At 72.6% G+C, this 114,844-nt stretch carries 104 protein-coding genes, 2 tRNA genes and 3 pseudogenes (2 of these 109 running past the window's edge); 42 read left to right on the top strand and 67 right to left on the bottom strand.

Annotation, left to right across the window (positions count from 1 at the left end; translation table 11 throughout):
- From deoC to ACFYON_RS13155, 10 genes are all read left to right on the top strand, one after another.
- Window positions 1-771, top strand: partial view of a deoxyribose-phosphate aldolase gene (deoC, locus tag ACFYON_RS13200; RefSeq protein WP_354864780.1) — the 3' portion only. Its footprint begins 189 nt before the window's first position; 771 of the gene's 960 nt are visible here — the last part of the coding sequence; the start codon falls outside the window, past its left edge; the stop codon is at window positions 769-771.
- A gap of 5 nt (window positions 772-776) precedes the next feature.
- Window positions 777-2,207 carry an aldehyde dehydrogenase family protein gene (locus tag ACFYON_RS13195; RefSeq protein WP_354864778.1) on the top strand — a complete coding sequence of 477 codons (1,431 nt, stop codon included), beginning with the start codon at window positions 777-779 and terminating at the stop codon, window positions 2,205-2,207.
- The gene (locus tag ACFYON_RS13190) at window positions 2,200-3,024 is read left to right on the top strand and encodes an aldehyde dehydrogenase family protein (protein ID WP_355047201.1); all 825 of its coding nucleotides are present in this window, start codon (window positions 2,200-2,202) and stop codon (window positions 3,022-3,024) included. The genes ACFYON_RS13195 and ACFYON_RS13190 overlap by 8 nt, the downstream gene beginning before the upstream one ends.
- Before the next feature lie 52 nt (window positions 3,025-3,076).
- Window positions 3,077-3,535 carry a BlaI/MecI/CopY family transcriptional regulator gene (locus ACFYON_RS13185; protein ID WP_354864774.1) on the top strand — a complete coding sequence of 153 codons (459 nt, stop codon included), beginning with the start codon at window positions 3,077-3,079 and terminating at the stop codon, window positions 3,533-3,535.
- Window positions 3,536-3,545: 10 nt separating this feature from the next.
- Window positions 3,546-4,451, top strand: coding sequence for a M56 family metallopeptidase (locus ACFYON_RS13180; RefSeq protein WP_354864772.1), 906 nt, complete (start codon window positions 3,546-3,548; stop codon window positions 4,449-4,451).
- A 102-nt stretch (window positions 4,452-4,553) separates the two neighbouring features.
- Complete coding sequence (locus tag ACFYON_RS13175; protein ID WP_354864770.1) at window positions 4,554-5,801, top strand: cytochrome ubiquinol oxidase subunit I; 1,248 nt, start codon at window positions 4,554-4,556, stop codon at window positions 5,799-5,801.
- An 11-nt stretch (window positions 5,802-5,812) separates the two neighbouring features.
- Window positions 5,813-6,820, top strand: coding sequence for a cytochrome d ubiquinol oxidase subunit II (locus ACFYON_RS13170; protein ID WP_354864769.1), 1,008 nt, complete (start codon window positions 5,813-5,815; stop codon window positions 6,818-6,820).
- The gene (gene cydD / locus ACFYON_RS13165) at window positions 6,817-8,502 is read left to right on the top strand and encodes a thiol reductant ABC exporter subunit CydD (protein WP_354864767.1); all 1,686 of its coding nucleotides are present in this window, start codon (window positions 6,817-6,819) and stop codon (window positions 8,500-8,502) included. The genes ACFYON_RS13170 and cydD overlap by 4 nt, the downstream gene beginning before the upstream one ends.
- A 91-nt stretch (window positions 8,503-8,593) precedes the next feature.
- The gene (gene cydC, locus ACFYON_RS13160; protein WP_387189039.1) at window positions 8,594-10,375 is read left to right on the top strand and encodes a thiol reductant ABC exporter subunit CydC; all 1,782 of its coding nucleotides are present in this window, start codon (window positions 8,594-8,596) and stop codon (window positions 10,373-10,375) included.
- Window positions 10,376-10,437: 62 nt separating this feature from the next.
- On the top strand, window positions 10,438-11,121 hold the full coding sequence (locus tag ACFYON_RS13155) for a permease prefix domain 1-containing protein (protein WP_357706416.1): 684 nt from the start codon (window positions 10,438-10,440) through the stop codon (window positions 11,119-11,121).
- 71 nt (window positions 11,122-11,192) lie between these two features.
- On the opposite strand, the gene ACFYON_RS13150 is transcribed toward ACFYON_RS13155, so the two are convergent.
- Window positions 11,193-11,534, bottom strand: coding sequence for a helix-turn-helix transcriptional regulator (locus tag ACFYON_RS13150; RefSeq protein ID WP_354864763.1), 342 nt, complete (start codon window positions 11,532-11,534; stop codon window positions 11,193-11,195).
- A gap of 114 nt (window positions 11,535-11,648) precedes the next feature.
- Here ACFYON_RS13150 and ACFYON_RS13145 point away from each other — a divergent pair, with 114 nt between their 5' ends.
- The 3 genes from ACFYON_RS13145 to ACFYON_RS13135 all read left to right on the top strand — a co-directional run bounded on the left by ACFYON_RS13145 (window position 11,649) and on the right by ACFYON_RS13135 (window position 16,432).
- The gene (locus tag ACFYON_RS13145) at window positions 11,649-12,641 is read left to right on the top strand and encodes a DNA primase (RefSeq protein WP_357706413.1); all 993 of its coding nucleotides are present in this window, start codon (window positions 11,649-11,651) and stop codon (window positions 12,639-12,641) included.
- A 40-nt stretch (window positions 12,642-12,681) separates the two neighbouring features.
- Window positions 12,682-15,090 (top strand): transposase, encoded by a 2,409-nt coding sequence (locus tag ACFYON_RS13140; protein ID WP_357706411.1) that lies wholly within the window; start codon window positions 12,682-12,684, stop codon window positions 15,088-15,090.
- A 121-nt stretch (window positions 15,091-15,211) separates the two neighbouring features.
- The gene (locus ACFYON_RS13135) at window positions 15,212-16,432 is read left to right on the top strand and encodes an ABC transporter substrate-binding protein (protein WP_354864757.1); all 1,221 of its coding nucleotides are present in this window, start codon (window positions 15,212-15,214) and stop codon (window positions 16,430-16,432) included.
- Window positions 16,433-16,554: 122 nt separating this feature from the next.
- Here ACFYON_RS13135 and ACFYON_RS13130 read toward each other — a convergent pair whose 3' ends face one another.
- The 4 genes from ACFYON_RS13130 to ACFYON_RS13115 form a co-directional block, all read right to left on the bottom strand.
- Window positions 16,555-17,148, bottom strand: a complete 594-nt coding sequence (locus ACFYON_RS13130; protein ID WP_269702284.1) for an ATP/GTP-binding protein — start codon at window positions 17,146-17,148, stop codon at window positions 16,555-16,557.
- A 1-nt stretch (window position 17,149) separates the two neighbouring features.
- The gene (locus tag ACFYON_RS13125) at window positions 17,150-17,527 is read right to left on the bottom strand and encodes a DUF742 domain-containing protein (RefSeq protein ID WP_354865266.1); all 378 of its coding nucleotides are present in this window, start codon (window positions 17,525-17,527) and stop codon (window positions 17,150-17,152) included.
- 100 nt (window positions 17,528-17,627) lie between these two features.
- Window positions 17,628-18,032, bottom strand: coding sequence for a roadblock/LC7 domain-containing protein (locus ACFYON_RS13120; protein ID WP_013283992.1), 405 nt, complete (start codon window positions 18,030-18,032; stop codon window positions 17,628-17,630).
- On the bottom strand, window positions 18,029-21,688 hold the full coding sequence (locus tag ACFYON_RS13115) for a nitrate- and nitrite sensing domain-containing protein (RefSeq protein ID WP_354864754.1): 3,660 nt from the start codon (window positions 21,686-21,688) through the stop codon (window positions 18,029-18,031). Before ACFYON_RS13115 ends, ACFYON_RS13120 begins: the two co-directional genes overlap by 4 nt.
- Before the next feature lie 385 nt (window positions 21,689-22,073).
- On the opposite strand from ACFYON_RS13115, the gene ACFYON_RS13110 reads away from it, so the two are divergent.
- Window positions 22,074-22,487, top strand: coding sequence for a hypothetical protein (locus tag ACFYON_RS13110; RefSeq protein ID WP_355093523.1), 414 nt, complete (start codon window positions 22,074-22,076; stop codon window positions 22,485-22,487).
- Here ACFYON_RS13110 and ACFYON_RS13105 read toward each other — a convergent pair whose 3' ends face one another.
- From ACFYON_RS13105 to ACFYON_RS13090, 4 genes are read right to left on the bottom strand one after another with little or no spacing between them, the layout of a single operon-like run.
- Window positions 22,488-23,564 (bottom strand): adenosine deaminase, encoded by a 1,077-nt coding sequence (locus tag ACFYON_RS13105; RefSeq protein ID WP_354864750.1) that lies wholly within the window; start codon window positions 23,562-23,564, stop codon window positions 22,488-22,490.
- 50 nt (window positions 23,565-23,614) lie between these two features.
- Window positions 23,615-24,046 carry a PPOX class F420-dependent oxidoreductase gene (locus ACFYON_RS13100; protein ID WP_354864749.1) on the bottom strand — a complete coding sequence of 144 codons (432 nt, stop codon included), beginning with the start codon at window positions 24,044-24,046 and terminating at the stop codon, window positions 23,615-23,617.
- A gap of 56 nt (window positions 24,047-24,102) precedes the next feature.
- Window positions 24,103-24,672: an NAD(P)H-dependent oxidoreductase gene (locus ACFYON_RS13095; RefSeq protein WP_354864747.1), complete on the bottom strand. Its 570-nt coding sequence runs from the start codon at window positions 24,670-24,672 to the stop codon at window positions 24,103-24,105.
- The gene (locus ACFYON_RS13090; protein WP_354864745.1) at window positions 24,660-25,286 is read right to left on the bottom strand and encodes a hypothetical protein; all 627 of its coding nucleotides are present in this window, start codon (window positions 25,284-25,286) and stop codon (window positions 24,660-24,662) included. The genes ACFYON_RS13095 and ACFYON_RS13090 overlap by 13 nt, the downstream gene beginning before the upstream one ends.
- A 57-nt stretch (window positions 25,287-25,343) precedes the next feature.
- Here ACFYON_RS13090 and ACFYON_RS13085 point away from each other — a divergent pair, with 57 nt between their 5' ends.
- Both ACFYON_RS13085 and ACFYON_RS13080 read left to right on the top strand, forming a co-directional pair.
- A complete protein-coding gene (locus tag ACFYON_RS13085; protein WP_354864743.1) occupies window positions 25,344-25,817 on the top strand; it encodes a MarR family transcriptional regulator in 474 nt (157 codons plus the stop codon).
- A gap of 3 nt (window positions 25,818-25,820) precedes the next feature.
- Window positions 25,821-26,672, top strand: coding sequence for a putative RNA methyltransferase (locus ACFYON_RS13080; protein ID WP_354864741.1), 852 nt, complete (start codon window positions 25,821-25,823; stop codon window positions 26,670-26,672).
- 6 nt (window positions 26,673-26,678) lie between these two features.
- On the opposite strand, the gene ACFYON_RS13075 is transcribed toward ACFYON_RS13080, so the two are convergent.
- From ACFYON_RS13075 to ACFYON_RS13010, 14 genes are all read right to left on the bottom strand, one after another.
- Window positions 26,679-27,359, bottom strand: coding sequence for a DUF4272 domain-containing protein (locus ACFYON_RS13075; protein WP_354865264.1), 681 nt, complete (start codon window positions 27,357-27,359; stop codon window positions 26,679-26,681).
- 100 nt (window positions 27,360-27,459) lie between these two features.
- Window positions 27,460-28,740, bottom strand: a complete 1,281-nt coding sequence (locus ACFYON_RS13070; RefSeq protein ID WP_354864739.1) for a thymidine phosphorylase — start codon at window positions 28,738-28,740, stop codon at window positions 27,460-27,462.
- 77 nt (window positions 28,741-28,817) lie between these two features.
- Window positions 28,818-29,519 carry a cytidine deaminase gene (locus ACFYON_RS13065; protein ID WP_354864737.1) on the bottom strand — a complete coding sequence of 234 codons (702 nt, stop codon included), beginning with the start codon at window positions 29,517-29,519 and terminating at the stop codon, window positions 28,818-28,820.
- 137 nt (window positions 29,520-29,656) lie between these two features.
- Window positions 29,657-30,553, bottom strand: coding sequence for a hypothetical protein (locus ACFYON_RS13060; RefSeq protein WP_354864735.1), 897 nt, complete (start codon window positions 30,551-30,553; stop codon window positions 29,657-29,659).
- A 61-nt stretch (window positions 30,554-30,614) separates the two neighbouring features.
- Window positions 30,615-34,637 (bottom strand): SGNH/GDSL hydrolase family protein, encoded by a 4,023-nt coding sequence (locus tag ACFYON_RS13055; protein WP_354864733.1) that lies wholly within the window; start codon window positions 34,635-34,637, stop codon window positions 30,615-30,617.
- Window positions 34,638-34,808: 171 nt separating this feature from the next.
- On the bottom strand, window positions 34,809-36,089 hold the full coding sequence (locus ACFYON_RS13050; protein WP_354864731.1) for an ABC transporter permease: 1,281 nt from the start codon (window positions 36,087-36,089) through the stop codon (window positions 34,809-34,811).
- Window positions 36,090-36,091: 2 nt separating this feature from the next.
- A complete protein-coding gene (locus ACFYON_RS13045; protein ID WP_387187496.1) occupies window positions 36,092-37,279 on the bottom strand; it encodes an ABC transporter permease in 1,188 nt (395 codons plus the stop codon).
- Window positions 37,280-37,452: 173 nt separating this feature from the next.
- Complete coding sequence (locus ACFYON_RS13040) at window positions 37,453-39,069, bottom strand: ABC transporter ATP-binding protein (protein ID WP_354864727.1); 1,617 nt, start codon at window positions 39,067-39,069, stop codon at window positions 37,453-37,455.
- A 161-nt stretch (window positions 39,070-39,230) separates the two neighbouring features.
- Window positions 39,231-40,301, bottom strand: a complete 1,071-nt coding sequence (locus ACFYON_RS13035) for a BMP family ABC transporter substrate-binding protein (protein WP_354865262.1) — start codon at window positions 40,299-40,301, stop codon at window positions 39,231-39,233.
- 278 nt (window positions 40,302-40,579) lie between these two features.
- The gene (locus ACFYON_RS13030; protein WP_354864725.1) at window positions 40,580-40,921 is read right to left on the bottom strand and encodes a hypothetical protein; all 342 of its coding nucleotides are present in this window, start codon (window positions 40,919-40,921) and stop codon (window positions 40,580-40,582) included.
- Between the two features lie 167 nt (window positions 40,922-41,088).
- A complete protein-coding gene (locus ACFYON_RS13025) occupies window positions 41,089-42,900 on the bottom strand; it encodes a glycoside hydrolase family 13 protein (RefSeq protein ID WP_354864723.1) in 1,812 nt (603 codons plus the stop codon).
- 141 nt (window positions 42,901-43,041) lie between these two features.
- A complete protein-coding gene (locus tag ACFYON_RS13020; RefSeq protein WP_354864721.1) occupies window positions 43,042-43,947 on the bottom strand; it encodes a sugar ABC transporter permease in 906 nt (301 codons plus the stop codon).
- Window positions 43,944-45,587, bottom strand: a complete 1,644-nt coding sequence (locus tag ACFYON_RS13015) for an ABC transporter permease subunit (protein ID WP_354864719.1) — start codon at window positions 45,585-45,587, stop codon at window positions 43,944-43,946. The genes ACFYON_RS13020 and ACFYON_RS13015 overlap by 4 nt, the downstream gene beginning before the upstream one ends.
- Complete coding sequence (locus ACFYON_RS13010) at window positions 45,587-46,837, bottom strand: maltose ABC transporter substrate-binding protein (protein WP_354864717.1); 1,251 nt, start codon at window positions 46,835-46,837, stop codon at window positions 45,587-45,589. The genes ACFYON_RS13015 and ACFYON_RS13010 overlap by 1 nt, the downstream gene beginning before the upstream one ends.
- A gap of 199 nt (window positions 46,838-47,036) precedes the next feature.
- Between ACFYON_RS13010 and ACFYON_RS13005 the strand changes: the two genes are divergently transcribed.
- Both ACFYON_RS13005 and ACFYON_RS13000 read left to right on the top strand, forming a co-directional pair.
- Window positions 47,037-48,113 carry a LacI family DNA-binding transcriptional regulator gene (locus ACFYON_RS13005; protein WP_354864715.1) on the top strand — a complete coding sequence of 359 codons (1,077 nt, stop codon included), beginning with the start codon at window positions 47,037-47,039 and terminating at the stop codon, window positions 48,111-48,113.
- 280 nt (window positions 48,114-48,393) lie between these two features.
- Window positions 48,394-50,037 carry a glycoside hydrolase family 13 protein gene (locus ACFYON_RS13000; protein ID WP_354864713.1) on the top strand — a complete coding sequence of 548 codons (1,644 nt, stop codon included), beginning with the start codon at window positions 48,394-48,396 and terminating at the stop codon, window positions 50,035-50,037.
- 156 nt (window positions 50,038-50,193) lie between these two features.
- Here the strand turns inward: ACFYON_RS13000 and ACFYON_RS12995 are convergent, their stop codons facing one another.
- Together ACFYON_RS12995 and ACFYON_RS12990 are read right to left on the bottom strand one after the other, a co-directional pair.
- Window positions 50,194-50,637: a hypothetical protein gene (locus ACFYON_RS12995; RefSeq protein ID WP_354864711.1), complete on the bottom strand. Its 444-nt coding sequence runs from the start codon at window positions 50,635-50,637 to the stop codon at window positions 50,194-50,196.
- Between the two features lie 69 nt (window positions 50,638-50,706).
- Window positions 50,707-51,438 (bottom strand): hypothetical protein, encoded by a 732-nt coding sequence (locus tag ACFYON_RS12990; protein ID WP_387320761.1) that lies wholly within the window; start codon window positions 51,436-51,438, stop codon window positions 50,707-50,709.
- Between the two features lie 89 nt (window positions 51,439-51,527).
- Here ACFYON_RS12990 and ACFYON_RS12985 point away from each other — a divergent pair, with 89 nt between their 5' ends.
- Window positions 51,528-52,001 carry a hypothetical protein gene (locus tag ACFYON_RS12985; protein WP_354864708.1) on the top strand — a complete coding sequence of 158 codons (474 nt, stop codon included), beginning with the start codon at window positions 51,528-51,530 and terminating at the stop codon, window positions 51,999-52,001.
- Window positions 52,002-52,078: 77 nt separating this feature from the next.
- Window positions 52,079-55,000: a hypothetical protein gene (locus tag ACFYON_RS12980; RefSeq protein WP_387320759.1), complete on the top strand. Its 2,922-nt coding sequence runs from the start codon at window positions 52,079-52,081 to the stop codon at window positions 54,998-55,000.
- Window positions 55,001-55,100: 100 nt separating this feature from the next.
- Here the strand turns inward: ACFYON_RS12980 and ACFYON_RS12975 are convergent, their stop codons facing one another.
- Genes ACFYON_RS12975 through ACFYON_RS12955 form a run of 5 tightly spaced genes read right to left on the bottom strand, consistent with a single transcriptional unit; the run spans window position 55,101 to window position 59,155 of the window.
- The gene (locus ACFYON_RS12975) at window positions 55,101-55,475 is read right to left on the bottom strand and encodes a GntR family transcriptional regulator (protein WP_354864704.1); all 375 of its coding nucleotides are present in this window, start codon (window positions 55,473-55,475) and stop codon (window positions 55,101-55,103) included.
- Window positions 55,472-56,413 (bottom strand): YhjD/YihY/BrkB family envelope integrity protein, encoded by a 942-nt coding sequence (locus tag ACFYON_RS12970; RefSeq protein WP_354864702.1) that lies wholly within the window; start codon window positions 56,411-56,413, stop codon window positions 55,472-55,474. Before ACFYON_RS12970 ends, ACFYON_RS12975 begins: the two co-directional genes overlap by 4 nt.
- A 56-nt stretch (window positions 56,414-56,469) precedes the next feature.
- On the bottom strand, window positions 56,470-57,057 hold the full coding sequence (locus ACFYON_RS12965; protein ID WP_387187217.1) for a 2'-5' RNA ligase family protein: 588 nt from the start codon (window positions 57,055-57,057) through the stop codon (window positions 56,470-56,472).
- 22 nt (window positions 57,058-57,079) lie between these two features.
- Window positions 57,080-58,105, bottom strand: coding sequence for a tryptophan--tRNA ligase (gene trpS / locus ACFYON_RS12960; protein WP_354864700.1), 1,026 nt, complete (start codon window positions 58,103-58,105; stop codon window positions 57,080-57,082).
- Window positions 58,106-58,138: 33 nt separating this feature from the next.
- Window positions 58,139-59,155 (bottom strand): hemolysin family protein, encoded by a 1,017-nt coding sequence (locus ACFYON_RS12955; RefSeq protein WP_354864698.1) that lies wholly within the window; start codon window positions 59,153-59,155, stop codon window positions 58,139-58,141.
- Between the two features lie 177 nt (window positions 59,156-59,332).
- Between ACFYON_RS12955 and galE the strand changes: the two genes are divergently transcribed.
- Together galE and galK are read left to right on the top strand one after the other, a co-directional pair.
- The gene (gene galE / locus ACFYON_RS12950; protein WP_387187214.1) at window positions 59,333-60,319 is read left to right on the top strand and encodes a UDP-glucose 4-epimerase GalE; all 987 of its coding nucleotides are present in this window, start codon (window positions 59,333-59,335) and stop codon (window positions 60,317-60,319) included.
- Window positions 60,316-61,470 carry a galactokinase gene (gene galK, locus ACFYON_RS12945; protein ID WP_354864696.1) on the top strand — a complete coding sequence of 385 codons (1,155 nt, stop codon included), beginning with the start codon at window positions 60,316-60,318 and terminating at the stop codon, window positions 61,468-61,470. The genes galE and galK overlap by 4 nt, the downstream gene beginning before the upstream one ends.
- 48 nt (window positions 61,471-61,518) lie before the next feature.
- Here the strand turns inward: galK and ACFYON_RS12940 are convergent, their stop codons facing one another.
- The 8 genes and pseudogenes from ACFYON_RS12940 to ACFYON_RS12905 form a co-directional block, all read right to left on the bottom strand.
- On the bottom strand, window positions 61,519-62,820 hold the full coding sequence (locus tag ACFYON_RS12940) for a GTP-binding protein (RefSeq protein WP_354864694.1): 1,302 nt from the start codon (window positions 62,818-62,820) through the stop codon (window positions 61,519-61,521).
- A complete protein-coding gene (cysD, locus tag ACFYON_RS12935) occupies window positions 62,820-63,731 on the bottom strand; it encodes a sulfate adenylyltransferase subunit CysD (RefSeq protein WP_354864692.1) in 912 nt (303 codons plus the stop codon). Before cysD ends, ACFYON_RS12940 begins: the two co-directional genes overlap by 1 nt.
- 79 nt (window positions 63,732-63,810) lie before the next feature.
- Complete coding sequence (locus ACFYON_RS12930) at window positions 63,811-64,644, bottom strand: inositol monophosphatase family protein (RefSeq protein WP_354864690.1); 834 nt, start codon at window positions 64,642-64,644, stop codon at window positions 63,811-63,813.
- Between the two features lie 53 nt (window positions 64,645-64,697).
- Complete coding sequence (gene pth / locus ACFYON_RS12925) at window positions 64,698-65,288, bottom strand: aminoacyl-tRNA hydrolase (RefSeq protein ID WP_354864688.1); 591 nt, start codon at window positions 65,286-65,288, stop codon at window positions 64,698-64,700.
- A gap of 92 nt (window positions 65,289-65,380) precedes the next feature.
- Window positions 65,381-66,076: a 50S ribosomal protein L25/general stress protein Ctc gene (locus tag ACFYON_RS12920; protein ID WP_354864686.1), complete on the bottom strand. Its 696-nt coding sequence runs from the start codon at window positions 66,074-66,076 to the stop codon at window positions 65,381-65,383.
- 283 nt (window positions 66,077-66,359) lie between these two features.
- On the bottom strand, window positions 66,360-67,340 hold the full coding sequence (locus ACFYON_RS12915; protein WP_354864684.1) for a ribose-phosphate diphosphokinase: 981 nt from the start codon (window positions 67,338-67,340) through the stop codon (window positions 66,360-66,362).
- Between the two features lie 54 nt (window positions 67,341-67,394).
- Window positions 67,395-68,960, bottom strand: a pseudogene (gene glmU / locus ACFYON_RS12910) (bifunctional UDP-N-acetylglucosamine diphosphorylase/glucosamine-1-phosphate N-acetyltransferase GlmU); the annotation flags it as partial.
- Between the two features lie 33 nt (window positions 68,961-68,993).
- Window positions 68,994-69,064, bottom strand: a tRNA-Gln gene (locus ACFYON_RS12905).
- Window positions 69,065-69,234: 170 nt separating this feature from the next.
- On the opposite strand from ACFYON_RS12905, the gene ACFYON_RS12900 reads away from it, so the two are divergent.
- Entirely contained in the window at window positions 69,235-69,897 is a 663-nt protein-coding gene (locus ACFYON_RS12900; RefSeq protein WP_387320757.1) for a TetR family transcriptional regulator, read from the top strand.
- Between the two features lies 1 nt (window position 69,898).
- Here ACFYON_RS12900 and ACFYON_RS12895 read toward each other — a convergent pair whose 3' ends face one another.
- Window positions 69,899-70,369, bottom strand: coding sequence for a nuclear transport factor 2 family protein (locus tag ACFYON_RS12895; protein ID WP_355093505.1), 471 nt, complete (start codon window positions 70,367-70,369; stop codon window positions 69,899-69,901).
- 109 nt (window positions 70,370-70,478) lie between these two features.
- Between ACFYON_RS12895 and ACFYON_RS12890 the strand changes: the two genes are divergently transcribed.
- Window positions 70,479-71,069, top strand: a complete 591-nt coding sequence (locus tag ACFYON_RS12890) for a TetR/AcrR family transcriptional regulator (protein ID WP_354864676.1) — start codon at window positions 70,479-70,481, stop codon at window positions 71,067-71,069.
- Here the strand turns inward: ACFYON_RS12890 and ACFYON_RS12885 are convergent, their stop codons facing one another.
- From ACFYON_RS12885 to ACFYON_RS12860, 6 genes are all read right to left on the bottom strand, one after another.
- The gene (locus ACFYON_RS12885; RefSeq protein ID WP_354864674.1) at window positions 71,070-71,543 is read right to left on the bottom strand and encodes a DUF4383 domain-containing protein; all 474 of its coding nucleotides are present in this window, start codon (window positions 71,541-71,543) and stop codon (window positions 71,070-71,072) included.
- Window positions 71,544-71,658: 115 nt separating this feature from the next.
- Entirely contained in the window at window positions 71,659-72,114 is a 456-nt protein-coding gene (locus ACFYON_RS12880; protein WP_354864672.1) for a DUF4383 domain-containing protein, read from the bottom strand.
- Window positions 72,115-72,211: 97 nt separating this feature from the next.
- Window positions 72,212-74,011, bottom strand: a complete 1,800-nt coding sequence (locus tag ACFYON_RS12875; protein ID WP_354864670.1) for an ABC-F family ATP-binding cassette domain-containing protein — start codon at window positions 74,009-74,011, stop codon at window positions 72,212-72,214.
- Window positions 74,012-74,076: 65 nt separating this feature from the next.
- Window positions 74,077-75,030, bottom strand: a complete 954-nt coding sequence (locus ACFYON_RS12870) for a 4-(cytidine 5'-diphospho)-2-C-methyl-D-erythritol kinase (RefSeq protein WP_387188884.1) — start codon at window positions 75,028-75,030, stop codon at window positions 74,077-74,079.
- Between the two features lie 87 nt (window positions 75,031-75,117).
- Window positions 75,118-75,987: a 16S rRNA (adenine(1518)-N(6)/adenine(1519)-N(6))-dimethyltransferase RsmA gene (gene rsmA / locus ACFYON_RS12865; RefSeq protein ID WP_355093501.1), complete on the bottom strand. Its 870-nt coding sequence runs from the start codon at window positions 75,985-75,987 to the stop codon at window positions 75,118-75,120.
- Window positions 75,988-76,000: 13 nt separating this feature from the next.
- Window positions 76,001-76,903, bottom strand: a complete 903-nt coding sequence (locus ACFYON_RS12860; RefSeq protein ID WP_355093499.1) for a TatD family hydrolase — start codon at window positions 76,901-76,903, stop codon at window positions 76,001-76,003.
- Window positions 76,904-77,018: 115 nt separating this feature from the next.
- Between ACFYON_RS12860 and ACFYON_RS12855 the strand changes: the two genes are divergently transcribed.
- Window positions 77,019-77,870, top strand: coding sequence for an alpha/beta hydrolase (locus ACFYON_RS12855; protein WP_355093497.1), 852 nt, complete (start codon window positions 77,019-77,021; stop codon window positions 77,868-77,870).
- 53 nt (window positions 77,871-77,923) lie between these two features.
- On the opposite strand, the gene metG is transcribed toward ACFYON_RS12855, so the two are convergent.
- Window positions 77,924-79,726, bottom strand: coding sequence for a methionine--tRNA ligase (gene metG, locus ACFYON_RS12850; RefSeq protein ID WP_387320754.1), 1,803 nt, complete (start codon window positions 79,724-79,726; stop codon window positions 77,924-77,926).
- 128 nt (window positions 79,727-79,854) lie between these two features.
- Here metG and ACFYON_RS12845 point away from each other — a divergent pair, with 128 nt between their 5' ends.
- A complete protein-coding gene (locus ACFYON_RS12845) occupies window positions 79,855-80,682 on the top strand; it encodes a hypothetical protein (protein ID WP_387188880.1) in 828 nt (275 codons plus the stop codon).
- Between the two features lie 12 nt (window positions 80,683-80,694).
- Here the strand turns inward: ACFYON_RS12845 and rsmI are convergent, their stop codons facing one another.
- Window positions 80,695-81,534, bottom strand: a complete 840-nt coding sequence (gene rsmI / locus ACFYON_RS12840) for a 16S rRNA (cytidine(1402)-2'-O)-methyltransferase (protein WP_387187209.1) — start codon at window positions 81,532-81,534, stop codon at window positions 80,695-80,697.
- A 92-nt stretch (window positions 81,535-81,626) separates the two neighbouring features.
- Between rsmI and ACFYON_RS12835 the strand changes: the two genes are divergently transcribed.
- From ACFYON_RS12835 to ACFYON_RS12825, 3 genes are all read left to right on the top strand, one after another.
- On the top strand, window positions 81,627-83,297 hold the full coding sequence (locus ACFYON_RS12835) for a phospholipid carrier-dependent glycosyltransferase (protein WP_354864655.1): 1,671 nt from the start codon (window positions 81,627-81,629) through the stop codon (window positions 83,295-83,297).
- A gap of 286 nt (window positions 83,298-83,583) precedes the next feature.
- On the top strand, window positions 83,584-84,879 hold the full coding sequence (locus ACFYON_RS12830; protein WP_354864653.1) for a VWA domain-containing protein: 1,296 nt from the start codon (window positions 83,584-83,586) through the stop codon (window positions 84,877-84,879).
- A gap of 2 nt (window positions 84,880-84,881) precedes the next feature.
- On the top strand, window positions 84,882-85,658 hold the full coding sequence (locus ACFYON_RS12825; RefSeq protein WP_354865256.1) for a peptidase: 777 nt from the start codon (window positions 84,882-84,884) through the stop codon (window positions 85,656-85,658).
- A gap of 68 nt (window positions 85,659-85,726) precedes the next feature.
- Here the strand turns inward: ACFYON_RS12825 and ACFYON_RS12820 are convergent, their stop codons facing one another.
- Window positions 85,727-86,002 (bottom strand): hypothetical protein, encoded by a 276-nt coding sequence (locus tag ACFYON_RS12820; protein WP_354864652.1) that lies wholly within the window; start codon window positions 86,000-86,002, stop codon window positions 85,727-85,729.
- Between the two features lie 126 nt (window positions 86,003-86,128).
- On the opposite strand from ACFYON_RS12820, the gene ACFYON_RS12815 reads away from it, so the two are divergent.
- The 3 genes from ACFYON_RS12815 (at window position 86,129) to ACFYON_RS12805 (ending at window position 88,647) form a co-directional block, all read left to right on the top strand.
- Window positions 86,129-86,785, top strand: a complete 657-nt coding sequence (locus ACFYON_RS12815) for a 4'-phosphopantetheinyl transferase superfamily protein (RefSeq protein ID WP_355093495.1) — start codon at window positions 86,129-86,131, stop codon at window positions 86,783-86,785.
- A gap of 364 nt (window positions 86,786-87,149) precedes the next feature.
- Entirely contained in the window at window positions 87,150-88,022 is an 873-nt protein-coding gene (locus ACFYON_RS12810; protein ID WP_354864648.1) for a hypothetical protein, read from the top strand.
- 160 nt (window positions 88,023-88,182) lie between these two features.
- Window positions 88,183-88,647 carry a hypothetical protein gene (locus tag ACFYON_RS12805; RefSeq protein WP_354864646.1) on the top strand — a complete coding sequence of 155 codons (465 nt, stop codon included), beginning with the start codon at window positions 88,183-88,185 and terminating at the stop codon, window positions 88,645-88,647.
- A 36-nt stretch (window positions 88,648-88,683) separates the two neighbouring features.
- Here ACFYON_RS12805 and ACFYON_RS12800 read toward each other — a convergent pair whose 3' ends face one another.
- The 3 genes from ACFYON_RS12800 to ACFYON_RS12790 all read right to left on the bottom strand — a co-directional run bounded on the left by ACFYON_RS12800 (window position 88,684) and on the right by ACFYON_RS12790 (window position 92,911).
- Window positions 88,684-89,547, bottom strand: coding sequence for an alpha/beta hydrolase (locus ACFYON_RS12800; protein ID WP_354864644.1), 864 nt, complete (start codon window positions 89,545-89,547; stop codon window positions 88,684-88,686).
- 110 nt (window positions 89,548-89,657) lie between these two features.
- On the bottom strand, window positions 89,658-91,778 hold the full coding sequence (locus ACFYON_RS12795; protein WP_387320752.1) for a cellulase family glycosylhydrolase: 2,121 nt from the start codon (window positions 91,776-91,778) through the stop codon (window positions 89,658-89,660).
- Window positions 91,779-91,900: 122 nt separating this feature from the next.
- Complete coding sequence (locus tag ACFYON_RS12790; protein WP_387320750.1) at window positions 91,901-92,911, bottom strand: saccharopine dehydrogenase family protein; 1,011 nt, start codon at window positions 92,909-92,911, stop codon at window positions 91,901-91,903.
- Between the two features lie 94 nt (window positions 92,912-93,005).
- On the opposite strand from ACFYON_RS12790, the gene ACFYON_RS12785 reads away from it, so the two are divergent.
- Window positions 93,006-93,944, top strand: a complete 939-nt coding sequence (locus tag ACFYON_RS12785; RefSeq protein ID WP_387188878.1) for a helix-turn-helix domain-containing protein — start codon at window positions 93,006-93,008, stop codon at window positions 93,942-93,944.
- A gap of 146 nt (window positions 93,945-94,090) precedes the next feature.
- The gene (gene rox, locus ACFYON_RS12780; protein ID WP_387188877.1) at window positions 94,091-95,518 is read left to right on the top strand and encodes a rifampin monooxygenase; all 1,428 of its coding nucleotides are present in this window, start codon (window positions 94,091-94,093) and stop codon (window positions 95,516-95,518) included.
- A gap of 25 nt (window positions 95,519-95,543) precedes the next feature.
- Here the strand turns inward: rox and ACFYON_RS12775 are convergent, their stop codons facing one another.
- Entirely contained in the window at window positions 95,544-96,056 is a 513-nt protein-coding gene (locus tag ACFYON_RS12775; RefSeq protein WP_387320747.1) for a hypothetical protein, read from the bottom strand.
- A 368-nt stretch (window positions 96,057-96,424) separates the two neighbouring features.
- Here ACFYON_RS12775 and ACFYON_RS12770 point away from each other — a divergent pair, with 368 nt between their 5' ends.
- From ACFYON_RS12770 to ACFYON_RS12760, 3 genes and pseudogenes are all read left to right on the top strand, one after another.
- On the top strand, window positions 96,425-96,994 hold the full coding sequence (locus ACFYON_RS12770) for a methyltransferase domain-containing protein (RefSeq protein ID WP_354864632.1): 570 nt from the start codon (window positions 96,425-96,427) through the stop codon (window positions 96,992-96,994).
- An 86-nt stretch (window positions 96,995-97,080) separates the two neighbouring features.
- Window positions 97,081-97,605: pseudogene (locus tag ACFYON_RS12765) on the top strand (DUF6461 domain-containing protein).
- A gap of 111 nt (window positions 97,606-97,716) precedes the next feature.
- Complete coding sequence (locus tag ACFYON_RS12760) at window positions 97,717-98,412, top strand: proteasome protein (RefSeq protein WP_354864630.1); 696 nt, start codon at window positions 97,717-97,719, stop codon at window positions 98,410-98,412.
- 120 nt (window positions 98,413-98,532) lie between these two features.
- Here the strand turns inward: ACFYON_RS12760 and ACFYON_RS12755 are convergent.
- The 6 genes from ACFYON_RS12755 to ACFYON_RS12730 form a co-directional block, all read right to left on the bottom strand.
- A tRNA-Ala gene (locus ACFYON_RS12755) sits at window positions 98,533-98,606 on the bottom strand.
- 307 nt (window positions 98,607-98,913) lie between these two features.
- Entirely contained in the window at window positions 98,914-99,696 is a 783-nt protein-coding gene (locus tag ACFYON_RS12750; protein WP_354864628.1) for a hypothetical protein, read from the bottom strand.
- Between the two features lie 169 nt (window positions 99,697-99,865).
- Complete coding sequence (locus ACFYON_RS12745) at window positions 99,866-100,504, bottom strand: GNAT family protein (protein WP_354864626.1); 639 nt, start codon at window positions 100,502-100,504, stop codon at window positions 99,866-99,868.
- Window positions 100,505-100,615: 111 nt separating this feature from the next.
- Window positions 100,616-101,929 carry a gephyrin-like molybdotransferase Glp gene (gene glp / locus ACFYON_RS12740; protein WP_354864624.1) on the bottom strand — a complete coding sequence of 438 codons (1,314 nt, stop codon included), beginning with the start codon at window positions 101,927-101,929 and terminating at the stop codon, window positions 100,616-100,618.
- Window positions 101,926-102,915 (bottom strand): UTP--glucose-1-phosphate uridylyltransferase, encoded by a 990-nt coding sequence (locus tag ACFYON_RS12735; RefSeq protein ID WP_354864622.1) that lies wholly within the window; start codon window positions 102,913-102,915, stop codon window positions 101,926-101,928. Before ACFYON_RS12735 ends, glp begins: the two co-directional genes overlap by 4 nt.
- A gap of 9 nt (window positions 102,916-102,924) precedes the next feature.
- On the bottom strand, window positions 102,925-105,114 hold the full coding sequence (locus ACFYON_RS12730) for a diguanylate cyclase (protein WP_354864620.1): 2,190 nt from the start codon (window positions 105,112-105,114) through the stop codon (window positions 102,925-102,927).
- A gap of 82 nt (window positions 105,115-105,196) precedes the next feature.
- Between ACFYON_RS12730 and ACFYON_RS12725 the strand changes: the two genes are divergently transcribed.
- Both ACFYON_RS12725 and ACFYON_RS12720 read left to right on the top strand, forming a co-directional pair.
- Window positions 105,197-105,841, top strand: coding sequence for a 5-formyltetrahydrofolate cyclo-ligase (locus ACFYON_RS12725; protein WP_387188979.1), 645 nt, complete (start codon window positions 105,197-105,199; stop codon window positions 105,839-105,841).
- Window positions 105,841-106,047, top strand: a pseudogene (locus ACFYON_RS12720) (FmdB family zinc ribbon protein); the annotation flags it as partial. The gene ACFYON_RS12725 and the pseudogene ACFYON_RS12720, both read left to right, overlap by 1 nt.
- A gap of 14 nt (window positions 106,048-106,061) precedes the next feature.
- Here the strand turns inward: ACFYON_RS12720 and ACFYON_RS12715 are convergent.
- Window positions 106,062-106,334, bottom strand: coding sequence for a hypothetical protein (locus ACFYON_RS12715; RefSeq protein ID WP_354865300.1), 273 nt, complete (start codon window positions 106,332-106,334; stop codon window positions 106,062-106,064).
- Between the two features lie 225 nt (window positions 106,335-106,559).
- On the opposite strand from ACFYON_RS12715, the gene ACFYON_RS12710 reads away from it, so the two are divergent.
- Window positions 106,560-107,036, top strand: coding sequence for a flagellar biosynthesis protein FlgA (locus ACFYON_RS12710; RefSeq protein ID WP_357706361.1), 477 nt, complete (start codon window positions 106,560-106,562; stop codon window positions 107,034-107,036).
- Between the two features lie 33 nt (window positions 107,037-107,069).
- Here the strand turns inward: ACFYON_RS12710 and ACFYON_RS12705 are convergent, their stop codons facing one another.
- Entirely contained in the window at window positions 107,070-107,252 is a 183-nt protein-coding gene (locus tag ACFYON_RS12705) for a hypothetical protein (protein WP_355094941.1), read from the bottom strand.
- A 147-nt stretch (window positions 107,253-107,399) separates the two neighbouring features.
- Here ACFYON_RS12705 and ACFYON_RS12700 point away from each other — a divergent pair, with 147 nt between their 5' ends.
- Window positions 107,400-108,056: a hypothetical protein gene (locus ACFYON_RS12700; protein ID WP_387188977.1), complete on the top strand. Its 657-nt coding sequence runs from the start codon at window positions 107,400-107,402 to the stop codon at window positions 108,054-108,056.
- Between the two features lie 10 nt (window positions 108,057-108,066).
- Here the strand turns inward: ACFYON_RS12700 and ACFYON_RS12695 are convergent, their stop codons facing one another.
- Window positions 108,067-108,549, bottom strand: a complete 483-nt coding sequence (locus ACFYON_RS12695; RefSeq protein ID WP_354864614.1) for a DUF2231 domain-containing protein — start codon at window positions 108,547-108,549, stop codon at window positions 108,067-108,069.
- A gap of 277 nt (window positions 108,550-108,826) precedes the next feature.
- On the opposite strand from ACFYON_RS12695, the gene ACFYON_RS12690 reads away from it, so the two are divergent.
- Window positions 108,827-109,678 carry an oxygenase MpaB family protein gene (locus tag ACFYON_RS12690; protein ID WP_354864612.1) on the top strand — a complete coding sequence of 284 codons (852 nt, stop codon included), beginning with the start codon at window positions 108,827-108,829 and terminating at the stop codon, window positions 109,676-109,678.
- Between the two features lie 12 nt (window positions 109,679-109,690).
- On the opposite strand, the gene ACFYON_RS12685 is transcribed toward ACFYON_RS12690, so the two are convergent.
- The 6 genes from ACFYON_RS12685 to ACFYON_RS12660 form a co-directional block, all read right to left on the bottom strand.
- The gene (locus tag ACFYON_RS12685; RefSeq protein ID WP_354865250.1) at window positions 109,691-110,524 is read right to left on the bottom strand and encodes a PD-(D/E)XK nuclease family protein; all 834 of its coding nucleotides are present in this window, start codon (window positions 110,522-110,524) and stop codon (window positions 109,691-109,693) included.
- 130 nt (window positions 110,525-110,654) lie between these two features.
- Window positions 110,655-111,269 (bottom strand): MarC family protein, encoded by a 615-nt coding sequence (locus ACFYON_RS12680; protein ID WP_354864611.1) that lies wholly within the window; start codon window positions 111,267-111,269, stop codon window positions 110,655-110,657.
- A 31-nt stretch (window positions 111,270-111,300) separates the two neighbouring features.
- Entirely contained in the window at window positions 111,301-112,167 is an 867-nt protein-coding gene (locus ACFYON_RS12675; protein ID WP_355094935.1) for a PHP domain-containing protein, read from the bottom strand.
- Window positions 112,168-112,177: 10 nt separating this feature from the next.
- Window positions 112,178-113,395, bottom strand: coding sequence for a hypothetical protein (locus tag ACFYON_RS12670; protein WP_354864607.1), 1,218 nt, complete (start codon window positions 113,393-113,395; stop codon window positions 112,178-112,180).
- Between the two features lie 56 nt (window positions 113,396-113,451).
- A complete protein-coding gene (locus ACFYON_RS12665; RefSeq protein ID WP_355094937.1) occupies window positions 113,452-114,183 on the bottom strand; it encodes a SigE family RNA polymerase sigma factor in 732 nt (243 codons plus the stop codon).
- Window positions 114,184-114,276: 93 nt separating this feature from the next.
- Window positions 114,277-114,844: the 3' portion of a PH domain-containing protein gene (locus ACFYON_RS12660; RefSeq protein ID WP_354864603.1), read on the bottom strand. 284 nt of this gene lie beyond the right edge of the window; 568 of the gene's 852 nt are visible here — the last part of the coding sequence; its start codon lies beyond the right edge, outside the window; its stop codon occupies window positions 114,277-114,279.

The raw sequence follows: 114,844 nt of genomic DNA, 5'->3' as shown, positions 1-114,844 counted from the left end.
ATGGTCGACCTGACCACCCTGGAGGGGGCGGACACGCCGGGCAAGGTGCGGGCGCTGGCCGCGAAGGCGCTGCGCCCCGACCCGGCCGACCCGAGCTGCCCGCACGTCGGCGCCGTCTGCGTCTACCCGTCGATGGTCCCGCACGTGGCCGAGGTGCTGCGCGGCAGCGGAGTGCACCTGGCCAGCGTGGCGACCGCGTTCCCGTCCGGCCAGGCTCCGCTGGAGATCAAGCTCGCCGACGTGCGGGCAGCGGTCGAGGCGGGCGCGGACGAGATCGACATGGTGATCAACCGGGGCGCGTTCCTGGCCGGGCGCTACGCCGAGGTCTACGACGAGATCGTGGCCACCAAGCACGCGTGCGGGGACGCGCACCTCAAGGTCATCCTGGAGACCGGTGAGCTGGCCACCTACGACAACGTGCGGCGCGCCTCCTGGCTCGCCATGCTGGCCGGCGGCGACTTCATCAAGACCTCCACCGGCAAGGTCCCGGTCGCGGCCACCCTGCCGGTGACGCTGGTGATGCTGGAGGCGGTACGTGACTTCCGCGCCGCCACCGGGCGTCAGGTCGGCGTCAAGCCGGCCGGTGGCATCAAGACCACCAAGGACGCCATCAAGTACCTGGTCATGGTCAACGAGACGGCCGGCGCCGACTGGCTGAGCCCGGACTGGTTCCGGTTCGGCGCGTCCAGCCTGCTCAACGACCTGCTCATGCAGCGCACCAAGCTGACGACCGGCGTCTACGCCGGCCCCGACTACTTCACCCTGGACTGAACGCGATGTTCGAATACGCTCCCGCCCCCGAGTCCCGCTCGGTGGTGGACATCAAGCCCTCGTACGGGCTCTTCGTCGACGGCGCGTTCGTCGACCCGGCCTCCGGCGGCAGCTTCAAGTCGGTGAACCCGGCCTCCGAGGAGGTACTGGCCGAGATCGCCGAGGCGGGCGAGGAGGACGTGGACCGCGCGGTGCGCGCCGCCCGGACCGCGTACGAGAAGGTCTGGGGTCCGATGCCGGGCCGGGACCGGGCCAAGTACCTGTTCCGGATCGCCCGGATCATCCAGGAGCGCTCGCGCGAGCTGGCCGTGCTGGAGTCGCTCGACAACGGCAAGCCGATCAAGGAGTCACGCGACGTCGACCTGCCGCTGGTCGCCGCGCACTTCTTCTACTACGCGGGCTGGGCGGACAAGCTGGAGCACGCCGGGTTCGGTGCGAACCCGCGGCCTCTCGGCGTGGCCGCGCAGGTCATCCCGTGGAACTTCCCGCTGCTGATGCTGGCGTGGAAGATCGCCCCGGCGCTCGCCGCCGGCAACACGGTGGTGCTCAAGCCGGCCGAGACCACCCCGCTGACCGCGCTGCTGTTCGCCGAGATCTGCCAGCAGGCCGACCTGCCGGCAGGTGTGGTGAACATCGTCACCGGCGCGGGCGACACCGGCCGGGCGCTGGTCGAGCACCTGGGCGTGGACAAGGTCGCGTTCACCGGCTCCACCGAGGTCGGCCGGGCCATCGCCCGCGCGGTCGCGGGCACCCGCAAGAAGCTCACGCTGGAGCTGGGCGGCAAGGCCGCCAACATCGTCTTCGACGACGCCCCGATCGACCAGGCGGTCGAGGGCATCGTCAACGGCATCTTCTTCAACCAGGGCCACGTCTGCTGCGCCGGTTCCCGGCTGCTGGTCCAGGAGTCGGTGGCCGACCGGGTGCTGGAGTCGCTGAAGCGCCGGATGGCCCAGCTGCGGGTCGGCGACCCGCTGGACAAGAACACCGACGTCGGCGCGATCAACTCGGCCGCGCAGCTCGCCCGGATCCGGGAGCTGTCCGACGCCGGATCCGCCGAGGGCGCGGAGCGCTGGTCGCCGCCGTGCGAACTGCCCGAGCGCGGCTTCTGGTTCGCGCCGACCATCTTCACCGGGGTCACCCAGGCGCACCGGATCGCCCGCGAGGAGATCTTCGGCCCGGTGCTGTCCGTGCTCACGTTCCGCACCCCGGCGGAGGCCGTCGAGAAGGCCAACAACACGCCGTACGGGCTGTCGGCCGGGATCTGGACCGACAAGGGCTCCCGGATCCTGTGGGTGGCCGACCGGCTGCGCGCGGGCGTGGTGTGGGCCAACACGTTCAACAAGTTCGACCCGACGTCGCCGTTCGGCGGCTACAAGGAGTCGGGCTACGGTCGCGAGGGCGGCCGGCACGGGCTGGAGGGGTACCTCAATGTCTGAGCGGGTCGCGGTACGCAAGACGTACAAGCTCTTCATCGGCGGGAAGTTCCCGCGCAGCGAGTCGGGACGGTCGTATCTCGTGCAATCCGCGAACGTGTCTCTTGCCTCCCGGAAGGACGCGCGGGACGCGGTAGTGGCCGCCCGCGCCGCGGTGAAGGGCTGGGCCGGCGCGACCGCGTACAACAGGGGTCAGATCCTCTACCGGGTGGCCGAGATGCTGGAGGGCCGGCGCGAGCAGTTCGTCGCGCTGGGCGTACCGGCCGGCGAGGTGGACGCGGCGATCGACCGCTGGGTCTGGTACGCCGGCTGGTCCGACAAGCTGCCCCAGGTGTACGGCGGCGCGAACCCGGTGGCCGGCCCGTACTTCAACCTGTCCGCGCCGGAGCCGACGGGCGTGGTGGCCGTGGTGGCCCCCGAGGAGCCGGCGCTGCTCGGCCTGGTGAGCGTGATCGCCCCGGCGATCGTCACCGGCAACACGGTGGTGGTGGCCGCCTCCCCGGCGGCGCCGCTGGCGGCGGTGACGCTGGCCGAGGTGCTCGCCACCTCCGACCTGCCCGGCGGCGTGGTGAACATCCTCACCGGCCGGCTGACCGAGACGGTGCCGACGCTCGCCGCGCACATGGACGTCAACGCGATCGACCTGACCGGCGTCGCCGACGCCGAGATGGCGGCGGACCTGGAGATCAAGGCCGCGGAGAACCTCAAGCGGGTGCTGCGGCCGGCTCCGGCCGACCACGACTGGCACACCGACCCCGGCATCACCCGGATGACCACGCTGCTGGAGACCAAGACGGTCTGGCACCCCAAGGGCGCCTGACCCCGGCAACCGGCGGTCGGAAGGGATCTACTACCGGGGGTAGGATTGTCGGGTGACTCGGCTGGGGGACCTTGAGCGTGCGGTGATGGACGTGCTGTGGGACGCGGCACCCGCCGCCTCCGGTGGCGTGACGGTGCGCGAGGTCGCCGACGCCCTCGACGGGCGCGAACTGGCCTACACGACCGTGATGACAGTGCTCGACCGGCTCGCCGGCAAGGGCATGGTGCAGCGTGAGCGGGAGGGTCGCGCCTGGCGCTACCGCCCCGCCGCCACCCGTGAGGCGCACATCGCCCAGCTCATGCTCGAAGCCCTCGACCTCGGCGGCAGCCGGGACGCCGCGCTGGTGCGCTTCGCCCGCTCGGTGACCGGCACGGAGGCGGACGTGCTCCGCGCCGCGCTCAGCGCCGAGGCCGGAGCGACCGGCCCCGCGACCGTCGAGGACGGGCCGGTCGGCCGGGTGGAGGATCCCCGGCCCGGCCGGCCGGCGCTCGACGAGGCGACGGACCGGTAGGGCGGCTGCCGTGGCGTACGCCCTGCACTTCGCCGCGATCATCCTGGCCTGCTGGCTGACCGCACAGGTCCTCGCCGTCGCGCGCTGGACCTGGCGGGCGCCCCGGGTGGCGATCATCTGCTGGCAGGCGGTCGGGCTGGCCCTCGGCCTGTCGGCCATGGGACTGCCGATGGCGCTGGGGCTCGACGCGTACGACCGGGCGACCGGGTGGGCGCTGCTGGCGCTGGCCGACGACCTGGCCCACGGCACGCTGCCGGCCGGGGTGGGCGCGGTGCACCTCAGCCTGGTGGGCGTCGGTCTCGGCATCGGCGTGGTGCTGCTCACCACGACGGTACGCAGCCTGCACGGCGCGGTCCGCGCCCAGCGCCGGCACCGCGAGCTGCTGCACCTGGTGGCCCGGCACGACCCGACGGTGCCGGGGGCGCTGGTGCTCGACCACCCGAGCGCGGCGGCGTACTGCCTGCCCGGGGTGCGGCCCCGGGTGGTGGTGAGCGCGGGAACGCTCGACCTGCTCGATCCGGCCGAGCTGGCGGCGGTGCTCACCCACGAGCGGGCACACGCCCAGGAGCGGCACGACCTGGTGCTGCTGCCGTTCACCGCGCTGTGCCGGGCGCTGCCCTGGTTCCAGTGGGTGCGGGACGCGCACGCCCGGGTGGCGCTGCTGGTCGAGATGCGCGCCGACGACAAGGCCCGGGAGCTGCACGCGGACGCGCCGCTCGCCGGTGCGCTGCGCCGGTTCGCCGCCGCCGAGCACCGGGTGCACCCGGCCGGCACGCTCGGACTCGGCGACCGCGACCTGGACGTACGCGTGCAACGGCTGCTCGACGCGGACCGCCCGCCGCGGGTGCTCGGCGCGATGGCGCTGGCCGTCGCGGGCACGCTCGTCTCCCTGCCGTTCGCCCTGTTCCTGAGCTGACCTCACCCCTACGGGACTTCTCCGGGTTCGCGCGCCCCTATAGGTAGCGAGTCTACGTGTAGGTTGACTACGACAAGAGAGCCAACCCATCGGAGGACGACAGTGGACCCGCTGCTCCTCGCCCGCCTCCAGTTCGCCGCCACCACGTCGATCCACTTCCTCTTCGTGGCGGTCACGCTCGGCCTGGTCACGCTCCTGGTCGGGTTGCAGACGGCCGGCTACCTGACCGGCAAGCCGGTGTACGAGCGGCTGACCCGGTTCTGGGGGCAGCTCTACGTGATCAACTACGTGCTGGGCATCGCCACCGGGATCGTGATGGAGTTCCAGTTCGGGCTGAACTGGAGCGGGCTGTCGCGCTACGTCGGCAACGTGTTCGGCGCCCCGCTGGCCATCGAGACGCTCGTGGCGTTCTTCCTGGAGTCCACGTTCCTCGGGATGTGGATCTTCGGGTGGCACCGGCTGCGGCGCGGCGTGCACCTGGCGCTGCTCTGGGGTGTGGCGCTGACCGCGTACGCCTCGGCCTTCTGGATCATGGTGGCGAACGCCTGGCTGCAGAACCCGGTCGGGTACGAGGTCCGCGACGGCGTCGCCCACCTCACCGACTTCGGGGCGCTGCTCACCAACCCCACGTTCGGCATGGCGTTCGGCCACGTCGTCTCGGCGAGCCTGGTCACCGGCGGCCTGCTGATGGCCGCGGTGAGCGCCTGGCACCTGCTGCGGCGGACCAGCGACTACGCCCTCTTCCGCACCTCGCTGCGGCTCGGCCTGGTCACCGCGGCGCTCGCGGTGTCGGCGCTACAGGGCTTCGGCTTCGCCCAGTTCGGCCCGGTCGGGCAGCTCCAGCCGACCAAGTTCGGCGGCGGGCCGGACCGGGACGCGCTCGTCGCCGACTGGACGGCGCGGTTCGGCCCCGGCGACTGGGAACCGCCGGTGTTGTCGAACGTGGGTCTCGGTTTCATGATCCTGATCGGCTTCACGCTCGGCGCCCTCTGGCTCCTGCTGCCGCTGCTCTGGCGGGACTGGATCATCCGGCTGAGGGTCCCGCTCTGGCTGATCCTGCTCGGCCTGCCGCTGCCCTTCGTGGCGATGCTGCTCGGCTGGATCGCCCGCGAGGTGGGCCGCCAGCCCTGGGCCGCGTACGGGCTGCTGCCCACCGCACAGGCCGTCTCGCCGGTGTCCCCCGGGCTGATGCTCACCTCGCTGATCGGGTTCAGCCTGCTGCTCGGCGCGCTCGCGGTGACCAACTGGGTGCTGCTCGCCCGGCACGCGGCACGCGGGGCGCACGACCCCGCGCTCGGCCGCCCGCCCGCGCCCGACACCGACGCCCACCATCAGCCCGTCCTCGTCTGAGGGAGCCCGTCGTGGAACTCACCTGGTACGCCCTGCTCGGCCTCTTCTTCGCCACCTACCTCGTGCTCGGCGGCTACGACTACGGCGTCGGCCTGCTGCTGGCCCGGCGCGGCCCGGCGCCGGGGAGCCGGGCCACGCTCGCCGCGCTCGGGCCGTTCTTCCTCGGCAACGAGGTCTGGCTGGTGGCCGCCGTCGGCATCCTGTTCGGCGCGTTCCCCCGGCTGGAGGGCGAAATGCTCTCCGGCTTCTACCCGGCCGTGCTCGCCGCGCTGGCCGGTGTGGTGCTGGTGACCGCCGGGGTGCAGCTGCGCAGCCGCCCGGTTTCCGCCACCGCTCGCGCCGGCTGGGACCGGGTGGTGGTGGCCGGCTGCGTACTCGCCGCGCTGGGCTGGGGCGCGCTGCTCGCCGGGCTGCTCCAGGGCGTACCGGTGAGCGCGGACGGCCACGTGGTCGGTGTCGGCCATCTCGCCACCCCGTTCGTCGCCGCCGCCGGGCTGGCCCTGCTCGGGCTGGTCGCGGTGCACGGTGCGACATTCCTCACGCTCCGGCTGCCGGCCGCCGACGCCCCGGCGCTCGCCCGGCTCGCAGGCGGCCTGGTGCCCGCCGCGCTCACCGCTGTCGCAGCGGCCACCGTCCTGGGCGTGCTCTCCGACCGGGTACGCGCCGCGGTGGCGCGCCCGGCGGTCGCCGTACTCCTGCCGTTGGCGCTGGCGGCCGCGCTGCTGATGGCGCGCGCGGCGCTGCGGCGGGGTCGTGCCGGGGTGGCCTTCGCGGCGACCGCGACGGCGCTGGCGCTTCCCGCGCCGCTGGTCGGGGCCGCGCTCTGGCCCCGGATCCTGGTCTCCACGACCGACCCGGCGGCGTCGCTGACGGTGGCCGAGGCGGCGGCCAGCCGCCCGACGTTGGCGCTGTTGGGATGGCTCGCGTTACCGCTCCTGCCGGCCCTACTAGGCTTTCAGGCGATGTGCTGGTGGGTTTTCCGGGGACGGATCGACGGCAGGGCACCGGTGTACTGGTGAACCGCCGCCCGTTCGACCCGCGTCTGCTGCGTCGGGTCCCCGCGGCCCGGCGCGACCTCGCCGTGCTCGCGGTGCTGGGCGGGCTCACCGCACTGCTGGTGATCGCTCAGGCCACCGCGCTGGCGACGCTGCTCGCGACGGCGTTCGACGGGCGGCTGCACCGGCCGGCGCTGGCCGGGTTCGTGGCCGCGGTCGCCGGGCGGGCGCTGGTGAGCTGGGCGCAGGGCACGGTGGCGGCGCGGGCCGCCGCCACGGTCAAGGCGGCGCTGCGCGCCGATCTGCTCGACGCGGTCGGCCGGCACGGCCCCACCTGGGTCGCCGGGCAGCGGGCCGGGCAGCTCGCCACGCTGGCCGGGCGCGGGCTGGACGCGCTCGACCCCTACTTCACCGGCTACCTGCCGCAGTTCGTGCTGAGCGTCACGGTGCCGGTGGCGGTGCTGGCCCGGATCGTGTTCGCCGACTGGAGTTCGGCGGTGATCATCGCGCTCACCATCCCGCTCATCCCGATCTTCGGCGCGCTCGTGGGCTGGCAGACGCAGGCCGCCACCGAGCGGCAGTGGCGGCGGCTGTCGCTGCTCGGCGGGCACTTCCTCGACATGGTGGCCGGGCTGCCCACGCTGCGTGCGTTCGGCCGGTCCCGGAGCCAGGTCGACGTGGTACGCCGGATGGCCGACGGCCACCGTCAGGCCACCATGAAGACGCTCCGGATCGCGTTCCTGTCCGCGCTGGTGCTGGAACTGGTCGCCACGCTCTCCGTCGCGCTGGTCGCCGTGCCGGTCGGCATCCGACTGCTCGGCGGCGGCCTCACGCTCTCCACCGCGCTGCTGGTGCTGCTGCTCACGCCGGAGGCGTACCTGCCGCTGCGGGCCGCGGGCAGCCGCTTCCACGCCAGCTTGGAAGGGCTCACCGCGCTGGACGAGGCGCTCACGCTCTCCGCCACCGACGCGCCCGCCACCGACGCCGAGGCGCCCCGCCGGCCCGCGCCGGACGGCCGGGGCGAGATCCGCTTCGAGGGCGTCACAGTCGCGTACGACCGGACCACAGCGCTGCGCGACGTCACGCTGGCCATCCGGCCCGGCGACCGGGTGGCGATCATCGGGCCCAGCGGCGCGGGCAAGAGCACGCTGCTCAATCTGCTGCTCGGCTTCGTCGCACCGACCTCGGGCCGGGTCACCGTCGACGGGGTGGACCTGGCCGGGGTCGATCTCGACGCCTGGCGACGCGAGCTGGCCTGGGTGCCGCAGCGGGCGCACCTGTTCGCCGGGTCGCTCGCCGACAACATCCGCCTCGGCGCACCGGACACCCCGGATGCCGCGCTCGCCGCCGCGGTCACCGGCGCCGCGCTGGACGAGGTGGTCGACGCGCTGCCCGACGGGCTGGACACCCGCCTCGGCGAGCGCGGCCACGGCCTGTCCAGCGGCCAACGGCAGCGGGTCGCGCTCGCCCGCGCGTTCCTCCGGGACGCGCCGGTCGTGCTGCTCGACGAGCCGACCGCGCGGCTGGACAGCGCCAGCGAGGCGATCGTGCTGGACGCGACCCGGCGGCTGGTCGCCGGACGTACCGCGCTGCTCGTCGCGCACCGGCCCGCGCTGCTCGCCGACGCCGACCGGATCCTGCGCGTCGAGGACGGCCGCGTCACCGAACTGCACCCGACCACCACCGGCCCGGCGGCGCCCCGATGATCCACGTCTCCCCCGCCCGCCCGGCGGTGACCCGGTGACCGCCGCCGACGGCGTGACGCCGGTGGGCCGCGAGCCCGCCGGGCCGACCGGTGTGCCGGTGACGCCCTCCGGCTCGCCGGAGCCGCCCGCGCCCGCCCGGCCGGGTGCCGAGCGGGCGGTGCTGCGCCTGGCCCGGCCGTACCTGAGCCGGCTGCTCGGCGCCGGGCTGCTCGCCGCCGCGACCGAGTTCGCCGGCCTGGCGCTGATGACCACCGCCACCTGGCTGCTGATGAGCGCCGCCGGCCGGCCGCCGCTGGACCGGCTGACGGTGGCCATCGTCGCGGTCCGGGCACTGGCCGTGAGCCGGGGCGCGTTCCGGTACACCGAACGGCTCGCCGGGCACGACGCCGTGCTCCGCATGATCACCGACGTACGGGCCCGCGTCTTCGCCACGCTCGCCACCCGGCGCGACACCGGCCGGCGTACCGGGGACGCGCTGAGCCGGCTGGTCTCCGACGTGGAGGCGGCCCAGGACCTGCTCCTGCGCGTCCTCGTGCCGGGAGCGGCGGCGGCACTGGTGAGCGTGCTCGCCGTGGGCGTCGCCGCGCTGATCTCACCGCCGGCCGCCGGTGTGCTCGCAATCGGTCTGCTGGTGGCAGGCGTGGCGCTGCCCGCGCTCGCCACCCGGATCACCCGCCGCGCCGCCGACGAGGTGGCCCCGCTGCGGGGCGCGCTCGCCGTGGACGCGGTCGACCTCACCCACGGGGCCGCCGACCTGGCCGCGTTCGGTGCGACCGGCGCCGCGCTCGCCGCCGCCGGGAACCGGGGCGCCCGGCTGGCGAAGCTGGAACGCCGGCTCGCCGCGACCGGCTTCGCGGTGGACGCGCTCGGCGTCCTCGTCGGCGGCCTCACCTCCGCCGCGGTGGTGGTCGTGGCGCTGCGGGCCGGGGTCGGCGGCGTGCTGGTCGGCGTCCTCGCGGTCGGCTCGCTCGCCGCCGTGGAGGTGGCACTCGCGCTCGTCGCGGCGGCCCGCCAGCGCACCCAACTGCGGGCCGGGCTGGCGCGAGTCGCCGACCTGCTCACCGAGCCCGCCGAGGCGACGCCGCAGACGACGCCGGAGCCCGGGACCGACGGCCACGACGTGCGGTTCGCCGACGTGACGGTCCGCTACCGGGCCGGGGCCGCCCCCGCGCTGGCCGGATTCGACCTCGACCTGCCGGCCGGCCGGCGGGTGGCGGTGGTCGGGCCGAGCGGCGCCGGCAAGAGCACGCTCGCCGCGGTGCTCACCGGCGCGGTACGCCCGGACACCGGCCGGGTCACGGCCGGGGGCGTGCCGGTGTCCGAGATCCCGGCCGAGCACCTGCCAGGGATCGTCGGCGGCCTGCTCGCCGAGGCGTACGTCTTCCACGCCACCGTCCGGGAGAACCTGCTCCTCGGCCGTCCGGGCGCCACCGAGGCGGACCTGGAGGCCGCGACCCGGGCGGCCGGCCTGCTCGACTGGGTACGCGAACAGCCCGAGGGCTGGGAAACGGTGGTCGGTGAGCAGGGCGGACAGCTCTCCGGCGGGCAGCGGCAGCGGCTCGCGCTGGCCCGGGCGTTGCTGGCCGCCCCGCCGGTGCTGGTGCTCGACGAACCGACCGAAGGGCTCGACCCGGCGGCGGCCGACGCCGTGCTGGACTCCGCGCTCGCCGCCACCCCGGCCGGGCACTCGGTGCTGCTGATCAGCCACCGGCTCAGCGGCCTGGCCGGGCTGGACGAGATCGTGGTGCTCGAAGGCGGCCGGGTGGTGCAGCGCGGCCGGCACGACGAGCTGGTGGCCCGCCCCGGCTGGTACCGGGAGCAGTGGCTGCGCCAGGAGACGGCCGAGCGCGGTTACCTGGCCGTCACGCCCTGACACCCGGCCGGTCGGGGTTTTCCCTGACGCGGCTGTCAGCCGTCGATGGCAGGCTTACCCGCATGCGGGTGCACGAGGAGGCAGTGGTCGACCGCCGGCTGCACGAGTTGTCCACGCGGTTGCACGGGCCGGACCGGCTCAAGGCCGACCTGCTGACCGAGGCGCGGCACGCGCTCGAGGACGCCGTCGAGGCGTACCGGGACGGGGGCCTGCCGCCGACGGAGGCGCAGCGGCGGGCGGTCGCCGAGTTCGGCAGCGACGCCCAGCTCGTGCCGGGTTTCCAGGCCGAGCTGGCCGCCGGTGCGCTGCGCGGGCTGGCGCTGCGCACGCTCGTGGTGGCGGTGGTGCTCCTCGCCACCGGTGACCTGACCTGGCAGGGGTCGAGCTGGAGCGACGGTCCCCCGCCGCCTGCCGCCTATCTGCTGCTCTCCGCCGCGCTGAACGCCATCTGGGGCGTGGTCGCCGCGCTGGCGCTCGCCGCGCTGCTGGCCGGTCCGCTCGTCGCCCGGTGGAGAACAGCACGGCTCGTCCGCCCGGCCCGGCTGATCGGTTTCGGTCTGACCGGCAGTCTGCTGCTCGGCGCGGCCGCCGGGGGCGCGCTGTTCGCCTGGTCGGTCGGGCTGTGGGACGCCGCGCTCACCTGGCCACCAATGATCATCGGGATGGTGGTGGTCTCGGCGGCCTGGTTCGCCCTGGCCCGGGCGGCCCGCTGCTGGGTGCTCGCCGAGCGCCGGCTGGCCGGCTAGCCGCCGGCCTGCGCGGGCGGGCCGCCGCCCGTCTCCGGCTCGGCCGCCGGGTGCCCGCCCGCCGGCCGCGGTCAGGCCGGGGCCGTGGGCGGCTCGTCCGCGCCGAGGAACCGCCCGACCGTGGCGCTGAACTCCCGCCAGCCGGCCCGCTCCCCGGCCAGCGCCCGGCCACCGGCCTCGGTCAGCTCGTAGGTGCGGCGCTCCCGGCCGTTCACAGTGCTCCACGTGCTCGCCACCAGCCCGGCGCGCTCCAGCCGGCGCAGCGCCGGATAGATGGTGCCGGTGGGCAGATCCAGCGCGCCGCCGCTGCGGGCGCGCAACGCCTCGATGATCGCGTAGCCGTGCAGCGCGCCCCGTTCCAGCACCGCGAGCAGCAGCGCGTCCAGGTGTCCGTGCAGCGCCTGCGCCTTCATGTGTAGCAACGCTACTTGTCGGCTCGCCGCCACGCCATGGGGTGCACCTCCCGGTCAGAACGGTCGCCCACTAGGGTATGTGCCCAGAGTCACTCGGCGGCGCGACGCCGCCGGGTGGGCAACCGAACGCACACGGAGGTCAGCGTGGCCCGCCAGTCGCCCCAACGGCCCGACGCCGACGAGCCCGAGCTCGACGACACCGACGCCGCCGTCGCGGCCGACGAGGTCGAGGAGGACCGCCCGCCGGCTGACCGCGCGCTCTGGGACGAGGTGCGGATCGACCCGGTGGAGATCGCCCTGCCCGCCGGCACCGGCTTCACGCTGCGGGCGTACCGGCAGGCGCGCGAGCTGGACCCGACCGACGTCGCCGAGCGCGACCAGGACGACCCGTTCCTGGCCCGCCGCCAGGTCGTCGAGACCGAGGACGACGAGGAGGTGGTGATCCTCGACGAGGAGTTCGCCGCCCTCTCCGCCGAGGAGGACGACGAGGACGAGGAGAAGGACGCCAAGTCGCGCCGCAAGGCCAAGGCCAAGGCCGACGCCTCGGACGACGAGGACGCCGCCGAGTCCGACGACGAGGACGAGGACGCGGCCGAGGGCGACGAGGACGAGGCGGGCGACGAGGAGGTGCCGGTCTTCCTCACCCACAAGGGCCGGCTCCTGCTGTTCAAGACCCCCGAGTCATTGGTCACTTTCATCCGTTCCGGTGCGCCGAACGACATGTCCCAGCTGGACAGCTGGAATGAACTGTCCGAACGGCTGGAGCCGGCCGACATCGCCCCGTTGGACGAGGACACCTACGAGCTCGACCTGGTGGTGGAGAACCTGCGCGGCGGCCACGACGCGTGGGACCACGAGCTGCTGATCGAAGCCGGTGAGATCGCCCGCGACCTGGCGTACGCCCTCCGGCTACCGGCGGTGCTGGACATGCTCTCCGCCGGCTCCAGCCTGGACGACCTGGACGAGGCGCTGCGCGCTTCCGTCAACGGTGGCGTCGGTGGTTTCCTGGGTCGTCGGCGGCTGAAGAAAATCGGGGCACAAACCGCAAGTCTGGGTTGGCGCACCATTGTCGGGAAGATCTCTGCGGTTGTGGACTGGCGCGACTGACCCGGAGCGGGGAGCATCAGTCTCTGGCAGTGCAAGACCTGTGTCCCGGGAGGAGGACGACGCCGTGGCGCTCGTGCGCGTGTACTGCGGTCTGGCCTCGGCAGATCCGGCCGACCGAACGGCTTCGGCCGGAACGACGCTGACGTCCGCTGTGGTCGACGACGCAGGCCGTCTGCTGCACGTCTGCGAGATCGGTGACGATCCCGCCGGTTACGCCCGGCTGGTCGCGCTGCTGGTGGAGCGGTCCGGCGGTCCCAGCGGGGCGGCCATCGCCGCCGACAGCGACGACCACATCGTCACCTCGCTGCTGAGCGCCGCCGGCCGGCCGCTGGCGATCGCCGACGACGACTCGGTCGACGACTTCGCCGAGCGTTTCGCCGACGACGACTCCCTGGAGGAGATGCAGTCCCCGCCCGCCGAGCGCCGGGCGGTCGGGCTGGCCCGCGCGCTCCAGGCCGGCGCGCTCTCCGCGGTGACCCTCCCGGCACCGCGCGAACTCGCCGGATACACGCAGGTCCTGGCCGCGCACGCGGCGCTGGCGAGTGGCCGGCACTCCGCTGCGGTGACGCTGCGGGAGGTGCTCCGCGAGCTCTACCCGGCCGCGCTGCGGGCCTATCCGGACCCCGCCGACCGGGTCGCCCTGGCGGTGCTCGACGCGCTGCCCGAGCCGGGCATGCTCACCGGCCCCGCGGCCCGTGGCGGCCGCGACGGCGGGCTGACCGCCGACGCGGTGGTCGCCCAGTTGGCCGGCGAAGGGGTGGCCGACGCCGATGCCGTCTCCGACGCGGTGACCGCGCTGCGCGTCGCCATCTCCGAGACGCCCCGGCGGGCCACCATCAACCGGACGCTCACCGCGGCCGTCGCCGAGACCGTACGGCAGGCCGTCGCCTCCGTCCGGACCTGTGACGCCGGCTGCGACGCGCTCGTCGGCGCGCTCGCCGAACGCACCGCTCCCACTCCCGCGACCGGCCGCCGGGCCGCCGCCCGGCGGGGAGAGCAGGTCGACGAGCTGGCCTCGACGTCGGTGGCCGACCTTCGTCCGGTGCCCGCCATCCAGCCGGGCCCGGTCGCCGAGCCCCACCACGGTCGTCCCGAGCCGGCCGGGGCACCCGAGCCGGCCGGCCGCCGCGGCCGGCCCGAGCCGGTCCCCGGTGGGCGGCGCAGCCGTCCGGAGCCGGTGTCCGGTCCGGCCGCCACGACGACACCTCGGCCGCTCGGCCCGCCGCCTGTCGCACCCGCCCCGGTGACGCCGCCGCCCGTCGCCCCGGCCCCGGTCACGCCCGTCGCTCCGGCTGCCGCACTGGGCCGGCCGGCGTCGGCTCCCCCGGCACGGCCCGAGCCGACCGGCGCGCCGCTGCCGTCGCGGGTGGACGGTCCCACCAACCGGCCGGTCTCCGCGCCGCCCCCGCCGCCACCGGGCATCACGCCGATCGCGCCGTCCCCGCGCGGCGCCGTCCCGCCGGCCGAGGCCGGCGAGCCGTTCCGCCCGACCCTCACCACCGCGGCGATCAACAAGGCGCGGGCCGAGCGGCAGCGCACCGTCATCCCGCCCCGGCCCAAGACCAACCAGCACCAGGAACCGCCGACCGGTGGGTTCAGCGCCACCGACCTGAGCATCCCGGTGCCGGCCCCGCGCCCGCCCGCGCCGGAGGCGGCGCCGCCGGGCTCCCGGGCCAACTGGCCGCTGGTGAACAACGAGGACGACGCAGCGCGGGAGCGTGAGGGCACGACCTACTCGTACGGGCGAGGCGTTGACGCACCGAGCGACCCCGGCCGCGTCACGCCGCCGTGGCTCGCCGACGACCTGCCTCAGGAGCCGCCGATGCTGCGGCTGGTGGAGCCGCCGCCGCTCGCCGACCGCGCGCTGCGCGACGAGATGAGCCGGTCGGCCGACGCCGGCCTGGAGACGCCCCCGCTGCGTCTGGTCGACCAGGTCGACCCGGGCCGTGTCCCGCTGCCCGCCGCGCCCGAGCGGCGGCCCGCGCCGAAGGAGCACCGGCCGCCGCCGGTCTCCGACGAGGGTGACGGCGATCTGCTGATCTTCGCGCAGGCCAAGTCCGCCTGGTTCGTCGGGCACGGCGACGAGGCCGACCTGGAGTGGTCGACCACCGCCGACACCGGTTGGCAGGCGGCCGAACAGGCGGCCCGCCCGGCCATCGGCGCGGAGACCAAGGCCGGTCTGCCCAAGCGCGTGCCGCAGGCCAACCTGGTGCCGGGCTCCCCGCTGCGCGAGGAGCGTCCACTGCGCATCATCCGGAACGCGGCGAGCCTCGCCGAGAACACCACCGGCTACTTCCGGGGGTGGCGGCGCGGCCAGGAGATCGGCGGCTTCGCCGTGGGCGGCCGTCCGGGCCGTGAGGCGGCCGGCGGCTGGGACTTCACCCGCGACAGCGGTGACCGCGACGACGACCGGGAGTACGAGTACCGTTCGGCGGGCTACCGCACCTGACCTGGACTCGCCGGGTGTTTCATCCCACACCGGGGCGATTTGACGCTGCGCTGGGCCGGCCGGGAACATACCCGGCGGACCAGCGGCGGCGCCTGTTCGCCGGGGTGGGAAGGCGATTCCATTGGCGACACCGGCGTTCGACTCCACTGTGCTCACCCGGCGGGGTTTCCTCGCCGCCACGGCCGGGAGCCTGCTGCTCGCCGGGTGCGCGCCGCAGGGCCATCGGCCGGAGGACGGGCCGTCCAGCAGCGCGCCGGCCGACCAGGACCTGATCATCGGGGCGAGTCTGGAGCTGACCGGCGCGGGGGCGCTGCTCGGCGTCGCCCAGCAGCAGGCCCTGCAACTCACCGCCGACTCGCTGAACCGAGCCGGCGTACCGGTCGGGAACCTGGTCCGATCGGTCCGGCTGCAGATCCTGGACAACGGCAGCAATCCCGAGGTCGCCGCGCGCCATGCCGCCGATCTGACCCGGGTCGGTGCCCAGGCGCTGATCGGCGGTGTGCTCGGCGAGACCTCGATGGCCCTCGCGGCGGCCGCCCAGCGGGTCAAGACGCCCTTCCTGTCGCTCGGCTACGGTGACCGCATCGTGCTGCCGCTGGACGAGCGCACGTTCACCTACAAGCTCACCCCGGACGCCGTGGACATGGCCGGACGCCTGGTGGAGCTGTTCGAGGCGAAGCGGATCCGGCGGGTGTCGGTGCTCGCCGCCGCCGGGCTGCACGGCGACTCGGGGGTGCGGGCGATGCGGGAGGCGCTCGCCGACAGCAGCACCGACCTGGCCCGCACGGTACGCCTGACGGCGACCGGCCGGCGGTTCCGCGCCGCCGCCGAGCGCGTCGTAGGCGGCCAGCAGGACGGCGTGGTGATCTGGGGTACCGCGCCCGACTCCGGTGCCGCGGCACGGGAGCTACGCGCCGCGGGCCACCGCGGACCGATCTTCTTCGACGCCGGGGCGGTGGCCGACGACACCGTGCAGGGCGCCAACGCCGCGGCCGTGGAGGGCGCGTACGCGGTGCACCCGGCCTGCCTGGACGTCTCCGCGGCCACCGCCACCACGACGGCGCAGCTGGCCCGCCGGGACTTCGTCAACCGCTACACGCAGCGCCACGGCGTCAGCCCGGACTTCGCCCCGTACGCCTCGGACGCGCTCCAGCTCCTCGCCACGTCGGCGCGGATGGCGACGAGCCTGGACCGGGGCCGGCTGCGGGCCCTCCTTCAGGCGCAGACCGTCGAGGGCATCGCCGGCGGGTACGCGTTCCGCGCCGACCGGCACGGCGGCATGGAACCCGACTCGCTCGCCGTGTACCAGGTGTTCCGGGGCACCTGGACCCGGTACGCCTGACCGGAGACGCACCCGGTGACCGTCCCGCCTGGAGGGTCACCGGGTGATCGCGTACCGTGTCCATCCCCAGACGCCAGGAAGCGCCCGGTGGCCTCAGGCCGCCGGGCGCTTCCGCGCGTCGGTCAGGCGGGCGCGACGGCCCGCGAGCGCCGCATGGTGAGCACGTACTCGACCAGCGAGATCAGCACGTGCTTCGTGGACTCCCGGTTACGGGCGTCACACGGCACCACCGGCACGTCGCGGGAGATCGCCAGCGCGTCCCGGACGTCCTGCGGATCGTGGTACTGCATGCCGTCGAAGCAGTTGATGGCCACCAGGTACGGCAGCCGCCGGTGCTCGAAGAAGTCGATGGCGGCGAAGCAGTCGGCGAGCCGCCGGGTGTCGACCAGCACCACCGCGCCGATCGCACCACGGACCAACTCGTCCCACATGAACCAGAACCGCGTCTGACCCGGCGTACCGAACAGGTACAGGATCAGGTCACGGTCGATCGAGATACGACCGAAGTCCATCGCCACCGTTGTCGTCGTCTTACCCGGCACCTGCCGGGTGTCGTCGACGCCGACACCGGCAGAAGTCATGATCGCCTCGGTGGTCAGCGGCGTGATCTCCGAGACCGAGCCGACCAGCGTCGTCTTGCCGACGCCAAACCCACCGGCGATAACGATCTTCGCCGACGTCACGCGGCCGCTCTGGGCCGGCGGCCGGTGCGACATGTCAGAGCCTGCGAAGTCCACTCAGCACCCTCTCCAGCAGTTCAGTGCCCATCGCGTCGTCGGAGTCGTCCAAAATGGTCGGCTCGTGGACCGCGACCAGGCCGTCCGTCGCCATGTCGGCGATGAGCACCCGGGCCACGCCGAGGGGAAGCTGCATCCGCGCCGCGATCTCGGCGAGCGACTGCACACGTCCGTCACACAACGCGGCGATGTACTGGTGTTCACGACCTTGGCCACCATTGCCAGTGGCAACCGCTCGACCGCGCACCGTCGTCTCGACGAGCGCCTCCAGGGCGATGTCGAGCCGGGGACGGGTACGACCGCGGGTAACGGCGTACGGCCGGACCAACGCTCCGGTCGGCTCGTCACGATCCGCCATTTCGCCGCTCACCTCCCTCGTACCCGGCACCGGCTCGCCCCGGTGGCATCCGTCGCTGTCGTTGTCGTTCCCGCACCTGACCCACCGGCCAGCGCGTCATTCAGCCCATCATCCCCACAGCCGTTCGCGGCTGCGGCGTCAGGGCATCGCCCACCCGGTCCACGAGCAGGGCCATCTCGTACCCGACCTGACCCACGTCGCAGCTCCGCGCCGCCAGCACCGCGAACGACGAGCCGTCCGAGATGGACATCAGGAACAGGAAACCGTTGTCCATCTCGACGACTGTCTGCAACACCGCCCCGCCCTCGAAGCAGCGGGCCGCGCCCTGGGTCAGGCTGACCAGACCGGACGCGATCGCGGCGAGCTGGTCGGCGCGGTCCCGCGGAAGGTCCCGGGACGAGGCGAGAAGCAGGCCGTCGGCCGACACCGCGACCGCGTGCGCCACACCGGGCACCCGGTCGGCGAAGTTGGCGAGCAGCCATCCGAGATCCTGCGTAGTAGTCATCCTTGTTGCTCCTTCTGCCCGCTCCCGGCCACCGGGCCTGAGCCAGACTGCGAGGACTGCTGCCCGCCCGGAGTGCCCTCCGGGCCGGTCGTGTTGCTGTCGGTGTTACGCCCGCGCTGCACGCCTCGATGGTAGGCCGAGAGCAGGCCCCGGACTCCCTCCGGCGTACGCCGCTGCACCGACGCAGAGGGCTTGTCGATGCTGCCCGGCACGAGCTGCGCCATCGGCGTCCGCTTCGGCAGGCCCTTCTGGGTGGTCTCCGCCACCGGCACCTCGGTGGCCGCCGAGGCGGCCCGCCAGCCGTCGTCGGCCGCGGTCTGCCAGGGGGAGGAGGACTGCGACGACGCCGTCGGCTGCCGGCTGGGCAGCCCACCGGTGTACGTGGGACGCGTGTTCCCGTTCGCCGGGCCGTTCTCACGCGGTGCTCCGCCGGCCGTCGGAGTGTGTGCCATCGGTGTGTTACCTGTCGTTGCTGGTGTCGGCTGCGGCACGGGCCGGCCGGCGGTGTCCACCTTGGCGAACTGCTGGGTGGCGGCGGCGCCACCGTTCGTCGCCGGGGCCGGGGCCGGGGCGGCCGCCGCCTCCTCGGGCCCGGGCCGGCGGGTACGGAACCACGCCGACTCCAGCTCGCGGAAGATCGGCAGCTCCATCGTCTCGTCCGCGTACCGCTGGCGGTTGCCCGGCTGCTGCGGCGTGGCCGGCCGCGACACCGGCGTGGCCGGGGTGGCGGGCCGGGCCTCGGACGGCCGGTTCGCGGCCGGAGCGGCGAACGGCTGGCCGGCCCTCGGCTGCGGGGTGGCGGGCATCTCCGTGCGCGGCACCCGGGGCAGCTCGGTGGTCATGTCCATGCCACTGGCGGGCCGTTCCGGCGCCGGCGGAGCCGGCGTCGGCGCGACCGGGGGCCAGACCGGCGGGGCGCTGACACCCGGGGCGGGCCCCGGGCGCGTCGGCAACTGGTTCGCCGGCGGCGCGGAGGCCGGGTGACCGGCGGTGGGCTGCCCGGAGACGGGGGCGGCCGACGCGGGGTGCCCGGAGACCGGCGCCGCCGAGACCGGACGGTACGGCAGCGGGTCACCGGAGACCGGTGCCGCGGAGACCGGACGGCCCGAGAACGGGTCGCCGGAGACCGGGGCGGCCGAGACCGGGCGGTACGGCATCGGGTTGCCGGAGACCGGTACGCCGGAGACCGGCGGCAGCGGCGGCGCCGACACCGGCGGCACGGGCGGCGCGGAGACCGGCGGCGGGCTGTAGGGCCGCGCCTCCGGGCTGCTCGGGAGCTGACGCGGGATCGCCGGCTGCTGGCCGCTGCTGCCAGGGTCGCCGTCGGCCGGGTTGCGCCGCTGGGGCAGCGGGTCCCTCGACTGGCCGTTTGCGGGCCGGGGACCGAATCCGCCGTCCCCGCCGGCCGGGTTGGCGCCGGTCAGGTCGGACCAGGCCGGCATGGCACGGCCGCCGCCGGCGTTCGCCGGGGTGCCCGAGCCGTTGCGCGGCGCCGGGTCGAAGGCGCGTCCACCGAGCGTGACCTGGTTGCCCGAGGAGCCCGGGTGGGACGCGGGCGGAAGGCTCGGCGCGTTGTTGCCGAAGGCGGCCAGGGCGCCGAAGGCCGGCGCCGGGCCGTTCTGCTGCGGGCCGGCGGCCGGCAGGGCCGGTGCGTACGGTCCGCGGCCGGACAGGGCGCGCGGCACCAGGACCGAGGTCGGCAGCGTCACGTCGGCGACGGTGCCCCGGTCGGCGCCCGGTCGCAGTTCGACCCGGACGCCGTGCCGGGCGGCCAGCCGCGCGACCACGACCAGGCCCATCATCCGGGAGACCGCGACGTCCACCTGCGGCGGCGTGGCCAGCCGCTCGTTGAGGTCACGGAGCTGCTCCGGGCTGATGCCGATGCCCCGGTCCTCCACGTAGAGGGAGGCGCGGTCGCCGACCCGCCGGGCCTCCACCATGACCTGCGAGTCCGGCGGGGAGAAGGCGGTGGCGTTGTCGAACAGCTCGGCGACCAGGTGCACCAGGTCGTTCACCGCGTGCGCGGCGACCTCGATGTCCCGGTCGATCACGCCGAACTCGATCCGGGTGTAGTGCTCGACCTCGGACTGGGCGGCACGGAGCACGTCGATCAGGGCGGCGGGCTCGCGCTGCACGCGGGTGGAGTCCGCACCGGCGAGGACCAGCAGGTTCTCGTCGTTGCGGCGCATCCGGGTGGCCAGGTGGTCGAGCTGGAACAGCTCGGCCAGCCGGTCCGGGTCCTCCTCGCCGCGCTCCAGCCGGTCGAGGTGGCCGATCAGCCGGTCGACCAGGATCTGCGAGCGGCGGGCCAGGTTGACGAACATGGTCGCGACCGACGCCCGCAGGGCGGCCTGCTCGGCGGCGGTGCGGACGGCCTCCAGGTGGACGGCGTTGAACGCCTCGGTCACCTGGCCGAACTCGTCCTTGCTGCGCACCGGCAGCGGCTCGGCGATCTGGTTGGCCAGTTGGACCGGGGAGAGCTGGCCGGTCACCTGCGGGTCCCGCAGCCGGGCGACCGCCTGTGGCAGCCCGTACTGGGCCACCGCCAGGGCGCCATGACGCAGGTCGCGCAGCGAGCGGGCCATCGACCGGGCCACCAGGTACGCGAACAGGATGGCCAGCAGCAGCATGGTGAGCAGCAGGCCGGTCTCCAGGAACACCTGGCGCTGGGTGTCCGAGCGCAGCGCGTCGGCCTGCCGGACCACGTTGCCGTCGAGCCGGTCCTCCACGGTCCGGATCAGCTTGGCGTTGGCGACCATGGTCTGGTCCCACTGGTCCGACCCGAACGGGGCGTTCTCCATCGAGCCGTTGTTGTTGCCGGAGACGAAGCTGGTGAAGCGGTCGGCCTTGCGCAGGTCGGGCCCGGAGACGGTCTGCTCGTAGAACAGTTTGTCGGGCTCGGTGGCGACCGCCTGGAAGGTCGCCAGCGACTGCGACTGGCCCGTGCCGCTGGCGATGAACTGCTCGCGCAGCGCGGCGGTGTACTGGTTCTGGGTGAGCGCCTGGTGGACGACGACCCGGCGCTGGGTCAGGTATTCCTTCTGGCGGGCCACGGCGGCCGACGCGCGCATCCGGTCGCTCAGGTCGTTGTCGCCGGCGAGCTGGGTGGCCGAGTCGCGGATGGCCAGCAGGTCCTCGATGAGCTGGCGGTACGCCTGGTCGGCATCATTGATCTTGAGCTTGCCGTTCAGCACCTGGCTGCGTGTCGCCGGGAGGTCCTTCAACTGGGTGTCGATCGTGTCCAGCAGCCCGACGAAGTTGCGGGGCAGGTCGTCGATCTCGCCGCGCTGCCGCAGGTAGGGCGACTTCGCCTGGTCCACCCGCTGGTTGGCCCGGTTGTAACCCTCCTGGTACTGCGCCCGGGTCTGGAACTCCTTGGCGCCGAGGAAGAGCACGGCGCCGACCCGCTCGTCCTGCACGGTGTCGACCAGGTCACCCGAGTAGCCGATCAGGTTGGCCAGATCGCCCGCCCGGTTGGCATTGTTGAGCGTCTCCAGGTGGTCGACCAGACCACTGGTGCCCACCACGACCGTGGCGATGGTCGGCACGATCATGATCAGACCGAGCTTGGACCAGATCGGCATGTCGCGCAGCCGGCTCATCGGCCGGCGTAACCGCGACAGGAAGGAGCCCGCCGTCGTTGGCCGTTTGCTCACGTCACCGCCCTCGCATTACCGCGCTCCGCGCCACCCTGAGGGCAACGCCGAGCGACCGACCCGGCGGGTCGGACCTCCGAGATTCCATCACGCCGCTCCGCAAAGAGAAAGACCAGGTTGTCCCTCGCCGGAGGTGTGATGAGATGTTGATGCAATTTGATAGCAATCCGTCTGGCCGGAGTCACTGAAGGTAATGAATCACCCGCACCGCGTCGTCCTGCTAGCTGGCCCCTCCGGGTCGGGAAAGTCGTACATAGCCCAGCGAACCGGACTTCCGGTGCTCTGTCTGGACGACTTCTACAAGGACGGCGATGACCCTACGTGTCCACGTCGAGACGGACAGGTAGATTGGGAGTCCCCGCTGTCCTGGGATGCGGACACAGCGGTGCAAACAATCGCCCGACTGGCCCACGAGGGCAAGGCCGAAGTGCCGGTTTATGCGATCGGCGCGGACCGCCGGGTGGCCACCCGGCCATTCGATGTCGACGGATCGCCAATCTTCGTCGCCGAGGGGATCTTCGCAGCCGAGATCGTGGCCGAGTGCCGGCGACGCGGGCTGCTCGCCGGGGCGTACGCGCTGCGCCGCCCGCGCGGCGCGACGTTCCTGCGCCGCCTCGCCCGGGATCTCGCGGAGCAGCGCAAGGCGCCCCGGGTGCTGCTCCGGCGCGGGGTGGCGCTGCTGCGCGACGAGCCGGCCGTGCTGCGCCGGCAGACCGGGCTGGGCGCCGAGGCGGCACGGGCCGGGCAGGTGCTGCGCGGGGTGGCCGCGCTGCTCTCCGGCCACCCCCGCCAGTCGTGATCAGCCGATCAGCTCGGCGTACGCCGGCTTGATCACCTCGTCGATGATCCGCAGCCGCTCGTCGAACGGGATGAACGCGCTCTTCATCGCGTTGATGGTGAACCACTGGAGTTCCTTCCAGCCGTAGCCGAAGGACTCCACCAGCAGCGCCATCTCCCGTGACATCGAGGTGCCGCTCATCAGCCGGTTGTCGGTGTTCACAGTCACCCGGAACCGCAGGTCGCGCAGCAGCCCGATCGGGTGGTCGGCGATCGAGGCCGCGGCGCCGGTCTGCACGTTCGACGACGGGCACAGCTCCAGCGGGATGCGCTTGTCCCGCACGTACGCGGCCAGCCGGCCCAGCACCGGCGGGTTGCCCGGCGTGATGTCGTCGACGATGCGTACGCCGTGGCCGAGCCGGTCGGCGCCGCACCACTGGATCGCCTGCCAGATGGACGGCAGGCCGAACGCCTCACCGGCGTGGATGGTGAAGTGGAAGTTCTCCCGCTGGAGGTACTCGAACGCGTCCAGGTGCCGGGTGGGCGGGAAGCCCGCCTCGGCGCCGGCGATGTCGAAGCCGACCACCCCGGTGTCGCGGTGCCGCACGGCCAGCTCGGCGATCTCCTGCGAGCGGGCCGCGTGCCGCATCGCGGTCAGCAGCGTGCCGACCCGGATCGGGGTGCCCGCCTCGGCGGCCAGCGCGCTGCCCTCCCGGAAACCGGTGACGACGGCGTCGACCACCTCGTCCAGCGTCAGGTGCTGCTCCAGGTGCTGCTCCGGCGCGAAGCGCACCTCGGCGTAGACCACACCGTCGGCGGCCAGGTCCAGCGCGCACTCGCGGGCGACCCGGCGCAACGCGGCAGGGGTCTGCATGACCGCCACCGTGTGCGCGAACGTCTCCAGGTAGCGCTCCAGCGAACCGGAGTTCGCCGCCTCGGTGAACCAGAGGCCGAGCGCCGCCGGGTCGGTGGTGGGCAGTTCGTGGCCGACCTCGGCGGCCAGCTCGACGATCGTCGCGGGCCGCAGGCCGCCGTCGAGGTGATCGTGCAGTAGCGCCTTCGGGACCTTGACGATGTCCTCGTACGAGATTGCGACCATGCTCAGACCCTAGTCACCCCGAGTGTGTGCCGGACTGTCGACCGGGCCGGTCAGGGACGCCAGCCGTACACCCGTTCCACCGCGAGTCGCAGGACCACCCGCCCGTCGGCCACCATGACGGCCCGGTACTCGGCCCAGTCCGGATGCTCGCCACGGATCCGCCGGTAGACCTCGACCAGTTCCTCGACTGTGGCGTCGTCGGCGGCGGCGGCCGGCGGGGTGAGCGTCACGGTGCCCTCGGCCACCGCGTACGCCCCGCCGTCGGCGGTGGTGACGTGGAAGCCGGCCCGGGGGTCGCGGCGCAGGTTGCGCACCTTTGCCCGGTCACCCGTGGTGGAGCAGCGGATCAAGCCGGGCTCGGCCAGGTAGTCGAGGTTCGACAACTGGGGCCGGCCGTCCCGGCGCAACGTGGCGAGCACCCCGCGCCCGCGCTCGCCGAACAGCTCCCAGAGCCGCGATTCCGGCCCGCTCCCGGCGCTCACCGTGCCGCCTTTCGTTCGCGGCTGCGGGGCTCGCAAACCCGGCTCACTCCTCGCGCTCACGCGGTCACCCGCAGCGGCGCGAGCGCGGCGGCCAGCCGGGCGAGCTGATCGAGCATGAGCGCGGCGGCCTCCTCACGGCCGGGGTCGGGGCGCAGCTCGCCCGACTCGTCCAGCGCCTGCCGCAGGAAGACGGCCACCTGGTCGTTTACCGGCGTCATGTTCAGCGTGGTCACCACCTGCTTGATCATCTGCACCGCGCGCAGGCCCCCGGAGGTCATGCCGTAGCTGACGAAGCCCACCGGCTTGTGCTGCCACTCGTGGTAGAGGTAGTCGATCGCGTTCTTCAGCGGCGCGCTGAAGCCGTAGTTGTATTCCGGCATGACCAGGACGAAGGCTTCCGCGGCGTCGATCTCGGCGCTCCAGGCGCGGGTGTGCTCGTGCAGGTAGACCCGCTCGGATGGGTGGTGCGGCTCGTCGTGGAAGGGCAGCGCGACCTCGGCCAGGTCGAGGAGGCGTACCTCGTCGAAGCCGGCGTGGCGGACGGCGGCCGCGGTGAACCAGTCACCGATGCGACGGCCGACGCGGCCGGGGCGGGTACTGGCGACGATGACGTTCAGGCGGGGCATGGCGAGGTCACTCCTGTCGGGGCGGCGGCCGGGGCCGGCGTGGTGAGTCGGGGAACGAACCAGGCGATGATCGGCCCGATGCCGATCGCGTAGAGCACGGTGCCGGGGCCGACGGCGCCGCCGAGCAGCCAGCCGACCGCCAGCACCGTCACCTCGATCCCGGTGCGGGCGGGGCCGAGCGGCAGGCCGCGGGCGGCCAAGCCGGTCATCAGCCCGTCCCGCGGGCCGGGGCCGAGGCGGGCGCCGAGGTAGAGCGCGGTGGCGAGGCCGTTGAGCAGGACGCCCGCGAGCAACAGGCCGATCCGGCCGGCGAGCGGGTCGACCGCCGGCAACACTGCCAGCGTCGCGTCGAGGGCCAGGCCGACGAGCGCGACGTTCGCGACGGTGCCGACGCCCGGGCGCTGCCGCAGCGGGATCCACAGCAGCAGCACCAGCAGCGCGACGCCGTTGACCACCAGGCCCATCGGCAGGCCGGTGCGGCCGGCGAGACCGTGGTGCAGCGCGTCCCACGAGGCGAGCCCGAGGTCGGCGCGGACCATCAGCGCGACGCTGACGCCGAACAGCGCCAGGCCGGCGAACAGCCGCACCAACCGGGACGGCATTTTGGTTGACATGTCACCAACCTAGGCGGCAACTCGATGACATGTCAATAAAACCGGTAGGATCGGCACATGGACGAACCGCGCTGGCTGGACGAACAGCAGGACCGCGCGTGGCGCGGCTACCGCCGCATGCGCCGCCTGCTCGACCTCGAACTGGCCCGGGAGCTGATGCAGGACGCCGGGCTCTCCGAGCCGGACTACGACGTCCTGAGCGATCTCTCCGAGACCCCGGAGCAGCGGCTACGGCTCAGCGAGCTGGCCGACCGGATGCTCTGGTCCCGCAGCCGCCTGTCCCACCACATCTCCCGGATGCAGCAACGCGGCCTGGTCACCCGGGAGGAGTGCGCCACCGACGGCCGCGGCTCGGTCGTCGTGCTCACCCCGGCCGGGCGCCGGGCCGTCGAGGCCGCCGCGCCGGGGCACGTGGCCGCCGTCCGCCGGCACCTGATCGACCGGCTCACCCCGGCCGAGGTGGCCGCGCTCGGCACGCTCAGCCAACGGGTGATCGGCCACCTCACCGGCCGCCCGGAAGCGGAGGGCTGAGCCGTGGACGATCGCATCCTGGCCCGGCTGCGCTGCCCGGTCTGCGCCGAACCGCTCACCGAGACCACCGCCGGCACCGCCCGCGCGCTGCGCTGTCCGCGCCGGCACAGCTTCGACATCGCCCGCCAGGGGTACGTCAACCTGCTCGCCGGCCGCGCCCCGCACACCGGGGACAGCGCCGAGATGGTCTCCGCCCGCGCCGACTTCCTCGCCGCCGGCCACTACGGCACCGTCGCCGCCGCGCTCGCCGACACCGCGGTACGCGTCGCGGGCGTCGATCCGTACCCCCTGGTCGTCGATGCCGGCGCCGGGACCGGGCATTACCTCGCGGCGGTGCTGGCGGCGCTGCCGGACGCCGCCGGCCTGGCCCTGGACGTCTCCAAGCCGGCGCTGCGCCGCGCGGCCAAGGCGCACCCACGGGCCGCCGCCGCGCTGGCCGACACCTGGCAGCGGCTGCCGCTGGCCGACCGGTCCACCGCCGTGCTGCTGAACGTGTTCGCGCCGCGCAACGGCCCGGAGTTCCACCGGGTGCTCGGCCCGGGCGGCGCGTTGTTGGTGGTCACCCCGGCCGCCGACCACCTGAGCGAGCTCGTCGACGCGCTGGACCTGCTGCGGGTGGACCCGGACAAGGCCGAGCGGGTCGCCGGCAGCCTCGGCGCCCACTTCGCCGAGGAGTCCGCGACCGGGCACCGGGCCCGGCTCGCGCTGACCCGCGCCGAGGTCGCCACGCTCGTCGGGATGGGACCGAGCGCCTGGCACACCGGCCCGGAACGACTCGCCGCGCGCATCGCCACGCTGCCCGAGCCGGTGCCGGTCACGCTCTCGGTCCGGCTCGGCGTGCACCGCCCGCGCTGACCGCGCTCAGGTGGACAGGTCGACCTCTTCCCAGCCCGGCGGCTCCTCGTGGTACGGCCCGCGCAGCACCACCGCCCACTCCAGCGCCCAGCGGCGCTGCCCGATCGCGTTGGCGTCCACCAGCCCGGGCAGCGGTCCGCCGGCCTTTTCCGTCTCCAGGTACGCCCAGTCCAGGCAGTAGTGCAGGTCGAGCAGGGCCGCGGCGTCACCGGGATGCTGCGGTGCGGCCAGGATCCGGGCCCGCCACTGGCCGAACGTCTCCCCCGCGACCAGGTTCGGCATCCGCTCGACCAGCCGCTCGTCCACCGGCACCGTCGGGTCCAGCTCCTTGGCCAGTCCGAGCACCCAGGCCAGCGAGAACAGGGCGTCGTGGTGCAGCACGAACGACCTGTGGTCGCCCCGGCCGCCCATCACGAACTGCCACTCCGGCGGCGTCACCGAGTCGACCAGGTGCGACTCCAGCAGCCAGCTCATCGCCGCCTGTGCGGGCATCCCGAAGCAGCGGGCCAGGATCACGTGCAGCACCGCGATCCGGGCCTCGATCTCCGCTGTCGGACGCAGCTCGATCTCGTCGCCCGGCTCCCAGACCAGCGGGAACTGCGGCGGTGGCAGCGGAAGACCCAGCCGGGACAACTCGTCCAGGCTGGCCTCCCGGACGGCCCGGGGGTCGGGAGCGGGTACGCGCACGGTCAAGCCCCTGTCTGCTCACCCCGGCTCGTCGCCGGCCGATCCCCCTTGGCCTGGGAGGATAGCGGCTCCGGACAGGCCGGCACCACGACCGGCCCGGTCAGCCGATCCGCTCGACGACAAGCGGCGTCGCGTCCGGCGCATCCGGCGCCACCCGCACCGCGGCGCGCGCCTCGGCCAGCGCGGCGGGCATCCGCTCGGCGTGCTCGGCGCGCAGCTCGAACAGCGGGTCGCCGACACGCACCCGGTCACCGCGGCGCTTGTGCAGCACCACGCCGGCCGGGATGCTCACCGGGTCCTCCTTGCGGGCCCGGCCCGCGCCGAGACGCCAGGCGGCAACCCCGATCGCGTACGCGTCGACCTCGGCCACCCAGCCGTCCTCGGTCGCGGTGACCAGCTCGACCTCGTTCGCGGTGGGCATCGGCGCGTCCGGGTCGCCGCCCTGCGCCCGGATCATCGTGCGCCAGGCGTCCATCGCCCGGCCGTCCCGCAGCGCCGCCTCCGGGTCGGCGTCCGGCAGGCCGGCCGCGTCGAGCATCTCCCGGGCCAGCGCCAGGGTCAGCTCCACCACGTCGGCCGGGCCGCCGCCGGCGAGCACCTCCACCGACTCGGTCACCTCGACCGCGTTGCCCACGGCCAGGCCGAGCGGGGTGGACATGTCGGTGAGCAGGGCGACGGTCCGTACGCCGTGCGCACCGCCCAGCTCGACCATGGTGCGGGCCAGCTCGCGGGCGTCGTCGACGTTCTTCATGAACGCGCCGGAGCCGACCTTCACGTCGAGCACCAGCGCGCCGGTCCCCTCGGCGATCTTCTTGCTCATGATCGAGCTGGCGATCAGCGGGATCGCCTCGACCGTGCCGGTGACGTCGCGCAGCGCGTACAGCTTGCGGTCGGCCGGGGCGAGCCCGTCGCCGGCCGCGCAGATCACCGCGCCCACGTCGCGGAGCTGGGCGATGAACTCGTCGTTCGTGAGCGCCGCCCGCCAGCCCGGGATCGACTCCAGCTTGTCCAGCGTGCCGCCGGTGTGGCCCAGGCCCCGGCCGGACAGCTGCGGCACCGCCGCGCCGCACGCGGCCACCAGCGGGGTCAGCGGCAGGGTGATCTTGTCACCGACGCCGCCGGTGGAGTGCTTGTCCACTGTCGGCCGGGCCACCGGCGACAGGTCGAGCCGCTCACCGCTGGCGATCATCGCGGCGGTCCACCGGGCGATCTCCGGGGCGGTCATGCCGCGCAGCAGGATCGCCATGGCCAGCGCCGACATCTGCTCGTCGGCGACCAGACCCTTGGTGTACGCGTCGACCACCCAGTCGATCTGCCCGTCGCTCAGCACACCCCCGTCCCGCTTGGCCCGGATGACGTCAACCGCCGTAAAAGCACTCACTTCTCAAGATCCAATCAATTGATCGCGCGTGGCCGCACCGACCCGCGAACGGTGACCAGCTCAGGCCGGGGCCGACCTCAACCCCAGCGAACCGGAATCTCCGTAGGAGGCTCACCCTCACCGGCCCAGAAGATCGTGCCGGACGCGTCCACCACCACCACGCGTGGCGTCCGCGCCAGCCCCCACTCGATCGCCTCGGCCGGTTCGTCCCAGGTCGAGCCCTCCTCCAGCACGCCGGTCTCGGCGCCGGTCTCACCGGACGACCGCTCCCAGTACGCCGTCCACACCTGCTGCCCGGCCGACAGGTCGGGGTGCACGAAGACGGTGCCCCGGCCCCGCCAGGCGGCCAGCCGGTCCGGCACCACCGGCACCGGGTGCTCGCCGGTCACCGCCTCGATGTCGGCCACGTCGAAGGCGTGCGGCAGCAGCTCCGCCATCCGCAGCGGCCCGTCCTTCGCCTCGACGAGGCATCCCGGCCCGCCCTGCTCCCAGAGCAACTGCCGGCACCTGCCGCACGGCATCAGCGGCTCACCGTTGGCGTCGACGCAGGACAGCGCCACGATCCGGCCCCCGCCGGTGGCGTGCAGCTGCGAGACCACGCCGCACTCGGCGCAGAGGGTGACGCCGTAGCCGGCGTTCTCCACGTTGCAGCCGACAACGAGCCGGCCGTCGTCGACGAGCGCGGCGGCACCCACCGGGAACTTCGAGTACGGCACGTAGGCGTGCCGCATAACCTCGGTGGCGGCGGCCCGCAGCCGCTCCCAGTCGATCTCGGTCATCCCACCATTCTGCCGCATGCGCTCGTGGCGACGGCAACGGAGCGTCACTGCGAGGACTGGTGTTCTCGCGCCCCGCCTCCGGCCGTGACCGGAGCCGCCCACACGCACACGTTCCCGGCGCGACCCTCCCCTACGCGCTACCGGTTGGCGAGTTCGGCCAGCCGGGCCGGAGACACGGGGGTCAGCGTCCGCGCGGCCGTCTCCACGTCCGCGGACGGCGTGCCATAACCCGGCTCCAGCAGCACCAACGTTTCGCCGCGACGAACGAGGTGGACCTGGCCCACGGGTTCGGACCGGGTCCAGTGGTCGGGGCCGACCTGCCGGCAGCCCGGCGCGGACCCGGCACGGCCTGCGGACCCCACGTCGGCGACGGCAGGCCCGCAGCGGGCAGGCGGCGCGAAGTCAGCCGGCAGGTCGATCAGGGACATGTAGATCGAGTGGTCGCTACGGGTCACGGTCACCCAGAGCAACCGCCTATCCGGGTCGGCCCGGGCGGCCGTCACGTCGTAGCCCGGCGCGCGCGGCACCACCAGCGCCAGCCCCGACTCGGCGAACGTCCGGCGGTCATGGGCTCGCCCGGCCTCCCGCCGCACCGCCGGGAACGCGGCCATCGGGGCGAGCAGCACCAGCACCAGCACCACACGGAGAGCCGGCGGCACGGGGACCGCGACGACGGCGGCCCCGGCACCGAACCCGACGACGCCCAGCAGAAAGGCCAACCCCGGCGAGGTCGGCGTCCCCCCGCTGTCCACCGCCTGCTGGAGCAGGACGCCGCCCACCGTGGCGAGCGCACCGAGCCCGGCGCCCCAGCCGGCCGGTTCGGCACCGGTGGCCCGCAGCGCGAACCAGACGGCTGCGGTCACCAGCAACGGGCCTACCAGCAGGATCGGCACGCCAGGGCTGAGACACCCGCCGATCGTGTCCGACTCGCAGCCGGCCACCACGTCGGCCTCGTGCCGCCAGAGGGCGGCGAGCGCAGCCGCGCCCAGTCCACCCGGGACGGCTGCGACGGCCATGCGGTACAGCACGTTCATCGAGGCCTCCACGACGGGGCGGGGGCCCGGACGGTGCGCGGCCGGGCCCCCGGATCGTAGGTCACCAGCGATAGTTGTAGGTGGCCATGTAGTCGTTGAGGACACTGGCGTAGGCCAGGCCGCCGGCCTTGTTGGGGTGGAACGACTCCATGCTCACGAGCTGTTTCGGGTCGCCGTCGTCATCCCTGAGGACGTCACCGGCCACCGGGCCGTTGATGTAGTAGTCCCCGCCGCAGACGGTGTGCCCGGCGAAGGTGCCCCGGGCGTCCATCCCGTGGACCTTGTTCGCCGCGTCCGACGGCAGCGCCTGGTTCGTGAGCATGTCCGCCATCTGATTCAGGAAGATCGTCTCGTCCCAGGAGAACCCGATGGTGATGCCGGGCAGGACCAGCCCGAACTCGCAGTTCGGCTCGAACAGATGCGGATAGCCCATCACGAAGATCCGGGCGTTCGGCGCCCGCAACCGGATCTGCCGGACCACCTCCCGGACCGACTCCTTGACCTCGCCCTGGACGAGCTCCGACTGCATCTGGCGCAACGGTTTCGGATCGCCGTCCATGACGTAGTCCGACGCGCTGCAGTCGGTCTGCCTCGCACACGCCATGGCGACATCGGTGAAACGTGCGTCGTTGCCGCCGATCGAGAACATCACCGCTGTGGTGTTGGCGTTCAGCGAACCCTGGTCGAGCTGGCTGATCTCCCCGTACTTGCCCTCGACGTCGTTGCCGTACCACTTCTTGTCAGCGGTGGACACCAGGTCAGGGCTCAACATGTTATGTGTACGGGCGCCGCTGCACGCCACGAACTGCGCGTCGATGAGTGGATTGTTCGCGGCGGCGAGGCTGCCGATGTTCCCCGGCGCGCCCGGGATGACGGCCTTCTGCGACCAGGCGTTCGCGCTACGCCGGCAGGAGTTCCGTGTCAGATCGTCGTCGCCGTACTGGTCGCTGACCCTGGTGTAGTCCCCGGTCCCCTCCCCGGACGAGTAGGAGTCGCCGAGCGCCACGACGAAGTGGCGCGGCTTGCTCGCCAAGGGCTGTACCGCGATGGCGTCCCACGCGACGTCCTGCACACCGGCGCCGTCCCTGGTGAAGTTGCTCAGCTCCACCTTCGGCGTGCCGGAACCGGTGAAGTCGAAGACACCGAGGTTGACCCAGCGGTTCGACTCCCACTGGGTGGGGATGATCCGATGCTCGACCGCCCCGTTCGGGCGGCGGATGATGTAGTCGGCCTGCCGGGTGTGCGCGCCGTGATCGGGCAGGTGGGCCCAGACCCGGGTCCAGGCGTTTGTCGGGTTGATGGTCCAGGTGCCGGTGATCCGGTACGTCGGCTGCTGGTCCTTGTGGTACGTGTGGCTGAACCAGAAGTGCCCGCCGAAACCGGCCCCGATCTGGTGCAGGTCGACCTTGCCCGGTGTGACCACGTTCCCGCCGTACTGCGTGTAGGTGGCGAAGTTCATCGAGAACCTGCCGCCCTTGGTGTAGTCGGGCCGGCACCCCTCGGCGCCGAGGGGGACTGTCGTGTCGATGTCGTCAATGATCTTCACGCCCGTTGACGGCAGGCCCTCCACCTTGCACGCGCCGTCCGAGGTGACGGGTGTCGGGTGGACGTTGTCGCCCGGCTGCGCGTAGGGCCGGGGCTCCACGGCGGTGTATCGCCTGTTCTCCAGACCACAGTTGACGGCACAGTCGGTCCAGGTGACCGGCCCGTGCCACCAGCACCTGAGGTCGTCCCGCTGGCAGGCCCCGGCCGCCGTCTTCGGGAAGTCGCCGGGGATCTTCGGCGGCAGCGTCTCGTCGCAGTCGTTGATGTCGGGCTCGCAGAACGTGTACCGCGCCGCCTGGGCGACGTCGGGCTGCCGGGCCTGGGCGGTCGCGTACGTCGGCGTCCACCCCTTCGTCTTGTAGTTGTAGCGGATCAGCGAGGTGTAGGCGAAGCCGGTCACCCGCTCGGGGTAGGACCAGTGATTCGGGTGCTTCGCGTTGTCGTAGCCGACCTCGTCGTCGATGGGCGGGTCCGCATTCGGCACGTCCAGCGGTGCGGTCAGGAAGCGCTTGCGGTCGGCCGGATAGTCGGTGTTCGCCGGGTTGTTGGCCCAGCCCACGCCCCACGGCGCCGAGGGATTCTGCGGGTCCTGCGGGTAGAAGCCGGTGTTGTACGCCCAGATGGCGAACCACCAGTTCTCGATGTACTTCGGGTCGCCGTTGTTGGCGATCAGGCCCGCGTTGCGGGTCTGGTTCCACTTGTCCTGAAGGATCCGCAGGCCCGCCGCGACGTTCGTCGCGTAGTCCAGGGCCACCGCCTTCTGCTTCGTCTCGGTCCACTGCACGCCGGCGATCCACTGGTCCTTGTCCGTGCGCTTCATGCCGGAGGTGACCTGACCCGCGCCGTAGCCGCAGTCGGTCTTCGCCCAGTCGATCAACTCGTATTTCGGCGATCCCAGGTCGAGCCCGTAGTAGCCCACACTTGTCAGCGGGTTGCCCACCGAGGCGTCGACCGCGTGGTAGCTGGCCTGCCAGAGGTTCGACTCCTGGGCGAGGATGCCGAGGAAGACCTGGGCGGGCACGTTGCCCCCGCCGGCGAGGGCCAGCGACGGGAACATCTCCTGCGGCGAGTAGGCCGCCATCCCGTTGTTGTTCCAGTTGGCCGGTCGCTGGAAGGTCAGCATGTTGCGCACCGCGAGGTCCGCCGCCCACTCCATCTGGGCGACGGTGGGCTGGTAGACCTGGATCTTCGGGTCGTTGCGCGACACGGCACAGCTCCGGTCCGGGTCGTCGGTCACATCCGGGTCGCCCGTCGACGCGGCCGTCCGGGCACCCGTCGAGCCACCGGCCCGAGCACCGGCAGATCCGCCGCTGGCGCCGGCCAGCGACGGCGACGACACCCGGCCGACGCCCGTCACCTGCGGGTCGACCGAGAAGTCCAGCCGGTTGTCGTTCGCCGTCCGGCGGGCCAGGATCTCCACCCGTTCCGCCTGGCCGTCACCCGGCCGGGCCTCTAGCCGCCCGGCCGCCTCCCGGCCCGTGGTGGCCCGCAGCACAGCGAGCGCACCGGTGGTGGAGATGTCGCTGTCGGGCAGACCGTCGACCGCCCGCCAGGTGCCCGGCAGGCCCTTCGCCATCCGCTCCTCGGCACGTCCGCCGACCGCGAAGACACGTCCACCGGCACCGGCGCGCAGCTTGACCTCACCCACGGGGGCCGAGCCGTGGGCGGTGACCCGGCCGGCGGAGAACCGCTTGAACTCGGTCCGGCCGTTACGCACGACCTGGAAGGCCACCCCGTCCGGGCCGTCGGCGAGCAGCCGGAACGGCGTCGCGTCGGTCGAGGACAGGGATTTGACAGCGCCCTTGGCGCCGACCTGCACGAGGCTGAGTCCCTTGGCGCCGATGAGCCGCTTCCCGACCGGCAGGGCAGAGCTGACCTGCCCGGTCGCCCGGACCACACGGATGGCGGCGGCGGGACGGCGGGTGTCCACCCTGCCCAGCCAGGTGCGGGCGTCCTCGCCGGGTCGGCTGGGTTGCTCGAGGCGGGACAGGACGACGTCCTCACCGGCCCCACAGCCCGGGTTGTGATAGGCGAGCGACACCCGCTCCGGAAGCTTCGTCACCGCGCCGGTCTTCAGGTCGACCACGGCGGCGAACCCGCCCCGCTGCATCAGGACATCCTTGTTGGTGAAGGTCCGCGGGGCGTACACGACCACGGCGCGACGACCGGAACCGGTGACGCACGCCTGCCCGATCCACTGGTCGGTGTCGAAGCCGGGCTCGGCGAGGGTGGCGGCGGTGCGCCACGCGTATGCCTGTGACTCGTCGGCGACGAGCACGTGCAGGCCGGTCGCGTCGCTGGAGGTCGTGACCGCGCGGTCCGCCGAGCGGCGCCAACCGGAGCCGAGGCGGGCGTCGGGGTCGCGTACCCGGTCGGGATGCGCCGCGGGCCGACGGTGCGACGGGGCGGACCCGGCTGCCGGCGTGCCGGAGCCTGCCGGTGCGGCCCCCGGATCCGGAGGTCTGGCGCTCGCGGTGGACGGAGCGAGCAGGGTGGAAGCGAGCAACAGCGCTCCCACGGTGGCCAGCGGACGTTTCATGATCACCTCACGCAGACGAGAAGATGCTGCGTGCAGATTGATCAGCGTCGTCACCGCCGGGCCATCACGCCGTCACCGTCCGGGCACGGAGGAGTGCGAAGCGCGGCGGTCCCGTACCGAACCGGCGTAAGCCGGCCCGGTACGGGACCGCTGTGGGATCGTTCGGCCCGGTCAGCCCTTGATGTACGGCTTGCCGTCGGCGGCTGGCGCCCGGACCTTGCCGACCAGCCCGGCCACGGCCAGGATCGTCGCGAGGTACGGCAGCATCGCCAGGAACTGGCTCGGGATGCTGCTGCCGATGGCCCCGAGGTAGGTGGCGAGCTGGTCGGCGAAGCCGAAGAACAGCGCCGCGAGCAGGGCACCGGTCGGGCTCCACCGGCCAAAGATCAGCGCGGCCAGGGCGATGAAGCCCTTACCGCCGATCATGTTCTTGGTGAACGAGTAGAGCGCCAGCGTGTAGGAGGCGCCGCCGACGCCGGCCACCAGACCGGCCAGGATCACGTTGCGGTAGCGCAGCCGCAGCACCTTCACGCCCAGCGTGTCGGCGGCCGTCGGGTGCTCGCCCACCGACCGGGTCCGTAGACCCCACCGGGTACGGAACAGCGCCAGGTGGATGACCAGCACCAGCAGCAGGCCGAGGTAGAGGAAGATGTTGCCCCGGAACAGCGCCGGACCGATCAGCGGGATGTCGGACAGCAGCGGGATCTCCCAGTTGCCGAACCGGGGCGCGCTGTTGTACTTCGCCGCGTCGGTCTGCATCAGCCGCTCGTAGAGGAAGCCGGTGATGCCGACCGCGAGCAGGTTGAGCACGATGCCCATGACGACCTGGTCGACCAGGTAGCGGATGGAGAACACGGCCAGCAGGAACGAGATGAACGCGCCGCCGATGGCGGCGGCCACCAGGCCCACCCAGACGCTGCCGGACATGCTGCCGAACAGCGCGCCGGAGAACGCGCCCATCAGGAGCTGACCCTCGATGGCCACGTTTACCACGCCGGAGCGCTCGCACAGCACACCGGCGAGCGCGCCGAAGATCAGCGGCAGGGCCAGGATGAACGTGCCGCGTACGACGTTCACCAGCGGCATGAAGTTGCGGCCCTCGGGCGCGGCGGAGACCTGCCAGCACAGGAAGCTCAGCACGAAGGCGACCAGCCCGGCGCCGAGCAGCAGCGTGAACCAGCGCTTCGGCACACCGGCCAGCAGCGCGCCGCCGGCGGCGGCGGTGATCAGCCCGAACAGGATCGCGCCGACCGTGCCGTTGATCTCCAGGGCGGCGCCGCCCTCGGTCTCGCTGAGCGTGAACCGCGCGTGCTGGTCGGTCGCGAGCGCGCCGAACAGCACCGCCGCGAGCACACCGAGCGCCAGCAGGACCGCGCCGATCTTGCGGTTACGGGTCCAGAAACCCTCGTCGACCGGGGTTACCGCGACCTCGGGGACAGCGGTGGTGGACATGCTCACCAGCCCTTCGCGAGGCTCGTCTGCAGCCGGGCGGCACGGGCCGCCCGGAGCTGGAAGATCGTCTTCACCAGGGCAGGCGCGGCGATGAAGATGACGATGAGCGCCTGGAGCACAGTGACCAGTTCGAGCGAGATGCCGGAGTACGACTGCATTCGGTTGCCGCCGGCCTGGAGCGCGCCGAACAGCAGCGCGGCCAGCAGCACACCCCACGGCTTCACGCGCCCGAGCAGCGCGACCAGGATGCCGTCGAAGCCGATCTGTGCGATCACCAGCGGGGTCAGCGCGTTGGCCGTGGTGCCGAGCACCATGGTCGAGCCGCCCAGACCGGCCAGCATGCCCGCGAACACCATCACCAGCACGTACGTCTTGGTCACGCTGATGCCGGCGGTCCGGGCCGCGTCCGGGTTCGCGCCGACGGCGCGCAACTCGAAGCCGAGCGTGGAGCGGTTGAGCAGCCAGGCGATGAACCAGGTGGCCGCCACCGCGAGCAGGATGCCGAAGTGCACCCGCAGGTCCTCGCCGAACAGCCGGGGCAACTGCGCGGAGGAGTCGACCGGCTTGCTGATCGCATCCGCGCGGTTCGGGTTCTGCACCCCGTTCTGGACGATGATCCAGGACAGGAAGTAGACCGCCACGTAGTTGAGCATGATCGTGTTGATCACCTCGTGCGCGCCGGCCCGCGCCTTGAGGATGCCGGGGATGAAGCCCCAGAGCGCGCCGCCGAGCGCGCCGGCGATCAGCGCCACCAGCATGTGCACGACGGGCGGCAGCGGCAGCGCGAAGCCGGCCACGGCGGCCAGGATGACGGCGATCGTCGCCTGACCCTGGGCGCCGATGTTGAACAGGCCGCCCCGGAAGGCGAGCGCCACCGACAGGCCGGTGAAGACGAGCGGCGCGGCGTAGGTGAGCGTCTCCGAGATCGGGCTCAGGGCGGCGGTGAAGCCGACCGCGTCCGGGTCGAAGATCGCGCCCTTGAACAGGTTCGCGTACGCCTCGCTGACCACCGTCCAGCTCGCGCTCAGCGCGTCCGAGGGGCGAGCCGTGATGTAGCTGTAGGTGGCCAGCACCTCCGGGTCGGACACGATGATCAGCACCGCGCCGACCACCATGGCCAGCAGCACCGCGAGCACCGTCACGGTGACCGTGTTGGCGGCCCAGAAGTTGTCCAGGAACAGCCGGCCCATGCTGGGGCGGGACTCCTCGTCCGGGGCCGGCTTCTTCGCGGTCGCGGTGGCGGGCACCGTCTGCTCGGTGTCACCGGCCGGCTGTGTCGGCGTCGCCCGGGCCTCGCTCAGCGACTCCTGCGCCTCGGTCGCCGGTTCCTTGTCCGGCGAGCCCGAGACGGGGTTCGGGTTGGTCATGCCTCGTCCTCGTTGCCAGGGCCGTCGTCGGTCGCGGTGACGGCGTCCGGGGTGGCGGCGTCCGGGGTGATGCCGGCCATCAGCAGGCCGATCTCCTCGCGCGGGGTGTCCGGGCCGACGATGCCGAGGATCCGGCCGCGGTACATCACCGCGATCCGGTCGGCCAGGCCGATCACCTCGTCCAGTTCGCTGGAGACCACCAGTACCGCGGTGCCGACATCCCGCTCGCGGATGACCCGGCTGTGGATGAACTCGATCGAGCCGACGTCCACGCCCCGGGTGGGCTGGGCGGCGATGAAGAGCTTCAGCGGCCGGGACAGCTCCCGGGCCACGATCACCTTCTGCTGGTTGCCGCCGGAGAGCGTGCCGACCGCCGCGTCGGCCGAGGAGGTACGGACGTCGAACTGCGCGATCCGTTCCCGCGCCGACTTCGCGATGGCCTCGGGCTTGAGCGACAGGCCCCTGCCGAACGGGGGCCGGTCGTACATGTCCAGCACCAGGTTCTCCGCGACGGAGAAATCCTTGACCAGGCCGTCCACGCTGCGGTCCTCGGGCACATAGCCGACGCCGGCGTGCAGCACCTTCTTGGTCGACCAGCCGGTCGTCGGCTGGCCGTCGAGGCTGATCGTGCCGGCGAGCACCGGGCGCAGGCCCATGATCGCCTCGATCAGCTCGGTCTGTCCGTTGCCCTGCACGCCCGCGACGCCGAGCACCTCACCGGCGTGCACGGTCAGGTCTACGCCGTCGACCGCGCGTACCTGCCGGTCGTCGTCCACGACCAGGCCGGAGACCTCCAGGATCGGCTTACCAGGGGTGGCCGGCTTCTTGTCCACTGTCAGCCGGACGCTGCGTCCCACCATGAGCGCCGCCAGCTCGTCCCGGCTCGCGCTCGGCTCGGCGGTGCCGACCGTCCTCCCGCGCCGGATCACGGTGATCCGGTCCGCGATCGCCTTCACCTCGCCCAGCTTGTGGGTGATGAACACGATCGACTTACCGGCGGCCTTGAGCGACCGCATGACGGTGAGCAGTTCCTCGGTCTCCTGCGGGGTGAGCACGGCCGTGGGCTCGTCGAGGATCAGCAGGTCGACGTCGCGGGTGAGGGCCTTGACGATCTCCACCCGCTGCTGGATGCCGACCGGCAGGTCCTCGATCACCGCGTCCGGGTCGACCCGCAGGTTGTACCGCTCGGAGACCTCGGCGACCTCGCGCCGGGCCCGCCGCCGGTCGAGGATGCCGGCGAAGGGCCCCTTGACCTGTTCGGCGCCGAGCATCACGTTCTCGGCCACGGTGAAGACCGGCACCAGCATGAAGTGCTGGTGCACCATCCCGATCCCGGCGGCGATCGCGTCCGACGGGCCCTTCAGCTTCAGCGGCTTTCCGTCGACCAGGATCTCGCCCTCGTCCGGCTGGTAGAGGCCGTAGAGCACGTTCATCAATGTCGACTTGCCGGCGCCGTTCTCGCCGAGCAGGGCGTGGATCTCTCCAGGCTCCACCGTCAGGTCGATGTGGTCGTTGGCGACCACATCACCGAACCGTTTGGTGATGCCGCGCAGTTCGAGTCTCAGCGCAACCTCCTGGAGTGCGAGCGATGGTGCAGCGTAGCGACCTGCCACGCCGCCACCTCGCCGGGTGGGGATGTTCGGGGGATTTCAAGATGATCGGCCGTCCCGGCGCGGGGGAACCTTCCCCGTCGGGCCGGGACGGCCGGATCGTCAAACCTGGTGCCCGCCGGCCCTCGCTGCCGATGATCGCACCGTGAGGGCCGACGGGACGGTCACTTGGTCGGCTGGGCCTTCGAGGTGACAGTGATGGTGCCGGCGGCGATGTCCGTCTTGATCTTGTCGACCTCGGCCTTCAGGTCCGCCGGGACCTTGCTGTCGAAGTCGTGGTACGGAGCGATCGAGACGCCGTTGTTGGCGAGCGTGCCGACGAAGCCCGGCGTGGACTGGAGCTTCTCGCCGCCGGCGGCCTTCACCACGGCGTCCTTGACGGCGTCCGGGATGTTCTTGACGACGGTGGTCAGGATCGCCGCGCAGTCCGGGGTGCTCTCACAGCCGTCGATGTCCACCCAGACGACCGAGTACTTGCCGCCCGAGGCCTTGGCCGCGGAGGTGGTGCCGAGACCGGCGCCACCGGCGACCGGCATCACGATGTCGGCGCCCTGCGCGACGAGCGCGTCGGAGACCTTCTTGCCCTCGTCCTGCTTCTCGAACGAGTTGGCGAAGGAGCCCTTCTGGGTGGCCTTGTCCCAGCCCAGCACCTGGACGTTCTTGCTCTTGGCCTTGTTGTAGTTCGCCACGCCGTCGGCGAAGCCGTCCATGAAGATGGTGACCGGCGGGATGGGCAGACCACCATAGGTGCCGACCTTGCCGGTCTTGCTCATCCCGGCGGCCAGGTAGCCGGCCTGGAACCCGGCCTGCGCGGTGTCGAACTGCATCGGGTAGACGTTGCTCACACCCGGGTTGGCGTCGACGATGCCGAACTGCTGGTTCGGGTTCTTCTCCGCCGCGGCCTTGGTGGCGTCCGACATCAGGCCACCGACGGCCAGGATGAAGTCGCACTTCTGGTTGACGAACCCGGTCAGGTTGACCTCGTAGTCCGCCTCGGCCTTCGACTGGACGTACTTGATCTCGATCTTGTCGTTCTCCTTCTGCGCCTCCTGCAGGCCCTTCCAGGCCGAGGCGTTGAACGACTTGTCGTCGATACCGCCGACGTCGGTCACCATGCAGGCGCTGAACTTCTTGCCACCGTCGCCACCGGCGTTGTTGTCGTCGTCCGGAGCCTCACCACACGCGGCAGCGCCCAGCACGAGTCCACCCGCCAGAATGGCGGAGGCGATCCGCATCCCACGCACAGAGCGCAAGACGTCTCCTTCCCCTTGCACACCGCGTCGTGCGCGGTTGTGCAGCCCTTGCGCCGGCCTGCGATGTGCCGCCGGCGTCCCACGTTACGGACGGGAGCGTACGCCCGCGCCCACCCACCGGCCGCCAATCGTGCACGACTGTTGAGCGTCCGTTACCCCGGTGTAACCCTTGCGTGGGGCACGTCACTTATCCGCCCGGTAGGCGTGCGCGGTGGTGTCGCGAACGTCCGTTTTTCCGAGCTTCCCCAGCGTGCGGCGAATTAACGCCAGAACACCGCGACGGCTGCGTTGACCAGCGTCAACCCGACGATCGCGAGGAAGTGGCCACGGTTGACGGTCTCCCGCTTACGGGAGAAGAAGACCATGACGAAGATGACCAGCGCGAGCACCAACTTGGTAACAAGTTTTGCCGGTGCCGGCTCGTCCCCGTCACGCAGCGGGGCGGACAGCCCGATGCCGGTGAGAACCTGAATGATCGAGCCCCACAACATGGCGGCGTTGATCCGCAGCTTGCCGCTGACGTACTGGGCGATCCCACCGCCGAGCAGCAGCGCGAAACCGATCAGATGAACGTAGAGAAGAATCAGTCGAAGAGCTTCCACGCGCTCCATCCTCCCCTATCAACGACGCTTCGTAGTAATGACCCCGACCACCTGCCGTCATACCGTGACCCACCCGCCCCCGCGATCTTGCAGTCACCGCCCCGGCAAGCGGGACGAAAGCCGGGCGCCACGGGCCGAAACCGCAAGATCGCGGGGCGAGGGATGTCTCAGCGCAGGCGCCAGAGCTGGAAGGTGGGGCCTTCGGCGGGGAGGGTCACCGTGCCCTCGGCGTCCGGGTGCAGGGCTTCGGCGTCGCCGTAGATGTTGGTGGCGGCGGGCAGGCCGGCCAGGCGGACCGGGGCACCGAGGGCGCGGCGGGCCAGCACCAGCACCGTCGACGTGGGCGCCTCGCGCAGGAAGACGAGCGTGTCCGCGTCCGCGTGCACCCAGCGCAGGCCGCCGTGGCGCAGCGCCGGCTCGTCGCGGCGCAGCGTCAGCAACGCCCGGTACGCCTCGAACGTGCGCCGGTCCCAGCTCTCCGGCCGGTGCCACGGCATCGGAGTACGCGAGCCCTCCCCGTTCGTACCGGTCAGGCCCAGCTCGTCCCCGGCGAAGACCACGGGCGTGCCGGGCATCGTGGCGAGCAGTCCGGCCGCCACCTCCTGCCGGGCCGCGTCACCGACCACCGTGCGGATCCGGGCCGAGTCGTGCGAGCCGAGCAACTGCCACGAGTGCGTGTACGACCGCCAGGACACCAGCGACCGGTACGTGTTCATGGTGGCGAGCACCGCGTCCGCGTCGCGCCGCCGTACCCCGCCCGGGGTGCCGAGGAAGTTCGGCACCGGGTCGTCGCCGTGGCGCAGCCAGGACCAGACCGGGTCGGTGAAGCCGACGTAGTTCATCGTCCCGTGCCAGCCGTCGCGGTCCAGGTCACCGGTGTGGTCGTGGCCGTGCTCGGCCAGCAGCAGGCCGTCCGGCCGGGTTTCGGCGACCACCTCGCGCAGCAGCCGCGCCACCTCGTGGGTGTACGCGTCCGCGCCCCGCCGGCCGGTCATGTTCGCCACGTCGACCCGCCAGCCGTCCAGCCCGTACGGCGGGCGCAGCCAGCGGCGCAGCAGCGAGTCCTCGGCGGTGGCGAAGCGGCGGCGCAGTTCCGCGCTGCCCCAGTTGAGCTTCGGCAGCGACTTCACCCCGTTCCACGACTCGTAGTCGCCGCCGCTCAGGTCGAAGTAGTACAGATCGCGTTCCGGCGCGTGCACGTCGGAGACGGCGGCGGTGAACCAGTCGTGGGCGTCGCCGGTGTGGTTGCTGGTGATGTCGCCGAGCAGCCGCCAGCCCCGGGCGTGCACCGCGTCGGCGAGCCGGGCCAGCGCCGCGTCGCCGCCGAGCAGCGGGTCGACGGTGTCGAAGCTCGACGCGTCGTACCTGTGGTTGGAGCGCGCCGGGAAGACCGGCGTGAGGTAGACGGTGTTGACGCCGAGCCGGTCCAGGTGGTCCAGGCGCTCGGCGATCCCGTCGAGGTCGCCGCCGTAGAACTGCCGGGGCGTCTCCGGGCCGCGGCCGATGACCGGGGTGTCCCAGTCGCATCCGACGGCCCAGTCCGGCACGGTGCGGCCGTCGGCGGCGGCCGAACGGGCGAACCGGTCCGGGAAGATCTGGTAGATGACCGCGTCCCGGGTCCAGGCCGGCGGCGGGGCGTAGCTGACCAGCTTGAAGTCGCCGTTGTCCGGCACGTCGTGACCGGCCAGCCCGGCCGCGTTCAGCCAGCGGGCGCCGCGCTCGCCGTCGAGCAGGAAGCGGTAGTTGCTGACCGGGTTGCGGACCTCGACGTCGGCCCGCCACCACACGTCGCCGCCGTCGGTGCGGTCGATCCGCGCCTCGGCGAAGCGCGGCTCGCCGTCGCCGGTGGTGCGCACGTGCACCTGGGAGACGCCGGAGCCGGCCGGGACCCGGACGAAGACCGGCACTGTCTGCCCGAGCGCGGGCTCCTGCTCCGGGACGTAGGTGGCGGAACCGTCGTGGTGCGGCTGAAGGGACATGGTGCTGCCTTTCGCGTCGTACCGGCAGGGAGAGGGGCGGGCACCCGCCGCGGCCGGTTCACCCGACCGCGGCGGTCCGCCCGTGAACCGCTCCGGTGTACGCCGACACGACGCCCTTGCCGCAGCGTGAGCCGAGGAGGCTCAGCCCTTTACCGCTCCGGAGGTGAGTCCGGAGACGATGTAGCGCTGGAGCAGTTGGAACACCAGCACCGTGGGGATCGCGGTGAGCAGCGTGCCCGCCGCGAACATCCCGAAGTTGTTGTTGCGCTCGCCCGCGACCAGGCCGTACATGCCGACCGCGAGGGTCTTCGACTCGGGTTCGGTGAGGAACACGTTGGCGATGATGAACTCGTTGATCGACCCGATGAACGCGAGCAGGCCGGTCACCGCCAGGATCGGCGCCACCAGCGGCAGCATGATCCGGAAGAAGATCTGCACGTGCGATGCGCCGTCCATGGTCGCGGACTCGTCCAGCTCCTTCGGCAGGGTGTCGAAGAAGCCCTTCATCAGCCAGGTGTTCGCCCCCAGCGCGCCACCCATGTAGAGCAGGAACAGGCCCCACGGGGTGTTGAACCCGATCCCCGGGTAGAGATCGGTGAGCGTGGTGAAGATCAGGAAGATCGCCACGATCGCCAGGAACTGCGGGAACATCTGGATCAGCAGCAACGCGAGCAGGCCGACCCGGCGCCCGGCGAAACGCATCCGGGAGAACGCGTACGCCGCGAGCGACGACAGGAAGATCGACGCGAAGCTGGCCACGCCCGCGAGCAGCAGCGAGTTGAGGAACCAGTGGCCGAACGCGGTCGTGTCGAACAGGTTGGTGAAGTTCTCCAGCGACGCCCCGGTCGGCAGCAGCTCGGTGGAGGAGAGCGTGCCGAGCGGGTTGAACGCCGCCGAGATCACGAACAGGATCGGGAAGAGGCTGAACACCACCGCCAGCACCCCGACCAGGTGCCGCCAGCCCACCTGGGCGAACCAGCGGCTGCGCGAGCGACGGGCCGGCTTGCGGGTGGCCGTGGGTGCGGGCGTCTCCGCGATTGTGGTCACGAGTACACCTCCTCCTGCTTGCGGGTCCGCCGGAAGCTGATCGCCGAGACCGTCGCCACGATCGCGAAGATGAAGATCGAGACGGTGGCGGCCAGGCCGAACTCGGCGCCCTGCGCGCCGAACGCGAGCCGGTACGTGTAGGTGATCAGCAGGTCGGTGGCGCCGTTTGTCGGGTTGTCCGGCGCGAAGGGGCCGCCCTCGGTGGTGAACAGGATCGCGTTGACGTTGTTGAAGTTGAACGCGAACGACGCGATCAGCAGCGGCGACAGCGCCACCAGCAGCAGCGGCAGGGTGACCGCCCGGAACGACTGCCAGGGCGACGCGCCGTCGACCGAGGTCGCCTCGGTCAGCTCCCGGGGAATGGCCTGCAGCGCGCCGGTGGCCACCAGGAACATGTACGGGTAGCCGAGCCACAACTGCACCAGCAGCACCGCGATCCGGGCCGACCAGTTGCCGCCGAACCAGTCGACGTTCAGCCCGAACAGGTTGTTGAGCAGGCCGAAGTCGGTGTTGAACATGTCCCGCCAGATCAGCAGCATGGCGAACGACGGCATGGCGTACGGCAGGATCAGCACCATCCGGTAGAGGTTGGTGCCACGCATCCGGGGTGAGTGCAGCGCGAGCGCGATGGCCATGCCGAGCAGGAACGTCAGGCCGGTGGAGCCGATCGCGAACGCGAAGTTCCAGGCCAGCGTGCCGAAGAACGGGCCGGAGATGTTGCCGTCGGTGAGCACCGCGGCGAAGTTCTTCAGCCCGACGTCGACCTTCCAGCCCTGGGCGAGTCGCTCGCCGTCGGCGGCGACGAAGGCGCCGGTCTTCTCGTCGGCGGTCCACGTCTTGCCGGTCTCGCTGTCCTTGACGCAGTCGCACGCGGCGTCGTACGCCCGGATCGCCTTGCCCTCGTAGGCGCGGGTCAGGCCGTTGGAGCGGATGGCGCCCTCGTCGGTGGGCACGACGAGCGCGGTGACGGCGTCGCTGCGCGCGCTGGCCTGCCCGATGTTCAGGACGGTGTAGCCGTCCGCAGCGGTGATCTTGCCGCTGAGGCTGCTCACCTCGACGTCGGCGGCGTCGAGCTTGCGCAGCCCGTCCGCGTCCCCGGCGAAGACCTCCCTGGTCTTCGGGTCACCGAGCAGGAAGACCAGGTCACCGGTCGCCGGGTCGCCCTCGGTGGCGATGGTGAGGTTGTACTCGGTCGAGCCGGGCACCTGCTGGACCGAGGCGGTCTGCACGGCGACGATCGCGTCGTCCTTGCTGCCCCGGTGCCCGTCGCCGAAGTTCGTGAACGCGGTGCTCGCGGTGTAGAGCACCGGGACGACCTGGAAGGCGATCAGGAAGAGCGTGCCGGGCACCAGGTACTTGGCCGGGATGTGCCGGCGGCTCAGGTAGAGGTAGAACAGGCCGGCGGTGGTGACCACCAGGACGCCCAGCCCGATCCAGTGTTCGGCCTCGATGAGCGGGAACGCCGCCCACATCGCGATCCCGGCCACCAGGCCGAGCAGGACCACCTTGGCGACGAGGCCGGTCGCGGTGATCGGCGCGTGTTGCCGCGCGGTACGGGACGTGCGCGGGAGCCCACGGCGTACGGGCTCCCGGCCCGGGGCCTGCGGTGCAGACCCCGGGCCGGACAGCGGCGCGCTCATTACTTGATCTGGCCCTGGATGGTCTTGCCGGCGGCCGTGATCGTCTTGGCCGGGTCGGCGCCGCCGATGATGGCGGCCTCCGCCTTGCCGAACGGGTCCCAGATCGCGGCCATGGCCGGGATCGCCGGGAGCACCTGGCCGTTCTTACCGGCCTCGGAGAACTTGGCCAGGTCCGCGTCCTCGCCCTTGACCTGTTCGAAGGCGGCGGTCAGCGCCGGCGGACGCGGCTCGGCCTTGTACAGCGCGACGGCCAGCTCGGGCTTGGTCACGTAGTTGGTGACGAACTCCTGGGCCAGGGCCTTGTTCTTGCCCTTGGCGGCGACGTAGAACGCCTGGACGCCCACGAACGGCTGGGCCTCCTTGCCACCGGCGAAGCCGGGGACCGGGGAGATGTCGTACGCGATGTTGGCCTTCTTGGCGTCGGCCACGGCCCACGGGCCGGACACCAGGTAGGCGCACTTCTTGCCGGTGAAGGTGGCGATGGAGTTCTCACCGGTGATGGAGCGCTTCAGCGCACCCTCGCCCTTCTCACCCAGCTTCGCGATCTTCTGGAAGGCCGCGATCGACTCCGGCTTGCCCACGCCCAGGTCCTTCGGGTCGTAGTCGCCGTTGGCAGTGGTGCCGAACAGGTAGCCGCCGCCGGAGGTGTACAGCGGGTAGATGTGGTAGGCATCGCCGTTCTGGCCGGACTGCAGGCACAGGATCTCGCTGGCCTTCTTCTCGGCCTTGAGCTTCTTGCCGGCGGCGACCAGGTCCTCGATCGTCTTCGGCGCCTCGGGTGCCAGCTCGGTGTTGCGGATCAGCGCCAGGTTCTCGGTGGCGTAGGGCACGCCGTAGAGCTGGCCGTTGAAGGTGACCGCCTTGACCGCCGTCTCGTTGAAGCCCGCCTTCTGCTCGGCGGTGAGCTGCACCGGGTCGATGGCGCCGTTCTGGACCATGTTTCCGATCCAGTCGTGCGCCCCGACCACGACGTCCGGGCCGCTGCCCTGCTGGGAGGCGGTGACGAAGTTGGTCTGCAGGTCCTTGGAGACGGCCTGGACCTCGACGGTCACGCCGTTCTCCTTGCCGAACTCCTCGGCGAACGGCTTGAGCGCGGCCGCGCGCTTGTCGTCGGCCCAGATGACCAGCTTGCCACCGGTCGCCTTGGCGGATTCGCCGGCGGCCGGCTTGTCGCTGCCGCTGTCACCACAGCCGGAGGCGGCGAGCGCCAGGCCGAGGACGGCGACCACACCCGCGGTACGGATGCGCATCGGTACTCCTGTCGTCATGGCGGCCCGCCGGGGGAAGGGCGGCCCGCCAGTGGAAACCTCTGAAAGTTCTTGCTGACCGGCGCCGAGGTGCTGCGCCGCTGCTCCCGCATGTTGCGGGGACGTTAGCAAGAGGTTGCAGAGAATGGAAGGGCTTGCAGAAGTGTACGCAAGACTTTGCCGTTGGGCTAAAGTGCCGCACATGCGCGCTCGACTATCCGACATCGCCCACCAGGCTGAAGTCAGCGAGGCCACGGTGTCGCGGGTGCTCAACGACCGCCCCGGTGTGGCCCCCGAGACCCGGCAGGCCGTCCTGACCGCCCTCGACGTGCTCGGCTACGAGCGGCCGGCTCGGCTGCGCAAGCGCAGCGCCGGACTGGTCGGCCTGGTCGTGCCGGAGCTGGACAACCCGATCTTCCCGGCGTTCGCCCAGATCATCGAGTCCGCGCTGGCTCCCACCGGCTACACACCGGTGCTCTGCACGCAGACGCCCGGCGGCGTCCGCGAGGACGAGTACGTGGAGATGCTGCTGGACCGGCAGGTCTCCGGCATCGTCTTCGTCTCCGGCCTGCACGCCGACACCGCCGCGGACCACGACCGCTACCGCACGCTGCTGGCCCGGCCGCTGCCGATCGTCATGATCAACGGATACGCCCCGGGCATCCCCGCGCCGTTCGTCTCCTGCGACGACCGCGAGTCCGCCGAACTGGCGGTCGCCCACCTGGTCGCTCTCGGGCACCGCCGGATCGGCCTGATCACCGGCCCGGACCGGTTCGTACCCGTGCAGCGCAAGGTCGCCGGCTACAAGGCCGCGATGGGGCGCCTGACCGACACCACCGAGGACGATCTGGCCGAGCTAACCGAGCTGTCCCTGTTCGGCGTCGAGGGTGGCGAGGCCGCCGCCGGCCGGCTCATCGAGCGTGGCGTGACCGGGCTGGTCTGCGGCTCGGACCTGATGGCGCTCGGCGCGATCCGGGCCGCCCGCCAGCGCGGACTGTCGGTGCCGGGCGACATCTCCGTGGTCGGGTACGACGACTCCCCGCTCATGGCCTTCACCGACCCGCCGCTGACCACCGTGCGCCAGCCGGTCGCCGCGATGGCGGTCGCGGCGGTCCGCGCCCTGGTCGACGAGATCAACGGCCACCCGTCCCCGAACTCCGAATACCTGTTCCGCCCCGAGCTGGTGGTACGCGGCTCGACAGCGGGGGCCAAGCCCACGAGCCCGCCGGCCCTCCAGCGCCCCGCCACCCCTTCCCCCTCCCTCCCCGTCCCCGCCTGACCCCACCTCCCCGGTGATCAAGGAGTTTCGGCGGAGTCGATCTCCATTCCGGACACCAACCCCTTGATCAACGCCGCTGGGCAGCCGGGTCGAGGGCGGGGTGGGACGGGGTGGGCGTCTCGGGATGCGGGAGACGGTCCAGAGGGCGGAGGCGCCCGCGAGTGGGTGATTGCCGTCATTTCTTGCGCAAGGAATGCTTGACTCTTGCATGGCGGTGGCGGCATTCTGCTCAGACACTCTGCGCCGCACCAGAAGCCGCCACAGAACGGGATCGACAGCGATGACCTCCGCCCCCAGCACCACCCCGCGCACCGCCGACGACGACTGGTGGCGGTCCGCGGTCGTCTACCAGGTGTACGTCCGCAGCTTCGCGGACGCGAACTCCGACGGTGTGGGTGACCTCCAGGGCATCCGGCAGCGCCTGCCCTACCTGCGCGACCTCGGCGTGGACGCGCTCTGGCTGACGCCGTTCTACACCTCGCCGCAGGTCGACGCCGGCTACGACGTGGCCGACTACCGCGACGTCGACCCGCTGTTCGGCAACCTGACCGACTTCGACGAGATGATCAGCGACGCGCACGCGCTCGGTCTGCGGATCATCGTCGACATGGTGCCCAACCACACCTCCAGCGCGCACCCGTGGTTCGCCGCCGCGCTCGCCGCCGGACCGGGCTCGCCGGAGCGCGAGCGCTACCTGTTCGCCGACGGCAAGGGCGAGCAGGGTGAGCTGCCGCCGAACGACTGGGAGAGCATCTTCGGCGGCCCGGCCTGGACGCGCGTGGTCGACGGCCAGTGGTACCTGCACCTGTTCGACCCGGCGCAGCCGGACCTGAACTGGCGCCACCCGGAGGTGCGGGCCGAGTTCGAGGACGTGCTCCGCTTCTGGCTGGACCGGGGCGTGGACGGCTTCCGGATCGACGTGGCGCACGGGATGCTCAAGGCCGAGGGACTGCCGGACGTCGGCTTCAGCTCGATGACCACCGGCCAGCGCCAGTCCGAGCTGCTGGGCAAGGGCCGGCTGCCGTACTTCGACCAGGACGAGGTGCACGACATCTACCGCGCCTGGCGGCCGATCCTGGACAGCTACCCGGGCGGCCGGATGGCGGTCGCCGAGGCGTGGGCCGAGACGCCGCAGCGGCTGGCCCGCTACATCGGCCCGGACGAGCTGCACCAGGCGTTCAGCTTCGACTTCCTCGACGCCACCTGGTCGGCCGACTCGTTCCGCAAGGTGATCGACACCGCGCTCGCCGAGGCGACGATCGTGGGCGCGCCCACCACCTGGGTGCTCTCCAACCACGACCGGCAGCGGCACGTCACCCGGTACGGCGACGGCGAGGTCGGCCTGCGCCGCGCCCGCGCCGCCGCGCTGCTGATGTTCGCGCTGCCCGGCTGCGCGTACGTCTACCAGGGCGAGGAACTGGGCCTGCCGGAGGTGCTGGACCTCCCGGACGAGCTGCGTCAGGACCCGGCGTTCCGGCGTACCGGGGAGAGCCGGGACGGCTGCCGGGTGCCCATTCCGTGGGGCGGCGACCTGCCCCCGTACGGCTTCGGGCCCGCCGGCAGCGAGCTGAGCTGGCTGCCGGCGCCGGCGACCTGGCGGTCACTGTCGGTGGCCGCCCAGACCGGGGTGCCCGGCTCGACGCTGGAGCTGTACCGGACCGCGCTGCGCATCCGGCACGAGCACCCGGCGCTGGCCGGCCTGGAGGGGATCACCTGGCTGGAGACCGAGCCCGGCGTACTCGCGTTCCGTCGCGCCGCCGGGGACGCCGAGGTGACCGGTGTGGTCAACATCAGCGGCGCCGACGTGACGGTGAGCGGCCACGGCCGCCCGCTCGTCGCGAGCGCCGAACTCACCGAGCGGGGCGACGGGCACGTCCTGCCGGTGGACGCGGCTGCGTGGTTCGAACGGCGTCCAGCCGGGTAACCCGCCATCGACCTGGCCGTCCGTTGTGCCCCGCGCCGACGGGCGGCTGGGGCTGCCGACCCCTTGTGGTGGGGGTGAGGTGGTCCCGGCCCCTCGGGAGTCCGCTCCCGGGGGGCCGGCGTCCATCGGGAAGCACGTGACCAGCGCTGAGCGTGCTCAGCCGCCCTTGGCGGTGAGCAGCGCGGAGATCCGGGCGAACCCGGCACGGATCTCCTCCCGGTCGGGCGCCTTCGCCGGCTCGGGCTCCGGTTCGCGCTCGGCGGCCCGTTCCAGTTCCTCGTCGATGACGTCCTCGAAGTCGCCGTAGAGATCCGCCCGGTCGACCTCGGCCGCCTCGTCCTCGGCGGCGATCTGCGCGGCGGCGATCTCGCCCCGGATCTCCTCCGGCGTCAACGCCGGCAGCAGCGGCTCCACCACCGCCATCAGCTGCTCCTCGGCCACCACCGCCTCGGCCAGCGCCAGCGCGTGCGGTCGCTCGTACGGGCCGCAGACCACCGGCTCCCAGTCGTCCTCGGCACCGAGCGGGCCGAACGTGATGATCCACGGCAGGCCCCGGATCGGTGAGTCGTCCGGCAGGTCCAGTGTCACGAGTGCGCCCACAGGCACATCATGGCCGTTGCGGCCCCGGACAGGGGGTCATTCGCCTCGACGTACGCCGACCGGCCCGGGTCAGCGCGCGTTCAGGGTCAGCATCAGATTGGGCTCGGCGTTGCGGTTCACCTGCAGCTCGAAGCGAGGCGACCGCTTCATCTGGAAGTGCGGTGGGGACAGGTCGACGCCGGTCAGCCAGTCGCGCACCGCCGCGCGTTCGTCGGTCTTGAGCACCGGGCCGAGGCAGCCGTCGACGAGCGTCCGCAGCAACGACCGGGACAGGCTGCCCTGAAGCTTGACGCGACAGATGACGTGTCCCACCTCGTCTCGGCGGTCCTTCGTCGGCGGAACGACCGCCGCGGACAACTCATCCCGCGTCCCCGGCAGCGTCACGTTGATGATGCGCAACGAGCGGTCCATCGTCACCGGCCCGGGCCACCGCCGGACCCACGCGTCCGTGACCTCCTCCGCTGTGGTGCCGGCGAACACCTGTGCCGGCCCCGACGCGGTGGGGACGGCAGCGGTCGGGACGGACTGGTACTCCCCCGGTTCGCCCCTGGCGCCGATCGGCGCCGGGGGGCAGCCCGGTTCCGCGCCCCGCTCGCCCCACAGCACGAAGCCCGCCGCACCGGCCAGCAGCAACACCAGCACGGGCACGGCGATCCGGAGCCGTCTGCCGGGCGGCCTCGTGCGGCCCGCGGGAGCCGAATCGGCCTCGCGCGCGGTCGTCTCGTTCACATTGCGCTCCCCGTGTCGTGGAACGGCCCCGACGTCGCAATCCACCACGGCCGCATCGCAGGCTACCCGCACTTACGACAACGGTCAATGCGTTGCACCCTCGCCATTCCTCTGCCAGCCTGTTGCTCGCGGCAACTGCCGCAAACCACGGGGAGGAATAGTTGACGAAGAAAATGCGAAAAACGGCCACGGCTGCGCTGATCTGCGCCGGGCTCGTCGCGGCCCTGTCACCGGCGACGGCGGCGGCAGCCGCCGGATGCAGCCGGACCGGCTGCAACGGAAAAATGGCATCCGCCAACGGGTGCGTCACCGGCGCGTACGCAATTGCCAGCTTCTCGCGCGTGGACGGGAACGACCCGGACGACAACGTGGCGCACGGCGATCTCTACTACTCGCCGACCTGCGGCGCGATGTGGGGCGAGTACAACGCCGCCTGGTTCGGGGACGTCTCGACGCTGCGGCTGGACTGGCAGCCCACATACGGGGGCCTGAACCAGACCGCAACTTCGGTACAGGTAAGCGGAGTCGGCAACTACGTCACGACGATGGTCAGTTGGGAATACTCCCTGCAGTGGTGCGCATCGTCACCCACGGGCAATCCGGACGGCAATGACACGTGCACCGCGTGGCGATGAGGGAAACGCCGAAAGGCAAGTTGTTCGGGCGCCTTCCGGTGCCTTCCAAGAACGGGGGAAAATTGAAGAGAAGCGGTATGAAAAGATGCGTCGCCTTAGCGACGCTCGTCACACTCGCCGGCGGGGCCGGCACGACACCGGCGACCGCGAGCAGCCGGCCCGGTGGTACGCCGGCGCACGCCCCGTCCGCCGTTCAGGACCCGGATGCGGCGCTCGGCGACGGCTGGTCGACCTCCTCGGACGTCGTGGTCACCGGAGCGGGAGACAGCAACGGCTTCCATCTCTACGTGGCGCGGGAGCGGGACGCCTTCGCCTGGTCCACCCTGGCCACCCTCTCCGCCTCGGCGCTGGACGTGGGCCCGTGGATGGGTGAAACCTGCGTGACCGGTTCCGGCCGTTACGCGGTGGCCGTCTTCGCTCCGAAGATGGCCGCGAACAAACCGACACTGGTGCGGGGCGGAGGAATAGCCGCGGTGGTGGACATCGCCACCGGCAAGGCGACCAGAGTGGCGACCGGACTGCAACTGGCGTACTTCAACCCGGCATGCGGGCCGGACGACCGCGTGTTGCTCACCCGGGCGGTCGGCGAGGACATGCAGCAGACCGATCTGCTCACCGTGGACGCGGCCGCGCACCGGGTCACCCAGACCCGGCGGATCGCGGCCCAGTTGACCACGCCGGCACCGGCGGCCGACGGTGACTACGGCGTCGCCCGGGGCCGGCTGGTGAAGGTCGGCGCCGCCGGGGAACTGACCGAGAAGGCCCGGCCGGCCGGGCCGGTCTCCGCACTGCGAGCCACCGCACGAAGCGGGCTCGACCTCGTCGCCGTCGTCGGCGAACGGGCCGTGGCGCAGCGCTACCAGGACGGCCGGATGAGGACCGTGACGACCGGCGAGCGGGGCCACCTCCAGCTGATGGGGCGGCTCGGCGGGCAGAACACGCTGATCGGCACCGCACCGGCCCCCGGCCGGGCCCTGCCCGAACTGTCCGTGATCCGCTCGGACCACCGGGTCCGCGCCGCCTCCGGGCAGGGGCATCTGCTGGTCCGGGAGATCGGCACCGCACAGGCCGAGAAGTCCGTACGCGACCCGTTGCTGCCGGCGGACCCGGCGGACGCGGGACGGGTCCGGGTGTCGGTGGAGGCCACCGCCACCGGCCGCCAGTCGACAGCCACCTTCGACACGGCCCGGAACGCACCCCGGCTGGACGCGCTACCGACCCGCACGGCTGCCGCGCCGACGGTGGGCACCCTGGCGGTGGATCCGAACATCTCGAACCCGAAATGCGCGGTACGCCGTAACGACCCCAAGGTGCAGGCGCAGCAACCGAGCGCCAACATGGTCGAATGGGCGGTGGACCGGGCCGTGCACGGCACCCTGACCACGTCCCGGCCCGACAACTATCTGAAGTCGGGTCTACCGGCCTACAGCCCGCAGGGCCTGTTCCCGCGTCGTGCGGTGGCCGGCGGCGGCGAGGTGCCCGCGCAGCTCATGCTGGGCATCCTGGCCCAGGAGACCAACCTGTCGCAGGCCTCGTGGCACGCGGTGCCCGGCGACCTCGGCAACCCGCTGATCGCCGACTACTACGGCAACGCGGGCGCCAGCATCGACATCATCAACTACCCGAAGGCGGACTGCGGGTACGGCGTCGGTCAGGTCACCACCGGCATGAGCGTCGGTGACACCGTCTACACCCGCAACCAGCAGGTCGCCATCGCTGTCGACTACGCGGCGAACATCGCTGCCGGGCTCAACATCCTGATCGAGAAGTGGAACCAGATCTACAACGAGCCGCTCGGCCGCAGCACGCTCAACAACAACGACCCGAGCTGGATCGAGAACTGGTTCCTGGCCGTCTGGGCGTACAACAGCGGTTTCCACCCCAGCAGCGAGGCGGGCGGCCACAACGGCCGGTGGGGCATCGGATGGCTGAACAACCCGGCCAACCCCTCCTACGATCCGGCCCGGTCGGGGTTCCTGCGGGACACCTACGCGGACGCGGAGACGCCGAACCACTGGTCGTACCCGGAACGGATCATGGGGTGGATCGAGACGCCCCAGCTCAAGGGCTTCCCGATCGCCACCGAGGCCTACTCCCAGCCGACGTACGGAGCCAACTCGCCGAACTACCCGAGCCGCTTCACCAAGGTGCTGTCGCTGCCGGGGATCTACACGTTCTGCTCACCGAGCATCAACAGCTGCACCCCGAACGTGGCGAGCCCGTGCCCGGCCGACAGTGAGGCATGTTGGTGGCACGGCAACGCGACGTTCGCCAACTGCCCGGGCGGGCAGTGCGCCAAGGAGAAGCTGACGTACGGCTCGTCGTCGGCCGAGCCCGGGGTGCAGCGGGTCTACGACCGGGACTGCTCGGTCTTCACCGGCAACTCCGACCCGGACAAGGACGCCACCCGCAGAACCAGCGTCGTGTACACGACGATCGACTCGTCGCAGTACGCCATGGGCTGCACGAGCGATCCGAACGACGGGAAGTTCACCATCCGGGCCGGCTACCCCACAGGCAGCACGAACGCCCTCTACGCCGACATCGACCTGCACCAGCTCGGCGCCGGCTATCAGGGACACATGTGGTTCAGCCACGTATACCCGACGGTCAACGGCAGCCCCAACCCCAAACACCACCTCGTCGGCGCCTGGACGCCCAACCTCGACCTGCAACCCGGGGAACGGATGCGTTTCGACGTCGTCGCGCACCTGCCGAGCCACGGCGGCGAATACAAGCCCGCGGAGTACGTCATCCGCGGCGGCAACGACGGCAGCGAGTACTACTGCGAGCTGGACCAGGGCACGGGCATGCCCGGCGTGAACGGCCACGACAAGTGGGTCTACCTGGGCGCCTACAACCTCGGTCGGGGATCCCAGGTGCTGCTGAACAACTCGGGCCCGTCGAACGCCACCGGTAACGTCGACATCGCCTGGGACGCCATGGCGTTCATCCCGATCTACAACCGCACCGGGCACAATTGCAAGGACCCCTACTAGGAACCCGCCGGGTACCCGCCCGGCCGTGCGACCTGTAGAACGTCAGGAAGCGTCCCTCGCCGTCTGAGACGGCGGTGAGGGGCGCTTCCCCGTCCTCGGCTCAGTCCTGTCCGTCGGCGTCGAGGGCGGCCCGCACCAGGGTGAGAGCCGTCCGGCGGGGAACGCCCAGGCGACGCGCCTCGGCGGCGTACCCGGCCGCGGCCCGGTGCAGCCGGTCGGTGGCGTCGTCCCGGCCGGGGGCGACCACTGTGCCGTGCCGCCCGCGCGTCTCGACCAGCCCGGCGCCCTCCAACTCCCGGTACGCCCGCGCCACCGTGTTCACCGCCAGCCCCAGGTCGACGGCGAGCTGCCGCACCGCCGGGAGCCGGGTGCCCACCGGCAGCCGCCCGTCGCCGATGCGCGCCGCGAACTGCGCCCGCACCTGCTCGTACGGCGGCACCGCCGACTCGGCGTCGATCCGGATCAGTGCGCTCATCCCGCCCCTCCCGGCGTGCCCGGTTCGGTCTCCTCGTCGAGCACGTCCGCCTCCACGTCCACCTCCCGGGCGCCGCCCTCGGCCATGTCCACCACCCGGCCGTACGGGCTGGTGGCGGCGAGCGCCGCGCCGAAGAGCACCAGCTGGTTGAGCAGGTAGAGGTAGAGCAGCAGGCCCACGGCGGTGGCCACCACCGTGTACGCGGGGTTCCGCTCGGTGCGTACCACGTAGTAGCGCCCCACGGTGTTGAGCAGGGTGATCCCGATCGCGACGGCGAGCACCGCCGGGCGCAGCCGGCGGCGGCTCATCCGCAGCCGGGGCACGGCCAGCAGCAGCGCGGCGGCGAGCACGGCGTTGACGAGCACGCTCAGCACCGCGCTGATCGTGGTCAGGCCCACCGAGCCGGTGCTGCGCAGCAGGAAGCGCAGCAGCGACTCCAGCGCGTCCACGGCGGCGACCGAGACGAACAGCAGCACGAAGACGGCGACCAGCACGCCCAGGTCGACCAGGCGCCGCACCACCAGGTTGCCCGGCTGCTGGTTGAAGCCGTACATCAGCCGCTGCGAGGAACGGATCGCCTCCACCCAGGCGATGCCGGTGAAGACCAGGATGACCAGGCCGACCACGCCGACGGTGTTGCTGCTCTCCGCGATCAGCGCCGGGTCGAGGAAGGGCAGGTTCTCGTCGAGGAAGTCGGCCGCCGCGCGGCTGACCTCCTCGTTGTCGCGCAGCACGGCGCCGAAGACCCAGTACGCGACGAGCGCGAGCGCGAACACGGCGAAGAAGCCGTAGTACGCGATGGCGGCGGCGAGCCGCCCGGCGAGCAGGTCGGCGTAGAGCGTCCCGGCCCGCCAGACGTGGTCGAAGGCCGACGATCGGCCCCGGGCCGCGTCGATGCGGCGCCCCACCGCCGCCTCGATCCGGCCGAAGACGTTCACCCCGTCATCCTCGCCGATCTCCGCCCGTGGTGGAGGGGCCCCGGCCGGTCGGATGTTCAGCTCCGGCCGCCGAGCCGGAAGTCGCGGCGGGGCTGCCACCGGGTCGCGCCGCTGTGCGAGAACAACGTGAACGCCTCCACCTGGAACAACGCGGAGAAGTCGGCCAGGTCCTCGTACGCCTTGTCGAGCACCTCGGGCGGCACGTCCTGCGCCACGGTGACGTGCGGGTGGTACGGGAAGCGCAGCTCGCGCCGCAGCTCGGGGGCCGAGTTGATGGCGGCGGCGAGCAGTTCGCACTCGCTGATCCCGGCCGCAACCGCCACGAAGACCACCTGGGTGACCGGGCGGAACGTGCCGGTGCCGCGCAGGTGCAGCGTGAACGGCAGGTGTGTGGCGGCGACCCCGGCCAGGTGCTCCTCGACGGCGGGCAGCGCGCGTACCGGGATCTCGGTGGGTCCGAGGAGGGTGACGTGCGCGGGGACGGCGAGCGGGTCGCCGGCCTCGACCCGGCGGCGGGTGAGCATCCCGCCCCAGGGCTCGGGGACGTCGACAGCGATCCCGATCTGGATCGTGTCCGCGCCGCCCGGCGCCGTGTCACTGCCCGCCACGTCGCGCGCCACCCCTCCGGCCACCGGCTGCGTCACCCGTCTCCGTCCGTCCGGGCCGTTACTCGAACCGCACCGGCGGGAAGAAACCGACCCGCTCGTACGCGTTCCGCAGCGTCCCGGCGGCCACCGCGCGGGCCTTCTCCGCGCCCTGCGCCAGCAGCTTGTCGAGCTGGGCCGGGTCGTTCAGGTAGGCGTTCGTGCGTTCCTGGATCGGCGTGACGAACTCCCGCACCACCTCGGCGAGGTCCTTCTTGAGGTCGCCGTAGCCCTTGCCGTCGTACGCGGCGACCAGGTCGTCGATGGAGCGGCCGGACAGCGCGGAGTAGATGGTGAGCAGGTTGGTGATCCCCGGCTTGCCCTCGGCGTCGAAGACGATCTCACGGCCGGTGTCGGTGACCGCCGAGCGGATCTTCTTGGCCGAGCGGGCCGGGTCCTCCAGCAGGTCGATGATGCCGGCCGGGGAGGACGACGACTTCGACATCTTGGCCGTCGGGTCCTGCAGGTCGGTGATCTTGGCGGTGTCCTTCACGATGTGCGGGGCGGGCACCGTGAAGGTGCTGCCGAACAGCGAGTTGAACCGTTGCGCCAGGTCACGGGAGAGTTCCAGGTGCTGCCGCTGGTCCTCGCCGACCGGCACCGCGTTCGCCTGGTAGAGCAGGATGTCGGCGGCCTGGAGGATCGGGTACGTGAACAGGCCGACGCTCGCCCGCTCGCTGCCCTGCTTCTGCGACTTGTCCTTGAACTGGGTCATCCGGCCGGCCTCGCCGAACCCGGTGATGCAGCCGAGCACCCAGGCCAGTTGGGAGTGCTCGGGCACCTGCGACTGCACGAACAGCGTGCTGCGCTCCGGGTCCAGGCCGAGCGCGAACAACTGCGCGGCGGCCACCCGGCTGCGGCGCTTGAGCACCGACGGGTCGTGCCCGGCGGTGATCGCGTGCAGGTCGACCACGCAGTAGTAGGCGTCGTGGCTGTCCTGCAACGCCACCCAGTGCCGCAACGCGCCCAGGTAGTTGCCGAGGTGGAACGAGTCGGCCGTCGGCTGGATGCCGGAGAAGACGCGCGGGCGGGCGGGTACGTCGGACATGGCGGCAATTCTGTCAGCAAGCCCCGGCGTCCGTCATGACGGGCCGGTGGATCGGACGGGTACGGACGGAAGCGGGCCGTTGCGCTCGCGTCGGGGCTCGGGCAGCCGCGCGGCGGAGACCGCCAGGCGGGACACCCGCCGGCCGTCGAGGGTGAGCACCCGCAGCAGCCAGCCCGCCGGATCGGCCGCCACCGATCCGGTGGCCGGGTCGACCGCCACCGGCACCTCGTCGCCGGCTACCGGCAGCCGGCCCAGCGCGGCCATCACGTACCCGCCCACCGTCTCGTACGGCCCGGCGGGCAGCGGCACGCCGGTGCGCTCGGCGAAGTCGGTCAGGTTCAGCCGGCCCTCGACGACTGCGGGCAGGCCGGCGGGTTCCGGTTCGAGCGGGCCGTGCTCGTCGTCGCGGATCTCCCCGACCAGTTCCTCCACCAGGTCCTCGCAGGTGACGATGCCGGCGGTGCCGCCGTACTCGTCGACGACCACGGCCAGGTGGTGGCCCTCCCGGCGCATCTCGGTGAGCGCCGCGAGCACGCGCTTGCTGTCCGGCAGGCGCTTCACCTCCCGGATCAGGTCGCCGACGAGCAGCGGCCGGTCCGGTTCCGGGCGCAGCAGCACGTCGTGCAGGCGCACCAGGCCGACCACGTCGTCGTGGGTGCCGTCGACCACCGGGTAGCGGGTGTGCGGATCGGCGCGGACCAGCCGTTGCGCCTGCGCCAACGGCAGCGCCGCGCCGAGGAAGACCACCTCGGTGCGGGGCACCATCACCTCGCGGACGAGGCGGGCGCCGGCCACCAGCACCTCGTCGATGATCCGCCGTTCGTCCGGGTCGAGCAGTGTGTTCGCCGCGACCAGGTCACGCAGTTCGGCCTCGCTGATCCGTTCCCGCCCGGCCGTGGGGCTGGCCCCGAGCAGGGCGGTGACCAGGCGGGTGGCGCCGTCGGCACCGCGCACCACGAGGCGGGCGACGGTACGGGCCACCGGGCCGGGTTCGCGTCGGGGCCGCCCCGGCGGTCGCCGCCGGGGCCCGGGACCACCACCCTCCCGCATGAGAAGGATGGTAGACAGCGGTCACCGTACGCTCAGGCAAATGTTCGGATCTGTTCAATCATGAAGGATTATGATGGAATGGCGGCGCGTACAACATGGCAGCCGCGACCCGGCCCCCGGCCGTAGGGTGAGCGCGGGACGGCCGCCGCGGGACGCGGCCCAGGCAGGAGGACCGACGTGAAACTGCTCGTCACCGGCGGCGCCGGCTACATCGGCAGCGTGGTGACCCGGATGCTGCTCGACCACGGACACCAGGTGACCGTGCTGGACGACCTGCGCACCGGTCACCGGGAGGCCCTCGCCCCCGACGCCACCCACGTCGACCTGCCGGTGCACGAGGCCGCCCGGGTGCTCACAGCCGACGCCGGATTCGACGGCGTGCTGCACTTCGCCGCCCTGATCGCCGCCGGCGAGTCGATGATCCGCCCCGAGTTGTACTGGCACAACAACACGGTCGGCTCGATCGCGCTCATCGACGCGGTCCGCGCCGCCCGGGTGCCCCGGATGGTCTTCTCCTCCACCGCCGCCGTCTACGGCAACCCCACCGAGCTGCCCATCCCGGAGACCGCCGTCAAGGCCCCCACCAGCACCTACGGCGCGACCAAGCTGGCCGTCGACATGGCGCTCACCTCCGAGGCGATCGCGCACGACCTGGCCGCCGTCTCACTGCGCTACTTCAACGTCGCCGGGGCGTACCTGCGCGACGGGCTGGCCATCGGCGAACGGCACGACCCGGAGACGCACCTCATCCCGATCGCGCTCGACGTGGCCGCCGGGCGGCGGGAGAAGCTCCAGCTCTTCGGCGACGACTACCCCACCGTCGACGGCACCTGCGTCCGCGACTACATCCACGTCGAGGACCTGGCCCGCGCCCACCTGCTCGCGCTCGACGCGGCCACCCCGGGCCGGCACCGGATCTACAACCTGGGCAACGGCAACGGCTTCACCAACCGGCAGGTGGTCGACGTGGTCCGTGAGGTCACCGGGCACCCGGTGCCGGTCGAGGTGGCCCCCCGCCGCGAGGGCGACCCGGCCGAGCTGGTCGCGTCCTCCGCGCTCGCCCGCGACGAGCTGGGCTGGACGCCGGCCAAGCCGACCCTGCACGACATGGTCGGTGACGCCTGGGCGTTCTACCGCGAGCACGTCGCGGGACAGCTTTCATGAACGTCGCCGACCGCGCCACAGCGGGCTTCCGGCAGCGGTACGGCGCCGAGCCGGCGGGCCGCTGGGCGGCTCCCGGGCGGGTCAACCTGATCGGCGAGCACACCGACTACAACGACGGCTTCGTGCTGCCCTTCGCGCTGCCGCTGCGTACCGTCGTCGCCGCCGCGCCCGCCCCCGACGGCCGCTGGACCGTCTGGTCGGAGCTGGACGAGCAGCCGGTCGAGTTCGGCGCGGCGGAGGCCGACGAGCCCGGCCGGGTCGACGGGTGGGCCGCCTACGTGGCCGGGGTGGTGTGGGCGCTGCGCGCCGACGGCCACGACGTGCCGGGCGCACGGCTCGCCGTCGCCTCCGACGTGCCGGTCGGCTCCGGGCTCTCCTCCTCGGCCGCGATCGAGTCGGCGGTGCTGGCCGCCCTGGTCGACCTCGGCGGGCTCGACCTGCCCGCCGGGCGGTGGCCCCGGCTCGCCCAGCGGGCCGAGAACGACTACGTCGGCGCGCCCACCGGGATCATGGACCAGTCCGCGGTGATCCGCGGCCGGGCCGGGCACGCCCTGTTCCTCGACTGCCGCACCGAGGAGATCGAACAGATCCCGTTCGACCTGGACGACGCCGGGCTGGCCGTGCTGGTGATCGACAGCCGGGCGCCGCACCGGCACGCCGACGGCGAGTACGCCGCCCGGCGCAAGAGCTGCGAGCGGGCCGCCGCGACGCTCGGAGTGACCGCGCTGCGCGACGTCTCGGTGGCGGACCTCGACAACGCGCTGGCCCGCCTCGACGACGACGAGACCCGCCGCCGGGTCCGGCACGTGGTGACCGAGAACCAGCGGGTGCTCGACACGGTAGCGCTGCTGCGCGCCGGCCGGGTCCGCGACACCGGCCCGCTGCTGACCGCCTCGCACGCTTCCATGCGCGACGACTTCGAGATCACCGTGCCGGAGATCGACACGGCGGTCGAGGCGGCGCTGAGCGCCGGGGCGTACGGCGCGCGGATGACCGGTGGCGGCTTCGGCGGCTGCGTGCTCGCGCTGGTCGACGCGGACGCCGCCAAGGCGGTGGCCGCCGCCGTGGCCGCCGCGTACGCCGAGCGCGGCTTCACCGCCCCCGGAACGCTGACCGTCCTCCCGGCCGGCGGCGTCACCCGCCTGGACTGAACGCGAAAGGCCCCCGGCGTCGCGCCGGGGGCCTTCTCGTCGCGTGCGTCAGCCGGCATCGACGATCATGCCGGCGCCGACGGTACGGTTCGTCGACTCGTCGATGATCACAAAGCCGCCGGTGGTGCGGTTGCGCCGGTACTCGTCGGCGAGCAGCGGAACCGTGGTCCGCAGCCGGACCCGGCCGATCTCGTTGAGCTTCAGCTCACCGGCCGTCTCGTCGCGGTGCAGCGAGTTGATGTCCAGCCGGTAGTGCAGCCCGCGCACGATCGCCCGCGCCGAACGGGTCGTGTGCTTGATCGCGTACCGGCCGCCGACCTGCAACGGCCGGGTCTCGTCCATCCAGCAGATCATCGCCTCGATGTCCTGCACCGGCGTGGGGGCGTTGTTCGGCCGGCAGATCATGTCGCCGCGGGAGATGTCCAGCTCGTCGGTCAGCCGGACCGTCACCGACATCGGCGGGAACGCCTCGTCCACCGGGCCGTCGGCGGTCTCCACCGCGGCGATCCGGCTGGTGAAGCCGGACGGCAGCACCATCACCTCGTCACCGGGCTTGAGCACGCCCGAGGCCACCTGACCGGCGTAACCCCGGTAGTCGGTCACGGTGGTGGACTGCGGCCGGATCACGTACTGCACCGGGAACCGCACGTCGACCAGGTTGCGGTCGGAGGCGATGTGCACCCGCTCCAGGTGGTGCAGCAGCGACGGGCCCTCGTACCAGGGCATGTTCTCCGAGCGGGTGACGATGTTGTCGCCCTGGAGCGCGGAGACCGGCACCACCGTCAGGTCCGGCACGTCGAGCTTCGCGGCGAACGCGGTGAACTCGTCCGCGATCCGCTCGTAGACCCCCTGCGACCAGTCCACCAGGTCCATCTTGTTCACGCACAGGACCAGGTGCGGCACCCGCAGCAGCGAGCAGAGGAACGCGTGCCGGCGGGACTGCTCCACCAGGCCCTTGCGCGCGTCCACCAGGATCAGCGCCAGGTCGGCGGTGGAGGCGCCGGTGACCATGTTCCGGGTGTACTGGATGTGCCCCGGGGTGTCGGCGATGATGAACTTCCGCCGCGGCGTCGCGAAGTAGCGGTACGCCACGTCGATGGTGATGCCCTGCTCCCGCTCGGCACGCAGGCCGTCGGTCAGCAGCGCCAGGTTGGTGTACTCGTCGCCCCGGGCCGCGCTGACCGCCTCGACGGCGGCGAGCTGGTCGCTGAACAGCGACTTGGTGTCGTAGAGCAGACGGCCGATCAGCGTGGACTTGCCGTCGTCGACGCTGCCCGCGGTGGCGAACCGCAGCAGGTCCATCGGCCGGGCGGTCTCGCTCTCGGCCGGGGCCAGGGTCTCGACGCTCATCAGAAGTAGCCCTCTCGCTTGCGGTCCTCCATGGCGGCCTCGCTGACCCGGTCGTCGCCGCGGGTCGCGCCGCGCTCGGTGATCCGCGTGGCGGCCACCTCCTCGATCACCTTCTCCACCGTGTCGGCGTCCGAGCGGACCGCCGCGGTGCAGGAGGCGTCACCCACGGTCCGGTACCGCACCTGGGCGGTGAACAACTGCTCACCGGCGCGGGCCCGGAAGAACTCGTTCACCGCGTAGAGCATGCCGTCGCGCTCGATCACCTCGCGCTCGTGCGAGTAGTAGATCGACGGCAGCGGGATCCGCTCCCGCGCGATGTAGTGCCAGACGTCCAGCTCGGTCCAGTTCGACAGCGGGAACACCCGGATCGACTCGCCCGGGTGGTGCCGGCCGTTGTAGAGCGCCCACAGCTCCGGACGCTGGTTCTTCGGATCCCACTGGCCGAACTCGTCGCGGAAGCTGAACACCCGCTCCTTGGCTCGCGCCTTCTCCTCGTCGCGCCGGGCGCCGCCGAACAGCGCGTCGAAGCGGTGCTTCTCCACCGCTTCCAGCAGCACCGGCGTCTGGATCCGGTTGCGCATGCCGTCGGCGGACTCGCGGACCAGGCCCTTGTTCAGCGCCTCCGGCACACTCGCCACGATGAGCTGCAGGCCCAGCTCGACCACCCGCCGGTCGCGGTAGTCGAGCACCTCGGGGAAGTTGTGCCCGGTGTCCACGTGCATCACCGGGAAGGGGATGTTGGCCGGCGCGAACGCCTTCTGGGCCAACCGGAGCATCACGATCGAATCCTTGCCGCCGGAGAACAGCAGCACCGGCCGTTCCATCTCGGCGACGACCTCGCGCATCACGAAGATGCTCTCCGCCTCGAGCGCGTCGAGGTGCGACACCTGGTACGCGGCAGGGGACGTCATGAAGCGAACTCGATTCGCTCAGATCCGTACATCGGATTCCAGACCTTTCAGGTCGGAGTCGTGAGGAAGAACGCTCAGGTTACCCGGAATGCCGCTGCAACGCTGCAAGCAACCGACTCGCGAGATCCTTGCGGCAGACCAGCAGATCCGGTAGGCGCGGGTCGGCCCCGTTGTATTTCAGCGCAGAACCGTCGATCCGGGAAGCATGCAGACCGGTGGCCGTCGCCACAGCGACCGGAGCGGCCGAATCCCACTCGTACTGACCGCCGGCGTGGATGTACGCGTCGACCTCGCCGGTGACCACGGCGGCGATCTTCGCGCCCGCCGAGCCCATCGGAACCAGATGAGCGCCGACGTCCTCTGCCAGGTCGGTCAGGAAAACCGGCGGACGGCTACGGCTGGCCGCCAACCGGATGACCCGCGCGCCGCCACCGATAGCCGCCTCCACTGTCATCGGCGGGTACGCCGGCGGGTGGTCCGTGCCGAGCACCCGGTGCTGGGCCGGCAGGGCCACCGCGCCCGCCACCAGACCGTGCGGCGCCGACGCGTTACGCGACCAGAGCGCCACGTGCACCGCCCAGTCCGCGCGCCCCTCCTCCGCGTACTCCCGGGTGCCGTCCAGCGGGTCGATGATCCAGACGCGGTCCGCGTTCAGGCGCGACAGCGCCGCGCCGGTCACCTCGGCCGTCCAGGCCAGCCGCGAGCCCTCGTCCTCCTCGGACAGCACCGCGTCCGCCGGCCGCCACTTCGCCAGCTCGGTCCGGATCAGGTCGTGCGACACCTTGTCCCCGGCCGACCGGAGCGCGCCCGCGTCGGCGAAGCCCATCTCCGCGCGCAACGCCGTCAGCGCCTGACCGGCCCGGGACGCCAGCCACCGGGCGAACCCGCCGTCGATCATCGGAGGACTGCCCATGATGCTCCCGTCGCCCGCCCTTCGCTACCGAGGCGCAGACTACCGGCCGCCGGTCAACCCCCGTGGTACAGGTTCTGCGTCGGCTCGACGCCCTTGACGACCACCGACTCCACCACGTCCGCCGCGCGGTCCACCAGGAACTCCAGCTCCTTGCGCTCCGACGGGGAGAAATCCGAGAGTACGTAGTCAGCCGGGTCCTGCCGGCCCGGCGGCCGGCCGATGCCGAACCGCACCCGCACGTAGTCCTTGGTGCCGAGCGACTTCGACATCGAGCGCAGACCGTTGTGCCCGCCCTCGCCGCCGCCGCACTTCACCCGCACCTGCCCGTACGGGATGTCCAACTCGTCGTGCACCGCGATCACGTGCGCCGGCGGGATCTTGTGGAACTGCGCCAGCCCGGCCACCGGACCGCCGGAGAGGTTCATGTACGTCAGCGGCTTGAGCAGCACCAGCTTCGGACCGCCGAACCCCAGCCGCCCCTCGGCGGCCTCGGCCATCGCACGCTTGTGCCGCCCGAACTTCGCGCCCACCCGGGCCGCCAGCAGGTCGGCCACCATGAACCCGACGTTGTGCCTGTTGCCCGCGTACTCCCGGCCGGGGTTGCCCAGGCCGACCACCAGCCACGGTCCCGTCTCGTCCGTCACCCGACGCCCCTTCCCGCTCGCCTGCCCGTCCCGATACGCCGACAGGCGCCCCCGGAAACCGGGGGCGCCTGTCGCACAGCCTTGCGGACCGGTCAGGCCTCGGTCTTCGCCTCGGCCGGGGCCCCCTCGCCCTCGGCGGCCGGAGCGCCCTCGGCACCCTCGGCGGTCTCCTCGCCGGCCTCGGCCTCGGCCTCCTCGGTGGCCTCCTCGACCTCGGGGAGGGTGGCCTCGAGCTGCTCGGCGGTCGGAGCGGCGGTCACCGAGGCGACAGCGGTGTCCTCGTCGGTGGCCAGCTCGACGCCGGACGGCAGTTCGACGTCGGCGGCGGTGATCGTGGTGCCCGGCTCGGCGCCCTCGATCGACGCCTCCAGGTGGTCCGGCACCTTGGTCGCGTCGGCGGTCACCGACAGCGTGTCGTGGTCGTGCACGATCAGGGTGTCCTTCGCGGCCTCACCGGTCAGCTGGACCGGCACCTCGACGGTGACCTTCTCGCCCCGGCGGACCAGCAGCAGGTCCACGTGCTCGAAGGTGTCCTTGATCGGGTCACGCTGGATCGCCTTCGGCAGCGCCAGCACCTGGGCGCCGTTGCTGACCTCGATCGCGAAGAGCTGGTTCGCGCCGCCCTTGCGGATCGCGGCGGCGAACTCCCGCGCCGGCAGCGCGATGTGCTGCGGCTTCTCGCCGTGGCCGTACAGCACGGCGGGCACCATGCCGGCCCGGCGGGTACGACGGGCACCACCCTTGCCGAACTCGGTACGGGGCTCGGCGCTGATCTTTACCTCGGACACGGGGAAACTCCTGATGCTTCGCTGCGGCGGCTTGTCGTCTGGCGGTGCTGGGCGAGGGGCTCGCTGGGGCTAGGGTCATGAACGACCGCCCGGAGCACCGCGTCGATGACGGCGCCTCCGTGCGGTGCTTGTCAGCAGCCCGCCGGGCACCCTCGCCGTGGCAACCGCACCAGTCTACCCGAGGGATTTCCCGGCTCTCCGGCAGTCCCCCATATCACCGCGGAGCCTGCTCCGCAGCACGTCGGCCCGGCCGCCGGAACACCGGCGACCGGACCGGCACTCCTCAGCTCAGGCCACCGAACAGGGTGGTCACCGACCCGTCGTCGAAGACCTCCCGGATCGCCCGGGCCAGGAGCGGGGCGATCGACAGCACGGTGAGCTTGTCCAGCTGCTTCTCCGACGGCAGCGGCAGCGTGTTCGTCACCACGACCTCGCTGATCGGGCTGTTCTTCAGCCGCTCCGTCGCCGGGTCGGACAGCAACGCGTGGGTCGAGGCGACCACGATCTCCGCCGCGCCCTGCTCCTTGAGGATCTCCGCCGCCTTGGTGATCGTGCCACCGGTGTCGATCATGTCGTCCACGATCAGGCACACCCGGCCCTCGACCTCACCGACCACCCGGTTCGCCACCACCTGGTTCGGCTTGAGCGGGTCGCGGGTCTTGTGGATGAACGCCAGCGGGCAGCCGCCCAGCCGGTCGGTCCAGCGCTCCGCCACGCGCACCCGGCCCGAGTCCGGCGCTACCACCGTCATCGGCCGGCCCGCGTACTTGTGCTCCACGTACTCGGCCAGCACGTCCATCGCGAACAGGTGGTCCACCGGGCCGTCGAAGAAGCCCTGGATCTGCGCGGTGTGCAGGTCGACGGTCAGGATCCGGTTCGCGCCGGCGGTCTTCAGCAGGTCGGCGATCAGCCGCGCCGAGATCGGCTCCCGGCCCCGGTGCTTCTTGTCCTGCCGCGCGTACGGGTAGAACGGAAGCACCACGGTGATCCGCTTGGCCGAACCGCGCTTCAGCGCGTCGACCATGATCAGGGTCTCCATGACCCAGGTGTTCACGCCGTGCGTCACGGACTGCACCACGAAGGCGTCCGAGCCACGGACCGAGTCCTTGTACCGGACGAAGATCTCGCCGTTGGCGAAGTCGTACGCGTCGGCCGGCGTCGGCGCGACGCCGAGCACCTCACCGATCTCCTTGGCCAGCTCCGGAAAACCCCTCCCGGAGAAGAGCATCAGGCTCTTGCGGTTTTCGGCGACGATGCTGCCCATGGGCCCGTCTGCTCCCGTATGTCGGTGGTGCCCGGCGGCGGTGGGCCGGGGATGTTCGGTTGCAGTATGCCCCCGGTTCAGCGATCCACCCACGGCCCGGCGATCCCCGTGGAGTCAGTCACCTTCGCTTGCGACGCCGCCCGGCTCCGACGCATCCTCACCGGCCCGCCGCGCCGCCTCCGCGGCCTCCGTACCGGCCCGCTTGCGCAGCACCCAGCCCTCCACGTTGTGCTGCTGGCCACGGGCCACCGCCATCGCACCCGGCGGCACGTCCCCGGTGATCACCGAACCGGCGGCGGTGTACGCGCCGTCGCCCACCCGCACCGGCGCCACGAACATGTTGTCCGCTCCGGTACGGGCGTGACTGCCGATGGTGGTGTGGTGCTTGCGTACCCCGTCGTAGTTGACGAAGACGGTGGCCGCGCCGATGTTGCTGTGGTCGCCGATCGTCGCGTCGCCCACGTACGACAGGTGCGGCACCTTCGAGCCGTCACCGATCGTCGCCTTCTTGGTCTCCACGAAGGTGCCGACCTTCGCCTTGCGGCCCAGCCGCGACTCCGGCCGCAGGTACGCGTACGGGCCGACGCTCGCCTGGGGGCCCACCTCGGCGCCGTGCGCGTGGCTGCGCACGATGCTCGCGCCCGCGCCCACCACCGTGTCCACGAGCGTGGTGTCCGGGCCGACCAGCGCGCCCTCGCCGACCACCGTCGCGCCCTGGAGTTGCGTGTTCTGGTCGATCACCGCGTCGCGTTCCACTGTCACCGTCACGTCGATCCAGGTGGTGTGCGGGTCGAGGATGCTGACCCCGGTACGCATCCAGCCCTCGTTGATCCGATCCCGCAACAGCCGGCGCAGCGCGGCCAGCTCGACCCGGTCGTTGCAGCCCAGCGTCTCCACGTGGTCGGCGGCGCAGTGCACAGCCACCGGCTCCCCGGCGTCGCGCAGCAGCGCGAAGACGTCGGTGAGGTACTCCTCGCCCTGGTCGTTGTCGGTGGAGAGCTTGCCCAGCGCCTCCCGCAGCCGGGCCGCGTCGAACGCGTAGATGCCCGCGTTGATCTCCCGCAGCGCGCGCTGCTGGGGCGTGGCGTCGCGCTCCTCGACGATCTGCTCCAGCCGCCCCTGCACGTCCCGCACGATCCGGCCCAGGCCGGTCGGGTCCGGCACCTCGGCGGCCAGCACCGTCGCCGCCGCGGCGGCCTCCTCGTGCGCCTCCACGAGCGCCTGGACCGTCTCCGGCCGCAGCAGCGGCACGTCCCCGTTGATCACCACGACGGTGCCGGTCGCGTCCGGCACCGCGTCCAGCGCGATACGGACGGCGTGCCCGGTGCCGAGCTGCCGCTCCTGGAGCACCGGGGTGGCGTCCGGGGCGACCTCGGTCAGGTGCTCCCGCACCCGGTCGGCGCCGTGGCCGACCACGACCACGGTGCGGTCCGCGCCGAGCGGGCCGGCGGCGGCCAGCACGTGACCGAGCAGGGTACGGCCGAGCAGCGGGTGCAGCACCTTGGGCAGGGACGACTTCATCCGCTTGCCCTCACCGGCGGCGAGCACGACAACGGTGCGGAGGTGGGGCTGGGACACGACGTGGCTCTCCCGTCGGGACGGTGACAGTCTCGCGGTCATGCTAACCACCCGCGGGAGGGCAAACAGCAGAAGCTCCCGGGAGAGGATTCGAACCCCTATAATCAGGACCAAAACCTGACGTCCTGCCATTAGACGACCCGGGACGGTCGAAAACGGGCAAATAGTATTACGCCCGCCGGCTGCCTACACCTTACCGGTCACGAGGTGGATCTTCATCGCTCATTCCCTTCATGATCCCCCCGATCCTCCAATGGAGACGGGCTCCACCCACGACGGGCACGGTCGGGCATGCCGCGCCTGGCAGGATGGACGGGTGACCGACGTTCCCGGCAACGACCGCGCTCGTCGGCGGCCCGTGCCGGCCAAGCCCTCCCGGGTGCGAATGTCCGCGACGCAGCGGCGCGAGCAGTTGATCTCGATCTCCCGGCAGATCTTCGCCGAGCGCGGCTTCGACGCGACCTCGATCGAGGAGGTGGCGGCGCGCGCCAAGGTCTCCAAGCCGGTGGTCTACGAGCACTTCGGCGGCAAGGAAGGGCTCTACGCGGTGGTGGTGGACCGCGAGGTCCGCGCCTTGCTGGACCGGATCACCACGGCGCTGACCGCGGGCAATCCGCGGGAGCTGCTGGAGCAGGCCGCGCTGACGTTGCTGACGTACATCGAGGAGGAGACCAGCGGCTTCCGGGTGCTGGTCCGGGAGTCGCCGCTGATGTCGGCGACGGGCAACTTCAGCAGCGTGATGAACGACGTGGCGCACCAGGTGGAGCACATCCTGGCGGGCGAGTTCTCCATCCGGGGGTACGACCCGAAGCTGGCGGAGCTCTACTCGCAGGCGCTGGTGGGCATGGTGGCGCTGACCGGCCGCTGGTGGCTGGAGGTTCGCAAGCCACGCAAGGAGGCGGTGGCGACGCACCTGGTGAACCTGGCCTGGAACGGGCTGTCGCACCTGGAGTCGAAGCCGGGGCCGATCGGAAGTTGAGCTACGCCCCCGTGGCGGCTGTCCTGGCGGCCTCGATCGCCGAGGCGAAATCGGGGGCGGCCCCGATCTGGGCGAACAGCACGTTCGCCGCGTTGTAGCAGTCGAACCGCTCGATTCTTCCGTCACGGAGATACCAGAGATCGGCCGTCGGCACGTCGATCCGGTTGCCGGTCGGCGGGATCTCGCCGACCGGGGTGGGGAACCCGCCGAGGTGCGTTCCCTGAATTCGCAGTGCGACGGCGACGACGTCACCGAGTGCGTGCACGTCGAGCAGCTCGCGGTGGACGTCGGGAAAGACCTCGGCGTAGCCCGTCACTGCCTGCGGAATCTCGTCCCCGCGGAAGGTCAGCGAGTTGGGCATGTCGTTGAACGTTCCGTCCTCCGTGAACAGGGCGCGAAAACCCTGCCCGTCGAGGACGCTCCCTTCCGCCAGCCGGTACGCCTCGCGAACGATCTCTTCGTTGCTCTTCATTCTGCCCGTCCTTGATCGTGGTGCCGCTGGAGAAACAGTTCTCATCGATGCGTGCCCCACCACGCTAGCAAGTTTTTGACCGTATGGTCAATAAAGTAGGCTCGATCACGTGCCTCGCCCCCGCAAGTTCCTGGAGAGCGATGTCGTGAGCAGCGCCGGCGAGGTGTTCGCCGTGCACGGCCTCGCCGCCGCGACACTTGACGACCTGGTGCGGGCGACCGGTCTGGGCAAGCAGAGCCTGTACAACGCGTTCGGCGGGAAGCGGGAACTGTTCCTCCGGGCACTGTCCGAGGATCGGGAGGAGGCGACGCGCGCCGTCTCGGAAGCGCTCGGGCACGAAGGCGCCTCGCCGCTGGAACGAATTCGGGGTCACATGCTCCGCATGGCGATCGAGTTCAGCAGCGGCGATCGGCGGGTATCGCTCACCACGCGCGCGCTTGTCGAGTCGACCGGCGAGGACGACGAGCTCTCGACGGTCACCAAGGCCGGCATCGAACAACTCGCCGGGGTCTACGCGCAATGCCTGGAACATGCGCGGGAGAACGGGGATCTCCCGGAGGAAGCGAACGTGCAATCGCTGGCGGTCTACTTCGTCGCCGTCACCCGCGGGATGGAGTTGCTCGGCCGCGCCGGTGTCGGCCGCGGCGTTCTCACCGCTGTCGCACTCGACGCGCTTCGCGCGCTCCACGGTCAGCGGTAGTCATCGAGGCCCCTCGGCGACCGGGTGGTAGCGGCGCTGCCGTTCCTCCTCGGCGTGCTCGGCCGTGCCGACCTTGTCGTAGAGGCCGGTGGCGAGCAGGACCAGCCCGAACAGCAGCGACACGATGACCGTCGACATGGAGAAGTTCAGGAAGTTCGCCGGGGTCTGCAGCACCGACATCATCAGGATGCCGGTGACCAGGAAGACCACGCCGGCGGTGAGGTTCATGTAGTGGCCGAGGTTGTTGCGGCGGGACGCACCGACCAGCAGGACCGCGCCGAAGACCACCGAGACCAGCGAGAAGGCCAGGTTGGTGCGCAGTCCGAGCACCCAGTCGCCGTCCCGGCCGAACAGTCCTTCGCCCCAGGTCAGGAAGACGCCGTAGACGCCGAAGACCAGGATGTAGAGGCCGATGAGCCCGGACAGCACCCGGTAGAGCGGCCGTGCGGGGTGGTTCACCGGGAAGTGCGCCATGATGCCCTCCAGCCCTGTGACTGATTCGGGGCAATTGTCGCCCGGGTCGTCTGCTCGCGTCCGGAGAACACCGAAGGCCCGGCGCACTGCGCCGGGCCTTCGGTACGTGACGGGATCAGAGCACCAGGCGGGCCTTCTGCCAGGCCTCGTGCTCGTCGTCGGAGCCGACCTTGCCGTACATGCCCACCATCAGGAGCACCAGCGACAGGGTCAGGACCACCACGACGGTCATGATCGAGAAGTTGAAGATGTTGGCGTCGGTCTGCAGGAACGCCAGCGCGGCCAGGCCGATCACCATGAGCGTGTAGGCCAGCCACTGGTTGACCGCCACGTCGAGGTTGCGGCCGATCGCGGTGCCGACCAGGATCACGACGCCGACCAGCACCGACAGCAGCGAGAACGCCATGTTGGTGCCCTGGCCGAGGACCTTGGTGTCGTCCTGGGCGACGAAGTCGTTGCCGGCGCTGGCGATGATGCCGAGGCCGCCGAAGACGACGAAGTACAGACCAACGAGCCCGCCGATCGCCCGGTAGATCGGCCGCGCGGGGTGGTTGACGGGGGTGTGGGCCATCTCTGCGTCTCCAAAAGACCGAACGGACGAGGGTTCCACCGGTGATTGTCCCGTACGCCGGTCGGTGACGCCGCACACCCCCCACCTCGGCGGCAGGTCAGCCGCCCGGAAGCTCCTCGGCGACGGCCAGCCAGGTCTCCTCGGTGCGGTCCCGCTCGGCCCGCACCTCCTTGAGCTGGGTGTCCAGCTCGGCGACCCGGGCGTAGTCGGTGGCGTTCGCGGCGAGCTGCTCGTGCAGGCCCGCCTCCTTCTGTTCGAGCTTGGCGATCTGCCGTTCCAGCCGGTTCAGTTCCTTCTTCGCGACGCGTACCTCGGCTGCGGACATGCCCTCGCGGGCCGGCGCCGCCGTGGCCGGGGTGAGGTCGGCGGGCGCCGGGCCGCCGTCCGCGGCGGCGCGCGCCAGGTACTCGTCGACGCCGCCGGGCAGGTGCACCAGCCGGCCGTCACCGAACATGCCGTACGCGACGTCGGTGACCCGCTCGATGAGGTAGCGGTCGTGGCTGGCCACCACGATCGTGCCGGGCCACGAGTCGAGCAGGTCCTCCAGCGCGGCGAGCGTGTCGGTGTCCAGGTCGTTCGTGGGCTCGTCGAGCAGGAGCACGTTCGGTTCCCCGGCGAGCAGCCGCAGCATCTGCAGGCGGCGGCGCTCGCCGCCGGACAGGTCGCTCACCGGGGTCCAGAGCCGCCTGTCGTCGAAGCCGAAGATCTCGGCGAGCTGGGCGGCGCTGATCTCCCGGTCGCCGAACTGCACGCGCCGGGCCACCTCCTCGACGGCTTCCAGCACGCGCAGGTGGCCGGGGAGTTCGGCGAGCTCCTGGGACAGGAACGCGGGCCGGACGGTCTGCCCGGCGGCGAAACGCCCGCCGTCGGGGCCGGTCACCCCGGCCAGCATCCGCAGCAGCGTGGTCTTGCCGGCGCCGTTGCGGCCGAGGATGGCGACCCGGTCGCCGGGGCCGACCTGCCAGGTGGTGTCGTGCAGGATCTCCTTCGGGCCGGCGTGCAGCCGCACGTGTTCGAGGTCGTACACCTGCTTGCCGAGCCGGGCGGTGGCGAGCCGTTGCAGCGACGTGGTGTCGCGGGGTTCCGGCACGTCGGCGATGAGCGCGTTCGCCGCGTCGATGCGGAACTTGGGCTTGGAGGTGCGGGCCGGTGCGCCGCGGCGCAGCCAGGCGATCTCCTTGCGGAGCAGGTTCTGCCGGCGGGCCTCGGTGGCGGCGGCGACGCGTTGCCGCTCGACGCGGGCCAGCGTCCACGCGGCGAAGCCGCCCTCGTACGCCCGGACGGTCTGGTCGGCGACCTCCCAGGTGCTGGTGCAGACGGCGTCGAGGAACCAGCGGTCGTGGGTGACCACGACGAGCGCGCCCTTGCGGGTGACGAGGTGCCGGGCCAGCCAGTCGACGCCGCCGACGTCGAGGTGGTTGGTGGGCTCGTCGAGGACGAGCAGGTCCGCGTCGCGGACCAGCAGCGCGGCGAGCGCCACGCGGCGGCGTTCCCCGCCGGACATCGGGCCGACCGGCGTGTCCAGGCCGAGGTGGGGCATGCCGAGGCCGTCGAGGATCGCGCGCACACCCGCGTCGCCGGCCCACTCGTGCTCGGCGCCCATGCTCTCGCCGAGCCAGGCGGTGCCCAGCACCACGTCCCGCACGGTGAGCTCGGGGGCCAGGTCCAGGCGCTGCGGCAGCCAGGCCACCCGCAGGTCGCGGCGGTGGGTGACGCGGCCGTCGTCGGGCTCCTCGGTGCGGGTGAGCAGCCGCAGCAGCGTCGACTTGCCGGCGCCGTTGAGGCCGACCACACCGACCCGGTCGGCGTCGTCGAGACCGAGCGAGACGTCGGTGAGCAGCGGCCCCGCGGCGCCGTACCCCTTGGACACCCGGTCCAGGTTGACGATGTTGGCCACTGACCCACCCTTCACGACTCAGGCGTCCCGGGGGCCCGGGACGCCTGAGTCAAGGGTACGGGGCGTCAGACCACGCGGGCGCCGGCGACCGGGCCGTGCGCGACGCGGGCCTCCCGGCACACCCCGGCGGCGGTGATCTCGGCGGCGATCCGGACCGCGTCGGCCTCCCCGGTGGCGAGGAAGACGCAGGTGGGACCGGAGCCGGAGACGATGCCGGTCAGCGCGCCGGCCGCCTCGCCCGCCTTGAGCGTCTCGGCCAGCGACGGGCGCATGGTCAGCGCGGCGTCCTGGAGGTCGTTGCCGAGCGTGGCGGCGAGCACCCGCGGGTCACGCTGGCGCAGCGCGGCGAGCAGCGCGTCGGTGCTGCCCAGCGGCGGACCGGCGGCTCCGGCGTCGCGCAGCCGGTCCAGTTCCCGGTACGCGGCCGGGGTGGACAGGCCGCCGTCGGCGATCGCCACCACCCAGTGCCAGGAGGTGGGGCGGGCCAGCACCGGGCTGACCGCCTCGCCCCGGCCGGTGCCGAGCGCGGTGCCCCCGTGGATGAGGAACGGCACGTCGGAGCCGAGGTCGGCGGCGATGCCGGCCAGTTCGTCACGAGACAGCCCGGTGCCCCAGAGCGTGTCGCAGGCGACCAGCGCGGCGGCGGCGTCGGCGCTGCCACCGGCCAGCCCACCGGCCAGCGGGATCTGCTTGCGCAGGTGCAGCCGGGCGTGCGGGGCGACGCCCGCGTAGCCGGCCAGCGCGTGCGCGGCGCGCAGCGCCAGGTTGGTGTCGTCCAGGGCCAGTTCGCCGGCGCCCTCGCCCTCCATGGTGAGGGTGAGCGTGTCGCCGCGACGGGCGGTCAGCTCGTCGTAGATGGAGATCGCGTGGTAGACAGTGTTCAGCTCGTGGTAGCCGTCACGCCGCAGCGGCCCGACCCCGAGATGCAGGTTGACCTTGGCGGGCACCCGCACCTTGACCGGGCCGCTGGACCCGCGCCGCTGCCCGTCCTCGTCCTCCGGTCGCCATGCCTCGGTCACCGGGTGGACTCCACCGGACGTGGGCGGCTGTCGAACGGCTTCGGCACGGTCAGCTCCTCGGCGGGGGGTCGGACAATCGGCGCCAGCCTACTGCTCGGCGGCGAGGGCGTCCGGGGCCGACGCGGCGATGGCGGCGAACTGCTCGACGGTGAGGGACTCGCCGCGCGCGCCCGGGTCGACGCCGGCAGCGGTGAGCGCGGCGGCGGCCCGGTCCGCGCCGCCGGCCCAGCCGGCCAGGGCGGCGCGCAGCGTCTTGCGGCGCTGCGCGAACGCGGCGTCCACGACAGCGAAGACGGCCCGCCGGGGTACGTCCGCCCGGGGCGGCTCACGCCTGGTGAACGCCACCAGGCCGGAGTCGACGTTCGGCACCGGCCAGAACACGTTCGGCGGGACCTTGCCGGCCGCGCGGGAGCGGGCGTACCAGGCGAGTTTGACCGACGGGATGCCGTACACCTTGGAGCCGGGACCGGCGACGAGCCGGTCGGCGACCTCCTTCTGCACCATCACCAGGCCGTGCCGCAGCGTGGGCAGCTCGGCGAGCAGGTGCAGCACGACCGGCACCGCGACGTTGTACGGCAGGTTCGCCACCAGCGCGGTCGGCGCCGGGTCGGCCAGGTCGGCGGCGGTGACCCGCAGCGCGTCGGCCGGGTGGACGGTGAGCCGCTCGGCGGCCGTACCGGCGAAGCGGGCGGCGGTCTTCGGCAGCGCGGCGGCGAGCGCCGGGTCGAGTTCCACAGCGTGCACGTGCGCGGCGACCGGGAGCAGGGCGAGCGTGAGCGAGCCGAGCCCGGGTCCGACCTCCAGGGCCACGTCGTCGGGGGTGAGCCCGGCGGTGGTGACGATCCGGCGCACGGTGTTCGGGTCGTGCACGAAGTTCTGGCCGAGCTTCTTGGTCGGCGTGACGCCGAGGCGCGCGGCGAGTTCCCGGATCTCCGCCGGGCCGAGGAGTCCGGTCACGCCGGGCATCCTCTCACCACGGCCCGAACGCGCGGTCGCCGGTCGCGGAGATGGTGGCGCAGAGTTCGTCCAGGTCGGTGCCGGTGGTCTCGGCGAGGAAGCGGACGGTGAGCGGGATCAGGTACGACGCGTTCGGCCGTCCCCGGTACGGCATCGGGGTCAGGTAGGGCGCGTCGGTCTCCACGAGCATCTGCTCCGGCGGGGTCACGGCGGCGGCCTCACGCAGCGCGGCGGCGCTGCCGAACGTGACGGTGCCGGCGAAGCTGAGCAGGAAGCCGCGCCGGACGCACTCGCGGGCGAAGCCGGCGTCGCCGGAGAAGCAGTGCATGACCACCGTGTCCGGGGCGCCCTCGTCGTCGACGATGCGCAGTACGTCGGCGTGCGCGTCCCGGTCGTGGATGACGAGCGCCTTGCCGTGCCGCTTGGCGATGGCGATGTGCGCCCGGAAGCTCTCCTCCTGCGCGGCCCGGCCCTCGTCGCCGGTACGGAAGAAGTCCATCCCGGTCTCGCCGACGCCCCGGACCCGGTCCCGGCCGGCGAGCGTCTCGATCTGGCGCAGCGCCTCGTCCAGGTCGGCCAGCCGGGGCGCCTCGTTCGGGTGCAGCGCGACGGTGGCGAGCACCGCTGCGTACCGGTCGGCGACGTCGGCGCTCCACCGGGACGAGTCGACGTCCACCCCGACCTGGACGAGCCGGTCCACGCCGGCCCGGGCGGCGACGTCGATCGCGGCGGCCACCGGGTCGTCGTCGGGGGTGCCGCCGGGCGGCGTGCCGAACTCGCCGACGGTGATGTCGAGGTGGGTGTGGCTGTCCAGTACGGGCACGGGCAGCGGCTCGGGGACGGGCGGGAACTCCCCCGCCCGGCGGGCGGCGCGCTGCTTGCGGGTCTCGGTCTGCTCGGTCATCGCGGCCAGCATCACACACCGGCCCGGGGCGGCGTTCCCGGACCGCCACCCGGCCCGGCACGCATAGCCGGGTGCAGGCCGGGAAGGCGGTGGCGTCCGAGAAACCCGCGCGAGGGGGAATCCCGACATGCCTTTCGTCACCGTCGGTACGGAGAACTCCGCACCCATCGACCTGTACTACGAGGATCACGGTTCCGGTCAGCCGATCGTGCTGATCCACGGTTTCCCGTTCAACGGGGCGACCTGGGAGAAGGTGAGCGGCAACCTGCTGAACGCCGGATACCGGGTGATCACGTACGACAGGCGTGGATTCGGCAACTCCGCCCAGCCGGCCATGGGCTACGACTACGACACGTTCGCCGCCGACCTGGACGTGTTGATGACGGAGCTGGACCTGCGCAACGCGATCCTGGTCGGTCACTCGATGGGCACCGGTGAGGTGACCCGCTACCTGGGCGCGTACGGGTCGGACCGGGTGGACCGGGCGGTGCTCATCTCGCCGTTGGCGCCGTACCTGCTGAAGACCGCCGACGATCCGCAGGGCGTGGAGAAGAGCTTGTTCGACGGCTTCCAGCAGGCCATCCTGGCGGACCGGTTCGCCTACCTGACCGCGTTCTGCGACGCGTTCTTCGACTCCGGCGGGAAGCGGGACCGGGCGGTCAGCAACGAGGCGTACCACGCCCACTGGCAGATCGGCACGCAGGCGTCGGCGAAGGGCACCCACGACTCGGTGGACGCCTGGCTCACCGACTTCCGTCCCGACCTGCCGAACATCGACGTGCCGGTGCTGATCATCCAGGGCACCAGGGACGCGGTGCTGCCGTACGCCGCGACCGGCCAGCGGCTGGTGGACATGCTGCCCGACGCCCGGCTGGTCACGCTGCCGGACGCTCCGCACGGCCTCCCGTGGACCCACGCCGGCGAGGTCAACAAGGCGGTGCTGGAGTTCATCGGTCAGCCGAGCATGGCCCGCGCCTGACCTGCGCGCACGACCGCGGCCCGGGAAGACCCCGGGCCGCGGTTCGCGCGTGTTCAGCCGGCCAGGCGGGCCAGCTCCTCCTCGACGATGGACGGGTCGAGCTTGCGGAACACCGGCTTCGGCGCCGCGAGCGGACGGCCCACCTCAAGAGGTACGGACTCCCAGCGCGTCCCGACCGTGTAGTCACCGGTCAGCACCGGGTACGACGGCCCGCCGTCGAGGTCGTCGACCTCCTCGATGACCGGCATCGGCGCGTGCACACCGGTGCCGCCGAGCAGTTCGTGGATCTTCTGGGCGGAGTGCGGCAGGAACGGGGTGAGCAGCGTGTTGGCGTCGCTGACCACCTGGAGCGCGACGTGCAGGATGGTGCCCATACGGGGCTTGTCGTCAGCGCCCTTGAGCTTCCAGGGCGCCTGGTCGGAGAGGTACTTGTTGGCCTCGGCGACGACCTTCATCGCCTCGCCGATGGCCTGCTTCTGCCGGTGCCGGGCGATCAGGTCGCCGACCACTGCGAAACCGGCCTTCGCGGTGTCCAGCAGCGCCTGGTCGGCCTCGGTGAGCCCGGCCGGGTCGACCGGCGGGATCGCGCCGAAGTTCTTCGCCGTCATCGACACCGACCGGTTGACCAGGTTGCCCCAGCCGGCGACCAGCTCGTCGTTGTTGCGGCGCAGGAACTCGGCCCAGGTGAAGTCGGTGTCGTTGCTCTCCGGCCCGGCCACCGCGATGAAGTAGCGCAGCGCGTCGGCGTCGTAGCGCTCCAGGAAGTCCCGGACGTAGATGACCACCTTGCGGGAGGAGGAGAACTTCCGCCCCTCCATGGTCAGGTACTCGCTGGAGACGACCTCGGTGGGCAGGTTGAGCCGGCCCAGTTCGCCCGGCTCGCCGTCGCGGGCGCCCTCGCCGGAGTAGCCGCCGAGCAGCGCCGGCCAGATCACCGAGTGGAAGACGATGTTGTCCTTGCCCATGAAGTAGTAGGAAAGGGCGTCCTTCCCCTCGGCGTCGGCGGACCACCACTTGCGCCACGCCTCCGGGTCGCCGGTGCGGCGGGCCCACTCGATGGACGCGGACAGGTAGCCGATGACCGCGTCGAACCACACGTAGATCCGCTTGTCCGGGCGGTCGCGCCAGTCGTCGAGCGGGATCGGCACACCCCACTCCAGGTCGCGGGTGATGGCTCGGGGCTGGAGGTCGTCGAGCAGGTTGCGGGAGAACCGCAGCACGTTCGGGCGCCAGCCCTCGCGGGTGTCCAGCCACTGCCGCAGCGCGTCGGCCAGGGCGGGCAGATCGAGGAAGAAGTGCTCGGTCTCGACGAACTCCGGCGTCTCCCCGTTGATCTTCGACTTGGGGTCGATCAGGTCGATCGGGTCGAGCTGGTTGCCGCAGTTGTCGCACTGGTCGCCGCGCGCGCTGTCGTAGCCGCAGATCGGGCAGGTGCCCTCGATGTAGCGGTCGGGCAGCGTCCGGCCGGTGGAGGGGGAGATCGCCCCGGTGGTGACCTTCGGGACGATGTAGCCGTTGCGGTACAGGCCGGTGAACAGTTCCTGCACCACCCCGTAGTGGTTGCGCGTGGTGGTGCGGGTGAACAGGTCGTACGACAGGCCCAGCGCTCGCAGGTCCTCGGCGATCACCCGGTTGTAGCGGTCGGCCAGCTCGCGCGGGGTGACCCCCTCCGCGTCGGCCTGCACCTGGATCGGGGTGCCGTGTTCGTCGGTGCCGGAGACCATGAGCACGTCGTGACCGGCCATCCGCATGTACCGGGCGAAGACGTCGGAGGGAACGCCGAATCCGGATACGTGGCCGATGTGGCGCGGGCCGTTGGCGTAGGGCCAGGCGACCGCGGCGAGAACGTGACTCATGAGCAGCAAGCCTAGTGATTGCCGTGGCTGCGCCGCGAACCAATAGGGGTGTGCGCTCCGCCCGTACGTCCGATTTGTTGCCGACACGCGGCGTGAGCTGCCCGACAAGCCCGACATACCGGTGTGCAATGAACATCGTGACCAGCAGACCAGCGGCGCCCGAGCCGTCGGCGGCCGCCGCCCGGCGGGCGCGGCCCGCGCCGCCCGGCGGGCCCGTCGCCCCGCAGCCACGGCTGGACCCGGCGGACCCGCCGGTCGAGGTGGAGCCGACCACCGGGGCGCCGGTGGACGCGGTGCCGAGCCGGGTGCCGGTACGCCAGCCGCGCTGGCAGCGCGCGTCCGCGCCGTCCGGCGGCTGGGCGCCGATCGAGGAGGTGCACTGGGACGGCACGCCGCTGCGCGACGAGCCGCGCCCGGGTCCCGCCCGCCCTCCGGCGCGGCGGGAACGCGCCCGCCCGGTCGTGCCGCCGAGCCCGCCCGCCGGCCTGGCCGTGCTGCTGACGCTGAGCCTGCTCGCCGCGTTCTTCGCCTGGGTGAGCGCGGGACCGCTCTGGCTGGCGGCGGGGCACTCCAGCGGCGGCACCGTGATGGTCACGAAGTGCGTGGGCGGCGGGCTCACCCAGCGCTGCCGGGGCATCTTCTCCGCCGACGGCGACCGGTTCCAGGCCCACGGGGTACGGGTCAGCGGCGTACCGGCCGGCCGCACCGACACCGGCAGCTCGCTGCGCGCGCGGATGACCGGGCCGGGCGGGTCCACCGCCTACGCGGACACCGGCACCGGACGGCACCTGCGCTGGCTGCTGGGGCTGGCGCTGGTGGCCGGCTGCGCCGCCGGCATCGCCAGGTGGACCGGGGCGACCCGGCTCGCGGACGAACGGCAGCGGCGCTGGGCGGTCGGCCTGGCGCTGGCCGGGCCGGCGTTGATCACCGTCGGTTTCCTGGCCGCCGCCTGGTAGGTGCCCGGCGCGTCAGCTGTGCACGACCGCGTACACCTCGCGCCGCCGCAGCCCGTACGCGGTGGCGACCTCGGTGATCGCGTCCCGGCGGGACAGCCCGGCCGCCTCGCGCTCGGCCACCGCGGCGCGCAGCGTCTCGTCGTCCGGCCGGACCGCGGGCGTGGCCGGCGCGCCCGCCACGACGAGCGTGATCTCGCCCCGGGGATCGCCCTCGGCGGCCCACTCGGCCAGCTCGCCGAGCGGCCGGCGGACCACCTCCTCGTACGTCTTGGTCAGCTCGCGGCAGAGCGCGGCGGGCCGGTCGGCGCCGAACGTCTCGGCGAGGTCGGCGAGCGCGCCGGTGATGCGGTGCGGCGCCTCGAAGAACACGAGCGTGCGCTCCTCGGCGGCGAGCGAGCGCAGCCGGGAGCGGCGGGCGCCGGGGGTACGCGGCAGGAAGCCCTCGAAGCAGAACCTGTCGCAGGGCAGCCCGGACAGCGCCAGCGCGGTGGTGACGGCGCTCGGCCCGGGCGCGGCGGTGACCGGCACGCCGGCGTCCAGCGCGGCCCGGACCAGCCGGTAGCCGGGGTCGGAGACGCTCGGCATGCCGCCGTCGGTGACCAGCGCGACCGTGTAGCCGGCGGCGAGCACCTCGGCCAGCTCGGGCGTACGCCGTTCCTCGTTGCCCTCGAAGTACGAGACGATCCGGCCGGGCACCGTCACGTCCAGGTCGCGGGCCAGCCGGGTGAGCCGCCGGGTGTCCTCGGCGGCGACCACGTCGGCGGCGGCCAGCACCTCGCGGAACCGGGCGGACGCGTCGGCCGGGTTGCCGAGCGGCGCGCCGAGCAATACGAGTCGCCCTACCTCGGACATTTCCCCCACGATGTGCGCTCCCTCATCGATGGTCGTACCAATTTCGGAGACGACGGACGCCACCGGGCACCCTCGCAGCCTACGATCGCCGGGTGACGAGTGCGTCGACAGCACAGAGCGCGAACCCGGACCCTTCCACCACCGACCGGGGCGACGGCGCCGGGGGCGGGATCCCCGCCGCCGTGCGGCGCCGGCTCGCCACCGTCGACGACCGCATCGGCCGGGGTCAGGCGTGGCTGGCGACAGGCGTGGTGGTGGCCATCGCGGCGATCCTGCGCTTCGTGGGGCTCAGCTTCCCGCCCGGGAAGGTCTTCGACGAGACCTACTACGCCAAGGACGCGTACGGCCTGATCGACCGCGGTGTCGAGTGGAACTACAAGGACAACGGCCCCTCGTACGTGGTGCATCCACCGCTGGGCAAGTGGATGATCGGCATCGGCGAGTGGGCCTTCGGCTACCAGGACGCGGACAGCCGCGTCTCGGTGCCGGGCCACCTGATGACCACCTCGCCGGAGTTCGGCTGGCGGTTCGGCGCGGCGGTGGCCGGCACGCTGTCGGTGCTGCTGCTGGTCCGCATCGGGCGGCGGATGTTCCGCTCCACGGTGCTGGGCTGCGCGGCCGGTCTGCTGCTCGCGCTCGACGGCTACCACCTGGTGCTGTCCCGCACGGCCATCCTCGACATCTTCCTGCTGCTGCTCGTGCTCGCCGCGTTCGGCGCGCTGGTGCTCGACCGGGACGCCCGGCGACGGCGCTGGGCCCGGGCGCTGGAGGACGGGCTCGACCCGACACAGCCGGGCCGGGCCGGACGGCCGCCGTCGGGCTGGCGGAACTGGCCGTGGTGGCGGCTGGCGGCCGGGGTGCTGCTCGGTTGCGCCTGCTCGGTCAAGTGGAGCGCGCTCTACTTCGTACCGGCGTTCGCGTTGCTGGTGCTGCTGTGGGAGGTGGGGGTACGCCGCTCGTCCGGGGTACGCCGGCCCTGGCGTGACGCCGTGCTCGACGAGCTGCCGTGGCTGGCCGCCGCGGGCGTGCTGATGCTCGTGACCTACATCGCCACGTGGTCGGGCTGGCTGCTCAGCCAGGACGGCTACTACCGCCTGGCGGAGCGCTACCCGAACAACCCGGAGCTGAGCGACACCCCGTTCGTCGGGGCGCTGATCAACCTGTGGGAGTACCACAAGGCCGCGTACGGCTTCCACACCCAGCTCGACGACCCGCACAAGTACCAGTCCTGGCCCTGGCAGTGGCTGCTGCTCGGCCGTCCGGTGGCGTTCCACTGGTCCGGGGACGGCACTTGCGGCGCGCCGAGCTGCGCCTCGGAGGTGCTGCTGCTGGGCACGCCGCTGCTGTGGTGGTCGTTCCTGCCGGCGCTGGCCGCCACCGTCTGGCTCGGCCTGGCCCGGCGGGACTGGCGCGCGGGCGCGATCCTGCTCGGCGCCGCCGCCGGCCTGCTGCCCTGGTTCTGGTTCGCCCTCGACGGGCGGACGATGTTCTCCTTCTACGCCGCTCCGGCGGTGCCGTTCCTGGTGCTCGCCGTGGTCTACGTGCTCGGCGCGATCGCCACCCCGGCACCGGCCACCGGCACGGCGGCGCCACCGGACCCGCAGCAGGTGCACGACCGGCGGCTGGTGGGCGGGATCATCGCGGGCGCGTACGTGTTACTCGTGGCGCTCTGCTTCGCCTACTTCTACCCGATCTTCGTGGGCCGGGTGCTGCCGTACGCGGACTGGTCGGCGCGGATGTGGCTGGACGGCCGCTGGATCTGACGCGGGGCGGCGGGCGCACAGAAAAGCGCGCCCCCATCGCCTGCCACGGGGGAAGCGGGCGATTGGGGCGCGCAAGACAGAGCTTAGCCACACTCCGGCAACGGCACAACGGGTCCGGGGCGGCCAGATTTCCGACGAGTGCACCACCGGCCGAAAGGGTTACATGGTGCAGCTGACGGCGGTCGCCGCGACCGGGCATGACGGTCCGGCGAGGCCGGAATGCGGCCCCGCCGGGCACCTCCGACCCGAATGATCCTCCAAAGTGGATCTCACTACACTTCGCCCCGTGATCAACAAGAGACGATCGACGGCCGTCCTCATCGGACTGCTGGCGGCGGCCGCGCTGATCGGGCCGAGCCCCGCCGGGGCCGACGACGACAAGACCACCGAACCCGTCGCCGAACCACCGAAGGTCGAGCTGGTCCTGGATGTCAGCGGGTCGATGCGGGCCCGCGACATCGACGGGCGCAGCCGGATCTCCGTCGCCCAGCAGGCGTTCAACGAGGTGGTCGACGCCCTGCCGGACGAGACACAGCTCGGCATCCGGGTGCTCGGCGCCACCTACAAGGGCAAGGACAAGAAGCAGGGCTGCCTGGACACCCAGCAGATCGTGCCGGTCGGCCCGGTGGACCGTACGCAGGCCAAGGCCGCCGTCGCCGGATTGCGTCCGACCGGTTTCACACCGGTCGGACTGGCGCTACGCTCCGCCGCGCAGGACCTGGGCACCGGCAGCACCGCCCGCCGGATCGTGCTGATCACCGACGGCGAGGACACCTGCGCCCCGCCCGACCCCTGCGAGGTGGCCCGCGAGCTGGCCGCCCAGGGCACCCGGCTGGTGGTCGACACGCTCGGCCTGGCGCCGGACGAGAAGGTACGCCGGCAGTTGCTCTGCATCGCCGGCGCGACCGGCGGCACCTACACGGCCGCGCAGAGCGCCGACGAGCTGACCGGCCGGATCAAGCAGCTCGTCGACCGCGCCCGGGACACGTACACCGCCGCCCCGGCGGTGGTGGGTGGCGGCACGGCCTGCGAGGGCGCCCCGCTGCTCGCCCCCGGCGTCTACAGCGACCGGGAGGTTTTCTCCGAGCACCGCTGGTACCGGGTGCCGGTGCGGCCCGGGCAGGAGCTGCGCGCCTCGGTGAGCGTCGCGCTGGACCGGCCGGTCAACCCGGACTACGGCGTGCTGCTACGCGCCACCGCGCCGGACGGGCGGGAACTGGTCCGAGGCGTCGATGCCGGCAGCGGCCGTACCGACGTGGTCTCCGCCGGGCTGCGCTGGTCGGCCGCCGAAGAGGAGGAGGACGGCCCGAGCGCCGAGCCGACGCCGGGCGCGGAGCAGGCGGTACGGACCGTCTGCCTGGTGGTCAGCAACTCGTTCGCGGCCAGGCCCGGCACCCAGGCCCGGCCCGGGATGCCGGTGGAGCTGACGGTGGACGTGGTGGCCGCCTCCCCCGCGCCGGACGGGCCGGACCTCGGCCGTGGCTGGGTGCTGCTGCTCCTGCTCACGCTGGCCGGACTGCTCACCGGGCTGGTCGCCGGGCTGCTCACCCGCTGGTGGGTGCACACGTGGAGGACGAACTGAGCATGCGTACGCTGATCCGCGCCGCGGCGGCCACGACCGCCGTGGGGCTCGCCCTCACCCCGGCGGCGGCCCTGGCCGCGCCCAGCCCGTCACCGGGCGCGACCACTGTGACGAAGGCCGGCACCTCGTTCCTCACCGCCACCACCGTCAGCGCCGGGCAGCCGGTGCGGGTGGGCGCGTCGACGGGCGACCACCTGTACTGGTCGTTCCGCGCCGACGCCGGGCAGGTGCACGAGATCACCGCCACCGTCACGTTCCCGAAGCCACGGAGCGGCGTGTCCACCTGGACCGTCGAGGTCTTCGACGGGCTGCGCCGCCGGCAGGCGTGTACGGCGGGCGCGCAGACCCCCACCGCCGGCGCCTCGGCGACGAGCGTCGCGCTGGGCTGCACGCTGCGCCGGGTACGGCCGTGGGCCGAGCCCTGGTCGGGCGACCCGCTGCCCGGCACCTACTACGTCCGGCTCTCCGTCACCGAGCTGCCCGAACCCGAGCTCGGTCTGCCGATCGAGGTGGAGATGCTCGTCGGCGCCACCGACGAGGGCGGCGCGTCGGGCGACGACGGCGAGCTGGCCGCGCCACTGGTGCCGAACACCAAGGCCGGCACGGTGCTGGCCGCCGAGCCGACGCCCGAGCCGGTGGCCGACGAGGAGGACTTCGACCTGACCGGCTGGCTCCCCGACGCGGGATCGCGCTGGGTGTGGACCAGCGTGGGCGGCGTCCTCGCCGCCGTGGCCGGCGTGATCGGCTTCGGCCTCACCCGGCGGCCCCGCCGGCCCTGAGAACCGCAACCTCCGAGGACCGCAGCCGGTGGCCGCCGCGAACCCGACGCGGCGGCCACCGGCCGCGCTCACGCCTCAGCGGTACGCGGACCGCGCGGCACCCAGCCGATGAACCGGTCCTGGAGCGCGGTGACCGGCACGGAGCGCAGATCCTGCGTCGCCGCGGCCAGGCAGGATCCGAGATAGACGCTGAGCGACGCCCGGTCCACCTTGTACTCGCGCAGCAGGTGGTGACGTTTCGTGGCGCAGGGCCAGTCGTCACCGCACGAGCCGCAGGTCCAGTCGGGGGTCACCGGCACGTGCTCGCCTCCGGCACTCCCCGAAGTCTCCGCGCCAGGCGTCATCGGCCGCTCCTTCCGAGTCAGGAATGGTGGTGATGGACCGCTTACCTCCCCGCGACGTTCCTTCAGCGCCGCGCCACGCCCAAGCGTTACGGTACGTTCACCGCGTGTCCCCGTCATCCACCTCTCGTGCGTGACCTGCTTCCGGCCTCGGTCGCCGTAGCGGTGGCCGGCCCGGCCGACTGGTCCGGTGAGCTGCTTCCTGCCGAACTGGCCACACTGGGTGAGCGTGTGGTGCCCGGCCGTCGCCGCGACTTCACCGCCGGGCGGCTCTGCGCCCGGCGGGCGCTCGCCGCGCTCGGCCGGCCCGCCACGCCGGTGCCCGCCGGCGCCGACCGGGCCCCGATCTGGCCGGCCGGCGTCGTCGGCGCGATCACCCACACCAGCGACTACTGCGCGGCCGCCGTCGCCCGGGCCGCCGACGTGCGCGCCGTCGGTATCGACGCCGAGCGCTACCGGCCGCTCTCCCCGGGGGTACGCCGGAAGGTGTGCCGCCCCGACGAGGAGGTGGAGCTGGCCCGGCTGCCGGCCGGCACGCACTGGCCGACCGTGGTGTTCAGCGCGAAGGAGACCGTCTACAAGATCTGGCACCCGCTCGTGGGCACGTGGCTGGGCTTCGCCGACGCACAAGTCGTCATCGATCCGGAGGCGGGCACGTTCCACGCCGAGATCGCGCCGGCCCGGCTCGCCGCCGCACCGGTGCCCGATCCGCCGTCGGCGGTGACCGGACGGTTCGTCGTGGACGACGACCTGGTCCGTACCGCCGCCGTCCTGCCACATCGATGAGGCCCTGTTGGCCGACTTGCCTCGGGCCTATACCGTCGATCCGACCGGATACCCCGAAGGCGCCCCAAGGAGTACGGTGAGCCACCCTGAGCCTCCGTCCGGGTCACCCGACCCGAACCAGCAGCCGCCGGAACCGCCGACTCAGGCGTTCCCCCCCGCCCCGATGCCGGCGCCGAGCGACCCGTACGCTCCGCCGCCCGCTCCCACCTCGGGTGCGCCCTCTCCGCCGCCCTCGGAAGCGCCGCAGCCGCCCGTCTTCAGTGCGCCGCCCGTCTCCGGGGCGCCCTATCCGCCGCAGCCGGGTCCGGGCGAGCAGTACCCGCCCGCGCCTGCCGCGGCGTTCCCGCCGCCGCCCACCTCGGGGGTGCCCTACCCATCGCCGGGCAGCGAGTATCCGCAGGCGGGCGGGGCGTATCAGCCGCCGGGATTCGAATACCAGCCCCCGGGCGGGGCATACCAGCAGCCGGCATCCGGGTACCAGCCTCCGGGTGGGACGTACCAGCAGCCCGGCGGCGAGTACCAGCCGGGCGCCTATCCGCCGCCGGGCGGTTACCCGCCGCCGGGTGGTGGCGCGTACCCGCCGCCGCCCGGTCAGCCGTTCGGGCCGCCGGCGAAGAAGTCGAACAAGAACGTCTGGATCACTGTCGGCGTCATCGCGGCGGTCCTGCTGCTGCTGTGCTGCGGCGGCGGCCTCCTCGCCGTCTACAGCGGCGCGAAGAAGACCCAGGAGGCGATCGACTCCCTGCCCACCCCGGGCGTCACCTACGGCCAGCCGACAGCCGGCCCTCCGACCGGTGACACCCCGACGGGCACTCCGCAGCCGGGCACCACCGGCGGCGCCGCGTTCAACATGCCGGCCGGCGCCAAGCTGACCGTCAACGACGACCGCGGCACCATCGAGGTCACCGTCGGCAACTTCCGGACCAGGAACGCCGCCTGCAGCGAGATCATGCCCGGCCCGAAGAACGGCATGTTCCTGATCGCCGACGTGACCGCCGAGATCACCAAGGGCACCGGCTCGATCAACCCGTTCTACTTCACCTGGGTCGCCGCGGACGGCACCGAGGAGAGCGGCATCGGCGGCGCCTTCTCCGGCTGCGGCAAGCTGATGACCTCGGGCACCAACCTGCCCGAGGGGTCCAAGCGCAGCGGACAGCTCATCTTCGACGTGAAGGACCAGAACGGCGTGGTCGAATACAAGCACCGCTTCCGTTCCGCCGGGTCCTGGAAGCCCTGAGCTCACACGAAACCCCGCACGGGGGCAGGTCCACAGCGGACCGGCCCCCGTGTCCGTTAGATCTTGGTAGCAAACGGCCCTCATATGGGCCGAAATCTTCCAAGATCGCCCCGGACTGGCGTGGATGGGCAGTGTCGGGGGTGGTTCCTATTCTGCGGCGATGGTTCTCACCGACGTCACCGGGTCCTGGGTAGGCACCAATGGCTTCCGGCTGATGCCCGCCGATCCGCTCGCCGAGTCGTCGGCCGCGCTGACCGTCGCCACCGCGGCCGGCGGGCACCTGACCACTGTGGCGTACTCGTGGGAGCATCCCGAAGACGGCCCGCAGGACGGCCTGCTGGTGATCGCCGCAGGCGACCGGCCGGGCTCGCTCGTCGCCTGGTGGGGCGACTCGTGGCACCAGCAACCGTCACCGATGACGCTCACCGGCGAGGCGGGCGGGGCGGCGGCGGTCGAGATGACCGCCGGGTACGCCGGCGGCTGGGTGTGGCGGATCGTCCTCGACGCCGCCGGCCCCGGCACGCTGCGGCTGCGGATGGAGAACGTGGTCCCCACCGACGAGGCCGGGCCCGGCACACCGGCCGGGCCCTACCCGGTGATGGTCACCGACGTGCGCCGCGCCTGAGCCGTCGCGGGCATCCGCGTCACGGCGCCGCCGCAGTCAGGCGTCGAGGATCTCCCGCAGCCGGCGCGCGAACGCCTCCGGTTGCCCGGCGTAGCCCGTCTCCTCGCCGAGGAACCCGCCGTGGTGGCTCGGGAAAACGGCGGGCTGTCCGCCCAGCAGCTCGGCGGTGGCCGCCGACGTCCGCGCGGTGAGCGTGTCCGCCGACTCCTCGCCCACCGCGATCACGACCCGGGTAGGCGCGGCGCGCAGCGCGTCGACGTCCGGCCGGTAGACGGTGACCGCCGCGGACCGGTCGGAGAGCAGCGGGTCGTCCCGGCTGCCGTCGTCCTCGGCCGGCATCCCGAACGCGGCGGGGTCCGGCGCGGGCTGGGCGAAGTAGTCGTCGGTGAACTCGCCCCGCCACGACGTCATGACGATGAACGTCGCCATGCCCGCGCCCCGGCCGTTCTTCCGGTACGCCTCCTGGCAGGCGGCCATGGCCCGGCCGGCCGCCTCGGCGTCGGGGAGCAGCGTGGTCAGCGGCGGCTCGTGCGCCACGAGCGTGGTCACCGCGTCCGGGTACGCGGCCACCAGGGCGAGCGCGGTCACCGCGCCGCCGCTGCTGGCGAACATGTCGACCGGGCCCATGCCGAGGGCGTCGACGATGTCGCGTACGTCCCGGGCCTGCACCTCGGGCAGCGAGTCGTTCCGGCCGTCCTTGCGAACGCTCCGGCCGAGCCCACGCGGGTCGTACGTGATGACTGTGCGGTCGGGGAAGTACGACGCGAGCGTGGTGAAGCCGTCGGCGCACATGGGCTGGCCGATCATGAACAAGGGGCGGTGCCCGGCCTCGGTCGCCTCGGGGGCGTGGACGTCGTAGACCAGGTCGACCTCGGGCGTCTGGAGAGTGAGCGTCTTCATGCCTCTGTCGACCGGCGCCGGCCGCGGAAGTCATCGGTCCAGCGGAAACGTGTTCCGGGCACGGCTCGCGGCGGTGTCGACACCCACGCCGCGAGCCGTGCCCGTCGCGGTCAGCTCACCGTGCCGGTGACGGTGCTGCCGGACTTGGTGACGTAGTAGGTCAGCTTCGTGCCGCTCCAGAAGTGGAACGTCAGCGTGACCCGCTGGCCGTCGTTGACCTCGGCGAAGAACTCCGGCTTCAGCACGATCGTGTTGCCGGTGTAGTCCGGCGCGAACGTCACGTCGAACTCCTTGTACGAGGTCCAGTTCTGCGGCCCGGCGTTGCTGCCGTCGGCGTACTTCGCCTCCATGGTGGCCAGTTGGTCGCCGCGGAACTGTGCCGGGAGCGTGAACGCGGCGGTGGTGCCGCTCGCGTTCGACAGCACCGGCGGGTCGTACGTGATGATGCTGATCCGCCACGGCACGCCCGCGGAGAACCGGGCCGTCAGGTTGGCGTTCACCCCGTACGCGCGGGAGCCGACCAGCCGGGTCAGCGCCGACGCGGTGAGCGTCAGGGTGTTGCCGGAGACCGTGTAGTCGGTGCCGTTCACCAGGTCGGTGGTGCCCTGGCGCAGACCCTGGAACGTGGTGCCGTTCAGGTTGAGCGTCAGGCTCTTGGCGGTGATCGAGCCGGTACGCGGCACGTACACCTGGTCGCTGGAGGCGGTGCCGGAGCGGGTGGTCCAGCTCGACTTGATCTGGGCGAACAGCTCGGGGTCCTTCCACACGAACGAGGTCCGGTCGAAGTGCTGGCCGTTGTCCCAGAGCTGGGTGGTCAGCTTGCGGCTGCGCGCGTAGTGGCCGAGGAACTCGAAGAACTTGAGCTTCTCGCCCTGTTCGATGGTGCCGGTGTGCCGGTCGAAGCCGAGCAGCCCGTACTCACCGATGATCACCGGGATGTTGCGGGTGACGAAGGCGTTGTAGACGCGGTCGAACTGGTCGGTCAGGTCCTGCTGGACGGTGGCGTCGAACCGGGTGCCCCCGGCGATGTTCACGCTGAACGGCCAGTACCCGTAGAAGTGCACGGTGGCGACCAGGTTCGGGTCGTTCAGCGTGTTGAACGTGCTGACCAGCTCGTCCACCCGGGCCTGCTCGGCGGAGGTGTGCAGGGTCGGCAGGACGAGCAGCCGGGTGGCGTTGTTGCCGCCGGACTGGCGGACGATGCGGTGGAACGAGGTGTTCAGCTCGTTGAGCAGGGTGGCGTTCTGCGCGTCGCCGGAGCTGCCGGTGAACTGCGGCTCGTTGACGCTCTCGAAGGTCAGCTTCGGCGAGGAGTCCTTGAACGCGGCCGCGATCTGGGTCCAGAGCGCGTTGTAGCGGTTCAGCACGCCTGCGCGGTCGGTGGGCATCGTGTTGATCCACTGCCACGAGTCGTGGTGGATGTTGAGCACCACGTAGAAGCCGTCGGCGAGCGCCCAGCCGACCACCTCGCGTACCCGACTCAGCCAGGCCGCGTCGATCGTGTAGTTCGGCGCGGCGCCGTGGTGGTTGCTCCAGGTCACCGGGATGCGGATGCTGTTGAAGCCCTGCGCCCGGACGTTGTCCAGCAGCGCCTCGGTGACCCGCGGGTTGCCCCAGGCGGTCTCGTCCGCGCCGACCGCGTCGAAGGAGTTGCCGAGGTTCCAGCCGGGCTGCATGGCGGCGACCGCGGCCATGGCGTTGCCGGCCGGCGGCGGGGTCGTGGGCGGTGGCGTGGTGGGCGGCGGGGTGGTCGGGGGCGGCGTGGTCGGCGGTGGCGTGGTGGTCGGCGGCGGGGTGGTTCCGCCGACGCCGCCGGTGCAGGCCACGCCGTTGAGCGAGAACGCGGTGGGCGCGGTGTTGGTGCCGGTCCAGGAGCCGTTGAAGCCGAACGAGACGGTGCCGTTCGTGGCGACGGCGCCGTTGTAGCCGACGTTCGTGGCGGTCACGTCGGCGCCGGAGGAGGTGACTGTGGCGCTCCACGCCTGGGTGACCCGCTGGCCGGACGGGAACGTCCAGCGCAGGTTCCAGCCGTTTATCGGGTCACCGAGGTTTGTCACGTCGACGTTGGCGGTGAAGCCGCCGGGCCACTGGCTGGCGGTCGTGTAGGTGACGCGGCAGCCGGCCGCCGCCTGGGCGTTCGTCGCCATCAGGGCGGTGCCGGTCACGAGCGTGGCGGCGGTCGCCGCGACGAGGCCGACCCGCAATCGGGCGGTACGGGGAGAGCGGAACATGGTGGTTCCTTCGCGGTGGGTGGGCGCGTGGACGGGGAGGGCGGGGCGCGCACCCGCCCAGCGCGAGAGTAAGTTTGGATTCCAAACATTGTCAATCAACAGACGTGGATGTGGCAGGCGCGTCAGGTGGCCGGCAGCGTCTCGACGGTGAGGTGCGCCGACAGCGCGCCCAGGAAATCCGGCGCGTCGAAGATCCGGCCGGCCGAGGCGACGCCCTTCGCCCGGGTCCGCCCGGTCAGGACCCGGTGGACCGCCTCGACCGCCAGCGGCGCGCTGATCGCGTAGATGTCCTGCCCGTGGGCCACCACCCGCCGCCGGACGTCGCCCGACCGCACCACCACGTCGACGGTGAACGTCTGCGCCGACCGGCCGCGCTCGTCCACCGCCGCCGGGGCGTCCCCGGCGGCCAGGTCCAGTGCCGCGTTCGCGGTCATGTACGTGCACACCTCCGGGATGTCCAGGTGACTCGGGACGGTGACCCCGTCGGCCATGGTGAACTCGCCGAGCACCGGCCGCACACCCAGTGGCGCCGGAAACTCCCACTCCAGCCGGGGCAGGTCGCCGTCGGCGTACACCAGGCGCCCTTCGGTGAAACGGACCCGCCGGCCGCCGCGGCGATCGCGCGAGACGACGCCGGAGGCGACCGTCCCGGCCGTCGGGTGCCAGCTGCTCAGCCCGTACGCGACGTGCGCCTCGTCGGCCACCGTCCAGTCCCCCATCGCGGCGGTGACGAGCAGGTCACCGAGCCCGCCGAAGAACGCCATGGCCGGCACCACCGCGACTCCGGCGGCCTCGGCACGCTCGGCGTACTGGGCGAACGTGTCCCGGTTCGCCTCGATCTCGGCCGCCACGTCCACGTAGGGGATCCCGGCCCGCAGTGCGGCCTCGATCAGCGGGCCGGCGGTCGAGGCGAACGGCCCGGCGCAGTTGACCACCGCCGCCGCCCCGGCCAGCGCCCGGTCCAGCGAGGCCGGGTCGTCGACCGACGCCACCCGGTGCTCCACCCCCGGGAAGGCGGCTGACAGCTTCCCGGCGTCGCGCCCGACCGGCAGCGGCTCGTATCCCCGCTCCCGCAGCTCCGCCACCACGAACCGTCCGGTGTGCCCGTACGCCCCGAACACCGCCACCTGCATGACGCTCCCCCTCGAAGATCGATTGGAATGATCCTCGCCTGGGCGCGTGGGCCGGGCCAGTGTCGCAAACGCCAGTGCCCGTACAGTTTCGGACATGGCCCTGATCGCGCTCGCCGCCACCGACGGGATGCTGCACTTCGAGGTGTCGGCGGCCTGCGAGATCTTCACCCGCGACCCGACCGGCCTGGCCGACCCCTGGTACGACCTGGTGGTCTGCGGTCCCGGCCCGGTCGGCGTCGGCCGGTTCGCGATCACACCCGACCACGGGCTGGATCACCTGGCCCGCGCCGACACGGTGATCGTTCCGGCGATCGAGGACACCGACGCCGAGCCGCCGCCAGACCTGGTCGACGCCGTCCGCGCCGCGCACGAAGCGGGCGCCCGGATGGTCTCGTTCTGCACCGGCGCGTTCGTGCTCGCCGCCGCCGGCATCCTCGACGGGCTGCGCGCCACCACCCACTGGGCACACACCGAGGCGTTGGCCGCCCGCTACCCGAGCGTCCGTGTCGACCCGGACGTGCTCTATGTGGACAACGGCGACGTGCTCGCCTCCGCCGGCAAAGCCGCCGCCATCGACCTGTGCCTGCACCTGATCCGCCGCGACCACGGCTCGACGGTCGCCAACGCCGTCGCCCGCCGCCTGGTGGTGCCGCCGCACCGCGCGGGCGGCCAGGCCCAGTACGTCACCACCCCCGTCCCGGCCCGCGCGGACCATTCGATCGCCGCGCTGCTGCCGTGGGCGATGGCGCGGCTGGACCGCCCGCTCACCGTCGCCGACCTCGCTCACCAGGCGACCATGAGCACCCGCAACCTGGTCCGGCACTTCACCGCCGCGACCGGCGCCACGCCGTCGCGGTGGCTGGCGACGCAGCGCATCCGGCGGGCGCAGGAGCTGCTGGAGAACACCGACGACAGCATCGACGCCGTCGCCGAGGCGTCAGGCATGGGTACGGCGACGACGCTGCGCCGGCACTTCCAGCGCGCCGTCGGCGTGCCGCCGGACACCTACCGCCGCACGTTCCGTCGCGGCTGACCGGGTTGCCGCCGTCTCCCGCCGGGCGGCCTGAACGAGATGCCCGCCTGCCTGCCTTTCGGGGCCCGGGCGTTCCGGCACGAGGGCTATGGTCGGTTCGTGCCGCCCAAGGGGACGGTCGCCTGACACTCGACACGGGGGAAAATGTGTTCGACGTGATCGTGGTCGGCGGCGGGCCGACCGGCATGATGCTGGCGAGCGAGTTGCGCCTCCAGGGCGTCGGCGTGCTCGTGCTGGAACGGGACGCCGAACTGCCGCCGTACGTGCGGTCGCTCGGGCTGCACGTCCGCAGCATCGAGGTGATGGACCAGCGCGGGCTGCTGGAGCGGTTCCTGGACAACGGCGGCAAGCACCCGATCCGGGGCTTCTTCGCCGGCATCGACAAGCCCGCGCCCGCCGATCTGGACACCGCCCACCCGTACGTGCTCGGCATCCCGCAGACGCGCACCGACCGGCTGCTCGCCGAACACGCCGCCGAGGTCGGGGCCGAGATCCGGCGCGGCCGTGCGGTGACCGGGCTGGAGCAGGACGACGACGGCGTGACAGTCCACCTCGACGGCGAGCCCTCGGAGGCGGTGCGGGCGCGGTTCGTGGTCGGCTGCGACGGCGGGCGCAGCACCGTCCGCAAGCTGCTCGGCGTCGGCTTCCCCGGCGAGCCGTCGACAGTCGACACGCTGCTGGGCGAGATGGAGGTGACTGCCTCCCCGGATGAGATCACCACGATCATGACCGAGGTACGCCGCACCGAGAAGCGGTTCGGGCTCGGGCCGTCCGGCAGGCCCGGCGTGTTCCGGGTGGTCGTACCGGCGGCCGAGGTGGCCTCGGCGCCGCCCACGCTCGACGACGTCAAGCGGCAACTGACCGCGTACGCGGGCACCGACTTCGGCGTGCACTCCCCCCGCTGGCTGTCCCGGTTCGGCGACGCGACCCGCCTGGCCGAGCGGTACCGGGTCGGGCGGGTGTTCCTGGCCGGCGACGCCGCGCACGTCCACCCGCCGCTGGGCGGGCAGGGGCTCAATCTGGGCATCCAGGACGCGTTCAACCTGGGCTGGAAGCTGGCGGCGGCGGTGAACGGCTGGGCGCCGGGCGACCTGCTGGACACCTACGAGTCCGAGCGGCGTCCGGTCGCCGCCGACGTGCTGACGAACACCCGCGCCCAGATGCTGCTGACCAGCAACGAGCCCGGCCCGCAGGCCGTGCGTGAGGTGCTGGCGCAGCTCATGGAGCTCGACGAGGTCAACCGCTTCCTGATCGAGAAGGTGACGGCGATCGGCGTGCGGTACGACGTCGGCGAGGGTCACCCGCTGCTCGGGCGGCGGCTGCGCGACGTACCGCTGCCACAGGGACGCCTGTACGAGCTGATGCGTACCGGCGGCGGGTTGTTGCTGGACGGAACCGGGAGGCTGTCGGTGGACGGCTGGGCCGACCGGGTCGGGCTCGTCGCCGGCACCGGCGACGAGCTGGACGTGCCGGCGGTGCTGCTGCGGCCGGACGGGCACGTGGTCTGGGTGGGCGACGGTCAGCGGGCGCTGGAGGAGGCGCTGACCAGGTGGTTCGGTAGCGCGACGAGGTGAGCTGCTGCCGAACGCCCGAGGGCGTTCATGGTCCGGTCGTCTGGTAGCTGCGGAGCGCGGCTTCGGCGAGCCGGGTGAGGTGATCGTCGCCGCCGGGCTCGTTGCCCTGCTCATGAACGATCACCAGGGTGGTGCCGATCCGGACGAGGATGCTGTCCCATTCCAGCGTGATCGATCCGGAGGTCGTGCTGGAGTCGACGCGCATGCTCTCGTCGCCCAGTCGCGGCCCCGGTACCACCGCGAAGCGGTAGCTGCCTGCATCCCGGCCCGGTGACCCGACGGTGGGGCACCGGGCGATGAACGTCCGCAGGTCCGCCATCGCGCCTCGGGCGCCGTCGTCGGCGTACGTCCTGAGCACTTCGCTTGCCACCCACGGGTAGTCGGGGCCCTCGGCGGAGCTGACGGTGGCAGCGGCCGTCGCCGACGGAGTACCGGTCAGCCGCTTGGCCGACAACAGCGGAATCATGTCCGCACAGGGCACCTCGGGGCCGGGGCGCTGCCGGCCCGCATCCGGGGGCATGACCGTCGCGATGTCCACGGGGAACCCCGGTGGCAGCGCGTCCGTGGTCACCAGCCGCCCCGACAACGACGCGGAGTAGCCGGCGCCGCCGGTCGCCGGAATCGCGGACGGCTTCCCGGTGGTGGGCGCGCCGGTCGCCTGGGAGGTGGAACGGCCGGGGTCGCCCGCCGAACGATCCGCTGGATCAGCAGTCGAGGGTCCGCACGCCGCCACCACGCAGACCGCGCCCGCCGCGCCCAACCTCCGCAGCACGATCCTGAGCACCGGGCAGACCCCACCTCTCGTACGGGACGCGTCAGGCTACCAACGGATGTGACTCCGGTCGGCTGCCCGGCCGCGGGTCGACTTCCGGACGGGTGCATCCGCGCTCCCCTATGCTGCGCGGCGTGACGGTCCTGATGATCTACAGCGGTGACACGGCGCCGGATGCGCCCGGCACACGTAGCGGTGGTGTTCCGCTCGTGCCCGCGGGCTTCGACTGGCCACTGTGCGGCGAGTGCGACGGGCCGATGCAGTTCCTGACCCAGGTCCGGCTCGACGACGACTCCTTCGACGGCGCCTGGTCCGACCGCACCGTGCAACACCTCGCCGATCCCCATGCCGCGATCGGGGAACTCGTCAGGGTGGTCCGGCCGGGTGGCCGCATCGTCCTCGCTGACCCCGACTACGACACGCAGGTGCTCGGCATCGCCGACCAGGATCTGGCGCGACGCGTGCTGCGGTTCCGGGCCGACGTCCTCCTCCGCAACGGCACCCTGGCCCACCAGCATGCCGGCATTCTCGCCACGCTTGGCCTGACCGACGTCACCGTCGAACCCGAACGCTGCTGGTTCGCGACCCGGCCGCCGCCGACAACGTTCTGGGTCTGCGCAGCTGGGCCGCCACAGCGGCTCAGCGCGGCGTACTCGAACCCGGCCGAGCTCGCGCGTTCGAAGACCAGTTCGACCATGCCGTAGACACGGGCCGGTTCACCTACGCAGTCACGTTCTTCCTCACCGCGGCGACCGTCACCTGGGACGGAGGGCAGTAGCAGACTGTCGCCATGCCGCCCGAACCGGAGTCGTGGACCATCAGGCACTTCTCGCAGGCCAATCCGGTGGGTCCAGGACAGGACAGTGTCCCGGCGTTGCTACGCCGCATCGCCGACAGCATCGAACAGCGGCCGGGCATCGAACCCAACGGCTACCTCGGCACCCTCGACGAGGTGATCGTCCCGCTCCCCCGAGGCACTCGCCTAGTGTCCCACTTCCGCAATGGCAACGCGGTCGATCACTTCTTCTGGCTCGACGACGGAGTCCTCCGGCTGCATTTCGAGCCGTTGTTTCCTGCCCAGCGGGACGGCAGCGACCCGACGGCCTGGTGGAGGTGATGCGGCAGGTCGGTTTCGACCTCAGCGAGGACGATGACGCCGACTACGGTCCACACCGAGGCGGCGTTCGCCCTCGCTGAGCACCTCACCGGGGTCCGGCTGACTCCTGAGTTCCTGGAATCAGCGACCTACGTGTGCGGCACTGCCCCAATACCTGGGAGACCAGCTGCCGTCCGAGAGTCCCCACCTGCGGGCTGAGCGGGCCTCCCGTCCGGGCCAGTGAGCGGGCCGACACCTGTCGGGGTGTAGGCAGGCGGGGCGTCGGGTACCTCGCGCCCAACCCCTTACCCCTGCCCAGGAGGACCCCACATGACCGTCGTACTCGCCATTGTCTGCAGCGACGGGGTGGTGATCGGCGCGGACTCCCAGATCACCGAGAGCGACCGAGGTCTGAGCTTCCCCGCCCAGAAGCTGCACCCACTGGGCGACTGCGCCGCCTGGGGCGGCAGCGGCGCGCGGGGAGTGCTCAACGACCTGCGCCCCCTTCTCCAGGACTCGGCCACCGCCATCCTCGAAGCGCCCGACATCGGTGACGAGCTGCAGGAGCGCGTCCTGCCCGTCTTCAAGAAGCACTACGAGAACTACATCCCGGACGTACCGGGCGAGGGCAGCGGCGGCGGGGTGTCGGCGTACCTGCTCGCGGCCGGCTACAGCCAGGGCGGTCCGTGGATCGTGGAGATCAACCCGAACGGGCTCATCGGCCGCTACGAGGACGTGGGCTTCCACGCCATCGGCTCCGGCGCGCCCATGGCCCAGCAGGCCGGCGCGCTGCTGTCCCACTTCCGGATGACCACGCGCACCGCCGAGTTCGGCGTGGTGGGCATGGTACGGGTGCTGGAGGCGCTGGAGCGGACCTCGCCGTCGGTCGGCCGGCCGTTCAGCGTCGCGTGCATCCGCGAGGAGGGTGCGCACCACCTCGACGAGAAGGAGATCGCCAAAGCGCTGAAGGACGCCGAGCGCTGGCGCGACCTTGAACAGAAGGCGCTCGACGGCCTGTTCGACTGACGGCGGCGGGTGATCCGCCGACGACCGGCACGGTGGCGGCCCGTCGGGGTTGTCCACCGTGCCATGGGGCGGGTTCGAAAAAGGCCGTCTCCGACTGGCGGAAACGGCCTTCGAACTGGGTGGAGCTGAGGGGATTTGAACCCCTGACCCCCTCGATGCGAACGAGGTGCGCTACCGGTCTGCGCCACAGCCCCTCCGCCGGCGAACCGGCGTCGGTCCCACCCAGCTTTCACCGGGTGGGCCGGCGACAAGGCTAACAGGTCGCGCCCCCGCGACGCGAACCGCCCCACCGCCCCCGTAGATCTTGAAAGAAAGCGGCCCTCAGAGGGGCCCAATTCTTCCAAGATCGCCCGTCACGGGCGACGCGAACCGCGCGAGTGGAACGCCATGGGTGTCATGGAGGGCCGGAGACACCCATGGCGTTCCACTCGCTGAAAGATCACACGCGGACCAGGGCCGCACCTCGCGGAGGCGCGCCCCGGTCAGCACGGAACGGGGGCGTCAGGCGCCTCGGCCGGACTGGTAGGGGCGTCCGCGCAGGCCCCCCGCCCGCCGGTAAGAGACCGAGCCGCCGCTCGCCGCCGGCGGCAGGTCCGCGGGGCGGTCCAGCCCCATCGCCGTACGCCGGACCGCCTCGCGCTGGGCGGCCAGCCGGCGCTGCGCCTCCCGCCGGGCCGCCGCGCGCCGGGCCTGCTCGCGGCGCACCTCGGCCTGGCGGGCGGCCAGCCAGGCCGCCTCGCGGGCGTCCGCGCGCCGCCGTCGACGCTCGGCCAGGGCGCGCTGCCGCAGGTGTGCGACGTACACCATGAGCAGTGCGCCGGTGACCGAGACGCTGATCCAGAACCCGGGCCCGACGAGCACCACGCCACCCAGTTCCACCAGGTTGAGCAGCAGCAGCGCGGCGAGCACCCGGCGCCGCCGGTAGATCGCCGGGGTGTGCCGCCGCCGGGGCGGGTTCCGTCGGCGGGACTGGGCCGGGACGGCGGAGACGGGCCGGAGCCGCCCGGAACGGCGGCGCAGCGGTGGCGCGGAAACCGGGCGAGCAAGACCACCCGTATCGGAGTCTTCACTCAGGGTCACAACCAGGGAGCGCGGCGGGTGCACCGGTCGCCGCCCGGGCACGGTGCGCCGTCGACGCTGGCGCTGGAGCACCCGCGCCGTCGACTGCGCCCGCTCCGCCACCTGCCGCTCGGTGGCGTCGTACCGGCGGACCAGCGCCGGAGCGAGGGCGAGCAGACCGGCGGCGGCGAGGACGGCGAGGAGCACCGACGTGGGCACCCTCACCCCTCCCGTCACCAATGTTCGGGGCGAGCGTCACACCGCCGCAACTTCTTCCGTCGACCGTCGTTTACGGCGCACTTCGTGCGGGCGGGCAGCGCTTGCCACAGCTTGCAGTTACTTGAGGTTACGGGCCGCCGACCCAGTTCACAGTGCGCCGCGCCGGGCGCTCGCCTCAGCGGCGGTTGTCACGTGCGCGGTGCCACCGCGCCAGCAAGCCGCCCTCGGCAGCCACTTCCTCGCCGGTCATCGCATATCCGATGTGGTCGCGCCAAGCACCGTCGATGTGCATGTAACGCACGTGATAGGCCTCCTCGCGGAAGCCGAGCTTCTCCACCACCCGCCGGGACGGCATGTTCTCCGGCCGGATGTTCACCTCGATCCGGTGCAGGCCGCCCGGTCCGAACGCGTGATCCACGGCGAGCGCCACAGCGGTCGGGATCACGCCGCGACCGGCCACCCGCGAGTCCACCCAGTAGCCCACGTACCCGGAGCAGAACGCCCGCCGCACGATGCTGCCCACGTTCACGTGACCGACCAGCCGCTCCCGGCCGTTCTCACGCAGGCAGACGGCGAACGGCATGCCCTCGCCGGTACGCGCGGACCTGCGCTGGTCGGCGTGCACCAGGCGGAACGCGGCGGGCGAGTTCGTCTCGTACCAGCCGCCGGGCACATGGGACTCCCACGGTGCCAGCCACTCCCGGTTCGCCCGCCGGATGTCCGACCAGGCGACGGCGTCCGAACGGCGGTACGGCCGCAGCACCACCGGACCGTCCACCAGCACCGCCGGCCACCCCGGAGCCCGCCGGAACATCACCGAGTCGGCCTTCCGTTCGCGACTGCGGGGCTCGCAAGCTCACTCCTCGCGCTCACCGAGTCGGCCTTCCGTTCGCGACTGCGGGGCTCGCAAGCTCACTCCTCGCGCTCACCGGCGCCGGTCCAGCAGGAGAACGTCCACCGTGGACCCCGCAGCGGCTGTGGTGACCCGCTCGCCGAGCACCAGCAGGCCGTTGGCGTCGGACAGGCCGGACAGCGTGTACGGGCCGCCGGCGAGCGGCTGCACCGTGTACCCGCCGCCGCGCCGCTCGGCCACGTGCGCGGGCCGGAACTCGCGCAGCCCCACCGGGGACGAGACCGTCTCCAGCAGATGCGCGCGGACGCTCGGCCGGAACACCGGCTCGGCGCCGGCCAGCAGCTGAATGGCCGGGCGGGCCAGCACCTCGAAGCCGATCAGCGCCGCGCCGGGCTCACCGGGAAGACACACCACCGGCACCTCCTCGGCGCCGACCGTACCGAACCCGAGGGCCGTGCCGGGATAGAGGGCCACCTCTGTGAAGGCGACTGGCCCGGCCCGGCCGCCGTCGCGGCGGGACAGGATGCGGCGGACCATGTCACCCGGGCCGGTGCCGGTGCCGCCGGTGGTGATGATCAAGTCGGCGCGCAGCGTCTGGTCCTCCAGCAGCCCGCGCAGCGCCTCCGGGTCGTCGTCGCAGATCCCCACCCGGTACGCGAGCCCGCCCGCCTCGGCCGCCGCCGCGGTCAGCGCGTGCGAGTTGGTGTCGACCACCTGCCCGGGCTGGCTGCCCCGGCCCACGTCCACCAGTTCGTCGCCGGTGGCCACGATGACCACGCGCGGGCTGGGCCGTACCACCACGTGTCCGATGCCGGTGGCGGCGAACACCGCGACCAGGGCCGGTGAGACGTACGCGCCGGCGCGGGCGAGCAAGGTGCCGGCGACCAGTTCCTCCCCGGCGCGGCGCAGGCCGTACCCCCGTTTGGGGGCGCGGAAGATCTCGACGGCGGCCATGCCCTGGTCGGTCCACTCCACCGGGACGACCACGTCCGCGCCGATCGGCAGGGGCGCGCCGGCCGCCACCGAGAAGCACGAGCCGGTGGTGAGCCGGACCGGCCGCCAGCTCGCCGCGCCGAGGTCGCCCACCACGTTGAGGCGGATGCTGCGGCCGCCGGGCATACCGGAGGGGGCCGGGACGTAGCCCGGCCCCCGACTCCCACCGGAGATGTCCTCCCAGCGCGCGGCGTACCCGTCCACCGCCGCCTGGTCGAAGGCGGGGTACGAGTGCGGGGCGACCACGTCCTCGGCGAGCACGTTGCCGTACGCCTGGGTCAGGTCGAGGTCGAGCGGAGGCAGCGCGCGTAACCTGCGCAGCACACTGCCCAGGTAGTCGGCGAGCGGCGTCAACTCGTTCGCGGCCGCCTCGGCGTCGGCCGTCGAGGTCATGTATCGGCACCGCCGGACGCGTCGCGGATGCCGTTGAGGACGGCGGCGGTGACCGTCTCGTCGCCGTTGTTGACGAACTCGACGAGCCACTTGCGGAACTCGGCGCCCAGGTCGTCCCGCTCGGCGGCGATCTGCACCACGGTCTGGAGGTAGCCCAGCGGCATGCCGGTGTCGTAGCGGGTGCCCCGGTAGACGATGGCGTGCACCGGCACCCCCTCGGTACGCAGCAGCTCCATCGCGTCGGTGAGCTGGATCTCGCCGCCGCTGCCCGGTTCGGTGCGCCGGATGGCGTCGAAGATCTTCCCGGGCAGCACGTACCGGCCGAGGACCGCCAGGTTGCTGGGGGCGTCCTCCGGGCTGGGCTTCTCCACCATGCCGGTGACCTTGACGACCTCGGCGATGTCGGAGTATTCCGACTCGCCCGGCTCCACCGAGGCGATGCCGTAGCGGCTGGTCTCGGCCGGGTCGACCTCGAAGAAGGCGAGCACCACACCGCCGGTGCGGGCCTGGAGTTCCAGCATGGCCGGAAGCAGCGGCTCGGAGGGCTTGACGAACTCGTCGCCGAGCAGCACCGCGAAGGGCGCGTCGCCGACGTGCGACTCGGCGTACCCGACGGCGTGGCCGAGACCGAGCTGTTCCGGCTGGCGGACGGTGTAGATCGCGGCGAGCTCCTCGGTGCGCTTGACCTCGGCCAGCAGCTCGGGCTTCTTGGCGAGCCGTTCCTCCAGGTCCGGCCGGCGGTCGAAGTGGTCCACCATCGAGGTCTTGCCGCGACCGGTGATCAGCAGGACGTCGTCGATGCCGGCCTGGGCGGCCTCCTCGACGATGTACTGCAGCACCGGCCGGTCGACGACCGGCAGCAGTTCCTTGGGAACCGCCTTCGTGGCCGGCAGGAACCGGGTGGCCAGGCCGGCGGCCGGGATCACGGCCTTGACCGCGCGGGAGCGACCGGGGGCCGCTGAGGGGTTCGCTGAGTGCTCCGACATGCCGCGAGACTATCGGCCACGGCTCTGCCGCGGCGGGTGAGGACCGGAAGACGCGCCGCCCTGGGCGGTGCCCGCCGGGTCCGCCGAGCCGGCCCGGGGCAGCCCGTCCGGCGGGCTGACCCCGGCGGCCACCGCCGGGATCTCCTGGGTGGGCACCGGATCGGGCGCCGGGGCGAGCCGGTAGCCGTCGCGTCCGGCGGCCTTCGCCGCGTACAACGCGTCGTCGGCGGCGTCGAGCACCTGCTGGCCGTCGGCGGCGTGGTCCGGGTACACGGCGATGCCGATGGAGACGGTCACCGGCACCCGCACCGGCTCGTCGCCGCTGCCCTCGACCGCCACCGGCTGGTCCCGCACCACGGCGCCGAGCCGCTCGGCGACGATCGCCGCGCCCCGGGCGTCGGTCTCCGGCAGCAGCACCACGAACTCCTCGCCGCCCTGCCGGAACGCCAGGTCCACCTCGCGGATCACGCCGCGTACGCGACGGGCGAACTCGACCAGGACGGCGTCCCCGGCGGCGTGGCCCCAGGTGTCGTTGACGTTCTTGAACCGGTCCAGGTCGAGCGCGAGCACGCTGAGCATCCGGCCGAACCGGTTCGCCCGCTCCACCTCGCGGCGGATCGACTCGCGCAGGTAGCGGTAGTTCCACAGCCCGGTCAGCGGGTCGGTGAGGGAGAGCCGCTGCGCCTCCTCGTGCACCCGGACGTTCTCCACCGCTACCGCCGCGTGCCCGGCGAACGTCCGCAGCGTCACCACGTCGTCGTCGTGGAACTCGTGCACGCCGAGCCGGTCGTAGAGCACGAGCACGCCGAGCGCCGCGCAGGCCGACCCGGGCGGGTCGCCGTCGGCGGGCGGGTGGCCGGGCCGGTCCGGGCCGCGCGGCTCGGCGCCGCCGGGGGTGGCGAACGGCACCGCCACGTACGTCTCGCAGGACGGCTCCCCGGTCGGTGTGTCCGGTGGCGTCCACCGTCCGCGCAGCGGTTCGCCGGTGGCGGCCACCGCGCCGAGCACCCCGGCGCCGACCGGCACCCGCAGCGTCGCCGGGTCGGCCGGGTCGTCCGTGGGCCAGCGCCCGGTCAGCCCTTCGACGCACCGGCCGACCAGCACGCCGTCGCCGTCGACGAGCAGCACCGCGCCGGCCCGGGCGCCGGTGGCGGCGATCGCGCTGTCCAGGATCACCCGCAGGATGCGTTGCAGGTCGTGCGTGCTGGCCAGCGTGTCACCGAGCACTGCGAGGTGGTTGCGGAGCTGGTCGCGGCTGCTGGTCAGCGCCGCCACGTAGCTGCCGGTCTCCCGGGTCATCCGGTTGAACGCGCTGGCCAGCCGCCCGATCTCGTCGCGGCTGCGAACCGGCACCCGGGCGCTCAGGTCGCCGCGTGCCACCCGGTCGACCGCGCCGGCCAGTTCGCCCAGCGGCCGGGTGGTGACCCGGGCCAGCCGCCAGGCGGCGAGCACGGCGAGCAGGGCGGCGAGCGCCCCGGCCGCGATCAGCGCTCCGTACAGGCCGGCCGCGCGCTCGCCGGGCACCGACAGCACCAGTGGCAGCGGCTGGCCGGGAGACGGACCGACCCGGCGCACGTACCGGCCGTCGCCGGTCCCGGTCACCCGATTTCCGTCGGCCTTGCCGGCGGCGGCCAGCACCGCTGCGCGTACCCCCTGGTCCTCGGTCGTGTGGGTGAGGCCGCCGGGGTCGTCGAGGAGGGTGATCCCGACGCCGGTCACCGCGGCGAGCCGCGCCACGAACGCCCGGTCGACGGGCTGGGCGGCGGCGACCGCGCCCAGGTCGGTGCCGGCCGGGTCGCGGAGCCGGACCTGGGCGGACAGCGCCGCGACGGGGGTGGCCGGCGCGCCGGCGCAGTCCTGCCAGCGCCCGGCCGCCCCGCCCGGTGTGGCGTAGGTGGTACGGCCGGCGGCGTCGGCGATCAGCACGGCGGCGGCCAGGCCCCGCGCGACCACCTGGTCGGCCGCGCGCGACCGCAGGGCCGGGTCGCTGACCAGCGCGACCGCGTCGGCCGCCGCGCGTAGTTGCTGGCAGAGCGCATCGACAGAGGTACGCACACCGGCCGCCGCCAGGCCCAGCCGCTCGGTGGCGCGGCTACGGTCGACGGCGCTGAGCGTGGCCCCGACGAAGAACGCGCCGAGCAGGACGGGGCCGAGGACCACCGCGAGGAAAGCCGCCGTCAACCGCCCGCGTAGCGTCAATCTTCCCCCCGGAAGTTCCGCTCCCTTGGTGCGATGCTGACACAGAGCGACCATTAGGCAAGCGTTGCGTCAGGAGTGTTGCGTGCCGGAATTTTCGGATGAAGCGCACGATGCGAAGCGGGACATGCGCGTCGCGCTGCTCGCCGCCCGCCGGTCGCTGTCCGCGGCCGACCGGGCGGTGGCGGCGGCGGCCGTCCAGGCCGAGCTGGTGACGCTGGTACGCCGGCTGCGGCCGGCCAGGATGAGCGCGTACGTGCCGGTCGCCTCCGAGCCCGGCGGGGACGACCTGCCGGACGTGCTGCGCGCCGCGCTGCCGCCCGACGCCGAGTTGCTGCTGCCGGTGCTCCGCGACGACCTGGACCTGGACTGGGCCCTCTACACCGGTCCGGAGTCGTTGCGCGCCGCCGGCCGGGGCCTGCGCGAGCCGACCGCACCACCCCGGGGGCGATCCGCTGTGGCCGGGGCCGGCCTGGTGGTGGTGCCGGCTGTCGCGGTGGACCGCCGGGGCATCCGGCTGGGCCGGGGCGGCGGCTCGTACGACCGGGCGCTGGCCCGGGTACCCGCCACCGTGCCGAGTGTGGCGCTGCTGCACGACGGCGAGCTGGTCGAGGCGGTGCCCGCCCTGCCGCACGACCGTCCCGTGCACTGCGTGATCACCCCGGCGGACGGGTTGGCGGCAGTTCCGGGTGTGGGCCCGGGCGCTTCCGCTGGACGAACCCGGGGGTGATGACGCACCATTGGCACTCGAAGACCACGAGTGCCAACCGGCCGTGCCAAGATCCGGAGGAGAACGTGCCCACGTACCAGTACGCCTGCACCGCGTGCGGCCACCAGCTCGAGGCGGTGCAGTCCTTCTCGGACGACCCGCTGACCGAGTGCCCGGCGTGTGAGGGGCGGCTGCGAAAGCTCTTCAACTCGGTGGGCATCGTGTTCAAGGGCTCCGGCTTCTACCGCACGGACTCCCGCTCGTCCGGCTCCGAAAACGGCTCCCCGGCCCCGTCGAGCAAGCCGGCCAAGACCGAGTCGTCCCCGTCGTCGGACTCCTCGTCCTCGTCGTCCGGTTCGTCGTCCTCCTCGTCCGGGTCGTCCTCGTCGTCCGGGTCGTCTTCGTCGTCCGGGTCCGGGTCGGGCTCGACGGCCGGCAAGGCGCCGGCGGCGTCCAGCTCCTCCTGACCTGCTTTCGTACCGGCACGTGGCCGTCCCCTCCCGGGGGCGGCCACGTTTCGTCTGGCCGTCCCGTTCGAGGCAGACGCTCGCCACCTCGGCGAGGTCGCCGCATCAGCCCGTCCGGAAGCGGCCACCTCCCTGGTGACGGCGCGGGCCGCCCGGGGAGCGGTTTTCCACAGGCCGGCGGGTTATCCACAGGGACGGGCGGTGGGGCGGCGAGAGGCGGGAACCGGTCCTAGCCTGCGGGTCGGACGGTTGGTCGGCGGAGGGAGGCAGCGGTGACGGATGGCGAGGCGACGTTGCGTCCGGTCCGCTGGCGCGGGCTGCCCCGGCGCCGGCCCCTGCTGCGGGTGACGCTCGTCGCGGTGCTGCTCGGGTTGGCCGCGGCGGTGCTCCAGACGCCGCAGTCCTGCCCACCGCCCCGCGTGCCACCGGCCGCCTCGGCGTCGGCGTCCGCGTCCGGCGGCATCCGCGCCCTACCGGCCGGCACGGTGGGCGTGCCGATCCGGCTGGCCGAGCCGGCCGCCCTCTCGGTGCTGCGCCCGGGTGCCCGGGTCGACCTGCTCGTCGTACCGGCGGGCGGCACGCCCGACCCGGCGCTGCTGGCCCCGCGCGCTTTGGTGCTCGACGTGGTCGGCGCCACCGGGGCGGTCGACGGCTCGTCGGCGCTCTACCTCGCGCTGCCGCCCGAGCAGGCGCGGCGGGCGGTCGGCTTGCCGGAGGGCAGCCGCTTCGCCGTGGTGGTGCGCGGCTGACGGGACCCGGCGGTCAGCCCCGATGCGGCGCGATCAGCCCCAGTGCGGCGGGCGCTCGGCGAGCAGCCAGTCCTCGTTGCCGCCGGGGCGCTCGCCCCAGCCGCGGTCGGTGTCGTCGCTGGTCTGCTCGGGCAGCACGACGAAGTCTTCGCTGAGGTCGACCACGCGGTCGTCGTCATCGCGCGGTGTCCGGATACCGGGTTCGGTCACGAGCAGCAACGATACCGCCGAACCGGCCACGCTTCGGTCCCCGGAACGTGGCGGGGCCGGACCGGCGTCCCGCCGGCACCTCACATCGGGCGGGCGGCGGTGATCGACGCGTCGGGCGGCCGACCGGCCGGGGCGTTGGTAGCGTCGGACGGCGTGACGACGCCGAGCGGTGGAAGCCCCGACGACGAGACCTGGCGACGCCCGGAGCAACCGGCCAGGGACGGGGAGAACCCCTCCGTGGCGGTCCCCCGGGAGGGCGTGGGCGCGCACCCGGCCGGTTCCGAATCAAGGCCCGGTGACATCGGTGACGGCGGCGGGGACCACGACCCGGACCGCACCGACGGTCCTGCCGTGACCACCGGGCCGCCCGCACCGGGCACTCCCACCGCGGACCCGGCCGTCATCGGCGGGATCGACACCGCCGGTGCCGCCACCGGAACAGCCGGAGCAGCGCCGGAGGCGGCCGGAAACGCCAGCCCGTGGTCACGCGATGCGGCCACCGACAGCCCGTGGGCCCGGCCGGAGGCGGCAGGCGGTTGGACGGTGGCCGGCGGCGCGTGGCCCGGAGCATCCGGCGGTGGCCCGCCCTCGGGATACGCGGGACCGCCGCCGAGCACGCCTCCGCCGCCCGGCTGGCGGCCACCGGTGCACGTGCAGCCGGCGCCACCCCGCAGCCTGCCGCCGCAGGACATGGCTGCGATGGACCAGGCGGAGCAGCGCGCGCAGCGGCTCACCTACGGCGTCGGGGCGGTCGTCGCCGTGGTGCTGGTGCTGCTCACCTGCCTGCTCTGCTCACGGGTGCTGTTCTGAGCCGCACCGGTCAGACGATGCCGTCCCACACCATCTTGGCGCCGCTGTCACCGGTCAGGTAGACGTACACGAGCGCGAACACCGCGAGCACTGCCACCACCACGGTGAGCACCACCGGGACCCAGCGGGGCACGTTCCGGCCCGCGACGAAGCGGCTCGTCGACAGCAGGAGCAGCAGCGCCGCGACGCCGAGCCCGAGCGAGAACCAGAACAGCGTGTCGCCGTACTCGGCATGCTCGTGGATCTTCTGGAGCCCTTCCGGCGGGTAGCCCCGCGCGCGCAGGGTCTCCTCCAGCTCCTCGCCGGACTCGGTGGCGACCCAGGTGACGGCCGGGGTGACCACGGCGAGCGCGGCGACCGCCCAGCCGAGGCGGAGCCGCCACCGGGGCAGCACCCCGTACCCGACGGCGAGCAGTGCCAGCAGCGGCACCAGCACCACCGCCGCGTGGATGACGAGCACGTGGAGCGGCAGACCGTTGATTTCCCTGAACACCGACACCTCCGGCGAGTGGGTGGTTAGCGGGCCCAGCGTACGGCGTGACGCTGTGTACCTCGACACACGCAGACGCGGCGGCAGCGGTTCACGTGCGGCCCCGGCCACCCGCGAGAACGCTCGCTTGTCGGCCCGCCGCTCCGGTCGCGGGGCCTACGGGTCACCCGGCCGCGTCTCGCCGTGCTGGACGTGCTCTCCGCCGACGACTGACAGCCGGGCCGCCACGACTGACGGCCACGCCGAGGACGGGCGGCGCGACGCGTGGCACTCTTGATCGGTGGACACCGAAGACCTCGGCCTCTTCGGTCCGGGATCGGTCACGTGGAAGGTGCACGAGGAACCGATCCTGATCGTCGCCGGCCTGCGCTCCCTCTACCTCCAGGCGCTGCACCCCCGCGCGATGGCCGGTGTGGCGCAGAACAGCAACTACCGCTCCGACGCGTGGGGCCGGCTGGTCCGCACGGCGACGTACGTGGGGACGACGATCTACGGCACCACCGCCGAGGCGGAGGCGGCCGGGCGGCGGCTGCGTACGCGGCACGCCCGGATGCGCGCCACCGACCCGTTCACCGGTGAGGAGTTCCGCGTCGACGAGCCGGAGTTGCTGCGCTGGGTGCACGTCACCGAGGTCGAGTCGTTCGTGAGCACCGCCCGGCGTGCCGGTCTGGCGCTCACCGACGACGAGGTGGACGGCTACTACACCGAGCAGCGCCGGTCGGCGGCCCTGGTCGGGCTGGACCCGGACGACGTACCGGGCACCGCCGCCGAGGTGGCCGACTACTACCGGGACGTACGCCCGCAGTTGCGGATGACCCGGGAGGCGGCCGAGACCGCGCTGTTCCTGACCGCGCCGCCGATCCCGTGGAAGCTCAGCCTGCCGGCGCGGGTCGGCCTGAACCTCGGGCCGCCGCGCTGGGCCTACCTGGGGATCGCCGCCACCGCGCTGGGCATGCTGCCACCCTGGGCGTTGCGGCTCTACGGCGGGCTGGGCCTGCCCACCACCGCCCTGTCGGCCGACCTGAGCGCGCGGGCGCTGCGCCTGGCGCTGGCCGCGGTGCCGCGGCGCTACCGGGAGGGGCCGTTGCAGCAGGCCGCCAAGGAACGCGCCGCCCGCCTGGCCGCGGCCTGACGGCGGGACCGGTCAGTCCGGGTCGGCGAAACGCTCGACTGCCGACCAGGGCTCCTTGCCCGGGGTCTGCGCGCCGGTCGGGCACGTACGCCGGTAGTCGCACCAGCCGCACCGGGGACCCGGCTCGGTCGGGAACGCCTCGTCGGGGTCGGCGCCGTCGGTCACCGCGCGCTCGGCGGTCATGATGTCGCGGGCGGTGTCCTCGGCGCGGGTCAGCTGCCGGTGCAGGGACTCCGGGGTGTGCTCGTGCGCGGCGACGGTGCCGGTGGGCAGGTGGTGCAGCTCGACCCGGCGGCACGGCTTGCGGAACACCCGCTCGGCCGCGTACGCGTAGAGCGCGAGCGCCTGCGAGCCGCGCGCGTCGTCGGCGTCGAGCCCGGTGCGGCCGGTCTTGTAGTCGACGATGACCAGCTCGGGCCGCCCGTCCGGGCCGGGACGCGAGTCGATCCGGTCGGTGCGGCCGTTGAACGCGAGCACAGCGGTCTTCACCGCGACGACCCGTTCCACGCCGACCGGCTCGTCGGCCGGGTCGAGGCCCGCGACGTAGCCCTCCAGCCAGGTCAGCGCCCGCCGGAAGGCGTCGCGCTCCTGCTCGTCGTCTCGGTAGCCCTCGCGGACCCAGGTGCCCTTGAGCAGCGTGCCGAGCACCTCGGGACGGCGGCGGTCGGGGGCGAGCGCGTACCAGTTCTTCAGCGCCGTGTGGACGCTGGCGCCGAGCGAGTTGTGCGCCCACGGCGGGCCCTTGGGCGGGGCGGGGCGGTCGACGTAGGCGTAGCGGTAGCGGCGGGGACAGTCCGCGTACGCGCCGAGCTTGCTCGGTGTGCAGACGAACAGGCGTTCCGGCATGCCCTCGAAGCCGAGCTGCTCGGACTGCTCGGCGCGGGGTCGGGGAGCCCGGGAGCCGGTCGGGCCGGCTGCTGACGGTCGTCGCACCCCCTGGATCCTGCCATCCGGGTACGACAGCGGGCGGACCCGCTCAGGCGTTGTTGAGGTACTGGGTCACGAACGCGGCGATCGCGTCGGCGATGAGCTGCACGGCGATGGCGGCCAGCAGCAGGCCGGCGATGCGGGTCAGCACCTCGATGCCGCCGGGTCGCAGCACCTTGACGATCCCGCCGGAGAAGCGCAGCACCACCCAGACGGTGACCATCACCGCGACGATGGCCAGCCCGATGGCGAGGTAGTCGACGGCGCCGCCGGCCTGCTGCACGAACAGCATCGTCGCCACGATGGCGCCCGGCCCGGCCAGCAGCGGCGTGCCGAGCGGCACCAGCGCGATGTTCGAGGTGACCTGCTGGCTCGGGTCGTCCGACTTGCCGGTCAGCAGCTCCAGCGCGACCAGGATCAGCAGCAGGCCGCCCGCAGCCTGGAGGGCGGGCAGGTCGACGTGCAGGTACGCCAGGATCGTCTGCCCCGCCACCGCGAAGATCACGATGACCCCGAGCGCCAGCGCGACGGCCTGCCAGGCGGCCCGGTTCCGGTCGCGCGCGGGCAGCGGCCCGGTCAGCGCGAGGAAGATGGGCATCATTCCGGGCGGGTCGACGATCACCAGCAGGGTCACGAAGACCTCGCCGAAGAGCTTGAGATCCACGCGGACACGGTAGCCGTGCCGTCGGAGCGCTTCAGCCTGAAGCGACAGGGGTCACCCCGCCGGCCAGCGCAACGATCCGCTCGTACGCCTCGGGGTCGGTGGTGTGCGCGCCCAGCCGTACCGTCTTGTGCGTGCCGTGGAAGTCCGACGAGCCGGTGACCAGCAGTCCCAGGTCGGCGGCGAGCCCTCGGACGTGCGCCCGCTCGTCCGGGTCGTGGTCCTCGTGGTCGGCCTCCAGCCCGGCCAGGCCGGCCACTGCCAGGTCCGCGATCAGCTCGTCCGGCACGATCCGGCCGCGCCTGCTGGCCCTCGGATGGGCGAAGACGGGCACGCCGCCGGCCGCCCGCACCAGCGCCACCGCCCGGAACACCTCGATGTCGTCCTTCGGCAGCCGGTACCGCTCGCCCAGCCAGTCCGGCCCGAACGCCTCGGTGGTGGTGGCGACCAGACCGGCCCGGATCAACGCCTGCGCGATGTGCGGTCGGCCGACGGTGCCGCCGCCCGCTCCGGCCAGGATCTCCGTCCAGCTCACCGGGATCCCGTCGGCCTGGAGCAGCCGGACGATGCGCTCGCCGCGTTCCTCCCGGGCCCGGCGGACCCGGGCCAGCTCGGCGACGAGTTCCGGCTCGGCCGGGTCGAACAGGTACGCGAGCAGGTGCAGCGGGATCGCTGGTTCGGCGCCGAACCAGCGGCAGGAGATCTCCGCGCCGCGGATCAGGGTGAGGCCCCGCGGCAGGGCGGCGACGGCGGGTGCCCAACCGGCGGTGGTGTCGTGGTCGGTGAGTGCCACCACGTCCAGCCCGGCGCCGGCGGCGGCCCGGACCAGCTCGGCGGGGGTGAGGGTGCCGTCGCTGGCGGTGGAGTGGGTGTGCAGGTCGATGCGGGCGGGGACGCTCACCCGCCCGACGCTACGCCCCGTCCGGCACCGTGGGGACGCCGGCCACCACCACCGGACGCTCGTGCTGCGCCAGTCCGTCGACCGGTGAACCCGTGGGCCGGTCGCCGGCCAGCACCCGCTCGGGCTTGACCCGGACCAACCCGCCGTTCGCGTCCACGTGCAGCGCCACACCCGTCCGGGTCCACGCCACCCCGCCGGCCAGCACCGGGCCGGCCGGGTGGAGGGTCGGGCTGGCCGGGTCGGCCAGGTCGACCAGGAGGGCGGTGCGCGCCGTGCCGTTGGCGAGCAGCCACCGGCCGTCGAAGGAGAGGGCGCCGCGTCCGTCGGCGGCAAGTCTCGGGCCGCACACGACACGCACCGGAGCGAGGTCCCGGGCCGGGTCGAGCAGGCCCAGGCACGGGTGACCGTCCGAGCCCGCGGTGACCAGGCCGACCGCCCGGCCGTCGGGCCGGGTGCCGTAGACGACGCGTACGTCCGGGTTCACCGGCCCCGGCTGCCCGCCCAGCGCGCGGTTCCAGACGCTCATCCCCCCGCCTCCGGGTTGCTGGATGAGCACGGCGTCGCCGGCGAAGCCGACCGGCACGGCGCCCTCCGGCGCGGCGGTCCGGACCGGCGCGATGAGCTGACCGGCGACCACACCGGCGGCGATCACGTCCGGGCCGTCCCGCCAGGCGACCTGGCGCCCGTCCGGAGAGACGGCCACCGCGTCCGCGGCGGCCAGCATGACCTGTGGCGCGGCGCCATTGACCGGCGCCCACCAGAGGGTACGGCCGGCGGCGGTGGCCGCCGAGGTGAGCAGCCAGCCCTCCTCGTCGTGGATCCGCTGCGCCCGTTCGACGCCGCTCACGCCGGTCAGCTGACGCCGTTCGCCGCCCCTGGTGTCCAGCCGGTCACCGACGAGCAGGTCGACCTCGGCGCGGATCGGCCCGTGACGGGTGACCGAGGGCGGCTCGGTGGACAGCGGGGAGGGCGCGAGGACGGCAGGATCGCCGAGCACCACGGTGGGGGTGCCGCCGTCGCCGCCCGGCGCGGTGAACTGGGCCACCCCGAAGGTGATGAACACGGTGGCGACCCCGGCCAGGGCCAGGCCGCTGAACGTACGCCGCCGGCCCGCGCGCCGCGCCCGGCGCAGGACCTCCCCCGCCGGGTCGGCGGGCAGCGGGCGGGACGTGGCGACGCGGCGGTTCAGCGTCTCCCGCAGCGCCCGCTCCAGCTCGTCGTCGCTCACGACCAATGGACGCTCCGGGCTGCCCGTCCGGTTGTCACAGTCGTGCCGAGTGCCGCTCATCGGCTCTCCGCCGCGATCGGGACGGCGGGACGGACCGGCGCGGGGCGGACCGGCGCGGGACGGACCGGCGTCGGGGGTGGGACCGGGCGGGGCACCCGGGCGGCGGACCGTGGCGCCGGGGCTCGGGTCGGCTCGGCGCCTGTGGCCGGCGGGACGGCGCGGCCGGCCGGAGCCGGGGCGGACGGGGTCGCCGCGGGCGTGTCGGCCGGCGCGGGCAGGCTCAGGGCCGCCTCGGAGCCCAGCCGGCGGCGCAGCGTGTTGAGCGCCCGGGAGGTCTGACTCTTGACAGTGCCCGGGGAGATTTCCAGCAGCGCGGCGGTCTGCGCCTCGGACATGTCCTCGTAGAAGCGCAGCACCAGCACGGCCCGTTGCCGGGCCGGCAGCGCTTGGAGGTGCCGCCAGAGCGCATCCCGGTCGAGTTGCTGCTCGATCTCGTCGACGCCGGCGCGCTCCGGCAGCACCTCGGTGGGACGCTCGCCGTGCCAGCGGCGCCGCCACCAACTCGTGGACGTGTTGACCATGACCCGGCGGGCGTACGGCTCGATGGCGTCGATCCCGCCGAGCCTTTTCCAGGCCAGGTAGGTCTTTGTGAGCGCGGTCTGGAGCAGGTCCTCGGCGGTGGCCCAGTCACCGGCGAGCAGATACGCGGTGCGCAGGAGCGCGCCGGACCGGGCCGCGACGAATTCGCAGAACTCCTCCTCCAGCGGGTCTCTGCTCACCACAGTCATCTCCCCCCGTCCTGCCTGGCAGAATGCCACGGCCACGCCGGTCGGGTCGATGGCGGAAGGTGTGCAGTTCATCCGATGTTCGGACGAAAACTTTCAGGCCCCGTCGTCGGCCTTGGCCTCGTCGGCTTCCTTGCCCAACCGCGCCTCGACCGCCTGCGGCTCGTACATCTCCTCGACCACACGCAGGTAGAGCTCGTTCGGGTTGGGCAGGTTCTTGATCACCCGGAGCGCCTGTTCCTGACCGGCGGACTCCAGGACGAACGTGCCGTAGTTGAGGGCACGGCCGGTCGGGCTCTGCTCGTACTTCATGTCGGTGACCCGGGTGAGCGGCATCATCGCGACCTGCCGGGTGATGATGCCGGCCACCACCATCACCCGTTTGTTGGTGAGGATGAACCGGTCGTACCACCAGTCGGCGACCTTCCACGCGACCCAGCCCATCACGGCGAACCAGAGCAGCACGGCGACGGTGGTCAGTGCGCCGACGTCCCGCCCGGCTAGGAACCCGGAGAGGTAGCCGAGCACGAACGTGGCCGCGACGCCGACGATGATCGGCGTGGTGAGGTGGATCCAGTGCCGCTTCCACTCGCCCCGGTAGCGCTCGGTGGGGAAGAGGTAGCGCGCCACGAGCGAGCTGGGCTCGTCCTCCAGCGGCAGCACC

This window comes from Micromonospora sp. NPDC005686 (assembly GCF_042871665.1).
Classification (GTDB): Bacteria; Actinomycetota; Actinomycetes; order Mycobacteriales; family Micromonosporaceae; genus Micromonospora.
The sequence above is the reverse complement of the archived record's forward strand: the minus strand, read 5'-3'. Positions and strand labels throughout refer to the sequence as shown.

Bases quoted from the DNA above. Each gene is read 5' to 3' on its own strand.
- ACFYON_RS13195 (WP_354864778.1), top strand. From the start codon at position 777: ATGTTCGAATACGCTCCCGCCCCCGAGTCCCGCTCGGTGGTGGACATC.
- ACFYON_RS13190 (WP_355047201.1), top strand. From the start codon at position 2,200: ATGTCTGAGCGGGTCGCGGTACGCAAGACGTACAAGCTCTTCATCGGC.
- ACFYON_RS13155 (WP_357706416.1), top strand. From the start codon at position 10,438: ATGCGGGTGCACGAGGAGGCAGTGGTCGACCGCCGGCTGCACGAGTTG.
- ACFYON_RS13150 (WP_354864763.1), bottom strand. From the start codon at position 11,534: ATGAAGGCGCAGGCGCTGCACGGACACCTGGACGCGCTGCTGCTCGCG.
- ACFYON_RS13130 (WP_269702284.1), bottom strand. From the start codon at position 17,148: ATGTCGCACCGGCCGCCGGCCCAGAGCGGCCGCGTGACGTCGGCGAAG.
- ACFYON_RS13125 (WP_354865266.1), bottom strand. From the start codon at position 17,527: ATGGCGGATCGTGACGAGCCGACCGGAGCGTTGGTCCGGCCGTACGCC.
- ACFYON_RS13120 (WP_013283992.1), bottom strand. From the start codon at position 18,032: ATGACTACTACGCAGGATCTCGGATGGCTGCTCGCCAACTTCGCCGAC.
- ACFYON_RS13105 (WP_354864750.1), bottom strand. From the start codon at position 23,564: ATGGTCGCAATCTCGTACGAGGACATCGTCAAGGTCCCGAAGGCGCTA.
- ACFYON_RS13095 (WP_354864747.1), bottom strand. From the start codon at position 24,672: ATGCCCCGCCTGAACGTCATCGTCGCCAGTACCCGCCCCGGCCGCGTC.
- ACFYON_RS13090 (WP_354864745.1), bottom strand. From the start codon at position 25,286: ATGTCAACCAAAATGCCGTCCCGGTTGGTGCGGCTGTTCGCCGGCCTG.
- ACFYON_RS13085 (WP_354864743.1), top strand. From the start codon at position 25,344: ATGGACGAACCGCGCTGGCTGGACGAACAGCAGGACCGCGCGTGGCGC.
- ACFYON_RS13065 (WP_354864737.1), bottom strand. From the start codon at position 29,519: ATGACCGAGATCGACTGGGAGCGGCTGCGGGCCGCCGCCACCGAGGTT.
- ACFYON_RS13060 (WP_354864735.1), bottom strand. From the start codon at position 30,553: ATGAACGTGCTGTACCGCATGGCCGTCGCAGCCGTCCCGGGTGGACTG.
- ACFYON_RS13055 (WP_354864733.1), bottom strand. From the start codon at position 34,637: ATGAAACGTCCGCTGGCCACCGTGGGAGCGCTGTTGCTCGCTTCCACC.
- ACFYON_RS13050 (WP_354864731.1), bottom strand. From the start codon at position 36,089: ATGTCCACCACCGCTGTCCCCGAGGTCGCGGTAACCCCGGTCGACGAG.
- ACFYON_RS13045 (WP_387187496.1), bottom strand. From the start codon at position 37,279: ATGGGCCGGCTGTTCCTGGACAACTTCTGGGCCGCCAACACGGTCACC.
- ACFYON_RS13035 (WP_354865262.1), bottom strand. From the start codon at position 40,301: ATGCGGATCGCCTCCGCCATTCTGGCGGGTGGACTCGTGCTGGGCGCT.
- ACFYON_RS13025 (WP_354864723.1), bottom strand. From the start codon at position 42,900: ATGTCCCTTCAGCCGCACCACGACGGTTCCGCCACCTACGTCCCGGAG.
- ACFYON_RS13015 (WP_354864719.1), bottom strand. From the start codon at position 45,587: ATGAGCGCGCCGCTGTCCGGCCCGGGGTCTGCACCGCAGGCCCCGGGC.
- ACFYON_RS13010 (WP_354864717.1), bottom strand. From the start codon at position 46,837: ATGCGCATCCGTACCGCGGGTGTGGTCGCCGTCCTCGGCCTGGCGCTC.
- ACFYON_RS13005 (WP_354864715.1), top strand. From the start codon at position 47,037: ATGCGCGCTCGACTATCCGACATCGCCCACCAGGCTGAAGTCAGCGAG.
- ACFYON_RS13000 (WP_354864713.1), top strand. From the start codon at position 48,394: ATGACCTCCGCCCCCAGCACCACCCCGCGCACCGCCGACGACGACTGG.
- ACFYON_RS12980 (WP_387320759.1), top strand. From the start codon at position 52,079: ATGAAAAGATGCGTCGCCTTAGCGACGCTCGTCACACTCGCCGGCGGG.
- ACFYON_RS12975 (WP_354864704.1), bottom strand. From the start codon at position 55,475: ATGAGCGCACTGATCCGGATCGACGCCGAGTCGGCGGTGCCGCCGTAC.
- trpS (WP_354864700.1), bottom strand. From the start codon at position 58,105: ATGTCCGACGTACCCGCCCGCCCGCGCGTCTTCTCCGGCATCCAGCCG.
- ACFYON_RS12955 (WP_354864698.1), bottom strand. From the start codon at position 59,155: ATGCGGGAGGGTGGTGGTCCCGGGCCCCGGCGGCGACCGCCGGGGCGG.
- galK (WP_354864696.1), top strand. From the start codon at position 60,316: ATGAACGTCGCCGACCGCGCCACAGCGGGCTTCCGGCAGCGGTACGGC.
- ACFYON_RS12940 (WP_354864694.1), bottom strand. From the start codon at position 62,820: ATGAGCGTCGAGACCCTGGCCCCGGCCGAGAGCGAGACCGCCCGGCCG.
- cysD (WP_354864692.1), bottom strand. From the start codon at position 63,731: ATGACGTCCCCTGCCGCGTACCAGGTGTCGCACCTCGACGCGCTCGAG.
- ACFYON_RS12930 (WP_354864690.1), bottom strand. From the start codon at position 64,644: ATGGGCAGTCCTCCGATGATCGACGGCGGGTTCGCCCGGTGGCTGGCG.
- ACFYON_RS12915 (WP_354864684.1), bottom strand. From the start codon at position 67,340: ATGGGCAGCATCGTCGCCGAAAACCGCAAGAGCCTGATGCTCTTCTCC.
- ACFYON_RS12895 (WP_355093505.1), bottom strand. From the start codon at position 70,369: ATGAAGAGCAACGAAGAGATCGTTCGCGAGGCGTACCGGCTGGCGGAA.
- ACFYON_RS12885 (WP_354864674.1), bottom strand. From the start codon at position 71,543: ATGGCGCACTTCCCGGTGAACCACCCCGCACGGCCGCTCTACCGGGTG.
- ACFYON_RS12880 (WP_354864672.1), bottom strand. From the start codon at position 72,114: ATGGCCCACACCCCCGTCAACCACCCCGCGCGGCCGATCTACCGGGCG.
- ACFYON_RS12860 (WP_355093499.1), bottom strand. From the start codon at position 76,903: ATGCTGGCCGCGATGACCGAGCAGACCGAGACCCGCAAGCAGCGCGCC.
- ACFYON_RS12855 (WP_355093497.1), top strand. From the start codon at position 77,019: ATGCCTTTCGTCACCGTCGGTACGGAGAACTCCGCACCCATCGACCTG.
- metG (WP_387320754.1), bottom strand. From the start codon at position 79,726: ATGAGTCACGTTCTCGCCGCGGTCGCCTGGCCCTACGCCAACGGCCCG.
- ACFYON_RS12845 (WP_387188880.1), top strand. From the start codon at position 79,855: ATGAACATCGTGACCAGCAGACCAGCGGCGCCCGAGCCGTCGGCGGCC.
- rsmI (WP_387187209.1), bottom strand. From the start codon at position 81,534: ATGTCCGAGGTAGGGCGACTCGTATTGCTCGGCGCGCCGCTCGGCAAC.
- ACFYON_RS12825 (WP_354865256.1), top strand. From the start codon at position 84,882: ATGCGTACGCTGATCCGCGCCGCGGCGGCCACGACCGCCGTGGGGCTC.
- ACFYON_RS12820 (WP_354864652.1), bottom strand. From the start codon at position 86,002: ATGACGCCTGGCGCGGAGACTTCGGGGAGTGCCGGAGGCGAGCACGTG.
- ACFYON_RS12805 (WP_354864646.1), top strand. From the start codon at position 88,183: ATGGTTCTCACCGACGTCACCGGGTCCTGGGTAGGCACCAATGGCTTC.
- ACFYON_RS12800 (WP_354864644.1), bottom strand. From the start codon at position 89,547: ATGAAGACGCTCACTCTCCAGACGCCCGAGGTCGACCTGGTCTACGAC.
- ACFYON_RS12795 (WP_387320752.1), bottom strand. From the start codon at position 91,778: ATGTTCCGCTCTCCCCGTACCGCCCGATTGCGGGTCGGCCTCGTCGCG.
- ACFYON_RS12790 (WP_387320750.1), bottom strand. From the start codon at position 92,911: ATGCAGGTGGCGGTGTTCGGGGCGTACGGGCACACCGGACGGTTCGTG.
- ACFYON_RS12785 (WP_387188878.1), top strand. From the start codon at position 93,006: ATGGCCCTGATCGCGCTCGCCGCCACCGACGGGATGCTGCACTTCGAG.
- ACFYON_RS12760 (WP_354864630.1), top strand. From the start codon at position 97,717: ATGACCGTCGTACTCGCCATTGTCTGCAGCGACGGGGTGGTGATCGGC.
- ACFYON_RS12745 (WP_354864626.1), bottom strand. From the start codon at position 100,504: ATGTTCCGGCGGGCTCCGGGGTGGCCGGCGGTGCTGGTGGACGGTCCG.
- glp (WP_354864624.1), bottom strand. From the start codon at position 101,929: ATGACCTCGACGGCCGACGCCGAGGCGGCCGCGAACGAGTTGACGCCG.
- ACFYON_RS12735 (WP_354864622.1), bottom strand. From the start codon at position 102,915: ATGTCGGAGCACTCAGCGAACCCCTCAGCGGCCCCCGGTCGCTCCCGC.
- ACFYON_RS12685 (WP_354865250.1), bottom strand. From the start codon at position 110,524: ATGCCGGAACGCCTGTTCGTCTGCACACCGAGCAAGCTCGGCGCGTAC.
- ACFYON_RS12665 (WP_355094937.1), bottom strand. From the start codon at position 114,183: ATGACTGTGGTGAGCAGAGACCCGCTGGAGGAGGAGTTCTGCGAATTC.